Origin of the sequence: Streptomyces sp. NPDC044571, assembly GCF_040647115.1 — a bacterium.
Lineage (GTDB): Bacteria > Actinomycetota > Actinomycetes > Streptomycetales > Streptomycetaceae > Streptomyces.
Window position 1 is genome coordinate 1 of sequence record NZ_JBEZBN010000019.1, and the last position, 107752, is coordinate 107752.

Genomic DNA, 107752 nt, shown 5'->3' on the forward strand with positions numbered 1-107752 from the left:
GCTTCGCGATGGCCTTCGGCCACCCTTGACTGCCCGGCCCGCCCCGGAAAGACAACAGACTGCCGGGAAGCCCCCGGGGAATGGCCGGGGGGTGAGAGTCCAGGAACGGGCCCGTCAGCGATGCCCGGGCCGGCTTCCGTCGCCATGTCCTCATCCGGGGCCGACCGTTCCCCTTCCCGTGTCCCGGTTGGGGCAAGTCGCAGACGGCGACGACGAGATGGGCATCGGCGGCGGACCGGGCGTCGCGCAGCAGAGTCGGCCCCCGCCGGGCCCTTCGGGATCTGCCCTAGGAGGCCGGCCGCTCGCGGACCGGCGCCAGGTCCGTCGACGTCTTCGTCGCGATGAACTCCGTGATGCGGTAGGCGCAGACCCCGGCCACGGTGAAGGGGTCCTCCTCCGCGATGCGTTCGACCTCCGCGCGGGAGACCCCGTGGGCCAGGATGATGCCTCCGTCGCGCGGGACCTTGCGGCCCGAGGCGAGGAAGACGCCGGACGCGTAGTAGGAGTCCAGCCAGGCGATGTGGGCGTCCATCTCCTCTTCGACGGCTTCGACGGGCGCGGTGTAGGTGAGCTCCATGACGAACATGATCGCCAGGCTACCCTCGCTGCTCATGACGAGTGTGAAGACCCCCGCCGACGCGGCCGAGGCCCGGGCGATACAGGACGAACTGCGCCATCACGTCGTGCTCGACGAGCCGGGACCGCCGCCCGGGCGCGGTCTCGTCGCGGGTGTGGACGTCGCCTACGACGACGAGCGCGACCTGGTGGCCGCCGCGGCCGTCGTCCTCGACGCCGCCACCTTGGAGGTCGTCGAGGAGGTGACCGCCGTCGGGCACGTCAGCTTCCCGTACGTCCCGGGCCTGCTCGCCTTCCGTGAGCTGCCCACCGTCCTCGCCGCCCTCGACGCGCTGGCGGCCCCGCCCGATCTCGTCGTGTGCGACGGCTACGGGCTCGCGCACCCGCGCGGCTTCGGTCTCGCCTGCCACCTGGGCGTGGTCACCGGTCTTCCCAGCATGGGCGTCGCGAAGAACCCGTTCACCTTCACCTACGAGGAGCCGGGCGCCCGGCGGGGCGACGCCGCGCCGCTGCTCGCGGCCGACGGCGCCGTCGTCGGGCGGGCCCTGCGGACGCAGGACGGGATCAAGCCGGTGTACGTGTCGGTGGGCCACCGGGTCTCGCTGGACAGCGCCTGCGCCCACGCCCTTGCGCTGAGCCCGCGCTTCCGGATCCCCGAGACCACCCGGCACGCCGATTCGCTGTGCAGGCGGGCGCTGCGCGAGGCTTCCTGAGCGAGCTCACCGTACGTGGGCCACCCGGAAGCGGATCCCGGCCTTCTGGAGCCGGTCCAGCAGGGCGTCGCCCATCGCGACGGCGGTGGTGAGCTGGCCGGCCCGCTGCGGCAGGGCGTCGTAGGCCAGGCACAGGGCCGACTCGGCCAGCATCTTGGCGGTCTCCCCGTAGCCCGGGTCGCCGCCGGAGACCTCGGTGAACACCCGGCGGCCGCCGCCCTCGCCGACGAAGCGGACGGTGAACCAGCTGCGGGCGCGCCGCTCCGCGTCCGGGCCCTGGCCCGGCTCCCAGCGGTTCATCAGCCACCGCCGCGCCGCGGGGACCTGTGCCAGGGCCGCCGTCGCGCCCACCGCCGCCGTACCGCCCACGGCGACCGGGAGGTGCTTGACCGAGGCGTACTGCCGGTAGCGGAAGTCCGGGCCGTACCGCTCCAGCGCGGCTGCCGAGCGGGTGACGATCCGGGCGTCCAGCGTCGGCAGCGGCACGGCCCAGGTGCCGGTCTCCCGGCTGAACCGAGGCGCCCCCAGGGGGCCCCGTGCCCGCCGGCCGTGCAGCCGGGGCTCGTGCAGCCGCCGCTCGCGGGCCGCGGCCAGGGTCTGCGGCCCGCGGCCCATCGCGGTGAGGGCGGAGGCCAGGGTGCCGCCCGAGAAGAGGGCGTTGGACCGCATGAAGCCGTCCACCTGGAGGGGGACCCCCTGCGGCAGCTGCCCCACGGTGAAGTACGCCCCCAGGTCGGCCGGGATCGAGTCGAAGCCGCAGGCGTGCACCAGCCGGGCCCCGGTCTCGCGGGCGCGGGCGTCGTGCGCGACGTACGTCCGGTCCACGAACTCCGGCTCGCCGGTGAGGTCCACGTAGTCCGTGCCCGCCCGGGCACAGGCGGCGACGAGCTCCGCCCCGTAGAGGACGTACGGGCCGACGGTCGTGGCCAGGACGCGGGTGGAGGCGGCCAGCTCCCGCACGGCGCCCGGATCCGCCGCGTCCGCCCGGAGCAGCGGCAGGTTCGCGCAGGCCGGATCGAGCGCGGCGAGCTGTTCGCGCAGCCGCTCCAGCTTGCCGGGGTCGCGTCCGGCGAGGGCCCACCGGCAGTCGGCGGGTGCGTGTGCGGCGAGGTAGGCGGCGGTCAGCGCCCCGACGAAGCCGGTCGCGCCGAAGAGCACGATGTCGTATGTCCGCTCGCGTCCGCGCGCGCGGGCCCGATCGGTCTGTCGGACCTCTTCGTTCATCACGGCTCCTCCCAGCTCGCTGTTGGTGGCTGAGGCTAGCGTGGGGCGGCCGGTGTACGACCGGCGCCCCGGGACCGGCGTGGTGGCCGTTCCCGGGGCGCGGTTGATCAGGGCTTACCGGTGGTTCAGTTGTCCTGGTACATGCCGAAGACGTCGACGATGAGGTCGATGTCGCCGAAGCTCATGTTCCAGAAGTCGACGATGCCGTTGGCCCCGGTACCGGCCTGGACCAGGTTCGGGACGGTCTTGCCCACGGTCCAGTTCAGGGTGGAGGAGCTGGGCTCGGCCGGCCGGACGGCCGTGTCGCCCTCGTAGGCCTCCATCGAGTTCGGGTCGGGCGTGACGGCGAGGAAGCCGGTGTCCTTCGTGTTGGTCACGGTGGTGTTCAGCACGAAGCCCTTGATGTCGGGCTGCCCGACCGCGAGGTCCGCCCAGATGTAGTTGCGGCCGTCCAGCGGGCCCGCCTTGTCGTCCCGCGTGTCGATGGCACGGTCGGGCGCGAAGGGGATGTAGGCGCTGGTGCTCTTGGGGCTGTAGTAGCCGACGACGTCGACGATGACGTCGGCGGGGTTCCAGCCGCCGTTGCGGACGCTGATCTTGCCGTCCGGGCCGACGGGGACGATCACCGAGTTGGCGATGGTCTGGCCGGCCGTGAAGTTCACGTTGGAGGCGGTGGGCGCCGACTGTCCGCTCGGGTAGACGGTCAGGTGGCCGTCGCTCCGGGGGTTGGTGACCGTCACGTTCAGCGCCACGGCCGTGACGCCGGAAGCGGGCACCTGGCCCACTCCGCTGATCTGGGTGCTGAAGCTGCCGTAGCCGGCGAGTTGGCCCTTGGCGGTGCCGAGGCCCGAGCGGGTGTCGACGAAGCGGGCCGGCGTCAGCGGGGTGTAGCCGCTGGACGCGGTGTTCGTGAAGTAGCCGGTGACGTCGGCGATCAGGTCGACCGACTCCCAGCCGCCGTTGTAGAGGTCCACGTAGCCGTTCTCGCCGACCGGCACGATGACCAGGTTCGGGACGGTCTGTCCCGGGGCGAAGTTGACGTTCGAGGTGGTCGGACGCTCGTCGCCGTCGGCGAAGGCGGTGATGTGGCCGCCGCTGCTGGTGTTGGTGACGGTGACGTTGAGGACGACCGCCGTGACGCCGGCCGGAATGCCGCCGTTGCCGCCGACCTTCAGCCGCGAGGAGGTGTACGGGGCGACCTTGGCCTTCGGGGCGCCCGTACCGCTACGGGTGTCCAGGAGGCGGGTGGGGCCGTACGGGGTGTAGTCGGAGCCGGCCGTGCTGACCGCGACCTCGTTGGTGACGGAGGTGTTGTTGGCCTTGTCCGTCACGGTCACCTTGACCGTGTAGGTGCCGACCTCGGCGTAGGTGTGCTCGGACACCACGAGCTCGGTGCCGTTGGCCGTGGCCGGGCTCGTGGTGCCGTCGCCCCAGGCGACGGACACGTCGAGCGGGGTGTCCGCGCTGGTGATGGAGCTGTCCAGCTCGATGCCGTGCGCGCTGAAGCCGAAGGCTTCCAGGGCGACCGCGAGAGTCGGGTTGCCGGCGGTGGTGGCGGTGGCGCCGTCCGCGGCCAGGGTCTGCGGGGCGGCCGTCCTGCTCTTGGCGCCCGGCAGGGTCTGCCGGGTCGACTTCGAGGCGGGGCTGGTGAACTTGGCGCCCTTCGACAGGCCGGCCTCGGCCAGGTCGGGCGTGCTGACGCCGTGGGCCTTGCCGTCGGCCGGGGCACCGTCCGCGTGGGCCATGCCCGGTATGAGAGAAATGCCGGCCGCGAAGACGGCGGCCGATGCTGCGAGTCGGCGGTATGACACCGAGCCCCCTATGGTTCATGAGCCCGTTGAGCAGGGCTGAAAGCCCGCTCAGGGTACACAGCTCCTGAGCGGCCGCTCACGGGCCCCCGCCCTGTGGCCCGTGCCACAGCGGGCAGCGCCCCAGAAGCGGCGTGGAGGCCGTTTCCGGGGCGCTGTGAACAGGGCTTGCGGGAGGTTCAGTTGTCCTCGTAGAAGCCGAACATGTCCACGATGAGGTCGATGTCGCCGTCGCTCTGGTTCCAGAAGTCGATGACCCCGGTGGAGCCGGTGCTCGCCTGGACCAGGTTCGGGACGGTCTTGCCGACGGTCCAGTTCAGGTTGGACGACGTGGGCTCGGGCGGCCAGACGTCCCAGCCGTTGTCGTACGCCTCCTTGGTGTTCGGGTCCGGGGTGACGGCGAGGTAGCCGTTGTCCCGGGTGTTGGTCACCGTGGTGTTCAGCACGTACCCCCTGTCGTTGGGGTACTTCGCACCCAGGGGCATGTAGATGTAGCCGCGGCCGCCCAGCGGACCCCAGGCCCAGTCGTTCGAGTCGCGGGTGTCGAGCAGCCGGAACGGCTCCGTGGGCCGGTACGCGCTCGTACCGGTCGGGCTGTAGTAGCCGACGACGTCGACGATGACGTCGGCGGGGTTCCAGCCGCCGTTGCGGACGCTGATCCTGCCGTCCGGGCCGACGGGGACGATCACCGAGTTGGCGATGGTCTGGCCGGCCGTGAAGTTCACGTTGGAGGCGGTGGGCGCCGACTGTCCGCTCGGGTAGACGGTCAGGTGACCGGCGCTCCGGGGGTTGGTGACCGTCACGTTCAGAGCCACGGCCGTGGCGTTCGCGCCGACGCCGCGCAGACCGGTGATCTGGGTGCTGAAGGTGCCGTAGCCGGCGAGCTGGCCCTTGGCGGTGCCGAGACCCGAGCGCGTGTCGACGAAGCGGGCGGGCGCCATCGGGGTGTAGCCGCTGGACGCGCTGTGCGTGAAGTACCCCGCGACGTCGGCGATCAGGTCGACCGACTCCCAGCCGCCGTTGTAGAGGTTGACGTAGCCGTCGGCTCCGACCGGCACGATGACCAGGTTCGGGACGGTCTGTCCCGGGGCGAAGTTGACGTTCGACGTGGTGGGGAGCGAGCCGCCGCCGGCGTACGCCGTGACGTGGCCCCCGCTGGTGGTGCCGGTGACCGTGACGTTGAGGGCCACGGCGGTCACGCCGGCCGGGATGCCCCCGTTGCCGCCGATCTTCACGCGGACCGGGCTGTACGGGGCGACCTTGTGCTGCGGGGCGCCGGTCCCGTCGCGGGTGTCCAGCAGGCGGGTCGGGCCGTACGGGGTGTAGTCGGAACCGGCGGTGGTGACGGTGAGCGTGTTGGTGACCGAGGTCTGGGCGGAGGTGTCCTCGACCGTGACCGTGATCAGGTACGTGCCCACTTCAGCGTAGTTGTGGGGCATCGTCTCCACACGGGATCCGCTGACGCCGAAGCTCTGCTTCCACCCGTTGTCGCCCCAGTCGATGGTGACGGAGAGGCTCTGGCCGGGGTCGCCCGTGACGCTGGTCTCCAGCGAGATCCCGTGGGCGCTGGTGGCCTTGCCCTTCAGCGCGACCGTGTACGTCGGTTCGGTGGCGGCGGCTGCGCCCTGCGCCTGCGCGGTGGCCTTGGAACCGCCGGACGCCGGGGCGGCCGACTTCACGGCGCGGCCCGCCGGGCTGGTGAAGGTCGGAAGCTGCGACGCCTTGGCCTTGGCCGCGGCCAGGTCGGACGCGCTGACCCCGTGCGCCTTGCCGTCCGCCGGGCCGTCGGCCGCGTGGGCCGTGCCCGGTACGAGAGATATGCCGGCCGCGAGAACGGCGGCGGTTGCTGCGATTCGGCGATGAGACACCGAGTCCCCCCACGTGATGTCTGTGCGGCCCTTGATCAGGGCCGGAAGCCGCCCAGAGTACATAGGCCCCGGGCCCCCGTTCACAGGGGTTTCCGCGGCGGCGGGGCGCGCCCGCCGCAGGCCTTCGGTCCGGTTGCCCGACCGGTGTCCGGACCAGGCCCTAACGTGGGATCGACTGTCGGTGAGCGCAGGCCGCGACCTGCGGTGAGCGGAGGCGTCCATGAAGGCTTCGGTGCGCAAGTGGGAGGCGGTGCGGGCGTTCGCCCGGGGCCTGCCGGAGGCGGTCGAGGAGTACCCGTGGGGCCCGGAGGACTGCGTGGTGAAGGTCAACAAGAAGATCTTCGTCTTCCTGGGGACCGCCGACGGCCCCGGCGCACCCGGTCTCTCCGTGAAGCTCAAGGACGAGGCCCTGCACGGCCACGCGATGACCGCCCCGGGAGCGGAGCCGACCGGGTACGGGCTGGGCCGGGCCGGCTGGGTCTCCCTGCCGCTCGGGGAGAAGGGGGCACCGTCCGTGGAGGTGCTGTGCGAATGGGTGGAGGAGAGCTACCGGACGGTGGCCCTCAAGCGGCACCTGAAGGAGCTCGACGCCCGAAACACGTCAAACGGCTAAGCGCTTGCTCTTGTGCGAAGTGGAACACGTTCCTAGCATCACTGGTGTTACATCAGTTGTGTCACACAGCGCGGTCGGCTACGGGATGCTGGGGGTTCGATGGCAGTGACAGGCAAGGGCCCGCTCGCGGGCGTGCGCGTCGTCGAACTCGCGGGCATCGGGCCCGGCCCGTTCGCCGCCATGCTCCTCGCCGACCTGGGGGCGGACGTGGTCCGGGTGGACCGCCCGGGCGGAGGCGGCCTCGCGATCAACCCCGCCTACGACGTCACCAACCGCAACAAGCGCTCCGTGCTGGTCGACCTGAAGTCCCCCGAGGGCCGCGCCCGCGTACTGGACCTGGCGGCGCGGGCCGATGTCCTCATCGAGGGCTTCCGTCCCGGGGTGGCCGAGCGGCTCGGCGTCGGCCCGGTCGACTGCCACGCCCGGAACCCGAAGCTGGTCTACGGCCGGATGACCGGCTGGGGCCAGGACGGCCCGCTCGCCCACACGGCGGGACACGACATCGCCTACATCGCCGTCACCGGCGCCCTCGGCATGATCGGCGATCCGGACGGACCCCCGGCCGTCCCCGCCAACCTCGTCGGCGACTACGCGGGCGGCTCCCTCTACCTGGTCATCGGCGTCCTCGCCGCCCTCCAACACGCCCGCACCCCCGACGGGACCGGCCAGGTCGTCGACGCGGCCATCGTCGACGGCACCGCCCACCTCACCGCCATGATCCACGGCATGATGGCGGCCGGCGGCTGGCAGGACCGCCGCGGAGCCAACCTGCTCGACGGCGGTTGCCCCTTCTACGGCACCTACGAGACCTCGGACGGCCAGTACATGGCGGTCGGAGCGCTGGAGCAGCAGTTCTACGACACCTTCGTGGAGCTGCTCGGCATCAAGGACCAGGTCCCCGCCCGCAAGGACCTGGCCCGCTGGGGGGAGCTGCGCGAGGCCGTCGCCGCGCGTTTCAAGTCCCGTACGCGCGCGGAGTGGACGGCGGTCTTCGAGGGAACGGATGCCTGCGTGGCGCCGGTGCTGTCCCTGAGCGAGGCCCCGCACCACCCCCACCTGGCCGCCCGCGCCACCTTCACCGACTTCGGCGGGATCACCCAGCCGGCGCCGGCGCCCCGCTTCTCCGCGACCCCCGGCGCCGTCACCTCCGGCCCGGCCCGACCGGGAGCCGACACCACATCCGTGGCCCGCGACTGGGACGTGCCGGGCCTGCTCGGGAAGGGTGAGGACGCCTGATGGAACTGTCCATGATGCTCGACTACGCCACGGACCCGCGCCGGGCCGCCGACGAGGCGGCGGCGCTGGAGTCGGCCGGGCTCGACGCGGTGTGGGTCGCCGAGGCGTGGGGCTTCGACTCCCCGACGATCATGGGATACCTGGCGGCCCGCACCGAACGGATGAAGATCGGCTCCGCGATCCTCAACGTCTACTCCCGCACCCCCGCCCTCATCGCCCAGACGGCGGCCGCCCTGGACGCCATGTCCGGCGGCCGGGCGCTGCTGGGCCTGGGGGCCTCCGGCCCGCAGGTCGTCGAAGGCTGGCACGGCAAACCGTACGACCGGCCCCTCGGCCGGACCCGCGAGACGGTCGAGCTGTGCCGTCGCATCTGGCGGCGCGAGACCATCGACCACCACGGCATCACCGACATGCCGCTGCCGCCCGAGAAGGGCGGCCGGCACGGCAAGCCGCTGAAGCTCCTCACCCGACCGGTCCGCGACCGCGTTCCCGTCTACATCGCCTCGCTCGGCCCGGCGAACGTGCGGATGACCGCGGAGATCGCGGACGGCTGGCTGCCCACGCTCTACATCCCCGAGAAGGCCGACTCCGTGTGGGGGGCCTCCCTCGCCGAGGGCGCCGCCCGGCGCGCCCCGGAGCTCGCACCGCTCGAAACCGTCGCGGGCGGGCTGCTGGCGATCGGCGAGGACGCCGCCGCCGTACGGGACCGGGCCCGCCCCCAGATCGCCCTGTACGTCGGCGGGATGGGCGCGGTCGGCAAGAACTTCTACAACGACCTGGCCGTCGCCTACGGCTACGAGGAGGAGGCCCGGAAGATCCAGGAGCTCTACCTCTCCGGGCGCAAGCGCGACGCGGCCGCCGCCGTCCCCGACGAGTTCTGCGAGCTCATGACGCTGTGCGGGCCGGAGAGTTACGTACGCGAGCGGGTCGAGGCCTTCCGCGAGGCGGGGGTCACCATGCTCAACGTCACGCCCGTCGGCCCCGAGCCGGCCCGACTGATCGAAACCGTCAAGAGCTGGCTCTAGGGGGCCCCGATGCAACGCCGCATCTTCGACGCCGACCACGAGGCGTTCCGCGAGACCGTCCGCACCTTCCTCGCCAAGGAGGTGCTGCCGCACTACGAGCAGTGGGAGAAGGACGGCATCGTCAGCCGCGAGGCCTGGCGGGCCGCCGGCCGCCAGGGCCTGCTGGGGCTGGCCGTCCCCGAGGAGTACGGGGGCGGCGGGAACCCCGACTTCCGCTACGCCGCGGTGATCGCGGAGGAGTTCACCCGAGCGGGCGCGCCCGGACTCGCGATCGGCCTGCACAACGACATCATCGGGCCGTACCTGACCTCGCTGGCCACCGAGGAGCAGAAGCGGCGCTGGCTGCCCGGTTTCTGCTCGGGCGAGACCATCACCGCGATCGCGATGACCGAGCCGGGCGCGGGTTCGGACCTCCAGGGCATCCGGACGAGCGCCGAGGACCGCGGGGACCACTGGGTACTCAACGGGTCGAAGACCTTCATCTCCAACGGCATCCTGGCGGACCTGGTGATCGTGGTCGCCAAGACCACCCCCGAGGGCGGGGCGCACGGTCTGTCGCTGCTGGTCGTCGAGCGCGGCACGGAAGGCTTCGAGCGCGGCCGCAACCTCGCCAAGATCGGCCAGAAGGCACAGGACACCGCCGAGCTGTTCTTCCACGACGTACGCGTCCCCAAGGAGAACCTGCTCGGCGAGCTGAACGGAGCCTTCGTCCACCTGATGACCAACCTCGCGCAGGAGCGGATGGGCATCGCGATGGCCGGCATCGCCGCCGCCGAACACCTGCTGGAGATCACCACCCGGTACGTCAAGGAGCGCGAGGCCTTCGGCCGGCCCCTTTCCAAGCTCCAGCACGTCCGTTTCGAGATCGCGGAGATGGCCACCGAGTGCGCCGTCACCCGCACCTTCCTGGACCGCTGCATCGTCGACCACTCGAACGGCGAGCTGGACCACGTCCACGCCTCGATGGCCAAGTGGTGGGCGACCGAACTCCAGAAGCGGGTCGCCGACCGCTGCCTGCAACTGCACGGCGGATACGGCTACATGAGCGAATACCCGGTCGCACGGGCCTACACCGACGGCCGCATCCAGACCATTTACGGCGGTACGACCGAGATCATGAAGGAGATCATCGGTCGTTCCCTGCTCGGCTGAGACCGGCACCACCGGCCGGCCGGCACGACCGGCTGAACCTTCCCTCGAAAGGCTTGACCAGTGAGCACCGAAGCGTACGTGTACGACGCGATCCGCACGCCGCGCGGCCGCGGCAAGGCCAACGGATCCCTGCACGGCACCAAGCCGATCGACCTGGTGGTCGGCCTGATCCACGCCCTGCGCGAGCGCAACCCCGGACTCGACCCGGCCGCCATCGACGACATCGTCCTCGGTGTCGTCGGCCCGGTCGGCGACCAGGGCTCCGACATCGCCCGGATCGCGGCCATCGCCGCCGGCCTCCCGGACACGGTGGCCGGTGTGCAGGAGAACCGCTTCTGCGCCTCGGGCCTGGAGGCGGTCAACCTGGCCGCCGCGAAGGTCCGCTCCGGCTGGGAGGACCTGGTCCTCGCGGGCGGCGTGGAGTCCATGTCCCGGGTCCCGATGGCCTCCGACGGCGGGGCCTGGTTCAACGACCCGATGACGAACTGGGACGTCAACTTCGTCCCCCAGGGCATCGGCGCCGACCTGATCGCCACCATCGAGGGCTTCTCGCGGCGCGACGTGGACGAGTACGCCGCCCTGTCCCAGGAGCGCGCCGCCACGGCCGTCAAGGAGGGCCGCTTCGCGAAGTCCGTGGTCCCGGTCACCGACCGCAACGGCCTGGTCGTCCTGGACCACGACGAGTTCATGCGCCCGGGCACGACGGCCGACACCCTCGCCAAGCTGAAGCCCTCCTTCGCGGACATCGGCGAGCTCGGCGGCTTCGACGCCGTCGCCCTCCAGAAGTACCACTGGGTCGAGAAGATCGACCACGTCCACCACGCGGGCAACTCCTCGGGCATCGTCGACGGCGCTTCGCTCGTCGCCATCGGCTCCCGCGAGGCGGGGGAGCGGGCCGGCCTGACCCCGCGCGCCCGGATCGTCTCGGCCGCCGTGTCCGGCTCCGAGCCCACCATCATGCTCACCGGCCCCGCCCCGGCCACCCGCAAGGCCCTCGCCAAGGCCGGCCTGACCATCGACGACATCGACCTGATCGAGATCAACGAAGCCTTCGCCGGCGTCGTCCTGCGCTTCGTCAAGGACATGGGAGTCTCCCTCGACAAGGTCAACGTCAACGGCGGCGCCATCGCGCTGGGCCACCCGCTCGGCGCCACCGGCGCGATGATCCTCGGCACCCTCGTCGACGAACTGGAGCGCCAGGACAAGCGCTACGGCCTCGCCACCCTCTGCGTCGGCGGCGGCATGGGCGTGGCCACCGTCGTCGAACGCCTCTGAACCCGTCCTGCACCCGAGCCCACCCCCGACACGGAAGTAGCGAACATGAGCGAGTCCACCACGATCCGCTGGGAGCAGGACGAGACCGGCGTCGTCACCCTGGTCCTCGACGACCCCGACCAGTCCGCCAACACCATGAACCAGGCCTTCAAGGACTCCATCGCGGCCGTCGCCGACCGCGCCGAGGCCGAGAAGGACTCCATCCGGGGCATCATCTTCACCTCCGCCAAGAAGACCTTCTTCGCGGGCGGCGACCTCAAGGACATGATCCGGCTGCGCCCCGAGGACGCCCGGCTGGCCTTCGACACCGGCACCGAGATCAAGGCCTCGCTGCGCCGCATCGAGACCCTCGGCAAGCCGGTCGTCGCCGCCATCAACGGCGCCGCCCTCGGCGGCGGCTACGAGATCTGCCTGGCCTCCCACCACCGGATCGCCCTCGACGCGCCCGGCTCGAAGATCGGCCTGCCCGAGGTCACCCTCGGCCTGCTCCCGGCCGGCGGCGGCGTCACCCGTACCGTGCGCCTGATGGGCATCGCCGACGCGCTGCTCAAGGTGCTGCTCCAGGGCACCCAGTACGACCCCCGGCGCGCCCTGGAGAACGGCCTCGTCCACGAGCTGGCCGCCACGCCCGAGGAGATGCTGGCCAAGGCCCGTGCCTTCATCGACGCGAACCCCGAGTCGCAGCAGCCCTGGGACGTCCCCGGCTACAAGATCCCGGGGGGCACGCCCTCCAACCCGCGGTTCGCCGCCAACCTCCCGGCGTTCCCCGCCAACCTGAAGAAGCAGCTGAACGGGGCCCCGTACCCGGCGCCGCGCAACATCCTCGCCTGCGCCGTCGAGGGCGCCCAGGTGGACTTCGAGACGGCGCTGACCATCGAGGCCCGCTACTTCACCGAGCTGGTCACCGGGCAGACCGCCAAGAACATGATCCAGGCGTTCTTCTTCGACCTCCAGGCCGTCAACGCCGGCCGTAGCCGCCCCCAGGGCATCGAGCCGCGCAAGGTCACGAAGGTCGCCGTCCTCGGCGCCGGGATGATGGGCGCGGGCATCGCCTACTCCTGCGCCCGCGCGGGCATCGAGGTCGTGCTCAAGGACGTCACCCCCGAGGCCGCGGCCAAGGGCAAGGCGTACTCCGAGAAGCTGCTCGACAAGGCGCTCTCGCGCGGCCGTACGACCGAGGCCAAGCGCGCCGAGCTGCTGGCCCGGATCACCCCGACCGCCGACGCGGCCGACCTCGCGGGCTGCGACGCCGTGATCGAGGCGGTCTTCGAGGACACCGCGCTCAAGCACCGGGTGTTCCAGGAGATCCAGGACGTGATCGCCCCGGACGCGCTGCTCTGCTCCAACACCTCCACGCTGCCCATCACCGGGCTCGCGGAAGGGGTGAGGCGCCCCGCCGACTTCATCGGCCTGCACTTCTTCTCGCCCGTCGACAAGATGCCGCTCGTGGAGATCATCAAGGGAGAGCGCACCGGCGACGAAGCCATCGCCCGCGCCTTCGACCTCGTGCGGCAGATCAACAAGACGCCGATCGTGGTCAACGACTCGCGCGGCTTCTTCACCTCGCGCGTCATCGGTCAGTTCATCAACGAGGGCGTGGCCATGGTCGGCGAGGGCATCGAGCCCGCCTCGATCGAACAGGCCGCGGCGCAGGCCGGCTACCCCGCGAAGGTGCTGTCCCTCATGGACGAGCTCACGCTGACCCTCCCGCGGAAGATCCGCAACGAGACCCGCAAGGCCTTCGAGGCCGAGGGCCGGGAGTGGACCGCCCACCCCGCCGACACGGTCATCGACCGGATGGTCGACGAGTTCGACCGCCCGGGGCGCAGCGGCGGGGCCGGCTTCTACGAGTACGACGAGGCGGGCAAGCGCACGCGCATCTGGCCCGGGCTGCGCGAGCACTTCGCCAAGCCGGACGCCGACATCCCCTTCGAGGACATGAAGGAGCGGATGCTCTTCTCCGAGGCGCTGGACACCGTCCGCTGCCTCGACGAGGGCGTCCTGACCTCGATCGCCGACGCCAACATCGGCTCCATCATGGGGATCGGCTTCCCGGCCTGGACCGGCGGTGTGATCCAGTACATCAACGGCTACGAGGGCGGCCTGCCGGGATTCGTGGCCCGGGCGCGTGAGCTGGCAGCCCAGTACGGGGAGCGGTTCACCCCGCCGGCCTCGCTGATCGCGAAGGCCGAGCGCGGGGAGACGTACGCCGACTAGCACGGCGACCTCGGTGACCCGGTGACCGGGTTACCGGGAAGGCCGGCCGGATCGCCTCCGGCCGGCCTTGCCGCTGTGCGGCATCCCGTTCCGAGCCAGATCGGCCACTTCAGCGGCGACGGGGCGAGTGCCAGGAGCGCGACGGTCGGGTACGGGCGGCGCCGCCTCCGCGGCCTGCGCCACGTCGGCGGGCTTCTCGGGCGTCATCGTCCCGGGCCCGTCCGTGCCGCCCGGCTCTCACCCAGCAGGCTGTAGATCCGCTCCGGGGTGAGGGGCAGCTCGCGACAGCGGACGCCGGTGGCATCGCGGAGCGCGTTCGCCAGCGCAGGGGCCACCGGGTTGATGCAGCATTCCGCCATCCCCTTTGCCCCCATCGGCCCGACGGAGTCCGACGAGCCCACGAGCAGCACGTCGGTGCGGGGCACGTCGGCGTAGCTGGGGATCCGGTAGTTGCGGAGGTTCGGGTTGACCATGACGCCGTCCGCGTCGACCTGGAAGTTCTCGGTCAGCGCGAATCCGATGCCCTGGGCGACACCGCCGTCCACCTGTCCGCGCACCTGCTCGGGGTTGATGACCACACCGGCGTCGGCCGCCTGGACGCTGTACAGGATGCGGATCTCGCCCGTCATCCGGTGGACGGCGACCCGGAAGCCCTGGGTGTTGGAGGTGACGCTGCGGGGCGAGCCGTATGCCTTGCGCGCGGCGGTGAACCGGATGCCGCGCGCCCGGGCCAGGGCGACCAGCTCGGCGAGCGGGACGCGCTCGTCCCCGCACATGACGTGGTCGTCGTCCATCGAGCACATCACGACGTGGACGCCCGTGTGCGCGGCGGCGAACTCCAGGATGCGGTCGCGCACCGCGTTGGCCGCCCGGAGCACCGCGTTGCCCGCGACGAACAGCCCGGCACTCGCGAAGGCGCCGGTGTCGAACCCCGTGCGGTCGGTGTCGGACTGGACCAGGCGGATCCGCGAGGGTGTCGTACCCAGCTGGCCGGCCGCGATCTGCACGTGCGCGGTCGAGGTGCCCTCGCCGAATTCCACGGTTCCGACGGCCAGTTCGTACACGAGGTCGTCGCCGAGCGTGATCCAGGCCTCGGAGATGTGCTCCGTCGGGGGCGCGGTCTCGTGCAGCGAACTCGCCACGCCGACCCCCACCAGCCACCCGGGGCCGGGGGACGGCTGATCGGCCGTACGGGCCAGCTCGCCGGCCACGAGGTCGATGCACTTGCAGAGCCCGTCCTCGTTGAACATCACGTCGTCGGGACCCTCGTGCATCGCGACGAGCGGGTCGCCGGGACGCACGATGTTGCGGCGCCGCAGTGCGAGCGGGTCCATGTGCAGGGCGAGGGCCAGCTCGTCCATCGCCGATTCCACGGCGAAGGCCGGCTGGGTCATCCCGTACCCGCGAAGCGCCCCGCTCGGAACGGTGTTGGTGTAGACGGAGTACGCGTCGTACCTCTTGTTGGGGCACCGGTAGATCATGACGGCGGCGCCGCCCGCGTGGAGCGTCTCGCCGCCGTGGTTGCCGTAGGCGCCCGTGTTGGACACGTTGCGCACCTGGAACGCCGTGAGCGTGCCGTCCGCCTTGGCGCCGAGCTTGACGGTCAGCTTCATCGGGTGCCGCGGCGAAGCCGTGGTGAACTCCTCCTCACGCGTGTACTCCAGGCAGACGGGCCGCCCGGTGTCCAGGGCGGCGAGCGCGACGAGGTCCTCCGAGATGACCTCCTGCTTGCCGCCGAAGCCGCCGCCGACGCGCTTGCAGAACACGCGGAGCCGGTCCGGGCGCAGCGCGAACAGATAGGCCAGTTTGCCCTTCGCGATCGACGGCGACTGCGAACTGGTGCGGACGTTCAGCACGCCGTCCTCCATCCAGGCGATCGAGCCGTGGGTCTCCAGGTGCACGTGCTGTACGCGCGGTGAGGAGTACGTGCCCTCGTGGACCACGTCGGCCGCGGCGAAGCCGGCGTCGACGTCGCCGATGTGCGAATGGATCTCCAGCAGCAGGTTGTGGACGCAGTCGCGGACGAACGGGTCCTCCGGACCGTGCAGTTGCGGCGCCCCGTCGGCCATGGCCGCGTCGGGGTCGAAGACCGCGGGCAGCACCTCGTACTCCACGGCCAGCCTCCGGCAGCCCTCCTCCGCCGCCCCGACCGTTTCGGCGAGGACGACGGCGACGCGCTGGCCGACGAAGCGGACCCTGTCGTCGAGGATGTAGGTGTCGTCCGGGTCCACGAGGTGGTCCGTGTGGATCGCCGTGGTGAAGCGCCGGCGCGGCACGTCCTTCCAGGTGTAGACGCGGTGCACGCCGGGGACCGCCAGCGCGGCGCTCTTGTCGATCGAGACGATCCGGGCGTGCGCGTGGGGCGAGTGCAGCACTTTCAGGTGCAGCATGCCCTCCATGCGGGTGTCCATCGTGAACTCGGCCCGGCCGGTCACCACGTCCTCGGCCGCCGGTGCGCCGACGCTCGTGCCCACGGCCTTTCCGGGTGCGGCCGTCTGCACGCCGACGACACCGTTCACGGCGTCCTCGATCGCCCGGTAGCCGGTGCAGCGGCAGAGGTTGCCCTTCAACGCCCGTGGCAGGTCCCTCTTCTGGTCCTCGGTGAACGTCGCAGCGGTCATGATCATCCCGGCGGTGCAGAAGCCGCACTGGAACCCGGGGGCGTCCCGGAACCGGCGCTGTACCGGATGCAGGTCGCCGGGGGAGCCGAGCCCCTCGATCGTCGTCACCCCACGGCCTTCCGCGCGGAAGGCCGGGGTGATGCAGCTGTGCATCGGCGTGCCGTCCAGCCACACCGTGCAGGCACCGCAGTCGCCCGCGTCGCAGCCCTTCTTGACGCCGTAGTGGCCGAGCGCCCGCAGGAAGGTGCGCAGACACTGGCCAGGTTCCGGCTCTTCGTCGAACCTCCTGCCGTTCACGAAGTAGGTCATGCCCAGCTCCCGGCCATGAGTTCGCCGCGGATCTCCTCGGCGAAGTGCCGTGTCAGGTGGCGACGGTGGTCGGGCGTCCCGTTGGGGTCGGCGAACCAGACGTCGGCGGGGACGGCGTCGATGCTCTGCCTCAGGGTCCCGGCCTCGGGCATGGTGTCGAAGGCGAGGCGGACGGGCCGTGTGGTGCCTGCGGTGACGGTGAGCAGCAGATCGCTCGTCCCGGGTGTCTGCGTACCGATGAGGAACACGGTCGAACGGCCGAGGCGGGTCAGCGAGAACCGGCGGTGCACGGCGCGTTTGCGCAGGGCGTGCGCCGGGACCTCGATGCGGCGCAGCACTTCCCCGGGGGCGAGGACGTTGCGGTGGTCGCCGGTCACGAAGCGGAGGGCGTCGACGGTGCGCACGGACCCGTCGGCGGCCCACAGCTCGTACCGTGCCTCCAGCGCGACCGTCAGCGTGATCATCGGGCCCGCGGGCAGGGACATGCAGATGTTTCCGCCCACGGTGGCCGCGTTCCAGACCTTGAACGAGGACAGGAACGCCTCGCAGGCGCTCGCGAGCAGGCCGCCCGCGAGCCAGTCGCGCGGCGGTACGAAGGCGTGCAGGTCGCGGATGGTGCACGTCGCGCCGATCTCCAGGCCCGCGGCGCTCCGTACGAGGGGATCCCAGGGCAGTGCGGTCAGGTCCAACAGTCGGCGCAGGTCCGGCTGTTCGGTGGAGAACAGCCAGGTGCCGCCGGCGAGCCAGGCGTCTCCCGCCTGCCAGTCGGCGCCCGGCCGGTCGGAAGGCCGCCGCACGACTTCGGTGATGGTGTTGAGGTCCATGCAGATGTCACCCGCCCGGTGCGCGCAGGGAGCGGTGCCACGTCGAGCGGCGGAATCGTCGATGGACCGTCGCGGCCGGGAACCGCTCGATCGAGAAGGGATTGGCGGACGCGTGGATTCCTCTCCAGCGTACCGAGCACGGCCCGGGCCCGCGCGGACAGCGGGGACCGGGCCGTCATCAGTCCTCTGCGGGCTCCGAGACGAACGCCGCCCGCAGTTCCTCCTTCAACGACCGCTGGAAGGCGGTCACCAGCGCCTGCACCACCATCGGCTGCATGTGCGCGGACAGCGCCTTCATGGACTCCACCCGCTCCGGATCGCTCTCGCCCTGCGTGAACGGCCCCCACACCTCGTCCCGGAACAGCGCGGTCAGCTCGTGCGCCGCCGTCCGCGCGTGCTCCAGCAGCACCTTGCGCGCGACGAGGATCGTCTCGTGGGCGATCGGTACGTCGAGCAGCGCGACGCCCAGCCGCAGCAGCCCCACGTCCACCCGGAAGCCCTCCGCGGTCGGGGCCACCACGTTCATCGCCGTCAGGCGCCGCAGATCGCCCTCGGTCAGCGGCCGCCCCGCACGCTTCTCCAGCTCCTCCCGGGAGGACTCCAGCGCCGAGTCGGGGGCCCATGTGGCCACCAGCGCCCGGTGGATCGCCAGGTCGTGGGCGCTCAGGTCGTCCGGCAGGGCGTCCAGGTAGCGCTGGATGGCCGACAGCGTCATGCCCTGGTGCTGCAACTCCTCGATCAGCGCGAGCCGCGACACGTGCTCGGGGCCGTAGTGGCCCACCCGGCGGGGTCCGATCACGGGAGGGGGCAAAAGGCCGCGGGTGCTGTAGAACCGTACGGTGCGGACGGTCACACCCGCCCGGGCGGCGAGCTCGTCGACGGTGAGCGCGGGCCCGGGTGCCTCGGTGGTCATGGTCTCCGCCTCGCTCTCTGCTGCGCGCGCAGTGCAGCCGGTACAGCCTCGGTACAGCTTCAACAGTATTGCTGTCGCACCAACGATGTGAAACGGCCAGGAGCTGCCCATGACCACGAACCTGCGACTGCCCGGACCCGCCGAAGAGCTCACCCTCCCCGCCCTGCTCGCCCGCAACGCCGCCGAACACGCCGAGCTGCCCGCCCTCTCGTGGCGCACCGGCGAGGCCGACTGGACGACGCTCACCTGGTCGGAAGTCCGCCGCAAGGTGGCCGTCCTCGCCTCCGGGTACGCCGCGCTCGGCATCGAACGCGGCGAACACGTCCTGATCATGATGGGCAACCGCCCCGAGCACTGGCTCAGCGACCTCGCCCTCGTCCACCTCGGCGCCGTCCCCGTCACCGTGTACGGGACCTCCGCGCCCGAGCAGATCGCCCACATCGCCCGACACAGCCGGGCCCGGTTCGCCGTCATCGAAGGCGCCCGCGAACTCGCCCGGTGGGAACCCCTGCTCGCCGACGCCACCGTGCCGCTGGAGCGGCTGGTCGTGGCCGAGGCCGACAGCCTGGCCGCCGGGAGCCCGCACGGTACGTACGACTCCCTCTACGCGAGCGGCGCCCGGATGCACCGCGCCGACGCCTTCGAGAAGGCATGGCGGGAGGCCCGCCCCGAGGACCCGCTCACCGTCGTCTACACCTCGGGCACGACCGGCGACCCCAAGGGGGTCCGGCTCACCCACCGCAACATCCTGCTCCAGTCCGTCCGCCTCGACCGGCGCGTGGAACTGCCCGAGCACGCCGAGCACATCTGCTACCTGCCCTTCGCGCACATCGCCGAGCGGATCCTCGGCATCTACCTGCCGCTGCTGCGGGCCGCCCACGTACGCCTCGTCGCCGACCCGGCCGCCGTGGCGCTCGCCGTCCGCGAACTGCGTCCGGTGCAGTTCTTCGGCGTGCCCCGGGTGTGGGAGAAACTCGCCGCGTCAGTCCGCGCGGTGCTGTCCCGGCTTCCGGCCGGGCAGCGGGAGGCCATCGAGGCCGCGAACGTCGTCGCCCGCGCCCGGGCCGGCCACCGGGAGCGCGGAGAGGAGGTTCCGGCCGCGCTCGAAGCCTCGTACGCGGAGGTCAAGCAGCAGGTGCTGGACCCGCTGCTGGGCCGGGCGGGGCTGGACCGGCTGCTGTGGACCGCCAGCGCGACCGCCCCGATGCCGATCGACGTGGTCCGGTTCTGGGCGGGCTGGGGGATCACCATCATGGACGCCTGGGGGCTCACCGAGACTTCCGGCGTGTGCACCGTCAACAGCCCGGACGGCTTCCGGCTGGGCTCGGTCGGACGCCCGATCGAGGGGCTGGAACTGCGGCTCGCGGAAGACGGGGAGATCCTCGCGCGGGGCGAGACCGTCTTCGCGGGCTACCTGCGCCCGGACGGCTCGGTGGAGCGCGCGCACGACGGCGACGGCTGGTTCGCCACCGGGGACATCGGCCGGATCGACGAGGACGGCTTCCTCTGGCTCACCGACCGCAAGAAGGAGCTGATCATCACCTCGACCGGGAAGAACGTCTCGCCGGCCCTGGTGGAGAACACCGTCAAGGAGCACCCGCTGATCGGCCAAGCCCTGGTGCACGGCGACGGCCGCTCCTATCTGGTCGCCCTCCTGGTCCTGGACCCGGAGATGGCCCCCGCCTGGGCCGCGGCCCGGGGAATCGAGGCCGCTTCGCCCGACCTGCTCGTCCGCCACCCGGCCGTGCAGGAGGAGGTGGCCCGCGCCGTCGAGGCCGCGAACGCCCGCCTCAACCGGACCGAGCAGATCAAGCGGTACCGGCTGCTGGCCGAGGAATGGGGCCCTGAGTCGGGGGAGTTGACGCCCTCGCTCAAGCTGCGCCGCCGGGTGGTGCGGGAGAAGTACGGCGCGCTGATCGAGGCCCTGTACGCGGAGCCGTACGCGGCGGACTGACGCCGGCCGGGGCTGTGTGCAGGAGCCGCCGCACCCGGTGGACGGACCGGGTGCGGCGGGGGCCGGGTGCGGCGGGGGCCGGGGGCTACCTGCCGATCAGCGGGTAGTGGTCCGAGAGGTTGGCGTAGGTGTAGGAGGTGCCCCAGCTGGAGACCGTCCAGGGCGCCGACTCCTCCTTGACCACGTTGTTCTCCCAGCCCGCCGGGCGGGCGTTGCCCCTGCGGTAGAGGACGTAGTCCAGGTCCTCGCGCGGGTCGCTCGGGTAGCGGTAGTGGGCGATCGAGTTCAGCGCGGTGTCGAAGGAGTACGGGTGGCCGGTGCGCGCGTCCGAGTCGGCGAGGTCGGCGTTGGCGAGCATCGAGGCGAACTCGGGGCTGCGGGAGTCGACGTTCATGTCCCCCGCGACGATGACCTGTTCGCCGGCCGGGATGTTCTTGCCGTCCAGGAAGGCGTCGATCGCCCTGAACTGGCGGGCGCGCATCTCGGCCGCCTCGCCCGCGGCGCAGCCCGAGTCGGTGGACTGCGCGTGGGTGCCCACCACGTGGACCCTGGTGCCGTTCACGTTCAGCACCACGTAGGCGAAGCCCTTGTTGGACCACCAGTCGGCGCCGCAGGCGTCCTTGTAGACGACCTGCTCCTTGCGCAGGATCGGCCACTTGCTCAGCACGGTGACGCCGCCGTCCTCCGGGGTGGTGGAGGAGTAGGCGCCGCCCGTGGCGTCCCAGCCGCTCTTGCTGCGGCCGACGACCGGGGTCTGGTACGGGTACCGGGCCGAGGCGTTGGCCTTCAGGGCGTCCGAGGCCCCGTTGTCGAAGGCCTCCTGGAGCACGACCACGTCGTGCCCCTGGAAGAAGGAGGCCTTGGGGATCTCCGAAGCCCGGTGGTCCTGGCCCCAGTTGGGATAGAGGTTCTTGCTCATCAGGAACGTGTTGTACGTCAGGACGCTGAGCCGGGGGGCGGTGGCACTCTCCGACGCGGTGGCGGCGGGGGCGCCGACGACGGTCAGCGCTCCGGCGGCCATCGCCGCAACGGCCGCGACGGCGACACGGGAACGGCCGTGCGATGTGTGCAGCATGGGGTCTCCGTCATTCCTGCGGGGGGAGATCGACGCCGTCATACAAGCAGCCGCGGTTACTTCGGGGTAACACCCGTGACACCACTTTCTGTCCGGCGCGGAACATCGCGCGGAACCCCCACAAGCGGAGCCGGTCATACTGGACGTATGAGTACGACGGAGCAGCCCGCCGAGCGCGTTTCACGACCCGGGACCGCGCGGCGCGGCGAGCCCGAGCCGCCGCCGCCCGGCGGGGTGCTCTGGACCATCTCCGGTGACATCCGGGCGCTGCTGATGCTGCCCGCCGCCTTCACGATGCAGGTCGCGCATCCCGCCATCGCGGCCGGGGTCGACGCGTACTCGGTCTTCCGCACGGACCCCTGGGGGCGCGGTGAGCGCTCACTGCGCTCCGTACAGCTGTGGGTGTACGGCGGCCCCGAGGCCGCCGCCGAGGGGCGCAGGGTGCGCCGGCTGCACAAGGACATCCAGGGCATCGACACCCGGGGGCGGCGCTACCACTCCCTCGACCCCGCCTGCTACGCCTGGGTGCACGCCACCGGCTTCCCGGTCTACCTGCACGCCGGGCGCTACCTGCTGCGCCGCTTCACCCCTGCCCAGGAGCGGCAGCTGTACCGGGAGTGGCTCCAGGTGGGCCGGATCCTCGGCCTGCGCGACCGGGACATGCCGCAGAGCATCGAGGAGTACTGGCCGTACTACCGCCGGATGCTCGCCGAGGAGATCGAGCCCACCACGGTCGCCCGCGAGCTGGTCGCCACGGACGTGCCGCTGCCGCGGCCCGAGGGCGGCTCCCTGCCGGTGCGGCTGCTGCTGCGGCTGACCTGGCCGGTGCTGCGCAGGGCGTTCCTGCGGCTGCGGGCCTTCGTCACCGTCGGCTACATGCCGCCCGACGCCCGCGCCGCCATCGGGCTGGAGTGGACCCCGGCCCAGGAGCGCAGGCTCCGGCGGTTCAGCACGGGCGTACGGCTCCTCGTACCGCTGCTGCCGGAGCGGCTGCGGTACCTGCCGCTCGCGCGCGCGGCACGGGCGCGGTGGCGCGCCGGCGCCCGCTGAGGGGCGCCGGCGCGCATCCGGTCACGGTACGGATGACCGATGACCGATGACCGGCTGACCGCGACCGGTTGACCGCGATCGATTGACCGGTGACCGGTTGACCGCGACCGACTGGTCAGCGGCCGTGCCGGTGCCCGGTCTCGTGGACGGTGTTCGTCTCGGCGATCTTCTTCCAGGACTTGGGCTCCACGGGCTTGGCGGCGGGCGCCTTGGTGGAGCGTGCGGCCGGCGTGGCGGCGGCCGGCGGCGCGAACGCGGGCTTGCCCGGGGTGTAGAGCCATGTCTCGAAGAGCTGGGCCAGCGGCTTGTTCGACACCTTCTCCGCGTAGCGGACGAAGTCGCCGACCTTGGCGTTGCCGTAGGCCCGTTCGGTCGGCCAGCCCTTGAGGATCTGGAAGAACTTCTCGTCGCCGATCTCGTTGCGCAGCGCCTGGAGGGCGATCGCCCCGCGATCGTAGACCGCCCCGTGGAACTGGTTGTCCGGGCCCGGGTCCCCCGGCTTGACCTGCCAGAACGGGTCCTCGGCCGGGTGCTGCGCGTACGCCCAGTCGGCCAGCTCCTGCGCCGTGCCCTCGCCCTCCTTCTCCGACCAGAGCCACTGGCTGTAGCGGGCGAAGCCCTCGTTGACCCAGATGTCCTTCCAGCCCTCCACGGACACGCTGTCGCCGTACCACTGGTGGGCCAGCTCGTGGACGACGACCGAGACGTTCGCGCCGTTCGAGAACTGCCGCGGGCTGTAGAACGGCCGGGTCTGCGTCTCCAGCGCGAAGCCGGACGGCACGTTCGGCACGTAGCCGCCCAGCGCGTTGAACGGGTACGGGCCGAAGACGCCTTCCAGCCACTCGGCGACCTCGCCGGTCCGCTCGACGCTGGCGCGCGCCGCCCCCGCGTTGTCGCCGAGGTCCTTGCTGTACGCGTTGAGGATCGGCAGCCCGTTCGCCGTCTTGTCGGTGGTGACGTCGAACTTGCCGATGGCGAGGGTGGCGAGGTACGTGGCCTGCGGCTTGTTGGAGCGCCAGTTGTACCGGGTCCAGCCGAGCCGCGAAGTCTGCGACTGGAGCACGCCGTTGCTGATCGCCTGCGTGCCGTCCGGGACGTTGACCGAGATGTCGAAGGTGGCCTTGTCGAGCGGGTGGTCGTTGCTCGGGAACCACCAGACCGCCGAGTCGGGCTCCTGCGCCGCGATGCCGCCGTCCGGGGTGCGCTGCCAGGCCGACCAGCCGTCGATCTTGAACTCGGAGGGCTTGCCGGCGTACTTGACGACGACGGTCGCCTGCCGGTCCTTCTGCAGCGGCTGGGCGGGGGTCACCTCCAGCTCGTGGTCCCCGGCCGTGGCGAACTTGGCCTTGGCACCGTTGACCCGGATCTCGCTGACCTTGAGGCCGAAGTCCAGGTTGAAGCGGGAGAGGTCCTGCTTGGCGGTGGTCAGCAGGGTGGCCGTGCCCTCCAGCAGGTCCGTCTTCGGCTGGTACTGCAGGCGCAGGTCGTAATGGGACACGTCGTATCCCCCGTTGCCGCTGGCCGGGTAGTAGGGATCGCCGATACCCGGGGCGCCCGGTACGGAACTCGCCGCCGACGCCGGGATCACCAGCAGCAGGGAAGCGGCGAGCACGCTCGGGGCGATGACTTTGCGGTGCACGAAGGGCTCCAAGTGGTAGGGGAGACAGTCATGTTCTCGGTCTGGTGGCTCGACCGTATTCACACCCGGCCCCTCCCGTCATGTCCATGGCCCCTGCTGTCACACGATCGCCATTCGGCCGTCACAGGTACGCCCCCCGGCGCCGTGAGGGCCCGGATGACCGCGTGCGCGCGCCGCACCGCGCGGTACGGGCACCCTGCGAGAAAGGCCAGAAAACGGCACCTGCGCCGGGCGGGGACCGGTGTGGCGGAGCCTGGCCTGTCCGACATACTGAGCAGTCGGTAACCTGGCGGGCATGTCGATTCCCGAGTTCGCCGCCCGTCGCTGCTGGCACGCCGCGATCAACCCGCTGCACGCCACGATCTACTTCTCGCCGGATCTCGCCAAGGAGTACGCCGCCCTCGGCGTCACCGAGCGGCTCGCCGTCAACCTCGCCTCCCGCTCCGCCGCCATGGGCGCCGTCGGCGCCGGCGCCGTGACCGCGGCCTTCTACAACTACCGCCACGACTCCGTAGCCCGGCACCTGCCCGCAGTCTGGGACACGATCACCCCCGAGCAGGCCCTCGCCGCCCGCCTGCGCGCCGCCGACCGCACCCTGCGCCGGCTGCTCGGTGAGGAGACCGTCGCCTCCCCGGAGATCGCCGAGGCCGCCGACCTGGCCATGCGTGCCACCGAGGCCTGTACCCGGCACGCCCGCCCCCTCTACGCCGCCCACGCCGACCTCCCCGTACCCGAGGAGCCGCACCTGCGCCTGTGGCACGCCACCACCCTGCTGCGCGAGCACCGCGGCGACGGCCACCTCGCGGCCCTGCTCATCGCGGGGCTGGACCCGCTGGAGGCGCTGGTCAGCCACACCGCGACCGGCCGCGGCATGGCCCCGAAGTGGAACAGGGCCGTCCGCGGTTGGGAGCCGTCCGACCTGACCGCCGCCGCCGACCGCCTGCGCGAGCGCGGGATCCTCGACGCCGACGGCGAGCTCACCGATGAGGGCCGGGCCGTACGGGAACGCCTGGAAGCCGACACCGACCGCCTCGACGCGGCCCCGTACGAACACCTCGGCGCGGACGGCCTGGCCCGGCTCGCGGAGCTGGGCGGCGGTTTCGTCCAGCGGGCCATGGCCGCGGGCGCCTTCCCCGCCGACCTCTTCGGCAAGGCGTAGCCTCCCCGGCGCGCCGCCCCCGGGCCCGGCGGGGCGGCGGTCCGCGCCTGCGCCGGTGCCACCTGCCACAATTGGCAGCCGTCCAGTGCAAACGAAGGCAGGCGGGACCGATCGTGACGACGTCCATCGAAGGCAGGATCGCCGAGGAGCTCGGCGTACGGGAGCGGCAGGTCAAGGCCGCCGTCGAGCTGCTCGACGGCGGCTCCACCGTGCCGTTCATCGCGCGCTACCGCAAGGAAGCGACCGAGATGCTCGACGACGCCCAGCTGCGCACCCTGGAGGAGCGGCTGCGGTATCTGCGCGAGCTGGAGGACCGGCGCGCGGCCGTCCTCGACTCGGTCCGGGAGCAGGGCAAGCTCGACGCCGAGCTGGAGGCGCGGATCAACGCGGCCGACACCAAGGCCCGCCTGGAGGACATCTACCTCCCGTTCAAGCCCAAGCGGCGCACCAAGGCGCAGATCGCCCGCGAGGCGGGTCTGGAGCCGCTCGCCGAGGGCCTGCTGGCCGACCCGTCGGTGGAACCGGCCGCCGCCGCGGCAGCGTTCGTGGACGCCGACAAGGGCGTCGCCGATCCGGCAGCCGCCCTGGAGGGCGCCCGCGCCATCCTCACCGAGCGGTTCGCCGAGGACGCCGACCTGATCGGCGAACTGCGCGAGCGCATGTGGGGCCGCGGCCGGCTCGCCGCGAAGGTCCGCGAGGGCAAGGAGGAAGCGGGCGCCAAGTTCGCCGACTACTTCGACTTCGCCGAGCCGTTCACGGCGCTGCCCTCGCACCGGGTCCTGGCCATGCTGCGCGGTGAGAAGGAGGAGGTCCTCGACCTCACCCTGGAGCCAGAGCCGCCGAGCGAGACCCCCGGCCCCTCCACGTACGAGGGCATGATCGCCCGCCGCTTCGGCGTGGCCGATCGCGGCCGCCCCGGCGACAAGTGGCTCGCCGACACCGTCCGCTGGGCCTGGCGCACGAAGATCCAGGTGCACCTCGGCATCGACCTGCGCATGCGGCTGCGCGCCGCCGCCGAGGACGAGGCCGTCCGGGTCTTCGCCGCCAACCTGCGCGACCTGCTGCTCGCCGCCCCCGCGGGCACCCGGGCCACCCTCGGCCTCGACCCCGGCTTCCGTACCGGCGTCAAGGTCGCCGTCGTGGACGCCACCGGCAAGGTCGTGGCCACGGACGTGGTCTACCCGCACGTCCCGGCCAACAAGTGGGACGAATCGCTCGCCAAGCTGGCCCGCCTGGCCAAGGAGCACGCGGTCGAGCTGATCGCCATCGGCAACGGCACGGCCTCCCGCGAGACCGACAAGCTGGCCGGTGACCTGATCACCCGCCACCCCGAGCTGAAGCTCACCAAGGTGATGGTCTCCGAGGCCGGCGCCTCCGTGTACTCGGCCTCCGCCTTCGCCTCGCAGGAACTCCCGGACATGGACGTGTCCTTGCGCGGCGCGGTCTCCATCGCCCGCCGCCTGCAGGACCCGCTCGCCGAGCTCGTCAAGATCGACCCCAAGTCGATCGGCGTCGGCCAGTACCAGCACGACCTGTCCGAGGTGAAGCTCTCGCGCTCGCTCGACGCCGTCGTCGAGGACTGCGTGAACGGCGTGGGCGTGGACGTCAACACCGCCTCCGCCCCGCTGCTCTCCCGCGTCTCGGGCATCAGCAGCGGCCTCGCCGAGAACATCGTGGCCCACCGCGACGCCAACGGCCCCTTCCGCAGCCGCAAGGCCCTCAAGGACGTGGCCCGGCTCGGCCCGAAGGCGTACGAGCAGTGCGCGGGCTTCCTGCGGATCCGCGGCGGGGAGGACCCGCTGGACTTCTCCAGCGTGCACCCCGAGGCCTACCCGGTGGTGCGGGGCATGGCCAAGACCGCGGGCAGTGAGGTGGCCGCCCTGATCGGCAACACCGCGGTACTGCGCTCGCTGCGCCCGGAGCAGTTCGTCACCGAGGCCTTCGGCCTGCCGACGGTCACCGACATCCTGCGCGAGCTGGAGAAGCCGGGCCGGGACCCGCGCCCCGCCTTCAAGACGGCCACGTTCAAGGAGGGCGTCGAGAAGATCGGCGACCTCGCGCCCGGGATGATCCTGGAAGGGGTCGTCACCAACGTGGCGGCCTTCGGCGCCTTCATCGACATCGGCGTCCACCAGGACGGGCTGGCGCACGTCTCGGCCCTGTCGAAGAACTTCGTCAAGGACCCGCGCGACGTGGTCAAGCCGGGCGACATCGTCCGCGTCAAGGTCGTGGACGTCGACGTTCCGCGCAAGCGGATCTCGCTCACCCTGCGGCTGGAGGACGAGGCCGACCGCACGGCGGGCGCGCCCCGGCAGCGCGAGGACCGGCAGGAGCGGCGCGGCGGCGGCCGTCCCCCGCAGCAGCGCGGAGGCGGCCAGGGCCAGGGCGGTGCCCGCCGGCAGGCAGGCGGCGGCCAGGGCGGTCAGGGGCAGCGGGCCGGCGCCCCCGCCCCCGCCAACAGCGCGATGGCCGACGCCCTGCGCAGGGCCGGCCTCGCCGGTCCCGAGGAGCGCCGCAAGCGGTAGGGCGGCGGGCGGCGCTCGCGGTGCGCGCGGGCGCCGGCACACCGGCAGGGTTGGCTGAATAGTCACCTCGTGCGGGGGCATACCTTGCCAAGTCCCGTACAAGATCTGTAGGCATGGTGGAACGCCCGTTCGCCCTCCGGCGGACGGGCGTCCGTTCCCCCCTCAAAGCCCGCACTCCCAGAGGCCGCCTTGAAGGCACAGGACGTCATGCCCATGCCACAGCACGCCTATCGACGCTGCCCGCGAAAGGGTCCGAAGAGGGATCACATGCCCCACGCGCAACACGGCCTCCGCAAACGGTGCGAGAAGATCCTCGGCCGACTGGACATGCCCCACCCCTTCTCGCTCGACGCGCTGTGCGACCGGATAGCCCAGGGCCGCGGCCGCCCCATCCGGCTGCACCCGCTCCCCAAGGAGGCCGCGGAATCCGGCGTCTGCGGGCTGTGGGTGGGCACCGACCGGGTCGACTACGTCTTCTACGAGGCCCAGACCACCCCGCTGCACCGCGAGCACATCGTCCTCCACGAGCTCGGGCACATCCTGTTCGGGCACCACTCCCTGGACGGGGAGGAGCCCGCCGAGGGCGCCCCCGTCATCCTCGGGCGCACCAACTACACGACCCGCCAGGAACAGGAGGCGGAGATGCTCGCCAGCATGATCCGCATCCGTACGGCGGGCCCCTCCCCGGCCTCGCCCGCCGAGATCAGGGGCACCCTGGCCCGACTGGAATCGGCCATGGGCTACGAGCGCAGCCACACCCGCGCCCAGGAGCGGGGCCACCGTGGCCAGTGACCTCACCGCCATCGGCGACTGGCTCGCGGTACCCAGCGTGGTGTGCCTGTGGATCGCGGTCCTGCTGCGCGCCCCGGGCGCCCTGCGCCTGCCGCAGCAGCGCGGCCTGTGGCTGGCGGTGGCGACCGCCGCCGCCGCGATGACCCTGAACCTCCCCGACGTGATCGCCTACGCGACGCGCGACGCCGACTACGCGCACGCCGTCAGCCTCGTCCGCAACCTGATCGGCGTGCTCTCGGCGGGAGCCGTGCTCTACTTCGTGGCTGCCGCCACCCGGGGACGCACCCTCCAACTCGCCGCCTGGATGGGCACGGTCGCCTGGCTGACCACCCTCCTGATCCTGGACATGGCCGTGCCCGCGCACGGCCCCCACACCATCCCGCCGCACGGCGATCCGGTGCCCTCCCTCGCCTACTGGCTCTTCCTCATCGCCGCGCACCTCCTCGCCAACATCACCTGCGTCAGCCTCTGCGGCCGCTACAGCCGCCGCACCGGGAGCCGGGGCCTGGCGGCCGGCCTGCGGCTGTTCGGCCTCGGGACCGCCCTCGCCGGGGCGTTCTGGTTCGTGTACCTGCTCAAGGCCCTGTTCGGCAGCACCTGGGCCATGCCGGCGCTGCCGCTGCTGATGAACCTGCACGGGCTGCTGCGCGCCGCCGCGATCCTCGTCCCGACCCTGTTCACCCTGCGCCGTACGACCACGGACATCGCCACCGCCTGGCGGCTGTGGCCGCTGTGGCACGACCTCGTCCAGGCCGTCCCGCACGTCGCCCTCACCAAACCGCGGGCAGGCCGGGTCGTGGAGCTGCTGTGGCCGCCGGTCCCGCGCAACCTGCTCGTGTACCGCAAGGTCATCGAGACCCGCGACGCCATCCTGATCCTCGGCGAATACGTCGCCCCCGGCGTCCCGGAGCTCGCCCGCAGCCACGTCACGGTCAGCGGGATCCCCGAACAGCGGCGCACCGCGGCCGCGCTGGCCTGCGTACTGAAGGAGGCGCGGCAGGCGAAGCTCGCCGGGCTGCCGGGCCGGCCGGGAGGGGACGCCGAGTGGGAGCTGCCCGCCGCGATGCAGACCTCCGCCGAGGGCGGCGGCGTGGAGGACGAGGCCCGGTTCCTGGTGGACGTGGCCCAGGCCTACGGCTCCCCGGCCACCACCGGCTTCACCCCGGAGCCCGTGGACCCCCGAACCCGCAGGAAGTGAACGCTCCTTGACCACCGTTCTGATCACCGGGGCCAGCGCCGGACTCGGCGCGGCCTTCGCCCGCGGCTTCGCGGCCAAGGGCTGCGACCTCGTCCTCGTCGCCCGTGACAAGGACCGCCTCGAAGGCCTCGCCCGGGAACTGGGCCGAGCCCACGGCACGGTCTGCGAGGTGCTGCCCGCCGATCTGCTGGAGGCGGGGGAGTGCGCCGCGGTCGCCGAGCGGCTCGCCGACCGGGCCCGGCCCGTGGACATCCTGGTCAACAATGCGGGCTTCGGCCTGCCCGCGCCGTTCCCGTACAGCCCGGTCGAGGACGAGGAGCGGATGCTCGACCTGCTGGTCAAGGTCCCGCTCCGGCTCACCCACGCGATCCTGCCGGGGCTGCGCGAGCGCCGCCGGGGCGCCGTGCTCAACGTCTCCTCGGTCGCCGGACTCCTGCCCACCGGGACCTACGGGGCCGCCAAGGCCTGGATCACCGCGTTCAGCGAGTCGCTGCGGGTGGACATGGCGCCGTACGGGGTCCGGGTGCTGGCCGTGGTGCCCGGGTTCACCCGCACCGAGTTCCAGGCCCGTGCCGGAATGGACGTGAGCGACCTGCGCGACGCGGTGTGGCTGGAGCCGGAGGACGTCGTGGCCCGGGCCCTGCGCGACCTGGTCCTGCGCCGGCCGGTGAGCATCACCGGCCGCCGCTACCAGGCCTACGCGTTCGCCGCCCGGCACCTGCCCCGCGGCTTCGTGGCCCGCCGGATGGCCCGCACCCGCCGGGCCCCCGCGCAGTAGCCGCCGGAGATGCGGTGACGGTCGGCCCGGGCCAACCTGGGCGAGGGAGGAGGGGAGCTCGGCAGGGAGGGGACGTCCGGGTCCGCATCACAAGGAGTCCAAGGTGTCCTTCCTCGCGCCAGTTCTCGCCGCCGCCATGGCCGTGTCCTCGCCCCTCGTCGGGCGCGCGGACCAGGGCGTGACCATCGACGAGCCGTTCCGGGCCGCCGGCGGCCCGACGACCCACCGGGCAGTGACCTTCGATCCGCAGGCGATCCCCGTCGGCGGCACGGTCCGTGTCACCGAGCGCCTTGGCCAGGACGGCACCCACGTCGAGCTGTGGATCCGGGGTGCCGAGGCGAACCGCACGTTCGGTGCCCATGTGCACCAGAAGGCCTGCGGCAGCGCGCCCGGCGACTCCGGGCCGCACTACCAGGACGCCGAGGACCCGACCCAGCCCTCGAAGGACCCCGCGTACGCCAACCCCCGAAACGAGGTGTGGCTCGACGTCAGCACCGACGGGCGCGGCCACGGCGCCTCCGCCTCCACCGTGACCTGGCGTTTCCGTCCCGGCGAGGCCCGCTCCGTGGTGATCCACGAGCACCCCACCGGAACGGGACACGGCACGGCCGGCGTGGCCGGGAACCGGCTCGCCTGTGTCAACGTGCCCTTCGCATGACGCGCCCCGAGTCCTACAGCTCGACGACCTTGCCGTCCGCGACCTCCAGGCGGCGGGTCACGTGCACCGCCTCCAGCATCCGGCGGTCGTGCGTGACCAGCAGCAGCGTGCCCTCGTACGCCTCCAGGGCCGACTCCAGCTGCTCGATCGCCGGGAGGTCCAGGTGGTTCGTGGGCTCGTCGAGGACCAGCAGGTTCACCCCGCGGCCCTGGAGCAGCGCGAGGGCCGCACGGGTACGCTCGCCCGGCGAGAGCGTGGCCGCGGGGCGCAGTACGTGCGATGCCTTCAGGCCGAACTTGGCCAGCAGCGTGCGCACCTCGGCCGGCTCGGTGTCCGGAACGGCCGCGCAGAAGGCCTCCAGCAGCGGCTCGCCGCCGAGGAACAGCCCGCGCGCCTGGTCGACCTCGCCGATCAGCACGCCCGAACCGAGGGCGGCCGCGCCGGAGTCCGGGGCCAGCCTGCCGAGCAGCACCGCCAGCAGCGTGGACTTGCCCGCGCCGTTGGCGCCGGTGATCGCCACCCGGTCCGCCCAGTCGATCTGCAGGCTGACCGGGCCGAAGTCGAAGTCGCCGCGCCGGACGGCCGCCTCGCGCAGGGTGGCGACCACCGAGCCCGAGCGCGGGGCCGCGGCGATCTCCATCCGCAGCTCCCATTCCTTGCGGGGCTCGTCGACGACCTCCAGCCGCTCGATGGCGCGCTGCGTCTGGCGGGCCTTGGCGGCCTGCTTCTCGCTGGCCTCGCTGCGGAACTTCTTGCCGATCTTGTCGTTGTCGGTGGCCTTGCGGCGGGCGTTCTTGACGCCCTTGTCCATCCAGCCGCGCTGCATCTGCGCCCGGCCTTCGAGCGCCGCGCGCTTGTCCGCGTACTCGTCGTACTCCTCGCGCGCATGCGTGCGCGCGCGTTCGCGCTCCTCCAGATAGGCGTCGTAGCCGCCGCCGTAGAGGTTGATCTGCTGCTGCGCCAAGTCCAGTTCCAGGACCTTGGTGACGGTCCGGGAAAGGAACTCGCGGTCGTGGCTGATCACGACCGTGCCCGCACGCAGCCCCGTCACGAACCGCTCCAGCCGCTCCAGACCGTCCAGGTCCAGGTCATTGGTCGGCTCGTCGAGCAGGAAGACGTCGTAGCGGGAGAGCAGCAGCGAGGCGAGGCCGGCGCGGGCCGCCTGACCACCGGACAGGGCGGTCATGGGCAGGTCGAGCCCCACCGCCAGGCCGAGGTCGTCGGCGACCTCCTGGGCCCGCTCGTCGAGGTCGGCGCCGCCCAGGTTCAGCCACTGGTCCAGTGCCGTCGCGTACGCGTCGTCCGCGCCCGGCGTGCCGTCCACCAGGCCCTGGGTGGCCGCGTCCAGCTCCGCCTGGGCGGCGGCCACGCCCGTACGCCGGGCCAGGAACTCCCGTACGGACTCGCAGGCGCGCCGCTCCGGCTCCTGGGGAAGGTGTCCGACGGCCGCGGCGGGCGGCGAGAGCCGCAGTTCACCGGCCTCGGGCCGGTCCAGGCCGGCCAGCAGGCGGAGCAGGGTGGACTTCCCGGCGCCGTTGACGCCGACGAGACCGATGACGTCGCCGGGCGCGACGACGAGGTCGAGGCCGGCGAAGAGGGTGCGCTCACCGTGCGCGGCGGTGAGGTTCTTGGCGACGAGGGTTGCAGTCATGGTCCGCCGATCCTATCCGCGGCTGCGGGCATGGCCGTAAAGGTGGGAAGCCCGTCATTGCAGCCGCGGAGAAGACCTCACACCATGGGGTCATGTCGTTGCGAAACGTGCTCGTCCTCCTCTACGACGGGGTGCAGAGCCTGGATGTGACCGGGCCGGTGGAGGTCTTCGCCGGCGCCCGGCGCTACGCGATCCGCACGGTCTCCCCGGGCGGCGCGGCCGTCCGCACGAGCAGCGGGCTGACGCTGGTGCCGGACGGGGAGCTGGAGGCCGAGCGGCCGGGGCCGGGGACCACGGTGCTGGTGCCGGGGGGCCGGTACACCGGGGACTTCGAGCCGCGGCTCACCGACTGGCTGCGCGCCCACGGGGGTGGCGCGGAGCGGCTGGTGTCGGTGTGCACGGGCGGGCTGCTGCTCGCGGAGGCGGGGCTGCTCGACGGGCGGCGGGCCACCACGCACTGGAACGCCTGCGAGCAGATGGCGCGGGACTATCCGGCGGTGGAGGTGGAGCCGGACCCGATCTACGTCCGGGACGGCCCGGTCGCCACCTCCGCCGGGGTGACGGCGGGCATCGACCTGGCGCTGGCCCTGGTGGAGGAGGACCACGGCAGGGACCTTGCGCTGACGATCGCCCGCCATCTGGTGGTGTTCCTGCGGCGGCCGGGCAACCAGGCGCAGTTCAGCGCGCAGCTGGCGGCCCAGACGGCCCGCCGGGAGCCGCTGCGGGACGTGCAGCACTGGATCACGGAGCACCCGGGCGAGGACCTGAGCGTGGAGGCCCTGGCAGCCCGGGCCCGGCTCTCGCCCCGGCACTTCGCCCGGGCCTTCCAGGCGGAGACGGGCGTGACGCCGGGGCGGTACGTGGAGCGGGTCCGGGTGGAGCACGCGCGGCGGCTGCTGGAGGAGACGGAGGACGGCGTCGCCCGGATCGCCCGGTCCTGCGGCTACGGCACCCCGGAGGCCCTGCGCCGGGCCTTCCTCAAGACCCTGGGCCAGCCGCCGACGGAATACCGCCGCCGCTTCGGCCCCTGACCACCCGCGGCGCCCGGCCGGCCGGGCGCACACAGGCGTGCCGCTCTGTCGGAGCGGTGGACCACAGCACCACACCCACTCAGGAGAAGACATGCAGATCGCCTTCCTGCTCTACGACGGCTTCACCGCCCTCGACGCCATCGGCCCCTACGACACCCTCGGCCGCCTCCCCGGCGCCGAGACCGTCTTCGTGGCCGAGCGGCCCGGGCGCGTGCGCAACGATGCGGGGTCGCTCGCCCTCGTCGCCGACAAGGCGCTCGACGAGGTGCCCCGCCCCGACATCGTCCTCGTCCCCGGCGGCCCCCACCCCGAGGTGGAGATGGCGAACCCGGCCGTCCTCGACTGGCTGCGCGCCACCGACGCCACCAGCACCTGGACCACCTCCGTCTGCTCCGGCTCGCTCCTGCTGGCCGCCGCCGGGCTGCTGAAGGGCCGCCGGGCCGCCGGCCACTGGCTGTTCCTCGACCGGCTGCCCGCCTTCGGGGCCGAGCCCACCGGTGAGCGCGTCGTCTTCGACGGGAAGTACGTCACCGCGGCCGGGGTGTCCTCCGGCATCGACATGGGGCTCACCCTCCTCGGCCGGATCGCCGGGGACGAGTACGCCCAGACGGTGCAGCTGATGACCGAGTACGACCCCCAGCCGCCCTACGACGCCGGTTCGCCGGACAAGGCGCCGGCCGAGCTCGTCGCGCGCCTGCGCGCCGTCAATCCCCTGACGTCCCCGTCGGGTGCCAGGTGAACGACGGTGTGCGGCGTTCCAGGAAGGCGGCGACCCCCTCCGCGGTGTCGCCGCTTGCCGCCGCCTGACGCGCCCAGTAACCGTCGCGGTCCGTCCGGCCGTCCGCGAACTCCTTGGCCGCGGCCTGCGTCAGCCGCGAACGGCTCGCCAGAACACGGGTGAAGTCCGCGACGCGCTCGTCCAGTTGTCCGCCCGGCACCAGCTCGTTCAGGAAGCCGGCCCGCAGCGCGTGCTCCGCGTCGATCAACTCGGCGGAGAACAGCAGGTACTTGGCGGTGGCCGGGCCCACCAGCGCCGCCAGCCTCCGGGTGGACGAGGACGGGTAGACGATGCCGAGCTTCGCCGGGGTCACCCCGAAAGACGCCCCCTCCTCGGCGAAGCGCAGATCGCAGGCCGCGGCCAGCTGGCTGCCGCCGCCCACGCAGAATCCGCGGATCGCCGCGAGCGTGGGCTTCGGAAAGGCGGCGAGGGCCTCCTCCGCCGCCACCGACAGCGCCTGCGGATCCTCGTCGCCCCGCAGGGAGGAGATGTCGGCTCCCGCGCAGAAGGTCGGTCCCGCACCGGTGAGCACGAGCACCCGTACGGCCGGGTCGGCCGCCAGGCCCGCCAGCAGGGGCGGGAGCGCCCGCCACATCGCCGCCGTCATGGCGTTGCGCTTGGCGGGGTGGGCGATGACGACGGTGGCGACCCCGTCGGCAACGGTGTGCCGGAGGGCCGCGTCGGGGGCTGCTTCCGGGGCTGCGTCCATGCGCCGGATGCTATCCCGGGCCGCCGACCCTGTGATCAAGGGAATCCCGGCGGGGGTCGCGGGGCCCGCGATCAACATCGCCGCCGGTTTCGTGATCCTGCGCCGTCCCGAGGCGAGCGCCGAGGCGCTGACGATGTTCGCCGCGCTGCTCTTCCTCACCGGCGGGGTGTTCCGGCTGGTCGGCGGACTGGTGGTGCGCGGGGTGCATCTCGGGCTCAAGGCCCGCCGCGGCCGGGAAGCTTCCCGAAGAAGATCAGGAACAGTCGCACAACTGACGCTGTCATACGCCAGCGGTCAGAATGTGCCCGAATGACGCCGAGTTCTGGTCAGCGGCCCGGCCCGGAGCAGCCCGTTCCCCACTCTGGACGCGTGGAGACGATCGAGCGTGAAGACGGGGGCCGGAACATGGACGTCAGCGGGAGTGTCCCGCCAGCCGAGCTGGGCGAGCCGGAGCTCCCGGTCGGCCCTCTCGCGTACGAAGGCGTGTGGCGGTTCATCGTGCCCGCTGTAGAAGAATCCGTTCCGCAGGCCCGCCGCGCGGTCCGCGACCTGCTCGGCCGCCAGGGCGTCCCGGCCGACCGCGACCTCGTGTACGCGCTGCTGCTGATCGTCTCCGAACTGGTGACGAACTCGGTGCGGCACGCGGCGCTGCTCTCCCCGGAAGTCGCGGTCGAGGTCGCCGTCGGCCGGGAGTGGGTCCGGGTGGCCGTCGAGGACAACCACCCGTACCGGCCCAAGGCGCTGGAGGCGGATTTCGGCCAGACCGGCGGCCGGGGCCTGCTCCTGGTCCGGGAGACCACCCGGGAGTCCGGCGGGGTCTGCGACGTCGAACACACCTCGACGGGCGGCAAGGTCATCTGGGCGGCCCTGCCGCTCACCACATCCGGGCGGCCCTGAGCGCCGTCCCCGTATGGGCTACCAGCCCGCCGCAGCCCCGGTCAGCTCGCGGATCGCGGGTCGCGCCGCGTCCAGCACCGTCATGAACCAGGCCGAGAACGGCGCCTCTGCATGCCGCTTGGCGAGCTCCTCGGCGGTCACGAACGCCGTGTCGCCGATCTCCTGCGGATCCGGGCGCAGCTGTGCCTGCGCGAGTCCCACGAACAGGTGGTTGTACTCCTGCTCCACCAGGCCCGACGCGGGGTCGGGGTGGTTGTAGCGCACCGTCCCCGCCTCGGCGAGCAGCGAGGGCGACAGGCCCAGCTCCTCATGCGTGCGCCGGGCCGCCGCCGCGAAGGGCGATTCGCCGGGGTACGGGTGACCGCAGCACGTGTTCGACCAGACGCCCGGGGAGTGGTACTTCCCGAGGGCCCGCTGCTGGATCAGCAGGCGGCCCTGCTCGTCGAAGAGGAACACGGAGAAGGCCCGGTGCAGCTGCCCCGGAGCCTGATGGGCGGAGAGTTTCTCCGCCGTGCCGATGGTGTTGCCGGACTCGTCGACCAGTTCGAGCATGATCGGTTCTTGAGTGCCGGTGCCGGGGGACGCGGTGTTCGCGGCGGTGGCTGGTGTGGTCGGCATACCCATCCTTCGCTTCGGACTTCGGCCTTCAGTCTGCCGTACAAAAGAGGCTTGTCCCCACTTCGGCGATCCGCGCATGTCTGCCCCCGCCGCGTGCTAACGCGGCGGGGGACAGGATGTGCGAGGGGGTGCCGGGCACGGCCCGGCACCCCCTGCGGCACCGTCAGCGGCGGGTGCCGCCGGCCGTCTCGGGCCGCAGGACATAGCCGGTGTAGCCGTACTCGTGCCCGTGCCGCGCCCGGACGTCGAGCTCTTCGCGTACGGAGGCCAGCGCGGCCGCGGCCGCCGGAGCCGAGGCCCGGGCGGACCCGGCCACCCGCTCGCCCAGCGGGCCGTAGTACTCGGCCCAGTCGGAGTCCGGCTGGCGGTGGACGCCCAGCACCCGGTACCCGGCCGCCCGGGCGGCGGCGAGGTTGCGCGGGCCGGAGCGCAGGGCGTACTGGGGATCCCAGAAGGCGCGGGCACCGGCCGAGGGCTCCTCGACCGTCCACTCGCACTCGGTCACCACGAGCGTGCCGCCGGGGGCGAGCAGCCGCTTCCACCCGGCAAGCGCGGTGTCGAAGCCGATGCAGTAGGCGGAGCCCTCCGCCCATACGAGGTCGAAGGAACCGTCCGCAAAGGTGAGCTCGCCCATGTCCGCCTTGACGGGGTGGACGCGGTCGGCGACTCCGCGGGCCGCGCTGGCCGTGCGGAGTTCGTCGAGGAAGCCCTCGTACAGGTCGACGGCGGTCACCTCGGCGCCGCCGGCGCCCGCCTCCTCGGCGAGGAGCAGGGCGCTGCGGCCGGGACCGCAGCCCAGGTCGAGGACGCGCGGCCGCTCGGGCAGCGGTCCGCACAGGGACAGCAGGTGCCGGGTGGTCGCGTCGGAGCCGGGCGACTGCCGGGGCAGGCCGCGGTGGAGTGTGAGGAACGCGTCGAAGAATTCGGCGCGGGTGAAGCCGGAGTCGTGGTCGGTCAACGTGAACCCTTGGGAACGGGGGCTCCGGCCGACCAGAGGACACCCCAGCGGAGGCCGGGGGGATGGATCGGCGATGCGATCAGGCCTGGCCGGACGCCCGGAGGAAAGTGGGGAATACGGGGATGTACCGGAGTTCGCCGCGCTCGGCAGCGACCACTGCGACGGTCATCGACCCACCTCTTTCCCCGCGGGGTGCTTCCTGTGTTCCACAGTGCGTTCGACCTTAACATCCAGGCGGTTTGTCGTGCCCGGCGTGATCGTCAATGATGATCGCTCCGGCGGCGCCGAAGCCCCGGATTATTCGGCTTATCGGGGAGTAAACGGGTGATGAACCCCTGCTTCCATTCATCCGATAGCCTCTGCCGACGTGCCGCCGCCCCCGCGCGGCGTCGCCCGTCCCGTGTTCGCTGCAAGGAGTGAGTTCGTCTGTCGACCGTCATCCTCACCGGCCTGCCGGTCCCCGGATCACCGCTCACGGACGAGCTGCGCTCCCTCGGCTTCGACGTCCGCCCGGCCGCCGGCCCCGAAGAGACCGCCGCGGCACTGGCCGGCGTACCCGCCGACCAGCGGGTGGCCGTCGTGGACAGCGCCTTCGTCGGGCATCTGCACGCGCTGCGGCTCGCCCTGACCGACCCGCGCTTCGACGCCTGCGCCGTGACCGGCGCCCTCGCCGTCCAGCCGGGGGCCCGCGCGGCCCTCGACAAGGCCGCCGCGCTCCCGCCGACGGCCCTGGAGGGCTCCGGCCCGTACCCGGACCGGCTCGCCGACGCCGTCGAGGCGGCCGGGACCGCGGTCCAGCGCCCCGAGCTCGGCAGCCTGGTCGCGGCTGTCCCCGCCACCGCCCAGGAGCGTGAGGCGGCGGCCGCCGCCGTGGCCGCCGTGGACGAGGAGGCCGTGCGGCTGCGCAGCGCCGTGAAGTCCCGCGACGGCTTCTTCACCACGTTCTTCATCAGCCCGTACTCGCGCTACCTCGCCCGCTGGTGCGCCCGCCGCGGACTGACCCCGAACCAGGTCACCACCGCCTCGCTGGCCACGGCGCTGATCGCCGCCGGCTGCGCCGCCACCGGCGAGCGCTGGGGCTACATCACCGCCGGTGTGCTGCTGCTGGTCTCCTTCGTCCTGGACTGCACCGACGGCCAGCTCGCCCGCTACTCGCTCCAGTACTCGACGATGGGCGCCTGGCTCGACGCGACCTTCGACCGCGCGAAGGAGTACTCCTTCTACGCGGGCCTCGCGCTCGGCGCCGCCCGGCACGGGGACGACGTCTGGGCCCTGGCACTCGGCGCCATGATCCTCATGACCTGCCGGCACGTCGTGGACTTCGCCTTCAACGAGGCCAACCACGACGCCACCGCCAACACGAGCCCGACCGCCGCGCTCTCCGACCGGCTCGACAGCGTCGGCTGGACCGTCTGGGTCCGGCGGATGATCATCCTGCCGATCGGCGAGCGCTGGGCGATGATCGCGGTGCTGACGGCCACGACCACCCCGCGCATCGTCTTCTACGCCCTGCTGATCGGCTGCGCCTTCGGCGCGCTCTACACCACCGCCGGCCGGGTCCTGCGCTCCCTGACCCGCAAGGCGAAGCGCACCGACCGGGCCGCCCAGGCCCTGGCCGACCTCGCCGACTCGGGCCCGCCGGCCTCGGCCGCCGCCGCGCTCGCCAAGGGCCGGCCCGTCGCCCCGCTGGCGATGACCCTCGCCGGCTCCGTACTCCTCCTCGCGGGAGCGCTGCTGAACACGTTCGGCACGCCCTGGCTCGTCGGAACCGCCGTGTTCTATGTCATGGCCACCGGCGCGGCCGTCTCCCGCCCGCTCAAGGGGGCCCTGGACTGGCTCGTCCCTCCGGTGCTGCGGTGCGCCGAGTACGCGACCGTGCTGGTGCTTGCCGCGAAGGCCGATGTCCCCGGGGCCCTTCCGGCCGCATTCGGACTGGTCGCGGCGGTCGCCTACCATCACTACGACACGGTCTACCGCATCCGCGGCGGCTCCGGTGCACCGCCGAGGTGGCTGGTGTGGACGATCGGCGGGCACGATGGCCGGGTCCTGCTGGCCGTGGTCCTGGCCGCCGTCCTGCCCCGTGACGCGTTCCCCGTCGCGCTCACGGCCATGGCCGTGTCCGTGGCACTCGTGGTGCTCGCCGAGAGCATCCGCTTCTGGGTCTCCTCCGGGGCACCCGCCGTACATGACGAAGGAGAACCAGCATGATCGGCCTTGTACTCGCTGCCGGTGCCGGACGCCGCCTGCGTCCCTACACCGACACCCTGCCCAAGGCCCTCGTGCCCGTCGGCCCCGAAGGCGACGAGGAGAGCCTGACGGTCCTCGACCTGACCCTCGGCAACTTCGCCGCGGTCGGCCTCACCGAGGTCGCGATCGTCGTCGGCTACCGCAAGGAGGCCGTGTACGAGCGCCGGGAGGCCCTGGAGGCCAAGTACGGCGTCAAGATCACGCTGATCGACAACGACAAGGCCGAGGAGTGGAACAACGCCTACTCCCTGTGGTGCGCCCGTGACGTCCTGGGCCAGGGTGTGATCCTCGCCAACGGCGACACCGTCCACCCGGTCTCCGTCGAGCAGACCCTGCTCGCCGCCCGCGGCAACGGCCAGAAGATCATCCTCGCCCTCGACACGGTCAAGAACCTGGCCGACGAGGAGATGAAGGTGGTCGTCGACGGCGAGAAGGGCGTCCAGAAGATCACGAAGCTGATGGACCCGGCCGACGCCACCGGCGAGTACATCGGTGTCACCCTGATCGAGCCCGAGGCCGCCCAGGCGCTCGCCGAGGCCCTGAAGACCACCTTCGAGCGCGACCCCGACCTCTACTACGAGGACGGCTACCAGCAGCTCGTGAACGACGGCTTCGTGATCGACGTGGCTCCCATCGGCGACGTCAAGTGGGTCGAGATCGACAACCACGACGACCTCGCCAAGGGCCGGACGATCGCATGCCAGTACTGACGAGGCTCATCCCCTCCCCGGTCGTCGTCGACATCAGCCGGGGCGCGATGGACGACCTGGCCGGCCTCCTGGCCGACCAGCGGATCTCCGCCTCCGGCAAGCTGGCGATCGCGATCAGCGGCGGCTCCGGCGTGGCGCTGCGCACCAAGCTGGAGCCGGTCCTGCCGCACGCCGACTGGTACCCGGTGGTGGACGGCACCATCGACTCCGCCGTCAAGCTGGCCGACGACATAAAGGGCCGCCGCTACGACGCCGTGGTGGGCCTGGGCGGCGGCAAGATCATCGACGTGGCGAAGTACGCCGCGGCGCGGGTCGGGCTGCCCATGGTGGCCGTGGCCACGAACCTCTCCCACGACGGCATCTGCTCGCCGGTGTCCATCCTGGACAACGACAACGGTCGCGGGTCCTACGGTGTGCCGACCCCGATCGCGATGGTCATCGACCTCGACGTGATCAAGGAAGCGCCCGTACGGTTCATCCGCGCCGGCATCGGCGACGCGATCTCCAACATCTCGGCCATCGCCGACTGGGAGCTCTCGCACCGCCTGACCGACGAGCCGGTCGACGGCCTGGCCGCCGCCATGGCCCGCACCGCGGGCGAGTCGGTGCTGCGCCACCCCGGCGGCTGCACCGACGACGAGTTCCTCACCGTGCTCAGCGAGGCCCTCGTGCTCTCCGGCATCGCCATGTCGATCAGCGGGGACAGCCGCCCCTCGTCCGGCGCCTGCCACGAGATCAGCCACGCCTTCGACCTGCTCTACCCGGGGCGCTCCGCGCTCCACGGCGAGCAGGTGGGGCTCGGCGCCGCCTTCGCCATGCACCTGCGGGGAGCCGCGGACCAGTCCGGCCTCTTCGTGGAGGTGCTGCAGCGCCACGGACTTCCCGTACGGCCCGAGGAGATCGGGTTCAGCGTGGACGAGTTCGTCGCGGCCGTCGAGTATGCCCCCCAGACCCGCCCGGGACGTTTCACGATCCTGGAGCACCTCAACCTGTCCGCAGCCGAGATCAGGGACGCTTACGCCGACTATGCCAAGACCATCCGTAGCTGAACTCCGGCCCGTCGTCCACCCGGCGGGTGTGAAGGACCGGCGCAGCGGCGAGCACTGGGGCGGCCGCCTGTACATGCGCGAGATCTCCCTGCGCATCACCCGCTTCCTGGTCACCACGAAGGTCACGCCCAACCAGCTGACCTACGTGATGACCCTGGCCGGTGTCCTGGCCGCCCCGGCCCTGCTGGTGCCGGGCGTCTGGGGCGCCGTACTCGGCGTGGTGATGGTCCAGCTCTACCTGCTCCTCGACTGCGTGGACGGGGAGGTCGCCCGCTGGAAGCAGCAGTTCTCGCTCTCCGGGGTGTACCTGGACCGGGTCGGCGCCTACCTGTGCGACGCGGCGGTGCTGGTCGGCTTCGGCCTGCGCGCCGCCGACCTGTGGGGCAGCGGGCGGATCGACTGGCTGTGGGCCTTCCTGGGCACCCTCGCGGCGGTCGGCGCCATGCTGATCAAGGCCGAGACCGACCTGGTCGGCGTCGCCCGCCACCAGGGCGGGCTGCCGCCGGTGAAGGAGGCGGCCGCCGAGCCGCGCTCCTCCGGCATGGCCCTCGCCCGCCGGGCGGCGGCCGCGCTGAAGTTCCACCGGCTGGTCCTCGGCATCGAGGCGTCCCTGCTCATCCTGCTGCTGGCCGTCCTGGATCAGGTCCGCGGCGACCTGTTCTTCTCCCGGCTCGGCGTCGCCGTCCTCGCCGGCATCGCGATGCTCCAGACGCTGCTGCACCTGGTGTCCGTCCTCGCGTCGAGCAGGCTGCGGTGAGCGCCCCGCTGCGCATCGGCGCGGTGATCATCACCATGGGCACCCGCCCCGACGAGCTGAAGGCGCTGCTCGACTCGGTGGCCCGCCAGGAGGGCGAGCCCGTCGAGGTGGTCGTCGTCGGCCAGGGCGTGCCGCTGGACGGGCTGCCCGAAGGGGTCCGCACCGTGGAGCTGCCCGAGAACCTGGGCATCCCGGGCGGGCGCAACGCCGGCATCGAGGCCTTCGGCCCGGCCGGCCGCGACGTGGACGTCGTGCTCTTCCTCGACGACGACGGGCTGCTGGAGCGCACCGACACCGCCGAGCTGTGCCGGCAGGCGTTCGCCGAGGACCCGCAGCTCGGGATCGTCAGCTTCCGGATCGTGGACCCGGAGTCCGGTGAGACCCAGCGCCGTCACGTACCCCGGCTGCGTGCCTCGGACCCGCTGCGCTCCTCCCGCGTCACCACCTTCCTGGGCGGCGCCAGCGCCGTCCGCACGGCGGTGTTCTCACAGGTCGGGCTGCTGCCGGGGGAGTTCTTCTACGCACACGAGGAGACCGATCTGGCCTGGCGGGCGCTTGACGCCGGGTGGCTGATCGACTACCGAGCGGACATGGTGCTGCTGCACCCGAAGACCGCCCCCTCCCGGCACGCGGTCTACCACCGTATGGTGGCCCGTAACCGGGTGTGGCTCGCCCGCCGTAACCTGCCGGCCCTGCTGGTCCCGGTCTACGTGGGCGTCTGGCTGCTGCTGACGCTGCTGCGCAGACCGTCCGCTCCGGCCCTCAAGGCCTGGTTCGGCGGGTTCAAGGAGGGATGGACCACCCCCTGCGGACCCCGGCGCCCCATGCGGTGGCGTACGGTCTGGCGGCTGACCCGGCTGGGCCGACCGCCTGTCATCTGACCGCTCGCGTCTGAGACCATGGCGCGATCACGCGATCACGGGCCGACCGCCCAGGCCCGATGCCACCTTCTGCCGCATCTTGAAGACGGAAAGTTTCAACTTGTGAGTGACACAACTCAGGATGGCGCCCTCGCCACGAGCAAGCCGCCGTCCGAAGACGCACGGCTGACCCCCGCGGAGCTCGCCGCCAAGTACGGCCTGACCGTCAGCGGTGCCCGGCCCACCCTGGCCGGATACGTGCGGCAGCTGTGGGACCGGCGCCACTTCATCATGGCGTTCTCCCGGGCCAAGCTCGTGGCCCAGTACAGCGAGGCGAAGCTCGGGCAGGTCTGGCAGGTGGCGACCCCCCTGCTCAACGCCCTGGTGTACTACCTGATCTTCGGCCTGATCCTGAAGGCCGGCCGTGGCATGCCGCCGGGGGTCTACATCCCCTTCCTGGTGACGGGCATCTTCGTCTTCACCTTCACCCAGAGCTCGCTGATGGCGGGCGTCCGGGCGATCCCCGGCAACCTGGGCCTGGTCCGCGCGCTGCACTTCCCGAGGGCCTCCCTGCCGATCTCCTTCTCGATGCAGCAGCTCGGGCAGCTGCTGTACTCGATGATCGTGGTGGTCATCGTCGCGGTCTCCTTCGGCAACTACCCGCGGCTGTCCTGGCTGCTGGTCGTCCCGACGCTGGCGCTGCAGTTCCTCTTCAACACCGGCCTGGCGCTGATCTTCGCGCGGATGGGGGCCAAGACCCCCGACCTGGCGCAGCTGATGCCGTTCCTGACGCGCACGTGGATGTACGCCTCCGGCGTCATGTTCTCCATCAGCGAGATGCTCAAGGACAGGCCCGCGTGGATCGCCGACGTCCTGCAGTGGAACCCGGCGGCGATCTACATGGACCTGGTCCGCTTCGCGATGATCGACGACTACGGCCGCGAGAACCTGCCGCCGCACGTCTGGGCCTTCGCCGTGGGCTGGGCCCTCGTGATCGGCCTCGGCGGCTTCGTGTACTTCTGGAAGGCTGAGGAGCGTTACGGCCGTGGCTGACAACACCCTGGGGAAGGTTCCCACCGTCATCGCGGACGAGGTGCACATCGTCTACCGCGTGAACACCGGCCGCTCCGGCAAGGGCAGCGCCACGGCGGCGCTGAACAAGATAGTCCGCCGGGGCAAGGGCGACGCTCCGGGCGTGCGTCGCGTCCACGCCGTGCGCGGCGTCTCCTTCACCGCGTACCGCGGCGAGGCCATCGGGCTGATCGGCTCGAACGGCTCCGGCAAGTCGACCCTGCTGCGCGCCATCGCGGGCCTGCTGCCCTGCGAGTCCGGCAGGGTCTACACCGACGGCCAGCCCTCGCTGCTGGGCGTCAACGCGGCGCTGATGAACGATCTGACCGGCGAGCGCAACGTCGTGCTCGGCGGACTCGCGATGGGCATGAGCCGCGAGCAGATCAGGGAGCGCTACCAGGACATCGTCGACTTCTCCGGTATCAACGAGAAGGGCGATTTCATCTCGCTGCCGATGCGCACGTACTCCTCCGGTATGGCGGCGCGTCTGCGCTTTTCCATCGCGGCGGCCAAGGACCACGACGTCCTGATGATCGACGAGGCGCTGGCCACCGGTGACCGCAGCTTCCAGGTGCGTTCCGAGGACCGGATCCGCGAACTGCGGCAGAAGGCCGGCACCGTCTTCCTGGTGAGCCACAACAACAAGTCCATCCGCGACACCTGCGACCGGGTGCTGTGGCTGGAGAAGGGCGAGCTCCTGATGGACGGGCCCACCGAGGAAGTCGTCTCCGCCTACGAGAAGGCGACCAACCACTGACGTGGCGTCACCGCCGGCCCCCGTCGCCTCGCGCGGCGGGGGCCGCGCCATGCTCCGGGCGGCCCGCCCGGACGCAGGGAACGACATTCGGGGGCGCAGGAATACCCCAGAGGCTCCTGCGGCGTTGTACAGCGTAAGCTGGAGCGGTCCTGAATCGCGGCAAGAGGGGACGATTCCCCACAGGTGAAACGGCCTGGGATACCCGGGGGAAAACCCGGCGGCGTGTCCGAAATAGGATGTATTGGGTTCGCAGTGTAGAACGGGAGACGTGACGGCAATGGCGACGGGAATTCTCCGGCCCCCAGGTATTGGGCGGTGTCTTGCCGGACAGGCCGGAACGGCAACCGGGATCCCTCAGGCCGTCCCCGCCGCGGGCGGCGGGCGGTGAGCCCGGGGCACGGCATCCGTCCCCGGTCCGCACCGGCCTCCGACGCCCTCGTCCGGGCCACCCTCTCCAAGGCCCGGACGGAGAACTTCCCCGTCGCCCCGTCCTTCCTTCCCCGCGCCTGGCGCGAGGGTCTGATGGCGGTGTACGGGTACGCCCGCCTCGTCGACGACATCGGCGACGGCGACCTCGCCCCCGGCGGACACGACGCAGTCCTCCTCGGACTCGAACCGGCCGCCGCGGACCACCCGCTTACCATGCTCGACGCCTTCGAGGCCGACCTGATGCGCGTCTTCGGCGCCGCCGACGGCCCGCCCCGGCACCCGCTGCTCCAGGCGCTGCGGCCCGTGGTCCGCGACCACGGCCTCACCCCGGAGCCGTTCCTCGGGCTGATCGAGGCCAACCGCCAGGACCAGCGGGTCGCGCGCTACGAGACGTACGGCGAGCTCCTCGGCTACTGCGAGCTCTCCGCGAACCCGGTGGGCCGCCTCGTGCTGTCCCTCACCGGGACCAGCACCCCCGAACGGATCCGCCGCTCCGACGCCGTCTGCACCGCCCTGCAGATCGTGGAGCACGTCCAGGACGTCGCCGAGGACCTCGGCCGGGACCGGATCTACCTGCCCGCCGAGGACATGCGCCGCTACCGGGTGACCGGGACCGACCTGAAGGCGCCCACCGCGAACGCGTCCGTGCGTTCCCTGATCGCCTTCGAGGCCGAACGCGCCCGGGACCTGCTGGATGAAGGCACCCCGCTCGTGGGCAGCGTGCACGGCAGGCTCCGGCTGCTGCTCGCGGGTTTCGTGGGAGGAGGGCGCGCCGCCCTGCGAGCCGTCTCCGATGCCGGATTCGACGTACTCCCCGGCCCACCCAAGCCCACCAAGCACTGCCTGCTCCGCGAGGTGGCCGCCGTCCTGCGCACAGCGCCGAGAAAGGGGTGAGCCCGACCGTGGAGGGTTTCGCACACACGTCCGTACCGTCGGCACCGGTCCTCGCGGCCTACAGCTACTGCGAGGCCGTCACCGGGTCGCAGGCCCGCAACTTCGCGTACGGCATCCGCCTGCTGCCCACCGACAAGCGGCAGGCGATGTCCGCGCTCTACGCCTTCTCCCGGCGCGTCGACGACATCGGCGACGGCACGCTCGCCCCCGGGGCCAAGCTCGCCCGGCTGGAGGAGACCCGCGCCCAGCTCGGCCGGATCAGGGCCGGGGAGGTCGCCGAGGACGACACCGACCCGGTCGCCGTCGCCCTCGCCCACGCCGCGCGCCGCTTCCCGATCCCGCTCGGCGGCCTCGACGAACTCATCGACGGCGTCCTCATGGACGTCCGCGGCGAGAGCTACGAGACCTGGGAGGACCTCAAGGCCTACTGCCGCTGCGTGGCCGGTGCGATCGGGCGGCTCTCGCTCGGCGTGTTCGGCACCACACCGGGCGCGGCGGACGCCGACCGGGCCGCAGAGTACGCCGACACCCTCGGCCTCGCCCTCCAGCTCACCAACATCCTGCGTGACGTCCGTGAGGACGCCGCCAACGGCCGCACCTACCTCCCCGCCGAGGACCTCGCCAAGTTCGGCTGCACCGAAGGCTTCCACAGCGACCGGGTCGCCGCGGACGCCGACTTCGCCGGCCTCGTCCACCACGAAGTGCGGCGCGCCCGCGCCCTGTTCGTCGAGGGCTACCGGCTGCTGCCCATGCTCGACCGGCGCAGCGGCGCCTGCGTCGCCGCCATGGCCGGCATCTACCGCCGCCTCCTCGACCGCATCGAGCGTGAGCCCTACGCCGTGCTCCGCGGCCGGGTCTCGCTGCCTACCCACGAGAAGGCGTACGTCGCCGTGCGCGGCCTGTCCGGCCTCGACGCCCGCACCATCTCGCGCCAGAGCACGCGGAGGCGGATCTGATGAGCCCGACCACCACCCCCCGCGGGCCGGGCCGCCGCGCACAGGCAACCCCGGCGGCGGCCCCTGCGTCCGTCACCTCGGGACCCGCCCGTACGGCCGTCCCGGCAGGCAGCCGGACGACAGGGGAGGACGCATGAGCGGCAGCGACCGGCACGCCGTGGTCGTCGGTGGCGGCCTCGCGGGCGTCACCACCGCCCTCGAACTCGCCGACGCGGGCCTGCAGGTGACCCTGCTGGAGGGCCGGCCCCGGCTCGGCGGCCTCGCCTTCTCCTTCAAGCGCGGCGAACTCACCGTCGACAACGGCCAACACGTCTACCTGCGCTGCTGCACCGCCTACCGCTGGTTCCTCGACCGGATCGAGGGAGCCGCGCTCGCCCCGCTCCAGGACCGGCTCGACGTACCGGTCCTCGACGTCGCCCACCCCCGCGGCCCGCGCCTGGGCCGGCTGCGGCGCAGCGCCCTGCCCGTGCCCCTGCACCTGGCCGGCTCGCTCGCCCGCTACCCCCACCTCTCCCTCGCCGAACGCCTGAGCGTCGGGCGCGCCGCGCTCGCGCTGCGCCGCCTCGACCCCGCCGACCCGGCGCTCGACGGCCTGGACTTCGCGACCTGGCTCGGCCGCTACGGCCAGAGCCCGCGTACCGTCGAGGCCCTGTGGGACCTCGTCGGCATCGCGACGCTCAACGCCACCGCCGCCCACTCCTCGCTGGGCCTGGCCGCCATGGTCTTCAAGACCGGCCTGCTCTCCGAGAACAGCGCCGCGGACATCGGCTGGGCCGCGGTCCCCCTCGGTGACCTGCACGACACCCTGGCCCGCAAGGCGCTCGACGCAGCCGGCGTACGCACCGAACTGCGCACCCGCGTCACCGCCGTCTCCCGTACGCAGGAAGGGAACTGGCGGGTCGACACCGATACGGAGTCGCTCGACGCCGCCGCCGTCGTCCTCGCCGTCCCGCAGCGCGAGGCGCACGCACTGCTCCCGCCCGGCGCCCTGGCCGACCCGGACAAGCTCCTCGACATCGGCACCGCACCCATCCTCAACGTCCACGTCGTCTACGACCGCAAGGTGCTCAAGCAGCCCTTCTTCGCCGCGCTCGGCTCCCCGGTCCAGTGGGTCTTCGACCGGACCGACGCCTCCGGACTGCCCGACGGCGGCCAGTACCTCGCCCTGTCCCAGTCGGCCGCCCAGGACGACATCGACGAGCCGGTCTCCGTGCTGCGCGCGAAGTACCTGCCCGAGCTGGAACGGCTGCTGCCGGCCGCGCGCGGCGCCAAAGTACGGGACTTCTTCGTGACCCGGGAGCGGACCGCCACGTTCGCCCCCACCCCCGGCGTCGGCCGGCTGCGCCCCGGTGCGCGGACCGACACGCCGGGCCTTTACCTCGCCGGTGCGTGGACCGCCACCGGTTGGCCCGCGACGATGGAGGGCGCCGTACGCAGCGGACTGAGTGCGGCACACGCCGCCCTCGGCATGCTCGGCCGCCACCGCGAGCACCCCCTGCAGGAGGCGGTATGACGACCACCGGCACGACCCGCACAGCAGCACGTACAGGAAACAGAGGAGAGCCAGTGAACCCGGGGAACCCGGCAGTCGAGAACACGGATGCCGGTATGGGCGCGGCCGGTGCGGAGAAGGCGGACACCCTCGCCCTCCTGGAGCGCGGCCGCGCACTGTCGACTCCCGCGCTCCGCGCCGCGGTCGACCGGCTCGCGGCTCCCATGGACACCGTCGCCGCCTACCACTTCGGCTGGATCGACGCCCAGGGCAACCCGGCGGACGGCGACGGCGGCAAGGCCGTGCGCCCCGCGCTCGCCCTCCTGTCGGCCGAGGCCGCCGGCGCGGTGCCCGAGGTCGGCATCCCGGGCGCCGTCGCCGTCGAGCTGGTCCACAACTTCTCGCTGCTGCACGACGACCTGATGGACGGCGACGAGCAGCGCCGCCACCGCGACACGGTGTGGAAGGTGCACGGACCGGCGCAGGCCATCCTCGTCGGCGACGCGCTCTTCGCCCTCGCCAACGAGGTGCTGCTGGAACTCGGCACCGTCGAGGCGGGCCGGGCCACGCGCCGCCTGACCACCGCCAGCCGCAAGCTCATCGACGGCCAGGCGCAGGACATCTCCTACGAGCACCGCGAGCGCGTCAGCGTCGAGGAGTGCCTGGAGATGGAGGGCAACAAGACGGGCGCCCTGCTCGCCTGCGCGGTCTCCATCGGCGCCGTCCTCGGCGGGGCGGACGACCGTACGGCCGACAAGCTGGAGGAGTACGGCTACCACCTGGGCCTCGCCTTCCAGGCCGTCGACGACCTCCTCGGCATCTGGGGGGACCCGGAGTCCACCGGCAAGCAGACCTGGAGCGACCTGCGCCAGCGCAAGAAGTCCCTGCCGGTCGTCGCCGCGCTCGCCGCGGGCGGACCCGCCTGCGAGGAGCTGGCGCAGCTGCTCGCCGCGGACGCCAAGAGCAACGACTTCGAGAACTTCTCGGAGGAGGAGTTCGCCGCCCGTGCGGCGCTCATCGAGGCGGCGGGCGGCCGCGCGTGGACCGCGGAGGAGGCCCGCCGCCAGCACGCCGTGGCGATCCGGGCCCTGGACGAGGTGGACATGCCCCAGCGGGTGCGGGAACAGCTCGTCGCCCTCGCCGATTTCGTCGTCGTGCGCAAGAGGTGACCGCCATCCGGGCCGTCCACCCACGCATATGACTCGCCAGTCGCCGGCCGGCGCCTCCTGACAGGAGCGCCGGCCGACGGCAGACCCCAGCACAGCAGAGGACAGGACACTGCACGTAAGGGGAAGCCATGACAGCGACGACCGACAGTGCCGGTGCCTGCGGCGCTGATCCGGAGGACGGCGGGGCCGTGGCCGGCGCCGTGCCCGTGCGGACCGCCCGGCAGGCGGGGAGCCTCCCGGGACCGCTCCCGGGCACGGGGCTCGCGGACCCGGCCGGGGCCCCGGGGGACCCGCCCGCAGCGCCCTCCTGGTCCGGCCGGGCCGGGAGCGGGACGCAGGCCGTGCAGGCCGCCACCGCGCGGGCGGTCCGGCACCTGCTCGACCGCCAGGACCCCGAGGGCTGGTGGAAGGGCGACCTGGAGACCAACGTCACCATGGACGCCGAGGACCTCCTGCTGCGGCAGTTCCTCGGCATCCGGGACGAGGCCACCACCCGGGCCGCCGCCCTGTTCATCCGCGGTGAGCAGCGCGAGGACGGCACCTGGGCCACCTTCCACGGCGGACCGCCCGAACTCTCCGCCACCATCGAGGCGTACGTCGCCCTGCGCCTGGCCGGAGACGCCCCGGACGCCCCGCACATGGCGCGCGCCTCCGCCTGGATCCGGGCCCACGGCGGGATCGCCGCCGCCCGCGTCTTCACCCGCGTCTGGCTGGCCCTGTTCGGCTGGTGGAGCTGGGACCACCTGCCCGAACTCCCGCCCGAGCTGGTCTTCCTGCCGCCCTGGGTGCCGTTGAACATCTACGACTTCGGCTGCTGGGCCCGCCAGACCATCGTCCCGCTGACCGTGGTCTCCGCCAAGCGGCCGGTCCGCCCGGCCCCCTTCGCCCTCGACGAGCTGCACACCGACGCCCGGCGACCCTTCCCGGCCACCCGCCCGGCCCCGCTGGCCAGTTGGGAGGGCGCCTTCCAGCGGATGGACCGGGCCCTGCACGTCTACCGGCGGTTCGCCCCCCGCCGGCTGCGCAAGGCGGCCATGGACACCGCTGCCCGCTGGATCATCGAGCGCCAGGAGAACGACGGCTGCTGGGGCGGCATCCAGCCGCCCGCCGTGTATTCGATCATCGCCCTGCACCTGCTCGGATACGACCTCGGGCACCCCGTCATGCGGGCCGGCCTGGAATCCCTGGACCGGTTCGCCGTGTGGCGCGAGGACGGCGCCCGGATGATCGAGGCCTGCCAGTCCCCGGTCTGGGACACCTGCCTCGCCGCCATCGCCCTCGCCGACGCGGGCCTGCCCCCCGACCACCCGGCCCTGGTCAGGGCCGCCGACTGGATGCTCGGCGAGGAGATCGTCCGCACCGGCGACTGGGCCGTACGGCGGCCCGGACTGGCCCCCGGCGGCTGGGCGTTCGAGTTCCACAACGACAACTATCCCGACATCGACGACACCGCCGAAGTCGTCCTCGCCCTGCGCCGGATCAAGCACCCGCGGCCGGCCCGCGTCGAGGCGGCCATCGCCCGCGGGGTCTCCTGGAACCTCGGCATGCAGTCGCGCAACGGCGCTTGGGGTGCCTTCGACGCCGACAACACCAGCCCCTTCCCCAACCGCCTGCCCTTCTGCGACTTCGGCGAGGTCATCGACCCGCCGTCGGCCGACGTCACCGCCCACGTGGTGGAGATGCTCGCCGTCGAAGGCAGGGCCGCCGACCCCCGGACCCGGCGGGGCATCGCCTGGCTGCTCGCCGAACAGGAGCCGAACGGCAGCTGGTTCGGCCGCTGGGGCACCAACTACGTGTACGGGACGGGCTCGGTGGTCCCGGCGCTGACCACCGCCGGGATCGCCCCGGCCCATCCCGCGATCCGGCGGGCCGTGCGCTGGCTGGAGACCGTACAGAACGAGGACGGCGGGTGGGGCGAGGACCAGCGCTCCTACCGGGACCCCGGGTGGGCGGGCAGGGGCGCCTCGACCCCCTCGCAGACCGCGTGGGCCCTGATGGCGCTGCTCTCCGCGGGGGAGCGGGAGTCGAAGGCGGTGGAGCGCGGCATCGCGTACCTGGTGGACAGCCAGCGCGAGGACGGCTCCTGGGACGAGCCGTACTTCACCGGCACCGGATTCCCCTGGGACTTCTCCATCAACTACCACCTGTACCGGCAGGTGTTCCCGCTCACCGCACTCGGCCGCTACCTGTACGGGGAACCGTTCGCGCCGGGGGAGCGCTGATGAGCCCCGCCCGGCCCGGCGCCCCCGGAGCCGGGCTGCCGCTGCTGGTGGCCTGCGCCCTGCGCATCGAGCAGGCGGCCCTGCGCGGCGGCGGTGACCGCGGGTCCCGCCGCGCCCCCGAGGGCTACGCCCTGCTGCGTACGGGCATGGGCCCGCGCGCCGCCGAACGGGCCGTCGGCCGGGCGCTCGCCGAGCCGGGTCTGAGCGGGGCCGCGGTCCTCGCCACCGGGTTCTGCGCCGGACTGGTCCCGGGGATGCACCCCGGCGACCTGGTCGTCGCCGAGGAGACCCGGGACCCGCGGGGCACCGTCCCCTGCGCCGGGACCGCCCTGCTCGCCGAGGCACTGGCCCGGGCCGCCCCCGGCCGGACCGTGCACAGCGGCGCCCTGACCGGATCCGACCACGTCGTCCGCGGCCAGGAGCGCGCACACCTGCGGGCCACCGGCGCCATCGCGGTCGACATGGAGTCGGCGGCCACCCTCTGGGCCGCGAGCGGCGGCGCCGCACGCGGCCCCGGCCGTCCGGTTGCGGCCGTCCGGGTGATCGTGGACGCTCCGGAGCACGAGCTCGTCCGCATCGGCACCGTCCGCGGTGGAATATCGGCCTTCCGTGTACTGCGTGCCGTACTGCCCGCGTTTTATGACTGGCACCGTTCTTTGCTGCTCCCCAGGAGGTGAGCCAGATGGCCATGCCGCTGCGACAGTCCATCAGGGTCGGGACCTATCTTCTCGAACAGAAGCTCCGCAAGCGTGAGAAGTTCCCGCTGATCGTCGAGCTGGAACCGCTCTACGCCTGCAACCTGGCCTGCGAGGGGTGCGGGAAGATCCAGCACCCGGCCGGCGTGCTCAAGCAGCGCATGCCGGTGGCCCAGGCGGTCGGTGCCGTCCTTGAATCCGGCGCGCCCATGGTGTCCATCGCGGGCGGCGAGCCCCTGATGCATCCGCAGATCGACGAGATCGTGCGGCAGTTGGTGGCGAGGCGCAAGTACGTCTTCCTCTGCACCAACGCGATGCTGCTCCGCAAGAAGATCGAGAAGTTCACCCCCTCCCCGTACTTCGCCTTCGCCGTCCACATCGACGGGCTGCGCGATCGGCACGACGAGTCGGTGGCCAAGGAAGGCGTCTTCGACGAGGCGGTCGCCGCCATCAAGGAGGCGAAGAGGCGTGGTTTCCGCGTGACCACCAACTCCACCTTCTTCAACACGGACACCCCGCAGACCATCATCGAGGTGCTCAACTACCTCAACGACGACCTGAAGGTCGACGAAATGATGATCTCGCCCGCCTATGCCTACGAGAAGGCCCCCGACCAGGAGCACTTCCTGGGCGTCGAACAGACCCGCGAACTCTTCAGGAAGGCCTTCGCGGGCGGAAACCGGCGGCGCTGGCGGCTCAACCACTCCCCGCTCTTCCTGGACTTCCTGGAAGGCAAGGTCGATTTCCCCTGCACCGCCTGGGCCATTCCGAATTACTCCCTCTTCGGCTGGCAGCGCCCCTGCTATCTGATGAGCGACGGCTACGTGCCGACGTACCGGGAACTGATCGAGGAAACCGACTGGAGCAAGTACGGCCGCGGAAAGGACCCGCGGTGCGCGAATTGCATGGCGCACTGCGGCTACGAGCCGACCGCCGTCCTCGCCACCATGGGCTCGCTCAAGGAGTCCCTGCGCGCGGCCCGGGAGACGATCGCCGCCAACCGGGACGCGTCGGCATGAGCACCGGCCACGCGGGGGCGGGCGGCCGGTGCACGGGCTTCGACCTCGGCGCCCTGCTGGCCGAGCGCGGCGCCGAACGCTACGAGCTGCACACGCGCCACCTCAACCACCAGCTGCCCCGGATGCTGCACACCATCGGCTTCGACAAGGTCTACGAGCGGGCCGAGGGCGCCCACTTCTGGGACGCCGAGGGCAACGACTACCTCGACATGCTCGCGGGATTCGGGGTGATGGGCCTGGGCCGCCACCACCCGGTCGTCCGCCAGGCCCTGCACGACGTCCTCGACGCCCAGCTCGCCGACCTCACCCGCTTCGACTGCCAGCCGCTGCCCGGACTGCTGGCCGAGAAGCTGCTCTCGTACAGCCCCCACCTGGACCGGGTCTTCTTCGGCAACAGCGGCACCGAGGCGGTGGAGACGGCCCTGAAGTTCGCCCGGTACGCCACCGGGCGGCCCAGGATCCTCTACTGCGACCACGCCTTCCACGGGCTCACCACCGGCTCGCTCTCCGTCAACGGCGAGGCCGGCTTCCGGGACGGCTTCGCACCGCTGCTGCCCGACACCGGGATCCCCCTCGGCGATCTGGCCGCCCTGGAGCGGGAGCTGGGGCGCGGTGACGTCGCCGCCCTCGTGGTCGAGCCGATCCAGGGCAAGGGCGTCCTCGCCGCCCCGCCCGGTTTCCTGTCCGGCGCCCAGGAACTGCTGCACCGGCACAAGGCGCTGCTGATCGCGGACGAGGTACAGACCGGCCTCGGGCGGACCGGTGACTTCTACGCCTACCAGCACGAGCCGGGCGTGGAACCGGACCTGGTCTGCGTGGCGAAGGCGCTGTCGGGCGGCTACGTGCCGGTCGGTGCGACCCTCGGCAAGGACTGGATCTTCAAGAAGGTCTACTCGTCCATGGACCGGGTCCTGGTGCACTCCGCCAGCTTCGGTTCCAACGCCCAGGCGATGGCGGCCGGACTGGCGGTGCTCTGCGTCATGGAGGACGAGGCGGTGGTCGCCCGGGCCCGCGCGACGGGAGACCTGCTGCGCGGCCGCCTCGCGGCGCTGGTGGGCGAGTACGAGCTGCTGCACGAGGTGCGGGGGCGCGGCCTGATGATCGGCATCGAGTTCGGCCGCCCGCACTCGCTGGGCCTGCGCAGCCGGTGGACCATGCTCCAGGGGGCCCGCAAGGGGCTCTTCGCGCAGATGGTGGTGGTGCCGCTGCTCCAGAAGCACCGGATCCTCACCCAGGTCTCGGGCGACCACCTGGAGGTCATCAAGCTGATCCCGCCGCTGATCATCGACGAGGCGGACGTCGACCGCTTCGTCACCGCCTTCCGCGCGGTGATGGACGAGGCGCACGAGGGCGGCGGACTGATGTGGGACTTCGGCAGGACGCTGGTGAAGCAGGCCGTCGGCAACCGCTGACGGCCGGCCCGTGTGCCGGTCGCCGCGGCAGCCGGCACACGGGCCGGGGGCCCGGCCGGGCCGTGGGGGAGGGTAGGGCGGTCAGACGCCTTGGCGCGGCGGATCACGGCCACCGTGTGGGCGACGGCCTCGGCCATGGCCGTGCGCCGGCGCTCGGCCTCCTCCGGCGGGAGCTCGTCGGCGTACTAGCCGCTGAAGGTGAGCGCGAGCCTGCCGCGGTCGTCCTCGCCGATGTCGTTGTTGACGGTCCACACGGCCCTGTCGTCGGCGCGGTGGAAGGCCACCCGCCGACCGCTGTCGAAGACCACGTCCTCGCGGAAGCGGTCGCCGCCCAGCACGACCTCACGGACCAGGCCCTGCGGGCCGCGGGACAGCACGGTGCACTCGGTGATGGCGCAGACGTACGGCAGCGGATCGGCGGCCTTGGCCACCAGCCCGGCCCAGACGTCCTCCCGGGTCAGGCGGGGCTCGGCCGTGTCGTCGTCTCCGTTGACGGGCAGGGTGAAGGCGATGCGGGTCACTTCGGCTCCCTCGTCGGATGATCTTGCCGAAGACGCCAACCGGGCAACTGCCCTGTTCATTCCGCCGGTTCGCCGCCGCCCGTCGGGGCCGCCCGTCGGCCCTGCGCGTCGGCCCTGCCCCGCGATGCGCGGGTCAGGGCCGACGGGTGCCGGACGACGCGACCTAGTCGAGCAGGTGCTCGCGCAGGCGGGTGAGGGTCGCGGGCGTGAGCCGGAGGCCCTCGGCCAGATAGCGGTCGAGGCCGCCCCAGTGATCGTCGATGGTGTCGAAGGCGGCGGTGAGGTACTCCGCACGGGCCTCGAAGAGCGGGGTGATCAGTTCCACCACCTCGGGGGAGTGGGCCTCGGACGGCTCGCCCGCGCGGCGCATCCGGTAGCGGCGGTGCGGGGCGTTCGACTCCATGTAGTCCGCGGTGATGGCCTCCCGGTCCACGCCCAGCGCGAGCAGGGTGACGGCGATCGACAGCCCCGCCCGGTCCTTCCCGGCCGCGCAGTGCATGAGGGCCGGGACGCTCGCGTCGGCGAGGGCGTGCACGACCCGGCTGTGCTCGCCGGTGCGGTTCCTGACCATCGAGCGGTACGAGGCGGTCATCCGGGCGGCGCCCTTCCCGTCACCGAGGAGGGCGCGGAGCTGGTCGAGACCGCCTTCGCGGACCATCGTCCAGAACTCCCGCCCGTCGGCTGGATCGGACAGGGGGATGTTGACGTTGCGGACGCCCGGCAGCTCGACGTCGAGGCCCTCCAGGGCGTGGTCCGCGTCGTTGCGGAAGTCGAAGATGGTGTGCAGGCCCAGCGAGGCGAGGAATTCCGTGTCCTTTTCGGTGGCATGTGCCAAATGTCCGCTTCGGAACAGTCGTCCCGGCTTGATCCTGCGCCCGTCGGTGGTCGGCAGGCCACCCACGTCGCGGAAGTTGCGCACTCCGACCAGCTCAGGTTCCACCGGTGGGGTGTGGGGTATCTGCTGGGTCACGGAATTCTCCTCCGTATCGTCGCGGATGTCCGAATTTGGACCACTTGGACGCAACCTGCCTGTACAGAAGGGTAGATCGCGTCCCCGCCCGTGAGCCAGATCATACGGTGACCGTGCGTGCCTGATCGCGGTTCTCGAATTGCCCTGTGGGGAGGGTTGTTGCCGCCGTGGAATGGACGCAGGGTGACCGGAATTCCGCCGATCCCCCACTGCCGGGAAACTGATGGGTAATTCATGGCTTGTTCCGTACGGTCCGGCTGGATTAGGTTCGCCCCGATCCGGATGGACCGCCGAATCCTGCCGCCATCCGGGAACCGCACCCGACTATTCACGCGCGCGGCAGGAGCGGGGGAACCAGGTAAGCCGCTGCTCCGGATCTTTCTTCCGGACAGCTCGGGGTGAAGCCGTACAGGTGCTGTTCCTGTCCGGCCGGACATCTCCAGTCCGAACCCGACAGCTCACCTCGCAGGCGACGGAGAGGAATTCGCCATGCCTGCAAAGGGTAAGCACCGCCGTCCCAAGTCCCGCTCCCTCGCGCGTGGTTTCGCCGTTGCCGGCACCGGCGGCGCGGCCCTCGCCCTGCCGCTGATGGGTGCCTCCGGCGCCCAGGCGGCCGGCGCCCCGGCCGCGGCTCCCCTCGCCGCTCCCGTGCAGGCCCCCCAGGCTCCGGCCGCGCTCCAGGCCGCTCCCGCCGCCGCTCCGACCGTCTACACCGTGGTGCCCGGCGACCATCTCTCCAAGATCGCCGCGGAGCGCCACCTCGCGGGCGGCTGGCAGCAGCTGTACGCCGACAACCGCGAGGCCGTCGGCGCCGACCCGTCCCTGATCCACCCCGGCCTCAAGCTGACCCTCGGCGCCGAGGCCGCGGCTGCCCCGCACGGCCCCGCCCGCAAGCAGGCCCCGGTCCAGAGTCAGGCCCCGGCCGAGAAGCAGGCCCCCGCCGAGAAGCAGGCCCCGGCGCCCAAGGCGAAGGCCCAGGCTCCGCAGGCCGCGGCCGAGGCCGCGCCGGCACCTGCCGCGAAGAGCCGGACGGCCACCGCCGCCGGCTTCGTCGCCCCGGTCGGCGGCGGGATCTCCACCCAGTACAAGACGCCCGGCGCCATGTGGTCCAGCGGCTACCACACCGGTGTCGACTTCGTCGCGAGCTCCGGCACCTCCGTCAAGGCGGTCGGCGCCGGCACCGTGGTCTCCGCCGGATGGGGCGGCGCGTACGGCAACGAGGTCGTCATCCGGCACGAGGACGGCAAGTACTCCCAGTACGGCCACCTGTCGCAGCTGTCCGTCTCGGTCGGCCAGAGCGTGGCCGCCGGGCAGCAGATCGGCCTCTCCGGCTCCACCGGCAACTCGACGGGCCCGCACCTGCACTTCGAGATCCGCACCGGCCCGTCCTACGGCTCGGACGTCGACCCGCTGGCCTACCTCCGCTCCAAGGGCGTCAGCATCTGACACCTCCCGAGGCCGGGGGGCGTCCAGATCCGCGTGAGGCCGGGGCCCGAGGGGGGTCCCGGCCTCACGCGCTGTTATTCCGCACCCGCCTCGTGGTATAGATCACGGTCCGTCAACCCCTGCCTACGGTGGCGTAAGTCACGCGCCGAGGTGGAGGATAAGGCCTCGTGGCAGCGACGACGACGACACTCAAGACCATCGGCTCGTACGCGGCGATCGGGGACAGCTTCACCGAGGGCGTGGGGGATCCGGGACCCGGGGGGAGCTTCGTCGGCTGGGCGGACCGGCTGGCCGTCCTCCTGGCCGATCAGCGCGAAGAGCACGACTTCCGGTACGCGAACCTGGCCGTACGAGGGCGCCTCCTCGACCAGATCGTGGCCGAACAGGTGCCCAGGGCCAAGGAACTCGCCCCGGACCTGGTGAGTTTCTGCGCGGGGGGCAACGACATCATCCGACCCGGCAGCGACCCGGACGCCGTGGCGGAGCGCTTCGAGGCGGCCGTCGCCGACCTGACCGGAGCCGTCGGACTGGTCATGATCACCACGGGCTTCGACACCCGGGGCGTGCCGGTCCTCAAGCACCTGCGGGGCAAGGTGGCGACGTACAGCGCACACGTGCGCGCCATCGCCGACCGGTACGGGTGCCCGGTGCTCGACCTCTGGTCGCTGAAGTCCGTCCAGGATCGGCGGGCCTGGGACGACGACCGGCTGCACCTCTCGCCCGAGGGGCACACCCGGGTCGCGCTGCGTGCCGCCCAGGTGCTGGGGCTGGAGGTGCCGGCGGACCCCGACCAGCCGTGGCCGCCGCAACAGCCGCGCGGCTCGGTGGACGTGACCCGGGACAACGTCCTCTGGGCGCGCGAGCACCTGGTCCCGTGGATCGGCCGGCGGCTGCGCGGGGAGTCCTCCGGGGACCACGTGGAGGCGAAGCGCCCGGATCTGCTGCCGCTGTAGGCGCAGCCGCAGGTGCCGGTGGTCGCGGTTGCGGCGGGGGAGCCGGAGGGAAGGGAGCGGGGAGCGGAATCCTTCGGGGCCGGTGTGCGTTGGGAGTGGCGTGGACCGGCGCACGGTCCGCGACCGCCCCTTCCGCCCCATCCTCCCAGGAGGCGCTTTGACCGGCTCCCGTCCCCTGCGTCCACGGTTGCGCGCCCTGCGGCCCGAATCCTTCGGCGCGGATCCGTCCGGTGCACGGCTGGAGCGGATCCAGCGTTCGCCGAACTTCGCCGACGGCGTCTTCCAGAACCCGCTCGGGGCCCGGACCAGGCCCTCCGGCTCGATGCGCGAGTTCGCGAAGATCTACTTCGACAAGGAGCACCGGATCCGGCGCAACCCCGGCGCCCCCGTTCCGGTCTACCCGACCACGCTCGCCGAGCTGGCGAAGCCGCCGGTCAGCGGACTGCGCCTGACCTGGATGGGGCATTCCAGCGTGCTCGCGGAGATCGACGGGCGGCGCGTGCTGTTCGACCCGGTCTGGGGCGAGCGGTGCTCCCCCTTCCCTTTCGCCGGGCCCAAGCGGCTGCACCCCGTGCCGGTGCCGCTGGCCTCGCTGGGGCCGGTCGACGCCGTGGTGATCTCCCACGACCACTACGACCACCTCGACCTGCCGACGATCAAGGAGCTGGTCGGGACGGACACGGTCTTCGTGGTCCCGCTGGGCGTCGGGGCCCACCTGGAGCGCTGGGGCGTCTCCGAGGACCGGATGCGCGAGCTCGACTGGAACGAGAGCACCGACGTCGCCGGCCTGTCCCTGACGGCCACTCCCGCGCGCCACTTCTGCGGGCGCGGACTGCGAAACCAGCAGCACACCCTCTGGGCCTCCTGGGTGGTCGCGGGCGACGAGCACCGCATCTACCACAGCGGTGACACCGGCTACTTCCCCGGGTTCGCCGAGATCGGCGCCGCGCACGGCCCCTTCGACGCCACGATGATCCAGATCGGGGCGTACTCGGAGTACTGGCCGGACATCCACATGACGCCCGAGGAGGGCATGCGCGCCCACCTCGACCTCCAAGGCGGCATCCCGCACGGCACGATGCTGCCGATCCACTGGGGCACCTTCAACCTGGCCCCCCACCCGTGGGAGGAGCCCGGCGAAGGCACCCTGGCGGCGGCGGAGGCAGCCGGGGCGGCGGTCGCGCTGCCGATCCCGGGCCGGCCCTTCGAGCCGGGGGACACGGCCGCGCTGCCGACCGACCCGTGGTGGCGTCCCTTCGCCACCCCGGCGCCGCCCGCCCCCGTCGCGGCGTCCCGGCCGGCCACGACCGGCCGCCCGCCGGTGACGGCCCACGGGGAACCGGAGACCGTCAGGTCCTGACGGGGCATGGTCGGCGGGCTCGCCGGCCGGGGCGCCTCGTGACTGCCCGCCCGAGGGCCCCGGCGGCGTGCTGGTGAGCCCGGACGGTCGCGGAGTCGCGACCGTTACGGCCCGGTGCGGGTCGCGTTCGAGGTGGCGATGCCGGCTGGTGGCCTGCTCCAAGCGGCCCACCGGTGGCCTGGGACAATGGGACGGAAGCCGTCGGCGGTGCAGGAGCCGGCCGTGAGCCGCCACCGCCAAGGCTTCACCGACCTGACCATCGCTTCGCTCTTCGGCCGCCTGGCCCGGCACTCGTGAGTGCCGGGCCAGGCGGCTGCCACAAGGAGACCCTTGAACCGCCTCGGAGTTCTGGCCCGCGCTGCTGCCGTCCTGGCGGCGGGGGCCGCCCCGTTCCTCGGATGGACACCGGTTTCGGCCGCACCGGCGACGCCTGTGGTCCGCGTGATGCCTCTCGGTGACTCGATCACCTACGGCCAGGGCAGTTCGAAGGAAGGCGGCTACCGGCTGCCGCTCCAGGCGATCGCCGCCCAGCAGTCCCGCTACTCCCTCGACTTCGTCGGCTCCCTCTCCCACGGACCGATGCCGGATGCCGAGCACGAGGGGCACGCGGGCTACACCATCGAGCGCATCCGCCTCGGCGTGAACCGCTGGCTTGAGGGCGCCGACCCCGACGTCGTACTCCTGCACATCGGGATCAACGACCTCAACCAGGGCGCGGACCCCGGCCAGGCCGCAAACCGGGCCACTGCCCTCGTGAACCAGATCTTCGCCGCCCGGCCCGGGGTCACCGTCATCATGCAGGGGCTGATCCCGTCGACCCCGGGATGGAACTATCAGGACCTCTCCCGGCCGGTCGCCCAGTACAACCAGCGGATGAAGCAGCTGGAGGCTGCTGAACAGGGTGCGGGCAAGCACTTCACATTCGTCGACGCACCCGCGCTGACGGCGCCGAACCGCACGGACAGTACGCACCCCGCGCAGATGGCCGACGGCCTGCACCCGAACGACGCCGGATACGCCAGGCTGGCGCAGCCCTTCGCCGCTTCCCTGGACCAGGCCTACTCCTTGCACTGGTTCACCGGCGGTCCGGCCCGGCCGGACGCACCGCGGCTCAAGGAGACGGTGCACCTGCAGCGGATCGCTGCGAACGGGGACCTGTTCAGTGCCGAGGGCGACTTCACCGCCGGCCAGTGGAGCGGCTGGAGCAGCCGGGGCGCCTTCACACCCAAGGAGTTGGCCGGCGCGGGCACCGGTCCGGTCAACCGGGTCTTCGCACTCGGCAGCGACGACAAGGTCTACGAGAACGACAGTGACCGCACGACGGGCACCTGGTCCGGCTGGTTCACCCCCGCCATCGACGGCACGAACTCCCGTACGTTCACCGCCCTGTCGGCCTCCTCTTACGGCGACACCGTCCACCTCGTGGCGATCGGTACCGACGGACGCCTCTACAACACCGACGGGGACTTCACCGCCGGCAGGTGGAACGGCTGGACCGACCACGGCGGCACCGGCCTCAAGCGCGTCACCAGCGCCACCACCACCGACCGGGTCAACCACATCTTCGCCACCGACGCCGGCAACCAGATCATCGAGCTGACCGCCGACTACGCCGCGGGCGCCTGGGGAGCCTGGACCGTCGCCGGCCCCGTCGGCGGCTTCAAGGCCCTCGACATCACCGCCTCGGCCAGTGACACCACCGTCCACCTCGGCGCCATCAGCCTCGGCGGCCGGTATCACAACAGCGACGGCGACTACGCCGCCGGCAGCTGGAACGGCTGGAGCGACATGGGCGGCGACGGCCTGAAGCGGCTCACCAGCGCCGCCGCGAACGGCGTCAACCACGTCTTCGCCGTCACCGGCGACAACCGGATCATCGAGCGCGACGGCGACTACAACAGCGGCACGTGGAACGGCTGGGCCGAACCCGCGGGTGGCGGCGAGGCCATCGCCGCCACCGCAAGCTTCACCAGCTGACGAAACACCCGCTGCGGGGCGGCCGTCGGTGGGGCGGCGCATCGGGCGGAGCCGGGCCGGTGCGCGCTCCCCGGCGGATTCGGGCTTCCGTACGAGCGCTCCACCGGGAGCGGGAAGCCGCCCGGTGAAGTTCCCCAACTCGCCGCCGGGGGCGGGAGCGTGCGGTCTAGCGTGGGTATCCGGTGATCAACACCGTGATCCACACCGGGCCCCGGAACCGCTGGGGGCCCGGGCCCCACCCAGAGGACGCCGATGTCCGGACTCCGCGCCGCCCGCCACGCCCCGTCGAGACACGCCGTCACCGGTCCCGGCCGGCAGATACGGCCCCAGCTGGTCCGTGCCGCCGTACTGCCCACCCTCGCAGCGGGCCTCAGCGGCGCGGCCGCGGTCATCTTCACCCTGCAGCTCGGTGGCGGCGCGGGCGAGCGCGACGCCCGTCTGTGGCCCGTGCTCACCGGGTGCGGGCTGCTCGTCCTCGGCGCCCTGGCCGCAGCCCTGCTCGGCGCCCAGCGCTCCGCCAAGGCCGTCCGCGACCGCTGCGAGGCCCTGCGCCGCTCCAGCGTGCGCGGGCGCCAGGAACTGCGCGCCGTCGCCGAGCGGTTGGAGCGGGGGGAGCCCCCGGCGCGCCCGGTCCGCGGCGGTCCGACCGGAACGCCGCCGGGCACCGACCCGAAACGGGTGGACGAGTTCTGGCTGCTCTCCCAGGAGCTGCGCGGCGCCCGGGAACAGGCGCACGCGACGCTCGTACGGCTGGCCGGCCCGATCACCCCGACCGACAACGACCGCAAGGTCGAGGTCTTCGTCAACCTCGCGCGCCGCCTGCAGTCCCTCGTGCACCGGGAGATCTCGCTGCTCGACGAGCTGGAGGACACCGTCGAGGACCCGGACCTGCTCAAGGAGCTCTTCCACGTCGACCACCTCGCCACCCGGATCCGCCGTCACGCCGAGAACCTGGCCGTGCTCGGCGGCGCGGCCTCCCGGCGTCAGTGGACCCGGCCCATCGACCTGAGCGAGGTGCTGCGCTCCTCGGTCGCGGAGGTCGAGCAGTACACCCGGGTCAAGGTCGTGCCCCCGTCCGGCGGAACCGTGCGCGGACACGCCGTCGCCGACGTGGTGCACCTGCTGGCCGAACTGATCGAGAACGCAACCGTGTTCTCCGCCCCCGACACCGATGTGGTGGTGCGCGCCGAGCGGGTCACCGCCGGGATCGCCGTGGAGGTGGAGGACCGCGGACTGGGCCTGCCGGCCGCGGAGCAGCACCGGATGAACGCGCTGCTGGTCGACCCCGACCAGATCAGCGTGCGCCATCTGCTGGCGGACGGCCGGATCGGCCTGTACGTGGTCTCGGCGCTGGCGCGCCGGCACGGAATCGCCGTCGAGCTCAAGTCGAACATCTACGGCGGTGTGCTGGCCGTGCTCGTGCTCCCGCAGGAGCTGCTCGGCGCGGAGGCGCCCGGCGCCGCCGATGCGCAGGGGGGCTCCCGGGCCACCTCGTGGGGGACCGGGCAGAGCCAGGCGGTGCTCCCGCCGCTGGAGCCGGTGCGGGTGGGCATGCCGCTTCGGGAACGCCCGGAGCCGGCGGCCCCGCGCGGGCGGCCGGATCCGCCGGTGGCGCGGTCGGGCGCCGAGACGGTCCGGGTGCCTGCTCAGGCGCCCGCCCCGGATCAGGCAGCCACGGCCGCGACCCACCCGGTCCACCCGGCCCCCCCGACGCCGACCTGGGCGGCGAACGCACCGCGCCCGGCCGCCCGGCCGGACGTACGCCCCGATCCGCGACCGGAGCCGGTGGGGCCGCCGGGGCCGGTGCAGCCGATGGGGCCGGTGGGCGCCGAGCCGGGGCTGGCCCTGGGACTGGACCTCGGCCTGGGGGACGGCCTGCCGGAGCCGACGGGCCCGACGCCCGTACCCGTTCCGGTACCCGTACCCGGGTCGGCAGCCGCGTCCGTGCCGGCCGCCCGTACGGACCCGGACCGGCCGCCCCTGCCCCGGCGCCGGGCCCAGGAGCACCTCGCCCCGCAGCTGCGGGACGCCCCCGCCCCGCGCAGGGCGGATGCCCCGGAGCAACCCGTGCACGATCCGGGCCTGATGGCCGCCTTCCAACGGGGCTACGGCCTCGCCCAGTCGGAGAACCAGACATGACCCCGTCCACCCCCACCCCGACCCCGACCCCCCACCCCGGCAAGGAGCGCACCCCCATGGGCGGCGAAGCGGCGACGAAGACCAGCCGGCTCTCGGACCTCGACTGGCTGCTCGGCGGCCTTGTCCAGCGGGTCCCCTACACCCGGAGCGCGGTCCTCCTCACCGCCGACGGCCTCGTCACCTGCCTGCACGGCCTCGACGACGACAGCGCCGACCACCTGGCGGCCCTGGCGTCCGGGCTGTACTCCCTCGGGCGCAGTGCCGGATCCCGGTTCGGGGACGGCGCGGAGGTCCGGCAGGTGGTGGTCGAGCTCGACACCGCCCTCGTCTTCGTGTCCGCCGCCGGATCGGGCACCTGCCTGGCGGTCCTCGCCGACCGGGAGGCCGACGCGGGCGTCCTCGGCTACGAGATGGCGATGCTGGTCAAAAGCGTCCGCCCGTACCTGGCGGCTCCGCCGCGCCGACCCGCCGGCGCCGCGGAGTGATGCGGGCCCGCGCCCCGCACGGCGGAGCCCCGCGGGACACGCCGTGGCTCGACGACTCGGCGGGCCGGGTGATGCGCCCGTACACCGCCAGCGGCGGGCGGACCCGGCCGGCCGTCGCGCTCGACCTGCTGTCGCTGGTGACGGCGACCGGCGTACGCCCGCGCGGGCCGCTGGGCGCCGAACACGCCCTCGCGCTCCGCCTGTGCGCGGGCGCGGCGGCCGTCACCGTGGCCGAGCTGTCCGGACAGCTGCGGCTGCCCGCGGTGGTGGTCAAGGTACTGCTGTCCGACCTGGTGGAACACGGGGCGGTCACGGCGCAGGCGCCGCGTTTCCCGGGTGGCGGGCCCCTCGGCGCCGCCGACCACAACCTGCTGCGGGCGGTGCTCGATGGCCTACGTCGACGACTGTGACGCGCCCGGCGCGGCTGAAGCGCGTGATGCGGCCGACGCGCCCGGCGTGCGTGGCGTGCGCGGCGCACGCGATGCGCGTGGTGTGCGTGGGGCCGTACTGCCCACGACGCTGAAGATCCTGGTCGCGGGCGGGTTCGGGGCGGGCAAGACCACCTTCGTGGGCGCCGTGAGCGAGATCGAACCGCTGCGCACCGAGGAGCTGCTCAGCGGGCTGAGCGAGACGGCCGACGCCCTGGAGGGGGTGGAGACCAAGGCGACCACGACCGTTGCACTGGACTTCGGCCGGATCACCCTGGACGAGCGGCACGTCCTCTACCTCTTCGGCACGCCCGGGCAGGAGCGCTTCTGGTTCCTGTGGGAGGAGTTGTGCGTGGGCGCGCTCGGCGCGGTGGTGCTCGCCGACACCCGCCGGCTCGCCGACTGCTTCCCCGCCGTGGACTTCTTCGAGCGCCGCGGCATCGGATTCATCGTCGCGGTCAACGAGTTCGACGACGGCCACCGCTACGGCGCCGACGAGGTCCGCGAGGCGGTGGGGCTGAGCCCCGAGGTGCCCGTCGTACGGTGCGACGCGCGCCTGCCGAGCTCCGGGACGGGGACACTGGCCGCCCTCGTCCACCATCTGCTGTTCACGGCGGCATCGGCCAAGCCGGCTGAATCGGCCAAGTCGGCTGCTTCTTCGGATGATTGAGGGGGAACACCATGGCGTACTACGAGTCGACGGGGCACCTGCTGCTCACGCCGGTGGACCGGGAGGCGCCCGCGCGCGCCGTCCGGCTGCGGGAACTGGCCCTGGGGGAGCGGGTGGACGCCGAGTTGGACGCCTTCGCCCGGCAGATCGCCGACGTGCTGGCCGCCCCGTACGCGGGCGTCAACTTCGTCGGCGAGGAACGCCAGTTCTTCGCCGGGCTGCACCACGCCCCGGACGCCCCCGCGAGCGGATATCCCGCACGCGTACTGCCCCGGGACCACGGCTACTGCCCGCACGTGGTGGTGCGGCGCCGCGCGCTGGTGCTGGAGGACGTACGCGACTTCGCGCGCTTCGCGGGCAACGCCGTGGTCGACGAGAGCGGGATCCGCTCGTACGTGGGCGCACCGCTCACCGACCGGCAGGGGATCGTGCTGGGCACCGTGTGCGCGGCCGACGGGGAACCGCGCCGCTGGGGAAACCAAGGGCTGGCCACCGCCAAGTCGCTCGCGGCGGAGCTGATGGAGATCATCCACGCCCGCGAGGAGACCCTACGGGCGGACTGAACCCGGCCGGTGCAGGAAGGCGCCGATCCGCTCGCGCAGGGAGCGCGGGTCCAGGCCGTGGGCGGCGGTGTGCTCGTCGATGGTGCCGTAGCGGCGCAGTTCCGCGCGCCCCACGCCGAGGCCGAGGACACGGTGCGGGACCTCGGTCAGGGCCCGGGCGGCGGCGGTGGTGGAGGTGCCCGCGAGGTACGGCTCGACCAGCACCACGTCGCTCGTCGCCCGGCCGACGGCCGCGCGCAGGGCCGCGTCGTCGAAGGGCCGTACCGTCGTCGCGTACAGGACGGTCACGTCCAGCCCCTCCGTGGCGGCGAGCACGTGGTCGAGCAGCGGGCCGACGGCGACGACCACGCCCCCACCCCCCTCCCGTACGGTCCGCCAGCCGAGCCCCGCCACCGGGCGGGCAGCGGCGTTCGACTGCTGGGAGAGGCGGACGTAGACCCGGTCGTCACCGGCGGCGTACGCGTGCCGCAGCAGCGCCTCCGCCTCGTCGGGGTGCCCCGGGACATGGACCGTCCAGCCGTCCAGGGTGTCCAGCAGGGCCACGTCGCCCGGCGCCATGTGGGTGAAACCGCCCGCCGGCCAGTCGTAGCCGGCGCTCGCGCTGACCAGGACCCCGCCCGTGCCCTGGTGTCCGAAGTCCAGCTTGACCTGCTCGAACGGCCGCTCCACCAGGAAGCTGGCGAAGGTGTGCACGATCGGACGCAGGCCGGTCAGGGCCAGCCCGCCGCCCACGCCGACCAGCAGCTGTTCGCGGATGCCGACATTGATCACCCGCTCGGGGTGGCGCTGCTGGGCGGGCCGGAAGCCGTCCATGGTGATCTCGGCGAGCACGAGCGCCAGCCGCGGGTCCTCGTCGAGCTCCTCCGACGTGACCGAAATGAATCGTTCGCGCATGGTGTCCATGGGTGTTCCCCCCTCAAACCTTCTTCTCGACGCGGGCGACGACGGCGTGCGGCCGGCCCGGATGTGGTGCGGTGAAGGCGGCGTGCAGGGCCGCGTGGTCCCGCCCGTCCACGGTCACCGCCGACCAGCCGGCGGCCTCGAAGCGGGAGGCGATCCCGCCGCGCCAGCCGTGGGTCGCGGAGTCGTTGTCGATCACCACGGTGTGCAGCCTCTCCAGCCCGGCGGAGCCGGCGTACGCGAGCGCCTCGTGGTTGCTGCCCTCGTCGAGCTCGGCGTCCCCGATGAGCACCCACACCGCGGGCCCGTCCAGCCCCTGGGCCCGCAGCCCGAGCGCGGAGCCCACGGCGAGCGGCAGCCCGTGCCCGAGCGAGCCGCTGCCGATCTCCACCCCGGGGATCAGGGTCCGGTCGGGGTGGTGCCCGAGGGGCGAGGCGTAGGAGCCGAAGCCGCTGAGCCAGTCGACGGGGAAGAACCCCTTGGCGGCCAGTACGGCGTAGTACGCCATCGGCCCGTGCCCCTTGGACAGCAGGAAGCGGTCCCGCTCGGCGTCCTCGGCGCTCCGGGGCCCGACGCGCAGCACCTGGTCGTAGAGCACCCACAGCACGTCGAGCGTGGAGGTGGCGGCGGGCCCGTGCTTCTCGGCCCCGGTCATGAGCGCCATGAGGCGGCCCAGATCCTCGTAGCGGAACCCTGTGTCCGCGGTTGCGTGTGACATGAGTGGATCATGCAACCTCAAGTCCACTTGAGGTCAAGAGCCGGCCGACGCCACCGCCCCTCAAAAGGTGCGCGCGACCACCCTGCGAAGTGCGGTATTGTTCTCGTGCGCGTTCGGCCACGGGGAAACCCCAGGTCAGCGGGCATCGGGACGTGGCGCAGCTTGGTAGCGCACTTGACTGGGGGTCAAGGGGTCGCAGGTTCAAATCCTGTCGTCCCGACCATGCGGAAACGCAGGTCGGAGGCCGTTCTCTCATCCGTGAGAGGGCGGCCTTTCGTGTGTCCCGGGCCGTGGTGGTCGCAGGACCGATCCCTCCCGGCAGCGGAGGCGTCCTGCGTCCCCTGCCGTCCGCGGGCTGAGGGCCGTCCTCACCCCGGGCCGACGGCGCGGGCCGCTGCCGCCAGCGCCGCCTCCGCTTCCCGTACGGTCCGGCGGACGATCTCGCCTGCGGGCAGGATCTCGTGCACGAGGGCGGTCGACTGGCCGGTGAAGGGGAGGTACTCCTCACCGCCGCCGGCAAGGATCGCAGCCATCACGCGAGGCACGGTCTCCGCGGGGTCCACCTGTTCGGGATGCTCGCGCAGGGCGTCCACCAGGGGGGTGCGCAGGCAGCGCGGCACCCCGGCACTGCCGGGGAGGTTGAACGGCGGCAGGATCCGCTCACTGCCCACGGCCTTCACCGCGTCCGCGGCGGCGGACTCGACGAGCCGGCTCTTCCACGCCTGCGACACGCTCATCTCCTCCGACGCGAGGAAGCGCGTCCCCATCAGCACACCCTGCGCGCCCAGTGTCAGCGCCGCTGCCAGGCCGCGGCCGTCGGCGATCCCGCCGGCCGCGAGCACGGGTACCTCGCCCGCCATGTCGACGACATCGGGGACCATCACCATCGTGGCGACATCCCCGCCCTGCCCGCCGGCCTCGCCGCCCTGCGCGACGATCACATCCGCTCCGGCCCGGAGAGCCTCGTCGCCCTGACGGCGACCGGAGACCTGCTGGATCCAGAGGATGCCGGCATCGTGCGCCCGGGCGATCAGGTCGGGCGGCACCGCCAAGTGAAAGGAGATCGCTGCCGGCCGCTCCTCGATCGTGGCCTGGAACGCCTCCTCGTCGAGGGGGCGGCTCGTGTGATTGATCGCGAACGGCCGGTCCGTCAGCCGCCGCAGCCGAGCCCACTGTTCCTTCAGTTCCGGAAGGGCCCGCACCGCCGTGCCGAGGCTGCCGAGCCCACCGGCCCGGCACACGGCGGCCGCGAGATCGACCTCGTCCCAGGGGCCGAAGGCCGCGCAGATGATCGGGGCATCGATACCGAGAAGGCGGCATACAGGGGTGGTCAGCATCAGGACCTCCAGCGGGCTCGCGACAGCCCTGCGGCGAGCGGCCATGGCGCATGCTCCTCAGCTCCATCATCGCGTGCGCCGCCGTCCCGGGCCTCGTGAACGTGATCGAGTCGGCGCCGCGACGTGGGGAGGGTTTCCTTCCTGGCCCGGGCAGGCGTTTGCTCACCGCCGCGGCGCCGTCCCGGTCGGCGTCGGGGCGGGCTTCGGGGGGTGTGCGGAGCCGGCGACCGGGGCCGCGGCCGGGAAGCGGGGCGGATCGGGGAGGGCGAAGACGCGGAGGAACAGTTGCGAGAGGGGGCCGATCGCCAGGGCGTACGCGAGCGTGCCGATACCGGCGGTGCCGCCGAGCAGGAAGCCGGCCGCGAGCACCGTGAGCTCGATCCCGGTGCGCACCAGTCGCACGGACCGGCCGGTGCGCCGGTGCAGGCCGGTCATGAGGCCGTCGCGCGGTCCCGGCCCGAAGCGGGCGCTGATGTAGAGGCCGGTGGCGACTCCGTTGAGGACGATGCCCGTGGTCAGCAGCGCCCCCTGCGCCAGGGCGCCGTGCACGTCCGGCAGCACGGCCACCGTGGCGTCCATCGAGAGGCCGACGGCGAACACGTTGGAGAGGGTGCCGAGCCCGGGTCGCTGCCGCAGCGGCACCCACAGCAGCAGGACCAGGGCGCCGACGGCCACCGAGACGGTGCCGATGCTCCAGCCGGTCCGCTCGGCGAGGCCCTGGTGGAAGACGTCCCACGGGTCGAGTCCGAGTCCGGCGCGGACCAGGAACGCCGAGCTCGCCCCGTACAGGGCGAGTCCGACGTAGAGCTGGAGCAGCCGACGGGTGAGGTGCCGCGCGGGGCGGCGAGGGGCCGAGGACACCGGGTGGAGCCTTTCGTGGGGGCCAAAGACCGACGGGGCTCACGGTGTGGCATGGCCTGGCGCGGCGGATAGGGCCAATTCCAAGTGAGTGGCCCTACTTTTGCTCGCCAGGCCGCCCAGGTGGCGGGCGAACGGCCTGCCGTCGTGAGAACGGGCACATTTTTGGCCCATTTCATCCGAATTGATGAATGCTTGTGTCCGGTCTGGCGTATTTCGTGTCCTCGGGTGGGCTCGCCAGGCGACGCCATACGGACGTACCAGCGCCACCGGGAGAGACATGCGACGCCCCTACCGTCTGATCCGCAGCCGGCGGACCGCCCTGCCCCTCGTGGGCGGGGCCGCCGTACTCGGCTTCGGCGGCCTCTACGTCACCGGCCTCGTGGTCACCGACGACGTCATCGCCGACGGCACCCGCGTGCACGGCGTCGACCTCGGCGGCATGAGCCGTACGCAGGCCGAGGCGGCCCTGGAGCGCGAGCTCGGCCCCGCTGCGGCCGCGCCGATCGCCCTGCGGATCGGCGACCGGACCGAGCAGGCCTCGCCCGCCGCCTTCGGCCTGTCCCTCGACGCCGTGGCCACCGCCGACCGGGCCGCGCAGGCCGGATCCGATCCCTTCACGGTGCTCGCGCGCCTCCTCGGCCCGACCGAGGAGCGGGAGATCGAGCCGGTCATCCGGACGGACGGCCCCACGAGCGCCGCCGCGGCGGACCGGCTCGCCGCCGGACGCCCGGCCCGCGACGGCTCCCTCACCTTCGAGGCCGGCGCCGCCAAGGCGACCGCGCCGGTCACCGGTGTCTCCGTACGCGCCGACCGGGTGGCGGACACCGTCCGCGCCGCCTACCTGCGCCCGCAGAGCGGCCCGGTCACCGTGCCGGTGGAGCAGGAGGCCCCGGCCGTGGGCCCGCAGGAGACCGACCGGGCCCTCAAGGAGTTCGGCGAGCCGGCCATGTCCGGCCCGGTCGGCCTGACCCTGGGCGGCCGGCGGATCACCCTGTCCCCGGCGGTACTGGGCCGGCACCTGGAGGTCGAGCCCGACGACCACGGCCGCCTCGTGCCGCGGCTCGACTCCAAGGGGCTGCTGGCCGACCCCGCGGTCGCCCGGCAGGTCGACGAGGTCACCCGGCCCTCGCGCGGCGCCACCTTCCGCATCGACTCCGCCAACCAGGCGGTGGTCGCCGAGGACGGGCGCACCGGAGTGCAGGTCAGCGACAAGGCCCTCGGCAAGGCCGTCCTGCCGCTGCTGACGCGGTCGGGCGCCGCCCGTACCGCCCAGCTCCCCGTGACGACGGTCCAGCCGAAGCTGACGGCGGAGAACGCGCGCCGCCTCGGCATCAAGGAGAAGGTGTCCTCCTTCACCGTCAACTTCCCGGCCGCGCCGTACCGCACCACCAACATCGCGCGCGCCGTACAGCTGATCAACGGCTCCGTCGTCCTCCCGGGCGAGACCTGGAGCTTCAACAAGACGGTCGGCGAGCGGACCAAGGAGAACGGCTTCGTCGACGGGATCATGATCAACGACGGCCAGTACGTGAAGTCGCCCGGCGGCGGTGTCTCGGCAGTCGCCACGACCATGTACAACGCCGCGTTCTTCGCAGGCGTCAAGCCGCTGGAGCACGGAGCCCACTCGTTCTACATCGAGCGCTACCCCGAGGGCCGCGAGGCCACCGTCGCCTGGGGCACGCTCGACCTGCGCTGGCAGAACGACTCCGGCCACGCGATCTACGTCCAGGCCCGGTCCACCGACACCTCGGTGACCATCACCCTGCTCGGCACGAAGAAGTACGAAGAGATACGGGCCACCAAGGGGCCGCGCACCAAGGTCACCCCGCCGGGGAAGCGCGCGGGCTCCGGCCCCACCTGCGAGGTGCAGACCCCCCTCGAAGGGTTCGACGTCACCGTCGACCGGATCTTCGTCCAGGGAGGCCGGGAGGTGAAGCGGGAGACCTACCCCACGCACTACACCCCGCGCGACGAGGTCACCTGCGACGCGCAGACGCCGCAGGCCTCTTCCGCTCCCACGCCCCCGGCAGCCCCGACCCAGGCGCCGGCCGGAGCCTGACCCGGGGGCCCGGCCCGTCCGGCCGGCGGCCTGCGCACCACGCGGCGCCCTGCACTCGCGCAGTTGATGCGCGAGCGCAGGGCGCCGCTGTGACCGTCGGCGGTGCTCCCGCTAGTGCCTGTGAGATCCCGGCCGGGCACGCCAGGAGTGGGCGGGAAAGCGGATCAAGGCGGGTAGGTTCCGGTCCCAGTGGGCGCGGTGGTGCCGGGAGGAGCGCTCGCCGGAGCCGTGGGTGGTGCGCGCCATCACGAACAGGGCGGCCGTGAGGGCCGCCAGTTCCATGTGGTCCGGGCTGCCCTTCACGACCTTGATCCGGTGCCGACCTATCACCAGGTCACCGGCAGGGACTTGGGCCCGCGGATCAGGGCGCCGGGCTGCCACTCGATCCGCTCCGGCGGCACGGCCAGCGCCAGCCTGGGGTAGCGGTCGATCAGCGTGCTGACCATGAGCTCGGACTCCATCCGGGCCAGCATCGAGCCGACGCAGTGGTGGGGGCCGTTCCCGAAGGCCATGTGGGCGATGGGGCCGCGGTCGAAGTCCAGCTGGTCCGGGTTCGGGAACACCTCGGGGTCGCGGTTGGCCGCGAGGTACGAGGAGTAGACGGTCTCCCCGGCGCGCACGGTCACGCCGCCGATCTCGACGTCCCGGGTGGCGACCCTCGGCAGACCCACTCCGCTGCGGTGCGGGATGTAGCGCAGCAGCTCGTCGACGGCCTGCGGGATCATGTCGGGCTCGGCGCGCAGCCGTGCGAGGTGCTGCGGATGGGTCAGCAGCAGGAACACCATGTTGGCGCTGTTGTTGCGGACCGCGTGCGCGCCGCTCACCAGGATGGCGGTGGCCAGCGAGACGGCTTCCGCCTCGGTGATCTCGCCGGCGTCGGCGGCGTCGACGAGCACCCCGGCGAGGTCGTCGCTCCGGTGCTCGCGGCGGTGGGCGAGCAGCTCGACCACGCACTCGCGGACGGTCTTGAGGGCGTCGGTGCTCTTCGCGGGGGCCGGACCCGGGGTCATGATCACGTTCGCCCAGGAGGTCATGTCCCTGCGCATGTCCTGCGGCATCCCCAGCAGGTCCGCGACGGCCGCCAGCGGCAGGGGGCCGTGCAGGTGCTCGACCAGGTCCGCCGGGGCCCCCTGCTGCTCCATCCCGTCCAGCAGGCTGTCGACGGTCCGCTGCACCGACGGCCGCAGCTTCTGCATGCTCTTGCCCGTGAACGCCCGCGCCACCACCCGGCGCATGTCGTTCAGGCGCGGCGGGTCGGCGTAGTTCAAGGAGGCCTGCTGCGAGGCGATCGCGTGCGGGGAGGAGGCGGTGATCGTTTTGCCGACCAGCTCCTGCCTGCTGAACCGGGGGTCGGTGGTGGCCGCCTTGACATCGGCATAGCGCGCCATCAGCCAGGCGCTGCCCTCGCCGTAGGGCAGCCGGATCCGGGCGGCCCGTTTCTCGCGCAGCCGGTCCTGGAGGAAGGGGTCGAACTCCAGGGCCTCAAGGTCCTCCAGGCTCCAGAAGTGCACCGTTTCGTCCGAGGCCGGATCCATCTCCGGCTTGAGGGCCGTATGCGGGTCTGACGTCATGGTTCATCTCCCTGCGTGGATGTCACCCCCCGGAGCGCGATTTCGCGGGGAAATCGGCTGATTCATCCCTTCCCTCCCGCCGCTCGCTCCGCAGCCTCCGCCGGGCAGCGTCACCGGATTGGCGCATGTCCCCCAACGCCGTAGTCCCGCGCGCGCATCGGCCGCAGGTCGATGAGGCTGTGTCAGACACGAAAGGAGAGCCACCCATGGCGACTCTGTGCAGGCCAACGGTGTGCGTGCCCGAGCACGTGATCACGATGGAGCAGACCCTCGATCTGGCGCGGTCCGTGCACGCGGATCATCCACAGCTCGACCTGGCGCTGCGGCTGATCCGGAACACCGGCGTCGCGAAGCGGCACATCGTGCGCCCCATCGAGGAAACCCTCAAGCACCCCGGTTTCGAATCGCGCAACGCCGTCTACGAGACCGAGGCCAAGGCGCGGGTCCCGGCGGTGGTGCGACAGGCGCTGGAGGACGCGCAGCTGAGGGCGCAGGACATCGACATGATCATCTACGTGTCGTGCACCGGCTTCATGATGCCGTCGCTGACCGCGTGGATGATCAACACGCTGGGCTTCCGCACGGACACCAAGCAGCTGCCCATCGCCCAGCTGGGCTGCGCTGCGGGCGGAGCGGCGGTCAACCGGGCCCACGACTTCTGCACCGCCTACCCGGAGGCGAACGCGCTGATCGTCTCCTGCGAGTTCTGCTCCCTGTGCTACCAGCCGAGCGACCTGGAGGTCGGCAACCTGCTGTCCAACGGCCTGTTCGGCGACGGCGTGGGTGCGGCGGTCGTGCGCGGCAAGGGCGGCACCGGGATGGAACTGCACCGCAACAGCTCGTACATCATCCCCCAGACGGAGGACTGGATCATGTACGACGTCAAGTCCACCGGATTCCACTTCAAGCTCGACCGGCGGGTCCCCGGCACCATGGAGCCCCTCGCCCCGTCCCTCAAGGACCTGGCCAAGGCCCACGGGTGGGACGCGGCAGCCCTGGATTTCTACATCATCCACGCGGGTGGACCACGCATCCTGGACGACCTGAGCAAGTACCTCGGTGTGGCACCCGAGGCATTCCGCTTCAGTCGGGCCACACTGACCGAGTACGGCAACATCGCCAGCGCCGTGGTCCTGGACGCACTGCGCCGACTCTTCGACGAGAACGGCACCGCCGATGCCGCGCGGGGCCTGCTGGCCGGCTTCGGCCCGGGAATCACCGCAGAGATCTCACTGGGCAGCTGGACCTCGGAACGAGGGACCGGGTGAGGGAGGAATCCGAAGAATGCTGAAGGACGGCCCCGCAACTGCAAGGCCACCCGTCACGCACTGGCCCACCCCGGCCCTGGACGGGGTCGACTTCGACCCCGTCCTGGCCGAGCTGATGCGGGCGGGGCCGGTCACGCGCATCAAACTTCCGAACGGAAGCGGCTGGGCGTGGCTCATCTGCCGCTTCGAAGACGTACGGATGGTGGCCAACGATCCCCGGTTCAGCCGAAAGCTGGTCGTCGAGCACGACGTCACCCGGCTGGCCCCCCACTTCATTCCGGCGCCGGGTGCGGTGGGCTTCGAGGACCCGCCCGACCACACCCGGCTGCGCCGCACCGTCGCCGCCGCCTTCACCACCAGCGGCGTCGAGCGTCTGCGCACCCGGGCGCAGGAGATGCTCGACGGTCTCGTCGACGGGATCCTGCGCGACGGACCCCCGGTCGACCTGACCGAGCGTCTGCTCGCCCCCTTCCCGCTCGCCGTGGTCTGCGAGCTGATGGGCGTACCCGAGGACGACCGGCCCATGGTCCACGAATGGACCACGCTGATCCTCTCCTCGGCCCAGGGAGCACAGCGCAGCGAACAGGCGAAGAACGACATGTGCGCCTACCTCGGCGGACGGCTGCGCGCCGGGGACACCGCCGGCGGCGAGAGCGTCATCGGCCTCCTGGTCAAGGCCGTCGAGGCCGGTGAGGTCACCGAGGAGGAGGCCACCGGGCTGGCGCTGCTCATCCAGATCGGCGGAGAGGCCGTCACCAACAACGTGGGCAACATGGTCTACATCCTGCTCACCCGGCCGGACCTGCTGGAACACATGCGGAGCAACCCCGGCGTGCGCCCGTCGGCGCTCAACGAACTGCTCCGCTACATCCCCCACCGCAACGCGGTCGGGCTCTCCCGGATCGCCCTTGAGGACGTCACGGTCGCCGGACACCTCATCCGGGCGGGCGAAGCGGTGTACGTCTCCTACCTCGCCGCCAACCGCGACCCGGACGTCTTCCCCGACCCCGACGAGCTGCACCTCGACCGAAGCCCCAACCCGCACGTCTCCTTCGGATACGGGCCCCACTTCTGCCCCGGCAACATGCTGGCCCGCCTCGAATCCGAACTCATGGTGGACGCGCTGCTCGACCGCTTCACGGACCTGCGGTTCGCCGTCCCGGCGAGCGAACTGCGCTGGCGGCCGGGAGCACTCATCCGCGGGCCAGAAGGTCTGCCCGTGACCTGGTCATGACCGCGCACATCGCCCGCGACGGGCTGCTCGTCCCACCGGGTCACGGCCGCACCCTGCACACCGAAGCCCAGCAGGTCACCTTCAAGGTCACCGGGGAGCACTCCACGGTGGCCTCCAGCTTCGAGGTCGTCGTACCGCCCGGGTTCGACGTCGGAGCACACCTGCACACACGCAGTGAGGAGCTGTTCTACGTCCTGGAAGGCGAACTCGACGTCATGGCCTTCGAACCGCGCGTCCGCAGCGGGGACGACTGGCGGCACTGGGAGGCACTCGACGGGCGCCGGGTCGTCCGCGCCACTCCCGGCACCGTCATCGTGGTCCCGCCGGGCTGCCCGCACGCGTTCGCCAACCGCACCGGCGAACCCGCGCGGATGTTCTTCCAGGCCTCCCCGCCCCCCGACCACGAGCGGTACTTCGAAGAGCTGCTGGAGCTGCTCGACGCGGGGACCACCCCCGACCCCCTGGCGATCTCGCAACTGCGGGCCCGCTACGACATCGAACAGCTCACGCCGCTGCGCCACGGGCTGTCCTGACCACCACCCACGCACCACGCACGAAGCACCACATCCACACCCCCCACACCATTGCTCGGGAGACAATCGATGCTGCGCACTCGCCGCACACTCCGCACCGCCACCTACACCCTGGCCGGCACCCTCGCTGCCGCCTCGCTCGCGGCGGGCCCGGCCCAGGCCGCCGAACCCCTGCCGTCCCACTGGTGCTACGTCAACGGCGTCGAGGCCCGGCCCGGCCAGGAGGTGAGGGGCACCGACGGCGACGACACGATCCTGTGCGAGAACGACGTCGAGAACGCGATCATCTACGGCGGGGCCGGCAACGACAACATCCGCGTCAAGGGCATGCTCATCGACTCCCAGGTACTCGGCGGCGAGGGCGACGACACCCTCCAGGTCAACAACCTCTACCCGCGCAACGGCAACTCGTCGGTGCGCGGCGGTGCGGGCGACGACACCATCATCACCGCCCTCGTCATGGGCACGGCGGCGCACGGGGCCACCGTCTACGGCGACCACGGCGACGACTCGATCACCACCGGCAGTGTGCTCGGCGAGCCCGGCGAGTACCAGCGAGGCGGCGGCCAGGTCTTCGGCAACGACGGCAGCGACCTGATCCGCACGGGCAACGTCGACCTCGGCGGCCGGGTGCTCGGCGGCAGCGAGAACGACGTCATCGAGCCCAAGTCGGTGGGCGCGGAGTCCGCGGGCATCGTCCAGGGCGGTCCCGGCAACGACACGGTCCGCGGCCAGAACGACAGCGTCCTGACGATCGGACCCGGCTACGGCCAGGTCGACGGCGGACTCGGGACCAACTCCTGCAAGCTGAAGCACTTCTCCACCGGCGACCGGGTCCGCAGCTCGGTCGCGAACTGCCCGCTGGCAGCCCCGGCGACCGACGCCGCCGCCCCCGCGGCGCCGTCCGGTGCCAAGCCCGCGAAGCCGGCTGCGCCGTCGAAGCCCGCGAAGCCGGCTGCACCCTCGAAGCCGGCCGCGCACTCGCGCCCGGCGCAGCCCTCCCACTCGTAGCCCGTCAGGCTCCTGACGGCCGGCCGCCCCGGCCCCCCGCTGCACCGCGGGTGCGCTCCATCGACAGGCCGGCGGGAAGCAGGAGCCAGGTCAGCACGGCCCCGGCGGTGAAGATGGCCGCCGAGGCCGTGAAGACCGTGTGGTAGCTCTCCAGGACGGCCCGCGCCACGAGTTCCGGCGCGGGCCGTCTGCCTGCCAGGGCGCGGCCGACGGTGCCGGCGGCCAGCGTGCTCATGAGCGCGGTGCCGACCGAGCCGCCGATCTGCCGCATGGCGTTGACCGTCGCGGAACCGACGCCCGCGTCGCGCGGGTCGATGCCCGCCGTGCCCAGGTTCATGGCGGCTGCCGTGATCAGGCCCATGCCCAGGCCCGTCGCGACCTGTCCGGGCAGGACGTCGACCACGTACGGCCCGGTGGCGGACAGCCGGCTCATCCACGCCATCCCGCAGGCCGCGAGCAGCATGCCGACGACGATGCGCGGCCGCCCGCCCACCTTGCCCAGCAGCCCCAGGTTGCTGCCGATCGCGCTGAGCATCGTGCAGCCGGACATCGGCATGAAGGCCAGGCCGGTCCTGGCGGGGCTGTAGCCGCGGGTGTGCTGCAGGTAGTACGTCAGGAAGAGGAACACCCCGAACATGCCGACGCCGGTGACGAACACGGACGCCAGCGCCGTCGCCCGGACCCGGTCGAGCACGATCCGCAGTGGCAGCAGCGGGTGCGGGCTCTGGCGCTGCCACCAGGTGAACGCCACGAGCAGGCCGGCCCCGGTGCTCAACAGGCCCAGCGTGTGCACCGACTGCCAGCCGCGGGGGCCGGCCGTGGCCAGACCGTAGACCAGGCAGAACAGCCCCGACGAGGCGAGCACCGTGCCGGGCAGGTCCAGCCGCGGCGGGGCGGCGCCAGCCTGCCGGCGCAGGAGCAGCAGCCCGCCGGCGACGGCTACGGCGGCGAAGAGCACGTTGACGTACAACGTCGAGCGCCAGCCCAGATGCTCGGTCAGCACGCCGCCCAGCAACAACCCCACGGCCCCCCCGGAGGCCGCCAGCGACCCGAACACCCCGAAGGCCTTGCCGCGTTCGGCGGGTGCGGAGAACGTGGTGGTGAGCAGCGAGAGCGCGGCCGGGGCCAGCAGGGCCGCGAACACGCCCTGCATCGCCCGGGCCGTGACGAGGATCCCGAAGGTGGCCGCGGCGCCGCCGACGGCGGAGGACACGGCGAATCCGAGCTGGCCCACGAGGAAGGCCCGGCGGCGTCCGATCAGGTCGGCGAGCCGCCCGCCGAGCAGCAGGAGGCTGCCGAAGGCGATGGCGTACGAGGTCACCACCCACTGGCGCTGCTGGTCGGAGAAGCCGAGACCGGCCTGGATGGAGGGCAGCGCGATGTTCACGATGGTGGCGTCGAGGACGACCATGAGCTGGGCGAGGCCGATGACGGCGAGGATCCACCAGCGGCGCGGATCAGGCGGCGCCGCGGCGGGCGCGGGGGCTGCGGACGTGGTGCCGGCGCCAGGGGCCGGTCCGGTCGGTTCTGCGGACACGGTGGGACTCCATGGGTTCCGCTCGATGGGGCAGGGGACGTCTGACTCGACGATGCGTGAGACGGGCCCCGCGCCTGCGCACCACGCCACGAGGGCGTCCGGATGGACCAGTGCAGTGACCTTCCTTCCCCGGCCCCGCAGGGATCAGGGCGCCACGGTTCCACGGCTATAGGGCTCCGGGGCTCCACAGCTCCACGGCTAGAGGGCTCCACGGCTCCCGGGCCCCACCGCGCGGCCGGCGTGGAGTTCCAGCGGACCCGTGCCCCGGGCGCGGGCGCGCAGGCAGGCCGTGATCTGCCGGCGCAGCGAGGGTTTGACCGCGCCCCGCAGGTGCCCGGGGTCCACCGCCCGCCAGCGGAGCAGCTCGGTGGGGTTCAGGCGGATCCGGGCCAGGGTCGGCGCGTCCAGGACCCCGCCGTCGTACAGGAAGCGGATCCGCGCCGGGTAGCCGGGCTTGTGGGCCCAGTTGACGCCGAGCAGCCGGCCCGGTTCGAGGTCCAGGCCGAGTTCCTCGCGCACCTCGCGGCGGGCCGCGGCGCGCGGGGTCTCGCCGAGGTCGCTGTCGATGCCCCCGCCCGGCAGGTTCCAGCGGCCCGGCTTGCCGTACGCGGGCTCCACGAGCACGACCGCGCCCGTCGCGTCGGTGCACAGCACGCTCGCGGCGGTGACGGCCTTGGGGCGGGCGGCCCGGTGGCTCGCGGAGTCGAAGGCACCGGCGTGTTCGAGGGCTGCCCGGCGCGCGGGGTCCAGGCCGGCCGGGGAGCCGGGCTGGGGGACGCCCTCCACGAGGTGCGCGACCGAGCCGGCGTACAGGGCGCTCAGGGCGGCGCGCAACCGCGGCGCGAGCTGGGCGGGCAGGACCGCGTACGCCTCGTCCGGCGCGAGCCAGTCGGCGGATGCGACCTTGCCCTGCGTGCAGGAGAGCGCGGCGATCTGCGCGGGTGGGAGCGGCCCCACCAGGTGGACGTGCTCGATCCGGGCCCGCCCGAGCGGCCCCGGCCCGCGCGAGTCCACCGCGAGTAGCCGGCCGACCGGGACGCTGAGGTGCAGCTCCTCCCCCAGCACGCGGGCCAGCCCCGTCTCCGGGGTCTCGGTCTCGTCGACCGGGCCGCCGGGAAGCCGGCGGTCCGCCCGGCCCGAGGGCGTCAGGACGAGCACCCGCCCGCGGAGGTCGAGAACGACCGCGGTGGCCGCGACGAGCGGGCCGGGCCGGGCGGAGCGGTACGCGTGTACGGCGTCGGCGTCGGCGTCGGCGAAGGGGCGGTCGGACACGGCGGCTCCCGGGGGTCGTGCGGGGGACGGCTTGCGCGGGCGCGGTGTGCCGTACTCCCCGGACCCGCCGCGCCGGCCCCGCTCAGGGGCAGCGCGGTGTCATGCCCGGGCCAGGAGCATCCCGCCCATGGTGACCATGGTCGCCGCGACGAGCCCGTCCAGCACGCGCCAGGCCGAAGGACGCGCCAGCAGGCCGCTGAGGAGCCGGGCCCCGTAGCCGAGGGAGCCGAACCAGGTCAGGCTGGCCAACCCGGCGCCGATCCCGAAGGCCCAGCGCAGGTCGCCGCGGTCGGCGGCGAGGGAGCCGAGCAGCAGGACGGTGTCCAGGTAGACGTGCGGGTTGAGCCAGGTCATGGCCAGGCAGGTCAGAACGGCGCGGCGGCGGGAGGCGGCCCCGCTTCCCGCCCCGCTTCCGGCCCCGTTTCCCCCGGTGTCGAGGGCTGCGCCGGGCACGGGCCGCAGCACGCGCCGGGCGGCGAGCACTCCGTAGCAGACCAGGAACCCGCCGCCGGCGATGCCGACCACGGTCAGGGCCGCGGGCCAGGCGGTCACGAAGGCGCCGACGCCGGCGACGCCGAGGGCGATGAGGACCGCGTCGGAGAGGGCGCAGATGGCGACCACGGCGAGGACGGCGTGACGGCGTGCGCCCTGGCGGAGGACGAAGGCGTTCTGCGCGCCGATGGCGACGATGAGGGAAAGGCCGGTGCCGAAGCCGGCGAGGGCCGCCGTGAAGATGCCGTGTGTCATGGCTCCGACCGTAGGCAGGCAGGTCGGTTCAGTACAGCTAAAGATTTTTACGTACCATTAGCTCTCGTGATGGAGACGTGATGGACGAGCTTCCCCTGGACCAGGTGCGGACCCTGCTGGCCGTGGTGGACGAGGGCACCTTCGATGCCGCTGCCGCGGCCCTGCACGTGACGCCGTCGGCGGTCAGCCAGCGCGTGAAGGCACTGGAGCAGCGGACTGGACGGGTCCTGCTGATGCGGACGAAGCCGGTCCGCGCGACGGAGTCCGGGCAGGTGGTGGTGCGGTTCGCCCGGCAACTGGCCCGGCTGGAGCGGGACGCCCGGGCCGAGCTGGGCATGGCGCAGGACGGGGGCGGCCCGGTACGGCTGCCGATCGCCGTCAACGCGGACTCCCTGGCGACGTGGTTCCTGCCGGCGCTGACCCGGGTGCCGCAGGATCCGCCGGTCGCCTTCGAGCTGCGCCGGGAGGACGAGTCGCATACGACGGCGCTGCTGCGGGAGGGCCGGGTGATGGCGGCCGTCACCTCCTCGCCGGACCCGGTGGCGGGCTGCAGCGTACGGCGGCTGGGGCTGGCGCGGTACCTGCCCGTGGCGAGCCCCGGTTTCGCGGCCCGCCACCTGGGGGAGGGGGCGGAGCTGGAGCGAGGGCTGCGGAAGGCGCCGGTCATCGTCTTCGACCGGCGGGACGTGCTGCAGGACTCCTTCGTCCGGTCGCTGACGGGGGACCCGGAGGCGGCGGCCTCGCCCCTGCGCCACCACGTGCCGACGTCGGAGGGCTTCCGCGATGCCGTGGCGGCGGGTCTCGGCTGGGGTCTCGTACCGCAGCCGCAGGCGGAACCGCTGCTGCGGGCGGGCGCCCTGGTGCTGCTGGTGCCGGGCCGACCGCTGGACGTACCGCTGTACTGGCAGCAGTGGAAGCTGGACTCGCCCGCACTGTCGAGGGCGGCGCAGGTGATCGCGCAGGCCGCGGCCGAGGCGCTCCTCCAGGACGGCTCCGGCTGACAGGGCACCACTAGGCTTCCCCCATGGAGTCCTACACGATCGGTCAGGCGGCGCGGCTGCTCGGGGTGAGCGTCGACACGGCTCGGCGCTGGGCCGATGCCGAAAGGTTCCCCACCCGCCGCGAGGGTACGCGGCGCATGGTGGACGGGCCCGACCTGGCCGCGTTCTGCGTGGAAGCCGCGCAGGAAGGCGCAGCCGAGACCGAGGAGCCCCCGTACACCTCGGCGCGCAACGCCTTCCCGGGGATCGTCACCGCCGTGAAGCTCGGCACCGTCGACGCCCAGGTCGAGATCCAGGCCGGACCGCACCGCATCGTGTCGCTGCTCACGCGGGAGGCGGTGGAGGAGCTCGGCCTGGAGGTGGGGGCGCGGGCCGTCGCCCGGGTGAAGTCGACCAGCGTGTTCATCGACCGCGTCTGACCCGGTCTCGGCGCCGAAGCGCTGGTCCGGGGCGCGGGGCCCGTCCCGGAGCCGCGGGGCGGCGGTGGCAGACTGGCCACTGATCCGCCGAAGGGGAGTACGCCGTTGTCCATGTTCAGCACCTTGCGCCGGGCCGTGCGCCGCGGTTACCGGCGGGCCGTCGACCTCAGCCACCCGGCCCGCTCCCCGCTCGGAAGTGCCGTCGTCAACTGCGTCGTGTACCAGGACGGAGTACGCCAGGACGGCTGTGCCGAGGCGGAGGAGGCACTGCGGCGGGTCCGCAAGACGGGCTGCGGCTTCGTCTGGATCGGCCTGCACGAACCCTCGCAGGAGGAACTCGCCGGTCTCGCCGAGCTGTTCGGTCTGCACCCGCTCGCCGTCGAGGACGCCGTGAACGCGCACCAGCGTCCCAAGGTGGAGCGGTACGACGACATACTCTTCTCCGTCTTCAAGACCGTCCGCTACGTCGAGCACGAGGAGCTGACCGCCACCAGCGAGGTGGTGGAGACCGGCGAGCTGATGGCCTTCACCGGTGACGACTTCGTCATCACCATCCGGCACGGCGGACGCGGCACCCTGGGCCCGGTCCGCGAGAGCCTGGAGGCCGCCCCGGAGCAACTGGCCAAGGGGCCGGCGTCGGTGCTGCACGCCATAGCCGACCACGTCGTCGACGACTACATGGCCGTGACGGACGCCGTGCAGAACGACATCGACGCCGTCGAGACGGCCGTGTTCAGCGAGCACGGGGGCCGGGGCGACGCGGGCCGGATCTACCAGCTCAAGCGGGAACTCCTGGAGCTGCGCCGGGCGGTGGCACCACTCGGCCGACCGCTCCAGCAGCTGGCCACGACGCCGATAGCGGTCATCCCGCAGGAGATCCGCGCCTACTTCCGCGACGTGGCCGACCATCTGAACCGGGCCACCGACCAGATCAACGCCTACGACGCGCTCCTCGACTCCATCCTGCAGGCCCATCTCGCGCAGGTGACCGTCGCGCAGAACGAGGACATGCGCAAGATCACGGCCTGGGCGGCCATCGTCGCCGTCCCCACCATGGTCTGCGGGATCTACGGCATGAACTTCGACCACATGCCCGAGCTGCACTGGACCTACGGCTACCCCCTGGTCGTCGGCGTGATGGCCCTCGCCTGCTTCGTCATCCACCGGGGCTTCAGGAGAAACGGCTGGCTCTGATCCGTGCGGCTGCCCTAAGGTCCGCCCTTTGGCGATCACCACGCAGAACGGGCAGGTCACGATATGGAGCAGGCAGCAGCGCAGCACGCGGCGGGGCAGTTGGCGGGCGAGCGCGTACGGCTGGAGCCGCTGGAGCAGCGGCACCACGACGGGCTGTGCGAGGCGATACGCGACGGCAGCCTCTGGGAGCTGGCGGTGACCATGGTCCCGCACCCGGACGAGGTGCGCGGCTTCATCGACGACGCGGTCGCGGCGCGCGCCGCGGGCACCCAACTCGCGTACGCCACCGTGGACTCGGCCACCGGCCGGATCGCCGGCTCGACCCGGCTCATGGCGATCGACCGGGTGAACCGCCGTCTGGAGATCGGCTGGACCTTCCTCGGCCGCACCTGGCAGCGGACGGGTGTGAACGCGGAGGCCAAACTGCTGATGCTTGCGCATGCGTTCGAGGTGCTGGGGATGAACCGGGTCGAACTGCTGACGGACGTGCGCAACAGCGCCTCGCGGGCGGCGATCGCCCGGCTCGGCGCGACCCAGGAGGGGGTGCTGCGCCACCACATGGTCATGCGGGACGGCTGGATCCGCGACACGGTGGTGTTCAGCCTGACCCGTCCCGAATGGCCTGAGGCGAAGGCCGCGCTGACGGCCCGTCTGGCCGCCCACCGGTAGCAAGGGGCGGGGTGCCCGCGGGTCTTGAGCCGTCCGGAGTTCTGGTAGTAAAGTTTCCTAACGAAGTCGGGTACACCTCAACTCGGCGCCTCAACTCCCCCATGGAGGCTCTGTGTTCACCCCGTTCATCCCCCACCGCAAGAAGAAGGCGATCGGTGCCGCGCTGCTCGGCACGGCCCTCCTCGCCGTGCCGGTCGCGGCTCATGCCACCGCGGCGCCCGCCCCCTCTCGCGCCGCCTCGGCCCCTGCCCCTGCCGCCGCTTCCGCGGCCGAAGCGGCGGTGGCGGCCGTCGGGCTCGACGATCCGGCGAAGAAGGACATCGCCATGCAGATCGTCTCCAGCGCCGAGAACTCCTCGCTGGACTGGAAGGCCCAGTACAAGTACATCGAGGACATAGACGACGGCCGCGGCTACACCGCCGGGATCATCGGCTTCTGCTCGGGCACCGGCGACATGCTCGACCTCGTCGAGTACTACACCCAGGTCAAGCCGGGGAACGTCCTGGCCAAGTACCTGCCGGCCCTGCGCGAGGTCGACGGCACCGACTCGCACGCCGGCCTGGACCCGAACTTCACCAAGGACTGGGCCAAGGCCGCCCAGGACGCGGAGTTCAGGAAGGCCCAGGACCACGAGCGGGACCGGGTCTACTTCAACCCCGCCGTGAAGCAGGGCAAGTCGGACGGGGTCGGCGTGCTGGGCCAGTTCATCTACTACGACGCCATCGTCATGCACGGCGACGGCGGCGACTCCACCAGCTTCCGCAACATCCGCAAGCGCGCGCTGTCCAAGGCCAAGCCGCCGTCCCAGGGCGGCAACGAGACCACCTGGCTGAACGCCTTCCTGGACGCCCGCGTCTGGGCGATGAAGCAGGAGGAGGCGCACAGCGACACCAGCCGGGTCGACACCGCCCAGCGGGTCTTCCTGAAGAAGGGCAACCTGGCCCTCAACACCCCGCTCGACTGGAAGGTCTACGGCGACTCCTTCCACATCGGCTGACCGCTCGCCGGGACGGCCCGGGCGGCTTCCCCTCCCCGCCCGGGCCGCTGCGAGATCGCGGTGCCGTAACGATGTGCAGGCCAACTCGCCCCGGATCGTCACCCGGTGTGACCCCGCAGGCTCCATGGGTGCCAACGAGCGCCCGTTCCCGGTGTTTTTGCCCGCAGAGTCCGAGCAAAGCGGTGCTTTTGGTGCCTTGAGAAGTGGCTTGACCGCGACGTAAGCGGGGCATAAGTTCTGCCCCGGCTTGCTCCAGCAGGACGGGCCGACGAACCGTCCTCAGGGGGGACACATGCACCACTACACCGACGTCCTGAAGAAGTACACCGTGTTTTCCGGCCGCGCCCGCCGGCAGGAGTACTGGATGTTCACCCTCTTCAACGTGATCGCGCTGATCATCGTCGCCGTCATCGACAACGCGATCGGCACCTACCCGCTGCTGTACCTGATCTACGCGCTCGCCGTCCTGCTCCCGGGCCTGGGTGTCGCCATCCGCCGCCTCCACGACACCGGCAAGTCCGGCTGGTGGCTGCTCATCAGCCTCGTGCCGCTGATCGGTGGCATCTGGCTGCTCGTCCTGATGGCCTCCGAGGGTCAGCCGCAGCCGAACCAGTACGGCCCGAACCCGAAGGCCGTCCAGGCCTGAACCGGCCCGTACGCCTGAGCGCCAGAGCGCCGTCCCCGGCGGGAAACCGCCCGGGGCGGCGCTCTCGCCGTTCCGGGGCGCGCACGGAGTCCCGCGGGCCGGGTGACATGCGTCTCGTCCGGCTTGCGGCAGGGGCTGTCCGGACCGGCCCGATCACGAGATATCTTGATGTCGAGCAATGTTGCAGACGAGAGACGCAGACTGTGGAGCGGAGCAACCGGTGACTGACTCGACCATCATCTACACGCACACTGACGAGGCCCCCGCCCTCGCGACGTATTCCTTCCTGCCTGTGGTCCAGGCGTACGCGTCGACGGCCGGTGTGAATGTCGAGACCCGTGACATCTCCCTGGCCGGTCGGATCATCGCGAGCTTCCCCGAGCACCTCCAGGAGGGCCAGCGGATCGCCGATGCCCTGGCCGAGCTCGGCGAACTGGCGAAGACGCCGGAAGCCAACATCATCAAGCTGCCCAACATCTCGGCCTCGATCCCGCAGCTGAAGGCCGCGGTCGCCGAGCTCCAGGGCCAGGGCTACGCCCTCCCGGACTACCCGGACGACCCGAAGACCGACGAGGAGCGCGAGATCCGCGCGCGCTACGACAAGGTCAAGGGCAGCGCCGTCAACCCGGTCCTGCGCGAGGGCAACTCCGACCGCCGCGCCCCCGCCTCGGTCAAGAACTACGCCAAGGCCCACCCGCACCGCATGGGCGCCTGGACCCCCGAGTCGAAGACGAACGTCGCCACCATGGGCGCCGACGACTTCCGCTCCACCGAGAAGTCCACCGTGATCGCCGAGGCCGGCACGCTGCGCATCGAGCACGTCGCCGCCGACGGCGCCACCACGGTCCTGCGCGAGTCCGTACCGGTCCTCGCCGGCGAGGTCGTGGACGCGTCCGTCATGCACGTCGACGCGCTGCGCACCTTCCTGAACGACCAGATCGAGCGCGCCAAGGCCGAGGGCGTCCTGTTCTCCGTGCACCTCAAGGCCACGATGATGAAGGTCTCCGACCCGATCGTCTTCGGCCACGTGGTCCGGGCCTTCCTCCCGAAGACCTTCGCCCGCTACGGCGAGACCCTGGCCGCCGCCGGCCTGTCCCCGAACGACGGCCTCGGCACCATCCTGAACGGCCTGGGCGCCCTCGCCGACGGTGACGCGATCAAGGCCTCCATCGACGCCGAGATCGCCGAGGGCCCGGCCCTCGCCATGGTCGACTCGGACAAGGGCATCACCAACCTGCACGTCCCGAGCGACGTCATCGTCGACGCCTCCATGCCGGCGATGATCCGCACCTCCGGCCACATGTGGGGCCCGGACGGCCAGGAGGCCGACACCCTCGCCGTCCTGCCCGACAGCAGCTACGCGGGCGTCTACCAGGCCGTCATCGAGGACTGCCGCGCCCACGGCGCCTTCGACCCGTCCACGATGGGCTCCGTGCCGAACGTCGGCCTCATGGCGCAGAAGGCCGAGGAGTACGGCAGCCACGACAAGACCTTCGAGATCGCCGCCGCGGGCACCGTCCGCCTCGTCGACGCCGCGGGCAACGTGGTCCTGGAGCAGGAGGTCGCCGCCGGCGACATCTTCCGCGCCTGCCAGACCAAGGACCTGCCGATCCAGGACTGGGTCAAGCTCGCCGTCACCCGCGCCCGCGTGACCGGCAGCCCGGCCGTCTTCTGGCTCGACGAGGACCGCGCGCACGACGCGCAGCTGATCGCCAAGGTGAAGACGTACCTCGCCCAGCACGACACCGAGGGCCTCACCATCAAGATCCTCTCCCCGGTCGAGGCCACGGCCTACTCCCTGGAGCGGATCCGCCGCGGCGAGGACACCATCTCGGTGACCGGCAACGTGCTCCGCGACTACCTGACCGACCTCTTCCCCATCCTGGAGCTGGGCACCAGCGCCAAGATGCTGTCGGTCGTCCCGCTGATGGCGGGCGGCGGCCTCTTCGAGACCGGCGCCGGCGGCTCCGCCCCGAAGCACGTCCAGCAGCTCGTCAAGGAGAACTACCTGCGCTGGGACAGCCTGGGCGAGTTCTTCGCACTGGCCGCCAGCTTCGAGCACCTGGCGACCACCACGGGCAACGCCCGCGCCCAGGTCCTGGCCGACACCCTCGACCGCGCGACCGGCACCTTCCTCAACGAGGACAAGTCGCCGACCCGTCGCCTCGGCGGTATCGACAACCGCGGCAGCCACTTCTACCTCGCCCTGTACTGGGCGCAGGAGCTGGCTCAGCAGAACGACGACGCCGCGCTGGCGTCGGCCTTCGAGCCGCTGGCCAAGACGCTGAGCGAGCAGGAGGAGACCATCGTCGGCGAGCTGAACGCGGTACAGGGCTCCCCGGCCGACATCGGCGGCTACTACCAGCCCGACCCGGCCAAGGCCGCGGCGGTCATGCGCCCGTCCGCGACGCTCAACCAGGCGATCGCGTCCCTCGCCTGAGGTCGCTGCGTTGCGAGGTTCCGCCCCGGTCGGCCCTGCCGACCGGGGCGGAACCGTATGCCGCCGGGGCGGTCGGCGGCGGTCGGTCAGAGCCGGTGGACGTGCTCACCGTCGACCGATAGCGGGCACCGGCCGGCGGCAAGGATGCGCAGTCCCGGGGCCACGGCGAGCAGGCCGCGGACCCAGGACAGCGTGTCGGCGCTGAGGTGGTCGCTGCCGTCCAGGACCAGCAGCATGTCCCGCTCGGCGAGCCAGGACACCGGGTTGGGCCTGCGGCACGGCTGCACCGGCATCCCGGCCGCCGTGCCCAGTTCGGCCGTCAGCTCGTAGACGCCGAACGGGCGGTCCAGCGTGACCACCGCCGCGCCGTCACAGAAGTTGGACGACAGGCGCCGGGCGATGTCCCGTACCAGCAGGCTCCGCGGCTCCCGGAACCGGCCGGTGATCGTCAGCACCCGTCCGCGCCGGACGGCCGTGAGCAGCCTGGACAGCTCGGCGGACGTCGTCGGCAGCGTGCCGGTCCGGCCCGGATCCCTCATCGGCACGATGCCCCCCATTGCATCCGTGTCCCATGCGCGGCCAAGGGTTCGTTCGCGCCGCGTGGCGACGATTATGCGCCAGTTACGGCGTACGGCCAGGGGATTGGCGGATTCCGGAACGAGCGGCCTGCGTAGTTCTCCTGGGCCGCCCGCGGTACGCGCCACGGCCCTTCCGGGGAAGAACGGTTGTCCGCCGGCCGGTCATCGGCTCTACTGCTGTGCAGCCCCGCACTCGGGGCATATTCCGGGGAGGGACAGGATGACAGGGGATCGGCGAGCGGACCGACGGGCCGCACTGCGGGCCGGGGGCCCGCGGCGGCCCTCCTCGCACCGGCGGCGCCGCGGGTTCCGGGGCCGGCCGCTGCTGACCCTGCTGGTCTCCGCGTTCCTGCTCGTCGGTGTCTGCGCCGCCACCGGCGTCGCCTGGGACCCCTTCGCACCGGGCTCCCGGCAGGACGCTTCGGCGCCCGGCACCGGCGAACCGTGGCCCGCCACGACCGCCGACGGCTCCACCGCGCCCACTCCGCTTCCCGGCAACAGCCCCGACGGCACCGGGCAGGACAAGGGCGAAGCCCCCGGGCCGGCGGACGCCGCCGGCCGACGGCCCCCCGGCGCGCTGCCCTTCGACATGCCCCCGCCGGCCGCCCTGCACACCGGGGCCGCGGGCAGGAAGCTGGTGTTCGCCCACTACTTCACCCCGTACCCGCTCTCGCTGGACAACGCGAGCGCCGACAGCGACTACTACACGCGCAACTACCTGAACCCGGCCGGCGAGAACGGGAAGCACGAACGCTACGGCGGCCTGCTGCGCGACCGGCCGCTGCCCGTCCCTCCCCGAGAAGGCAACTGGGAACTGGCCAACCTCCGGCAGGAAGTGCGCACGGCCCGCGCCGCCGGGCTCGACGGGTTCACCCTCGACCTGCTCTCCTTTTCCGGTCAGAACTGGCAGCGGGCCACACTCCTGATGGAGGCCGCCCACACGGTCGACCCGGGGTTCAAGATCATGCTGATGCCGGACATGACCTCCCTGAAGGCCGACGACCCGGGCGTCCTCGCCGACGCCCTCGCGGCCCTCGGGAAGTCCCCCGCCGCGCACCGGCTCGCCGACGGCCGGCTCGTCGTGTCCCCCTTCAAGGCGGAGGCCGAGAGCGCTGCGTGGTGGTCGCAGGTCCTCGACCTCCTGAGGTCCCGGCACGGCATCCGCACCGCCTTCGTCCCGCTGTTCCTCGACTTCGCCGCCCACCACGCGGCGTTCGCCCCGATCAGCCACGGATTCTCCGAATGGGGCTCCCGCAGCTACGCCGGCCAGGAGGGTGCCACCGCGGACGTGCGGCGCGCCCACGGCATGGGCAAGATCTGGATGCAGCCGGTCTCCGTCCAGGACGCCCGCCCCAACCAGGGCATCTACGACGAGGCCGGCAACACCGCCACCCTGCGCTCGACATGGACGCACGCCATCGAGGACGGCGCCGACTGGGTCCAGCTCACCACCTGGAACGACTACTCCGAGGGCAGCCAGTTCGCCCCCTCCCTGCACAACGGCTCCACCTACCTGGACCTGTCCTCCTACTACCTGACCCGGTTCAAGACGGGCAGCTGGCCCGAGATCGTCCGCGACACGCTGTACCTCACCGCCCGCACCCAGTTCGTCGCCGCCGACCCCACCGGAACCCAGTCGCTGGTGATGTCCCTGCGCAAGGGCAGCGCCGCGCCCCGCGACACGGTGGAGGTCCTCAGTTTCCTGACGGCGCCGGCGAGCATCCGGACGAAGGCGGGCCCGGCCGAGGACACCCACGAGGCACCGGCCGGGCTGCACTCCGAACTCCTGCCGCTGCGGCCGGGCACGAGTTCGGCGGCGGTGGTCCGCGACGGCAGGGCGGGCGCGGAGGCGGAACTGCCGTACCCCGCGGACCGGACGGTGGAGGTCCAGGACCTCCAGTACTACGCCGTGACCAGCGGCCGGGACGCACCCTAGGAGCCGGGGCCGCGGTACCGGCCACCTCGGCGGGATTGGCCCTTCCCGGCCGTCCGGGCCGGCCCGCACCATCCGGGTAACCGCACACCACCCCTCGGAGGACCCGTGACCGACCCGAACGCCGCCCCCGCCGCACCGCTGCACCCGGCCGCCCCCGCCGTGTTCCCGGGGGGACCGGGGCTGTTCCGGCTGGATCCGGAGATCGCCCACCTCAACCACGGGTCCTTCGGCGCCGTACCGCTGCCCGTGCAGGAGGCGCAGGCCGTGCTCCAGGCGGAACTGCACGCCGACCCGGACGCCTTCTTCACCGGCGCCGCCGACCGGATCGCCGCCGCGCGCGGCCGGGTCGCCGCCCACCTGGGCGCCGAGCCCGACGGGATCGCCTTCATCGCCAACGCCACCGAGGGCGCGAACCTCGCCCTGGACGCCGTCGGGCTCGCCGCGGGCGACGAGATCCTGGTCACCGACCACGGCTACGGCACCGTCGTCGCCGCGGCCGCCCGCCGCGCGCCGGTCACCACCGTGGCCCTGGACCCCCTGCTGCCCGATGAGGACGCCGTACGGGAGAAGGTGCTGGCCGCCCTGACACCCCGTACGAAGGTGGCGCTGCTCGACCACGTCAGCTCGCCCACCGCCCGGATCATCGCCTCCCCGCGGCTGCTCGCCGAGCTCGCCGCCCGCGGGGTCACCACCGTCGTCGACGGCGCGCACGCCCCCGGCATGCTGCCCGACCCGCTTGCCGTCGGCGCCGACTTCTGGTTCGGGAACCTGCACAAGTGGGGCTACGCGCCCGCGGGCAGCGCCGTCCTCGCCGTCGCCCCCGCCCACCGCGCCCGGGTCCGGGCCCTCGTCCCCTCTTGGGAGGACGAGCACGGCTTCCCCCGGTCCGTCGAGAACCGGGCCACCGCCGACTACACCGGCTGGCTCGCCGCCCCCGAGGGCCTGGACCTCCTCCACCGGCTCGGCGCCGCCGCGGTACGGGCCCACAACAGCGCCCTCGCCGCCCACGGCGCGGCCCTGCTCGCCGAGATCCCGGGGCTCACCCCGCTCCCGTACACCGGGGGCCTCGCCATGCGCGCCCTGCGGCTGCCGCCGGGGACCGCCGAGACCCAGCAGGACGCGCGGGCGCTGCGCGAGCGGATCGCGGCGGAGCAGGGCATCCGGGTGCTGGTCTGGCCGTGGCCGGGCGGCGGCGGCATCCGCGTCTGCGGGCAGATCTACAACCGCCCCGAGGAGTACGAACGCCTCGCCGCCGCCCTGCCGACCCATCTCAAGCGGTGACCGCTCAGCCGCGCCGCAGCAGGTAGGTGTCCATGATCCAGCCCTTGCGGGCGCGTGCCTCGGTCCGGAGCTCCTCGATGCGTCCCGCGACCTCCGCCAGCTTGCCCTGGACCAGGATCTCGTCCGGCGTGCCGACGTAGGCACCCCAGTAGACGTAGAGGTCCTGGTCGAGGTGGGCGGTGAAGGCGTGCCGCGCGTCCAGCATCACCACCACGTCGTCCACGTCCTGCGGCCAGCCCTCGGCCAGCCGGCGCCCGGTGGTGATCTGGACCGGCCGACCGACCCGGTTCAGGTTGGTCCGGTGCCGGGCCAGCAGTGAGGAGATGCTGCTGATGCCCGGCACCACCTCGTGCTCGAACGCCACCCGGCCGCGCTCCAGCACCTCGTCGAGGATGGCGAGGGTGGAGTCGTACAGCGAGGGGTCGCCCCACACCAGGAACGCGCCGGTCTCGCCGTCGGCCAGATCGTCGGCGATGAACCGCTCGAAGATCTCGGCCCGCGCGCTGCGCCAGCCGTCCACCGTCGGGGCGTACTGCGCCGGGGTGCGGTCCCGGTCCGGGTCGCGGCCCTCCACGAGCCGGTGGCCAGGGCGGGCGTGCGCGTCGAGCATCGCGCGCCGCAGCCCGGTCAGATCCGCTTTCTCCTCGCCCTTCTCCAGGATGAGGAATGCGTCCGCCGCGCCGATCGCCTTGACCGCCTGGAGGGTCAGGTGGTCCGGGTCGCCCGCGCCTATGCCGATCACTGAGAACTTCTTCACCCGGCTATTCTGCCCGTCATGCGTGCCGCCCTGTTCGTCACCTGCGTCAACGACGCGCTGTACCCGCGGACCGGCATCGCCGTCGTCCGGCTGCTGGAGCGGCTCGGCGTCCAGGTGGACTTCCCCGCGGCCCAGAGCTGCTGCGGCCAGCCCCAGTACAACACCGGCTACCGGCGTGAGAGCGAACCGCTGCTGCGGCGCACGGCGGAAGCCTTCGTGGGCTACCCGTACGTGGTCACCCCGTCCGGTTCCTGCGCCGCGATGATCCGGGCCCACTACCCGCGGATCGGCCGGGAGGCGGAGCGGGAGGGGCGCGGAGGGGAGCTGGCGGCGCTGGCCGAGGACCTCGTACCGCGGGTGTACGAGCTGACCGAGTTCCTGGTGGACGTGCTCGGGGTGACCGACGTCGGCGCGTACTTCCCGCACACGGTCACCTACCACCCCTCGTGCCACGGCCTGCGGACGCTCGGTCTCGGCGACCGGCCCCGGCGGTTGCTCGCCGCCGTCAAGGGGCTCGAACTGCTGGAACTGCCCGGCGCGGAGGAGTGCTGCGGCTTCGGCGGCACCTTCGCCGTGAAGAACCCCGACGTCTCGGCGGCCATGGGCACCGACAAGACCGGCCATGCGGCGTCGACGGGGGCGCAGGTGCTGTGCGGGGCCGACAACTCCTGCCTCGCCCACCTCGACGGCGTCCTGCGCCGCCAGGGCATCCCGCTTCGGGTCCTCCACCTCGCCGAGATCCTGGCCTCGACGCAGGAGGAACCGCTGACATGACGGGCACCTTCCTCGGCATGCCGGCTTTTCCGGCCGACCCCGCCGCGTCCGCCGACCCGGCCGACCCCGCCGTCCCCGCCTTTCCGGCCTTTCCGGCGGCCGCGCGGGAGGCCGTACAGGACCGGGTGCTCCGCGCCAACCTGCGGCACGCCACCCACACCATCCGCGACAAACGCGCCCGTGCCGTAGCCGAGCTGGCGGACTGGGACCGACTGCGGACGGCCGGCAAGGCCGTCAAGGACCACACGCTGCGCCATCTCGACCGCCACCTCACCCAGTTGGAGGAGGCGGTCACCGCCGCCGGCGGCACCGTCCACTGGGCGGCCGACGCGGCCGAGGCCAACCGGATCGTCACGGACCTGGTCCTGGCCACGGGCGAGCGGGAGGTCGTCAAGGTCAAGTCCATGGCCACCCAGGAGATCGGCCTCAACGAGGCGCTGGAGGCCGCCGGGATCGCCGCGTACGAGACGGACCTCGCCGAACTCATCGTCCAGCTCGGCCACGACCGGCCCTCGCACATCCTGGTCCCGGCCATCCACCGCAACCGCGGCGAGATCCGGGACATCTTCGCCGAGGAGATGGCCGGCTGGGGCCGGCCCGCACCGGAGGGACTGGGGGAGGAGCCGCACGAACTCGCCGAAGCGGCCCGCCTGCACCTGCGCGAGAAGTTCCTGCGCGCCAAAGTCGCCGTCTCCGGAGCCAACTTCATGGTCGCGGAGACCGGCACGATGGTCGTCTTCGAGTCGGAGGGCAACGGAAGGATGTGCCTGACGCTGCCCGAGACCCTGATCTCCGTGGTGGGCATCGAGAAGGTGGTGCCGACCTTCCGCGACCTGGAGATCTTCCTGCAGACACTGCCGCGCTCCTCCACCGCCGAGCGGATGAACCCGTACACCACGATGTGGACCGGCACGACGCACGGCGACGGCCCCTCCGCCTTCCACCTCGTCCTCCTCGACAACGGGCGCACCGACACCCTCGCCGACGAGGTCGGCCGGCAGGCACTGCGCTGCATCCGCTGCTCCGCCTGCCTCAACGTGTGCCCGGTCTACGAACGCGCCGGCGGCCACGCCTACGGCTCCGTCTACCCCGGCCCCATCGGCGCGATCCTGAGCCCCCAACTGCGGGGCACCGGCAGCGCGATCGGCGCCTCGCTGCCCTACGCGTCCACCCTGTGCGGAGCCTGCTACGAGGTCTGCCCGGTCGCCATCGACATCCCCGAGGTGCTCCTGCACCTGCGCGAGCGGGTGGCGCAGGGCGGCCGGGTCACCCGCGAGGGCGTCCGCGTACGGATCCGCCCGGCGCGGGGGCACACCGCGGAGCGGGCGGCCATGCGCGCGGCCCGACTGCTGCTGGACCGGCCCGGCGCGCTGCGCGCGGGGGAGCGGCTGCTGGCCCGCGCCCGGCGGCTGCGCCCCGGACGGCTGCCGGGGCCGGGGCAGGCCTGGACGGACAGCCGCGAGCTGCCGGAGCTCCCGCAGGAGCCCTTCCGGGACTGGTGGGCACGGGAGCGGGGAGGACGGGCATGAGCAGCAGGGACCGCATCCTCGGCCGGATCCGGCGGGCCACGGCGGGCGACCGGGACCCCGGGGCCGCCGTCCCCCGTGACTACCTCCGGGTCCACGCCGAGCGCACTCCTGCCGAGCGGGTGGACCTGCTCGCCGTGAACCTGGCGGAGTACCGGGCGAAGGTCCACCGGACGGACGAGGACGGCCTCGCGGCGCTCCTGGCGCGGCTGCTGGCCGAGCGGGGCGCGCAGAGCGTCCTGGTACCGGCCGGGCTGCCCCCGTCCTGGCTCGCGGCGGCGGACCAGACCCGGGTCGCGGACCGGGCCGCCTCGACCCCGTACGAACTGGACGCCGTGGACAGCGTGGTGACCGGCTGCGCCCTGGCCGTCGCGGAGACCGGCACCCTCGTCCTCGACGGCGGACCGGGGCAGGGAAGGCGCCGCATCAGCCTGATCCCGGACCACCACATCTGCGTGGTCCGCGTCCCCGGCCAGGTGGTCGACGCGATCCCGCAGGCGCTGCCCCTGCTGGACCCGCGCCGTCCGCTGACCTGGATCTCCGGCCCTTCGGCGACCAGCGACATCGAACTCGACCGGGTGGAGGGCGTGCACGGCCCGCGCACCCTGGAGGTCGTGCTGCTGGCCGGGTCCGCACAATAGGGGCCATGTCCGCACACATCGCTCTGACCACCCTCGTCGTCCACGACTACGACGAGGCCATCGACTTCTACACCCGCGCCCTCGGCTTCGACCTCGTCGAGGACACCCCCCGCCCGGACGGCTCGCGCTGGGTGGTGGTCCGGCCGCGCGGGGCCCGCGAGGCGGCCCTCCTGCTCGCCCGCGCCAAGGACGAGGCCCAACGGGCCAGGGTCGGCGACCAGACGGGCGGCCGCGTCGGCTTCTTCCTCCACACCGGCGACTTCGCCGGGGACCACGCCCGCATGACCGCCGAGGGCGTCCGCTTCCTGGAGGAGCCGCGCCACGAGCCGTACGGTTCGGTGGCGGTCTTCGAGGACCTCTACGGCAACCGCTGGGACCTCCTGCAGCCGGCCTGACCCGGCGCCTCAGGCAGGGCCGCCGCCGTCCCGGGCGGCCCGGAGCCGGGGTGCCTCGGCCGCGGCGTCGACGCCCTGGCCGCGCTCCACCCGCCCGGCCAGCTCCCGGGCCCACCGCACCAGACCGGGCACGTCGATCCCGTACGGGACCTGCGCGGGCGCGCCGGCCCCGGTGGGCTCCTCGCCCCCGCGGGCTCCGGTGGGCCCGCCGGCCTCCACCACGGCCCGCCCGGCCAGGGCTTCGGCGCCGCGGCGCAGCAGCCGCGCCCCGCCCACCGCGTTGCCGCGGGCGGCGTGCGTCAGCCCGACGGCCAGCTGCGCGAGCCCGCGCCACAGCGGGGCCGCGGCCTGCGGCCCGGACTTCCAGGCGTCCTCGAACACCTCGTGCGCATGGAACGGCATCCCCGCGTCCAGCAGCCGCTGCGCCTCCGCCACCGTCTCCGCGGGCGTCCGCACCACCCCTTCGGGCTGCCGCTCCACGCCGGGCTCCCCGTAAGGCAGCGGCCGCCCCAGCCCGTCCCGCGGCCGCGCGCTCCGCGCCCGCCCCTCACTGTCCCTATCCCGTGCGTTCACCCGGCCATCCTCCCCCGGGCGGCCGGTGGTGCATGCACACCCTCCGGTGTGGGGTAATGTTCTGCATGTGCCGCCGGGCAGGAAGATCCTCAGGGAAAAGCCGGCCGGAAGCACAACGGGACGTGGCGCAGCTTGGTAGCGCACTTGACTGGGGGTCAAGGGGTCGCAGGTTCAAATCCTGTCGTCCCGACCATGCTTCATGCAGGTCGGAGGCCGTTCTCTCACATGAGAGGGCGGCCTTTCGTGCGTCCGGAGCTGTGGTGGGCGCGCGGTGCGCCCGTGGTCACGTCGGGAGGGTCCTGGCCTGGTCCACGTCCGTGCGGGTGGTCAGCCGTCGGCGTGTGGCGAGGCGGGCGAGGCGGCGTTCCTCCCGGTCGGCCCAGCGGCGTACCCGGTCCGGGTCGAGTGGGATTCCGTGGCCGACGTGCAGGCGGGTGGGGTTGAGCGCGAGCATCTCGCGGAGGCTGGCGAGGTTGCCGAGTGCGTCGTCGTGGAAGGGCGGGTTGGCCGGCCTTCCGGGGATGAGTCCCATGAACGAGTTGGCGACGAGGTCGCCGGCGACCAGGTCTCCTGTGTCCGTGATGACGGATATCGAGCCGGCGGTGTGTCCGGGGGTGGGCATGACGCGGGCGGTGATCCCGAAGTCGCCGAGGTCGGTTTCCCCGCGGAGCAGGATGCCGGGTTCGATCGGCTCGGCTCGGACGTGCAGGCTCTTGTTGCGGTTCATGAGGCGGCCCATGGGGCCGGTGGGCAGGTACGGCAGACGGACGCGGCCGGTTCGGTAGGGTTCGAGGTCGGCGACGTGCCCGGCGACGGGTGCTCCGGTCAGCCGGTGCAGCTCGGCCGCGGAGCCGAAGTGGTCGATGTGGCCGTGTGTGAGGACGATCAGCGCGATGTCCGCCGGGTCGACTCCGTGGGCGGCCACTTGGTCGTGGATCCTGCGGGCGCTGCCGGGTGTTCCGGCGTCGACGATGACGGGGCGTCGGCCCAGCAGCAGGTACGCGTTGACCGCATGCCTGCCCAGGACGGGGATCGGGACGATTTTCGTGTCGGGCACGGGTGCTCCTGGGGTGGTTGGTTGTCGCTGCCGGGGCATGCGACTGCCAGGCCGGGCGCCCGGGGTGGGCGTGGCCTCCTGGTCGGGTTGAGGGGCCGGTGCGGCCGGGGGCTAGCGGAAGCGTCGGCGGTACTCGGCGGGCGTGGTCCCCAGCCGGCGTTGGAAGGACCGGTGCAGCGTTTTCACCGAGCCCAGTCCACTGTCAGCGGCGATTTCCGGAAGACTCAGGTCGGTTTCCTCCAGCAGCCGGCGGGCCGCTTCCAGCCGAGCGGTCTCGGCGTAGGAGGCGGGAGTGTGGCCCGTACGCCTGACGAACAGTCGTGAGAAGTGGCGGGGGCTCAGATTCAGGCGGGCGGCGAGCGCTTCGGTCGACAGCTCTTCGCGCGGGTGCTCGGTCATCCACCGGCACAGCGCTTCCATAGGATCGTCGGGGGGAGCCTGGACCGAGAGGGGCACACTGAACTGGCTCTGGCCGCCCGAGCGCTTGACGTACATGACCATCATGCGGGCGGTCGCGAGCGCGACGGCCTGGCCGTGGTCCTCCGCGACCATCGCGAGAGCCATGTCCATCCCCGAGGTGACCCCCGCGCAGGTCCACACCCGCCCTGACCGGATGAAGATGGGGTCCGGATCGACGTCGACATCCGGGTGGTCGGCGGCCAGCTGCGCGGCGGTGAGCCAGTGGGTCGTGGCCCGCCGCCCCTTCAGCAGTCCGGCGTCGGCCAGCAGGTGTGCGCCGGCGCAGATCGAGCCGACCCTTCGGGCGAGGGATTCGCCGTGTCGCAGCCAGGCGGTGACCGTTTGGTCGATGACCACCTCGACCTCGTTTCCGGTGTGGGTGATTGCTCCGGACACCAACAGGGTGTCCACCCGTCCGTCCACGTCCCGCAGGGTCAGGTCGGAAGCCAGCCGCACACCACTGGAGGTCGGCACTTCCCCTCCGGCCGCCGTCGCGATCTGGATCCGGTAACCGGGCTTCCCCGACCCCGCGAGCACCCGTGACGCCACGGAGAACACTTCGCTGGGCCCGGTGACGTCGAGCAGCTCGACGCCGGGGAACGCAACGATCACGACTCTTCGTGGTGTGGCCATGCACTGATCATTGGCCTCAATGGCCTGTGTCCGCAATGACGAGGTTGTCTCACATCCGGCCATCATGCAGGCGCGGCGGGCGACGTGGACCGGCGGCGGGAGCGGGTGGTCTCGCGGCGGCGAGTCAAGCGGGCGGCGCGCGTACGGAGTGGCCCGACGAGGCTGCCGCCGGTGCGGATCCTGCGACTGCCTCCGCCGTGCTGAGGAGCGTGCATGGAGCCCTCGTGCATGCGCTCGCCGAAGACGGAGTCGGCCTGGCGAGCCCGCCCGCGGATGACGCCATCGGCCGCTGCGCGTGTGCCCGGCCCTGGCACGTGGGGGCGGGATCCGGCCGATTCAATGACCGGGTAGGGCGGATCCGTTCCGAGGGTGGCTCCGGGGGTCTGCGGCCTGCCGTCTGCGTATGCGGAGGAACGTGCGGAGGCGGGCGGCAGCGTGAGGAGCAAACGAGTTTCAGCCACGTCGCCGCGCAGCAACAGGCGTATGTCGTCCAGTTCATGACCTGCTGTCAAGAGTCGTGCACGGAGACGCTAAGATTCCGGGCCGTTGTCATATGATCATTCGCTTTCGATCGTTTGAGGGTTCTGATGGTTCGCGTGGGATCGTCGCCCGGAAGTCCAGGGCCCACCTCACCCGTCGTTTGGGCGCTTCCCGCCCTCTTGACCGCCGTAGCCGCGGCCGTTGCCGTGGTGATGGTGTCCGCGCCGGCGCGCACGCCCGTGGCGTGGGTCGGTGCCGTGGCCTTTGTCGCGGTTGCCCTTTCCTGCGGCGAGGCCGCCCGGCGCGGCAAGGCGGTGGCCGCGCTGCGGGCCACCGTCGCCGCGCACGAGGCGGCGCTGGCCCGGCAGCAGGCCGAGACCGTACGCCTGGCCCAGGAGCTGCTGCCCGACGTCGTGGAGCGGCTGCGCAAGGGCGAGTTCCCCGAGGAGGTGCTCGCCTCCCTGGAGGAGCCCGGCACCCACGGGGCGGGCCTGACCGCCGAGTTCAGGGGCGCCCACCAGGCGGTGCTGCGCTCGGTGCTCGACGCCGTCGTCGCCGAGGAGGACCTGCGCGACTCGGCGCAGCGCGCCTTCGTGAACATCGCCCGCCGCGTCCAGGCCATCGTGCACCAACAGGCCCAGGAACTGCGGGACATGGAGGACCGGCACGGCCATGCCCCCGAGGTCTTCGGCGATCTGCTGCGGCTCGACCACGGCACGGCCCTGATCGGCCGCCTCGCGGACTCCATCGCCGTACTCGGCGGCGCCCGCCCCGGCCGCCAGTGGAGCAAGGCCGTACCGCTCTACAGCGTGCTACGCGGCGCCATGTCGCGGATCATCGACTACCAGCGCGTCGAGCTGCACTCCGTCTCCCAGGTCGCCGTCGTCGGTCCGGCCGTCGAGCCGCTGATCCACGCGCTGGCCGAGCTGCTCGACAACGCCACCCGCTACTCCCCGCCGCAGACCAAGGTCCACCTGACCGCCGTCGACGTGAACTCGGGCATCGCCGTCGAGATCGAGGACGGCGGCGTCAGCATGAGCGAGGAGGCCCGCAAGCGGGCCGAGCGCATGCTCCGGCAGGCCCAGCAGGGCATCGACCTCGCCGACCTCGGCGAGACGCCGCGCCTCGGCCTCGCCGTGGTCGGCCGGCTCTCCCAGGCGTACGACTTCCAGGTCTCGCTGCGCTCCTCGGCGTACGGCGGCGTCCGCGCGGTCCTGGTCATCCCGCAGGGGCTGATCACCACCGCCTCCTCCGCCACCGGCGTCGCCCACGGCATCGGCACCTCCTCGGGCCCCCGGGCCGCCCTGCCGCCGGCCGCCGCCCCAACCCGCAGAGAACCGGCCGCCCGGCCGCAGCAGCCGCGCCCCGTCACCGGCCCCTCGTACACCCCGGCAGCATCCGACGCAGCATCCGACGCAGCACCCGACGAGGTACCCGCCGTGACCGAGCGGACCCCCAACGGGCTGCCCCAGCGACGCCGCAAGACCCGCGCCGTCGCCCCACAGGTGCCCGGGAACCTCGGCGCACCCGACCGGATCACGGCCGCCGCCGCGGCGACCGCCGCGGCCGCGGACCGGGCCGCCGCATCCGAACCCCGGCCGGAGGTACAGCCCGGGATGTGGCTGGCCGCCTTCCAGGACGGCCTGTCCTCGGACAGCAGCAAGACCGTCGCGAGCAGAAGCGGCGCAGCAAGCCAGAACACAGACGCCTCGCCGGCCTCGGCGAGCAAGGGGGAACAGCCATGAGCCAGCAGCAGACCAACATGGACTGGATGCTCAAGGACCTGGCCGAGAGCGTCCCGCAGACCCGCCACGTCATCGTCCTGTCCGCCGACGGCCTGCGCATGGCGCAGTACGGGGCGGAGACCGACACCGCCGACCGGCTCGCCGCGGCCTGCGCCGGACTGCAGAGCCTCGCGGGCGCCGTCGCCTCCGAACTTCCCGGCAGCAGCGGCCGGATGCGGCTCGTCGTGATCGAGATGGACGGCGGCTTCTTCTACCTGATGGCGGCCGGTGCCGGTGCCTACCTCGCCGTCCTGGCCGACGAAGGCGTCGATGCCGGCCTGATGGGCCAGCGCATGCGCGACCTCGTCGCCCGGATCGGAGAGCACCTCAGCAGTCCGCCTCGGCGCGAGGGGCAGACCGCGTGAGCGACCCGGGCCGGGACTGGGAAGACGGCACTCCCGAGCGGCTCTACGTGATCACCGGCGGGCGCAGCGGACCGTTACTGCCCGCCACCCTCGACCTGGTCACGCTGATCATCGCCAAGTCGGGGCCCAGGCCCGGGATGCAGCCGGAGCACGCGGCGATCATGAGGCTGTGCCGGTCACCGCTCTCGGTGGCCGAGATCTCCGCGTACCTCGGCCTGCCGGTCAGCGTGGTCACCGTACTCCTCGGCGACCTCCTCACCGCGGGCCACGTGCTCTCCCGCCCACCCGTCGCCCCCGCACAACTCCCGGACCTGGCACTGATTGAGGCAGTCATCGATGGACTTCGAAAGCTCTGAACTGCGCGCGGGGCCTCGGCGCGAGGACGCCCTGCCGGCCACGGCCGCCGCCGCGGTCAAGGTGGTGATCGTGGGCGGCTTCGGCGTCGGCAAGACGACCCTGGTCGGCTCGGTCAGCGAGATCCGCCCCCTGACCACCGAGGAGACGATGACCCAGGCCGGGGTCGGCGTCGACGACACGGCGGGCGTGGAACGCAAGACCTCCACCACCGTGGCCATGGACTTCGGCCGCATCAGCATCAACGACGAGCTGGTGCTGTACCTCTTCGGCACCCCCGGCCAGGAGCGCTTCTGGTTCCTGTGGCGCGGCCTGTTCGAAGGCGCGCTCGGCGCGGTGGTCCTGGTGGACACCCGTCGGCTGGAGGTCAGCTTCGACGTGATCGGCCGGCTGGAGGAGCGCGGCGTGCCGTTCGTCGTCGCCGTCAACTCCTTCCCCGACGCCCCCCAGTACCCCCTGGAGGAGCTGCGGGCCGCCCTCGACCTGCCGCCCTCCGTACCGCTCGTCCTGTGCGACGCCCGGCGCCGCGACTCCAGCCGTGACGTCCTGATGACGCTGATGCGCTACCTGCACTCCCTCGCCGCGACTCCGGAGGCCTTGTGAGCACCCCGTCCCCGTCCGCCCCGCCGCCGGGGTGCCCCGCGCACCGGCTCTACGGCCCCGAGGCCGAGGCCGACCCGATGGGCCTGTACGAGAAGCTGCGCGCAGAACACGGCGCGGTGGCCCCCGTCCTGGTCCAGGGCGACCTCCCGGCCTGGCTGGTGCTCGGTCACCGCGAGAACCTGGACGTGGCGCGCACGCCTTCCCGGTTCGCCCGCGACCCGCGCCACTGGCGGGACATGCAGGAAGGGAAGGTTCCCGCGGACCACCCCCTGACCCCGATGACCGCATGGCAGCCGGTGTGCCACCTGGTCGACGGGGTCGAGCACGAGCGGCTGCGCGGGGCGATCACCGAGTCGCTGGAGCGCTTCGACCGGCGCGGTGTACGGCGCTACGTCAGGCGCTTCGCCGACCAGCTGATCGATGCCTTCGCCCAGACCGGGAAGGCCGACCTGGTCACCGACTTCGCCGAGCCGCTGCCGATGCTGGTGATGACCCAGCTCGTCGGGGCGCCGGAGTCCTACGGACCGCGTCTCGTCGAGGCGGCCCGCGACATGCTCCGCGGCACCGAGACGGCCCTCGTCAGCTTCGAGTACGTCTCGGACAGCCTCCGCGAGCTCGTGGCGCGCAAGCGGGAGACGCCCGGCCGGGACTTCACCACGTGGCTGCTGGAGCACCCCACCGGACTCGACGACGACGAGATCCTGGAGCACCTGCGACTGGTGCTGATCGCGGCCTTCGAGACGACCGCCAACCTGATCGCGAACACCCTGCGCGTGGTGCTCACCGACCGCCGCTTCCGCGCGAACCTCTCCGGCGGCCACATGACGCTGCCGGACGCGCTGGAGCAGGTCCTGTGGGACGAACCGCCGTTCATGACGGTGCTCGGGCGCTGGGCCACCGGCGACACGGAGCTGGGCGGTACGCCGATCAAGGCCGGCGACATGCTGCTGCTGGGTCTCGGGGCCGGCAACCTCGACCCCGAGATCCGGCCCGACCCCTCTCTGCCCGTCCACGGCAACCGTTCCCACCTGGCCTTCAGCAGCGGCCCCCACGAATGCCCCGGCCAGGACATCGGCAGGGCCATCGCGGACACCGGCATCGACACCCTGCTGGCCCGGCTGCCCGATCTGGAGCTGGCGGTCCCCGAGGACGAGCTGCAGTGGACGTCCTCCCTGATGTCGCGCCACCTGGTGGCGCTCCCGGTCGCGTTCACCCCGGGGGGCAGCACGGTCACCGGGGCCACCCGGGTACCCCGTGCTCGCCCGGCGGCCGCCCTGCCGCCCGAGCCGGCTGCGGCCGCGACGCCGGCCGCCCCGGTCCGGGCGGAGCGGCCGGCGGGCCGGGCCTCCTGGTGGTCGCGCCTGCGCGGCCGCTGACTCAGCGGGCCGAGTCGTCGAGCTGCTGCCACCACCAGGCGAGAGCCGGGACGGGCAGTGGTTCGACGCTCGGGTCGCTGGGCGTGTCGCTCCAGGTGATGTCGTACGAAGCCCCTTCGACGGGCAGGGCGTTGCGGTTGCGCGGGCTGGCGTAGCGCGGCGCGAGGTTGTGGTACTCGGTGTCGCCCCCGATCCAGTGTCCCAGGGAGACGAGGTAGCGCCCCAGCTGCTCGCCGGCGTCGCGCGCCAGCTGCTCGCGCAGCCGGACGAACAGTGTCACCGTCCGGTCCCGCAGTGCGTACGCGGCCGGCAGTGCCTCGGCGGGCGTAATGCCGTGGTGCTGCGCCAGCACGTTGAGCAGGTTCTGCTCCCGCGGCTCGTGGTGGTCGTCCTTGTTGTACGAGAACAGGTCGTTGTCACAGGCGACGATGAACCCGGCGGCGTCGGTCAGGGCCTGGACGGGCGCGGAGTACAGCACCTCGCCAGGTACCTCGATCCCGTTCGCCGCATCGCACCAGGTCAGCAGGAACCGGGTCCCGCCGACCGAGATCCGCATCGCCGCGAAGTCGTTGAGGCCCGGCATGACGCCCTGGTCGGCGTGGGCGGCCTGCGCGGCGGCGCCGTACACCCAGTCCCGGACGCCCTCGGTGAAGCGGCGCAGCTGTACCGGGGTGAGCATGGCCCGGGTGCGGGTCACCAGGTCCTCCAGCGCGGCCGTGTGCGGCCCCGGCGGCAGCAGGCCTGATCCGGGAGCCTCCAGGGTGCGGAAGAGCCGGGTGCCCTGGTCGATGACGGAGGCCGTCCGCGTGGCGCTGGATTCGGAGTCCTGCCAGTCGTCGGTGGCGAAGGCCCAGTAGTTCCACTCGGCGAAGAGCAGCATCGGCTCCACGTCGCCGTAGGGGATGATCCGGCTGGTGAAGTCGGCGCTGCGGGTGGCCAGTCCCCAGGCACGTTCGGTGGCGTCCGGGTAGAGGCCGAAGGAGTCGATCCAGGCGATCGACCGCTCCTCCAGCTCCGCCGCCTTCGGGTGGATGAGGCCCCTCTCGAAGGGCCAGTAGAACGGCGGCAGTTCCCAGCCGATGCGGGAGGGGGGCGTGTTCTTCTCGTACGCGGGCGGCATCGGTCAGTTGCCCCCGTCGAGGCGGAAGAGCAGCAGCCGGGTCTCCAGGGCGTGGTCGCGCCAGATGCGGAACAGCTTGCCGTGGGTGATGGTCGACTCCCGGAGCCGTTCGAGCGACCAGGCGGACGGGGCGCCCGTGTTCTCGACGCGGTCCAGCTCCGCCGTGTTCCACGCCATGGACTGCACCCAGAACTCGGCGACCCGGTCGGTGACGTCCTCGTCCTGCTCCAGGTGGAAGCCCGCGGCGTTGGCAGCGGAGATGTACTCGGTGAGGGTGCCCAGGCGCGTCTTGTAGTAGCCGTCGATGAACCCGGTCCACTCGGGACGGCAGATGAAGTGCTCCTGTATGCCGAACCAGCCGCCGGGCTTCAGAACCCTGGCGGCCATCCGGAAGAGCCGCTCGCGGTCCATGTAGCCGGAGCTCTCGTTGGCGTACGCGGCGTCGAACCGGTGGTTGGTCGTGAAGGTGTGCGCGTCGGCGAGCAGCGGGGTCACCCGGTCGGCCACCCCTGCCTGGCGGGCGAAGTCCTGGATCACGGGTATGTGGTCAGCCGCTATCGTGATCCCGGTGACCTGCGCGCCGTGCTCCTGCGCCCAATAGAGGGAACCCCCGCCGACTCCGCAGCCGATGTCGAGGAGCCGGCCCGGCGGGTTGGCGTACGCGCCCCAGGTACGCGCGGCGTGTTCGACGATCGCTTCCTGGGATTCGACGATGCGGCGCTTGAGCACCCGCTGGGAGACAGTGGTGTTCGGAGCGGACCCCGGGGCGAAGAGCCCCATATGGAAGTGGACTCTGGGTCCGGGGCCGTACTTGTGGAGGATGTCCGCCGTCTTCCGACTGTAGTAGAGCGGCACTTGGCTCGCGTCGAAGGCCTGGCCACCCGTGGGGGGCTGGATGACGAGGTTGCTGTCCATCGGGTTCTCCGGTCCTGCGGTCGTGTGGGGGTGTTTATCGGCCGCCCCACTCTGCCCATAAGTGATCGATAAAAGTCCTCGTTCACTTGGGTCTTGAGCATAACCACACACGAAATAGCGACAATTCAGCCCGATTGACGTCACGTCAGACGCCGTTGATTGCCCTGGGCGGCGCCGGTCCCGCCTTTCTTCCGGGAACTCTTCTAGAATGGGAACGTGAGTACGAATAACGAGGAATCGCGGCCTCCCCTGACTCCCGCCCTGACGGGAGCGGAGCTGCTCCGCTGGTACTGGACCCTGGCCGAACTGACCCGACTCGCCCGCGACATGGCGCTGCCCGCCGCAGGGGGCAAGGCCGCGCTGACGGCGAGGCTGGCCGCCGCGCTCGACGGTCTCCCTGCGCCGGAGCCGGTACGTCCCGCCCGGCGCGGCGGCCGCCGGCTCACGGCCCCCGTCGACGGCGACACCGTGATCCCGGAGGGCCAGCCGTGCAGTCAGGTGCTGCGGGAGTTCTTCGTACGGGAGATCGGCCCCGGCTTCCACTTACTGATCATTTCAGAATGAGGTTCGGAGTCGGCGCAAGCAGATGATGCTGCAGGCGAGTTGGAGCAGTCCGAGGTGGAGGTCGGCGCGTAT

At 72.4% G+C, this 107752-nt stretch carries 97 protein-coding genes, 2 tRNA genes, 2 pseudogenes and 1 riboswitch; of the genes and pseudogenes, 69 read left to right on the plus strand and 32 right to left on the minus strand.

The features are described from left to right. Positions 1-286: 286 nt before the first annotated feature. A complete protein-coding gene (locus AB0B01_RS12630; RefSeq protein ID WP_361716818.1) occupies positions 287-586 on the minus strand; it encodes a YciI family protein in 300 nt (99 codons plus the stop codon). A gap of 25 nt (positions 587-611) precedes the next feature. Here AB0B01_RS12630 and AB0B01_RS12635 point away from each other — a divergent pair, with 25 nt between their 5' ends. Beyond that, positions 612-1289: an endonuclease V gene (locus AB0B01_RS12635; protein ID WP_361716560.1), complete on the plus strand. Its 678-nt coding sequence runs from the start codon at positions 612-614 to the stop codon at positions 1287-1289. A 6-nt stretch (positions 1290-1295) separates the two neighbouring features. Here AB0B01_RS12635 and AB0B01_RS12640 read toward each other — a convergent pair whose 3' ends face one another. The 3 genes from AB0B01_RS12640 to AB0B01_RS12650 all read right to left on the minus strand — a co-directional run bounded on the left by AB0B01_RS12640 (position 1296) and on the right by AB0B01_RS12650 (position 6189). Beyond that, positions 1296-2513: a saccharopine dehydrogenase NADP-binding domain-containing protein gene (locus AB0B01_RS12640; RefSeq protein WP_361716563.1), complete on the minus strand. Its 1218-nt coding sequence runs from the start codon at positions 2511-2513 to the stop codon at positions 1296-1298. A 125-nt stretch (positions 2514-2638) separates the two neighbouring features. Continuing rightward, a complete protein-coding gene (locus tag AB0B01_RS12645) occupies positions 2639-4258 on the minus strand; it encodes a PKD domain-containing protein (protein WP_361716566.1) in 1620 nt (539 codons plus the stop codon). A gap of 242 nt (positions 4259-4500) precedes the next feature. Then, a complete protein-coding gene (locus AB0B01_RS12650; protein WP_361716569.1) occupies positions 4501-6189 on the minus strand; it encodes a hypothetical protein in 1689 nt (562 codons plus the stop codon). 220 nt (positions 6190-6409) lie between these two features. Between AB0B01_RS12650 and AB0B01_RS12655 the strand changes: the two genes are divergently transcribed. From AB0B01_RS12655 to AB0B01_RS12680, 6 genes are all read left to right on the plus strand, one after another. After that, complete coding sequence (locus AB0B01_RS12655) at positions 6410-6802, plus strand: MmcQ/YjbR family DNA-binding protein (RefSeq protein ID WP_361716572.1); 393 nt, start codon at positions 6410-6412, stop codon at positions 6800-6802. Positions 6803-6901: 99 nt separating this feature from the next. Beyond that, positions 6902-8038: a CaiB/BaiF CoA-transferase family protein gene (locus tag AB0B01_RS12660; RefSeq protein ID WP_361716574.1), complete on the plus strand. Its 1137-nt coding sequence runs from the start codon at positions 6902-6904 to the stop codon at positions 8036-8038. After that, complete coding sequence (locus AB0B01_RS12665; RefSeq protein ID WP_361716577.1) at positions 8038-9063, plus strand: LLM class F420-dependent oxidoreductase; 1026 nt, start codon at positions 8038-8040, stop codon at positions 9061-9063. Before AB0B01_RS12660 ends, AB0B01_RS12665 begins: the two co-directional genes overlap by 1 nt. Positions 9064-9072: 9 nt before the next feature. Further along, positions 9073-10215: an acyl-CoA dehydrogenase family protein gene (locus AB0B01_RS12670; protein ID WP_361716580.1), complete on the plus strand. Its 1143-nt coding sequence runs from the start codon at positions 9073-9075 to the stop codon at positions 10213-10215. Between the two features lie 60 nt (positions 10216-10275). Continuing rightward, positions 10276-11490 (plus strand): acetyl-CoA C-acetyltransferase, encoded by a 1215-nt coding sequence (locus AB0B01_RS12675; protein ID WP_361716583.1) that lies wholly within the window; start codon positions 10276-10278, stop codon positions 11488-11490. A gap of 45 nt (positions 11491-11535) precedes the next feature. After that, complete coding sequence (locus AB0B01_RS12680) at positions 11536-13707, plus strand: 3-hydroxyacyl-CoA dehydrogenase NAD-binding domain-containing protein (protein WP_361716586.1); 2172 nt, start codon at positions 11536-11538, stop codon at positions 13705-13707. Positions 13708-13910: 203 nt separating this feature from the next. Here the strand turns inward: AB0B01_RS12680 and AB0B01_RS12685 are convergent, their stop codons facing one another. From AB0B01_RS12685 to AB0B01_RS12695, 3 genes are all read right to left on the minus strand, one after another. Next, on the minus strand, positions 13911-16637 hold the full coding sequence (locus AB0B01_RS12685; RefSeq protein ID WP_361716589.1) for a molybdopterin cofactor-binding domain-containing protein: 2727 nt from the start codon (positions 16635-16637) through the stop codon (positions 13911-13913). Then, the gene (locus tag AB0B01_RS12690; RefSeq protein WP_361716592.1) at positions 16634-17461 is read right to left on the minus strand and encodes an FAD binding domain-containing protein; all 828 of its coding nucleotides are present in this window, start codon (positions 17459-17461) and stop codon (positions 16634-16636) included. Before AB0B01_RS12690 ends, AB0B01_RS12685 begins: the two co-directional genes overlap by 4 nt. 178 nt (positions 17462-17639) lie before the next feature. After that, entirely contained in the window at positions 17640-18374 is a 735-nt protein-coding gene (locus AB0B01_RS12695) for a MerR family transcriptional regulator (protein ID WP_361716595.1), read from the minus strand. Between the two features lie 109 nt (positions 18375-18483). Between AB0B01_RS12695 and AB0B01_RS12700 the strand changes: the two genes are divergently transcribed. Beyond that, on the plus strand, positions 18484-20328 hold the full coding sequence (locus AB0B01_RS12700) for an AMP-dependent synthetase/ligase (protein WP_361716598.1): 1845 nt from the start codon (positions 18484-18486) through the stop codon (positions 20326-20328). 85 nt (positions 20329-20413) lie between these two features. Here AB0B01_RS12700 and sph read toward each other — a convergent pair whose 3' ends face one another. After that, entirely contained in the window at positions 20414-21403 is a 990-nt protein-coding gene (sph, locus tag AB0B01_RS12705) for a sphingomyelin phosphodiesterase (RefSeq protein WP_361716601.1), read from the minus strand. Between the two features lie 147 nt (positions 21404-21550). Here sph and AB0B01_RS12710 point away from each other — a divergent pair, with 147 nt between their 5' ends. Further along, a complete protein-coding gene (locus tag AB0B01_RS12710) occupies positions 21551-22453 on the plus strand; it encodes an oxygenase MpaB family protein (protein WP_361716604.1) in 903 nt (300 codons plus the stop codon). Between the two features lie 115 nt (positions 22454-22568). On the opposite strand, the gene AB0B01_RS12715 is transcribed toward AB0B01_RS12710, so the two are convergent. Next, positions 22569-24092, minus strand: coding sequence for a M1 family metallopeptidase (locus tag AB0B01_RS12715; protein ID WP_361716607.1), 1524 nt, complete (start codon positions 24090-24092; stop codon positions 22569-22571). Between the two features lie 295 nt (positions 24093-24387). Between AB0B01_RS12715 and AB0B01_RS12720 the strand changes: the two genes are divergently transcribed. The 6 genes from AB0B01_RS12720 to AB0B01_RS12745 all read left to right on the plus strand — a co-directional run bounded on the left by AB0B01_RS12720 (position 24388) and on the right by AB0B01_RS12745 (position 31202). Then, a complete protein-coding gene (locus tag AB0B01_RS12720; RefSeq protein ID WP_361716610.1) occupies positions 24388-25251 on the plus strand; it encodes a hypothetical protein in 864 nt (287 codons plus the stop codon). A 113-nt stretch (positions 25252-25364) separates the two neighbouring features. Beyond that, positions 25365-27776 (plus strand): Tex family protein, encoded by a 2412-nt coding sequence (locus AB0B01_RS12725; protein ID WP_361716613.1) that lies wholly within the window; start codon positions 25365-25367, stop codon positions 27774-27776. A 267-nt stretch (positions 27777-28043) separates the two neighbouring features. Beyond that, positions 28044-28568: a hypothetical protein gene (locus AB0B01_RS12730; RefSeq protein ID WP_361716616.1), complete on the plus strand. Its 525-nt coding sequence runs from the start codon at positions 28044-28046 to the stop codon at positions 28566-28568. Continuing rightward, positions 28558-29766, plus strand: a complete 1209-nt coding sequence (locus tag AB0B01_RS12735) for an MAB_1171c family putative transporter (RefSeq protein WP_361716619.1) — start codon at positions 28558-28560, stop codon at positions 29764-29766. The genes AB0B01_RS12730 and AB0B01_RS12735 overlap by 11 nt, the downstream gene beginning before the upstream one ends. Positions 29767-29773: 7 nt before the next feature. Continuing rightward, positions 29774-30544, plus strand: coding sequence for an SDR family oxidoreductase (locus AB0B01_RS12740; RefSeq protein WP_361716622.1), 771 nt, complete (start codon positions 29774-29776; stop codon positions 30542-30544). A 103-nt stretch (positions 30545-30647) separates the two neighbouring features. After that, positions 30648-31202 (plus strand): superoxide dismutase family protein, encoded by a 555-nt coding sequence (locus AB0B01_RS12745; RefSeq protein WP_361716625.1) that lies wholly within the window; start codon positions 30648-30650, stop codon positions 31200-31202. 13 nt (positions 31203-31215) lie between these two features. Here the strand turns inward: AB0B01_RS12745 and AB0B01_RS12750 are convergent, their stop codons facing one another. Then, positions 31216-32853 carry an ABC-F family ATP-binding cassette domain-containing protein gene (locus AB0B01_RS12750; protein WP_361716628.1) on the minus strand — a complete coding sequence of 546 codons (1638 nt, stop codon included), beginning with the start codon at positions 32851-32853 and terminating at the stop codon, positions 31216-31218. A 92-nt stretch (positions 32854-32945) separates the two neighbouring features. On the opposite strand from AB0B01_RS12750, the gene AB0B01_RS12755 reads away from it, so the two are divergent. After that, positions 32946-33884: a GlxA family transcriptional regulator gene (locus AB0B01_RS12755; protein WP_361716631.1), complete on the plus strand. Its 939-nt coding sequence runs from the start codon at positions 32946-32948 to the stop codon at positions 33882-33884. Between the two features lie 91 nt (positions 33885-33975). Continuing rightward, positions 33976-34623 carry a DJ-1/PfpI family protein gene (locus tag AB0B01_RS12760; protein ID WP_361716634.1) on the plus strand — a complete coding sequence of 216 codons (648 nt, stop codon included), beginning with the start codon at positions 33976-33978 and terminating at the stop codon, positions 34621-34623. Here the strand turns inward: AB0B01_RS12760 and AB0B01_RS12765 are convergent. Further along, positions 34589-35371, minus strand: coding sequence for an enoyl-CoA hydratase-related protein (locus AB0B01_RS12765; RefSeq protein WP_361716637.1), 783 nt, complete (start codon positions 35369-35371; stop codon positions 34589-34591). The genes AB0B01_RS12760 and AB0B01_RS12765 overlap by 35 nt on opposite strands. Positions 35372-35438: 67 nt before the next feature. On the opposite strand from AB0B01_RS12765, the pseudogene AB0B01_RS12770 reads away from it, so the two are divergent. Together AB0B01_RS12770 and AB0B01_RS12775 are read left to right on the plus strand one after the other, a co-directional pair. Then, a pseudogene (locus AB0B01_RS12770) lies at positions 35439-35573 on the plus strand (DUF308 domain-containing protein); the annotation flags it as partial. A gap of 167 nt (positions 35574-35740) precedes the next feature. Then, on the plus strand, positions 35741-36268 hold the full coding sequence (locus AB0B01_RS12775; RefSeq protein WP_361716640.1) for an ATP-binding protein: 528 nt from the start codon (positions 35741-35743) through the stop codon (positions 36266-36268). Between the two features lie 18 nt (positions 36269-36286). On the opposite strand, the gene idi is transcribed toward AB0B01_RS12775, so the two are convergent. The 3 genes and pseudogenes from idi to AB0B01_RS12790 all read right to left on the minus strand — a co-directional run bounded on the left by idi (position 36287) and on the right by AB0B01_RS12790 (position 38447). Then, positions 36287-36886: an isopentenyl-diphosphate Delta-isomerase gene (gene idi / locus AB0B01_RS12780; RefSeq protein ID WP_361716642.1), complete on the minus strand. Its 600-nt coding sequence runs from the start codon at positions 36884-36886 to the stop codon at positions 36287-36289. Between the two features lie 190 nt (positions 36887-37076). Beyond that, positions 37077-37844 (minus strand): annotated as a pseudogene (locus tag AB0B01_RS12785) (class I SAM-dependent methyltransferase); the annotation flags it as partial. Positions 37845-38309: 465 nt separating this feature from the next. Then, on the minus strand, positions 38310-38447 hold the full coding sequence (locus tag AB0B01_RS12790; RefSeq protein ID WP_361716839.1) for a hypothetical protein: 138 nt from the start codon (positions 38445-38447) through the stop codon (positions 38310-38312). Here AB0B01_RS12790 and AB0B01_RS12795 point away from each other — a divergent pair. The 15 genes from AB0B01_RS12795 to AB0B01_RS12865 all read left to right on the plus strand — a co-directional run bounded on the left by AB0B01_RS12795 (position 38415) and on the right by AB0B01_RS12865 (position 55583). Beyond that, complete coding sequence (locus tag AB0B01_RS12795) at positions 38415-40052, plus strand: DUF5941 domain-containing protein (RefSeq protein ID WP_361716645.1); 1638 nt, start codon at positions 38415-38417, stop codon at positions 40050-40052. The genes AB0B01_RS12790 and AB0B01_RS12795 overlap by 33 nt on opposite strands. Further along, complete coding sequence (locus AB0B01_RS12800) at positions 40049-40801, plus strand: phosphocholine cytidylyltransferase family protein (RefSeq protein WP_361716648.1); 753 nt, start codon at positions 40049-40051, stop codon at positions 40799-40801. Before AB0B01_RS12795 ends, AB0B01_RS12800 begins: the two co-directional genes overlap by 4 nt. Beyond that, complete coding sequence (locus tag AB0B01_RS12805) at positions 40789-41850, plus strand: iron-containing alcohol dehydrogenase family protein (protein WP_361716651.1); 1062 nt, start codon at positions 40789-40791, stop codon at positions 41848-41850. The genes AB0B01_RS12800 and AB0B01_RS12805 overlap by 13 nt, the downstream gene beginning before the upstream one ends. After that, on the plus strand, positions 41828-42607 hold the full coding sequence (locus tag AB0B01_RS12810) for a CDP-alcohol phosphatidyltransferase family protein (protein WP_361716654.1): 780 nt from the start codon (positions 41828-41830) through the stop codon (positions 42605-42607). Before AB0B01_RS12805 ends, AB0B01_RS12810 begins: the two co-directional genes overlap by 23 nt. Before the next feature lie 8 nt (positions 42608-42615). Further along, entirely contained in the window at positions 42616-43488 is an 873-nt protein-coding gene (locus AB0B01_RS12815; protein WP_361716821.1) for a glycosyltransferase, read from the plus strand. Between the two features lie 102 nt (positions 43489-43590). Further along, the gene (locus AB0B01_RS12820; RefSeq protein WP_361716656.1) at positions 43591-44520 is read left to right on the plus strand and encodes an ABC transporter permease; all 930 of its coding nucleotides are present in this window, start codon (positions 43591-43593) and stop codon (positions 44518-44520) included. Next, positions 44513-45295 (plus strand): ABC transporter ATP-binding protein, encoded by a 783-nt coding sequence (locus AB0B01_RS12825; RefSeq protein WP_361716659.1) that lies wholly within the window; start codon positions 44513-44515, stop codon positions 45293-45295. The genes AB0B01_RS12820 and AB0B01_RS12825 overlap by 8 nt, the downstream gene beginning before the upstream one ends. Positions 45296-45697: 402 nt before the next feature. Next, positions 45698-46618: a squalene synthase HpnC gene (gene hpnC / locus AB0B01_RS12830; protein WP_361716824.1), complete on the plus strand. Its 921-nt coding sequence runs from the start codon at positions 45698-45700 to the stop codon at positions 46616-46618. Next, positions 46615-47574 (plus strand): presqualene diphosphate synthase HpnD, encoded by a 960-nt coding sequence (hpnD, locus tag AB0B01_RS12835; RefSeq protein WP_361716662.1) that lies wholly within the window; start codon positions 46615-46617, stop codon positions 47572-47574. Before hpnC ends, hpnD begins: the two co-directional genes overlap by 4 nt. A 133-nt stretch (positions 47575-47707) precedes the next feature. Continuing rightward, positions 47708-49087: a hydroxysqualene dehydroxylase HpnE gene (gene hpnE, locus AB0B01_RS12840; protein ID WP_361716665.1), complete on the plus strand. Its 1380-nt coding sequence runs from the start codon at positions 47708-47710 to the stop codon at positions 49085-49087. Between the two features lie 95 nt (positions 49088-49182). Then, positions 49183-50235 (plus strand): polyprenyl synthetase family protein, encoded by a 1053-nt coding sequence (locus AB0B01_RS12845; RefSeq protein ID WP_361716827.1) that lies wholly within the window; start codon positions 49183-49185, stop codon positions 50233-50235. A 128-nt stretch (positions 50236-50363) separates the two neighbouring features. Next, a complete protein-coding gene (gene shc / locus AB0B01_RS12850) occupies positions 50364-52457 on the plus strand; it encodes a squalene--hopene cyclase (RefSeq protein ID WP_361716667.1) in 2094 nt (697 codons plus the stop codon). After that, positions 52457-53134, plus strand: a complete 678-nt coding sequence (locus AB0B01_RS12855; RefSeq protein ID WP_361716670.1) for a 1-hydroxy-2-methyl-2-butenyl 4-diphosphate reductase — start codon at positions 52457-52459, stop codon at positions 53132-53134. The genes shc and AB0B01_RS12855 overlap by 1 nt, the downstream gene beginning before the upstream one ends. A gap of 5 nt (positions 53135-53139) precedes the next feature. Continuing rightward, positions 53140-54171 (plus strand): adenosyl-hopene transferase HpnH, encoded by a 1032-nt coding sequence (hpnH, locus tag AB0B01_RS12860; RefSeq protein WP_361716673.1) that lies wholly within the window; start codon positions 53140-53142, stop codon positions 54169-54171. Further along, positions 54168-55583 carry an aspartate aminotransferase family protein gene (locus AB0B01_RS12865; protein ID WP_361716675.1) on the plus strand — a complete coding sequence of 472 codons (1416 nt, stop codon included), beginning with the start codon at positions 54168-54170 and terminating at the stop codon, positions 55581-55583. The genes hpnH and AB0B01_RS12865 overlap by 4 nt, the downstream gene beginning before the upstream one ends. A 185-nt stretch (positions 55584-55768) precedes the next feature. Here AB0B01_RS12865 and AB0B01_RS12870 read toward each other — a convergent pair whose 3' ends face one another. Together AB0B01_RS12870 and AB0B01_RS12875 are read right to left on the minus strand one after the other, a co-directional pair. Further along, positions 55769-56104, minus strand: coding sequence for an SRPBCC family protein (locus AB0B01_RS12870; RefSeq protein WP_361716678.1), 336 nt, complete (start codon positions 56102-56104; stop codon positions 55769-55771). A 163-nt stretch (positions 56105-56267) separates the two neighbouring features. Beyond that, positions 56268-57074, minus strand: coding sequence for a tyrosine-protein phosphatase (locus tag AB0B01_RS12875; protein WP_361716681.1), 807 nt, complete (start codon positions 57072-57074; stop codon positions 56268-56270). 278 nt (positions 57075-57352) lie between these two features. Continuing rightward, a riboswitch (cyclic di-AMP (ydaO/yuaA leader) is annotated at positions 57353-57559 on the plus strand. Positions 57560-57563: 4 nt separating this feature from the next. Here AB0B01_RS12875 and AB0B01_RS12880 point away from each other — a divergent pair. The 9 genes from AB0B01_RS12880 (at position 57564) to AB0B01_RS12920 (ending at position 67095) form a co-directional block, all read left to right on the plus strand. Further along, complete coding sequence (locus AB0B01_RS12880) at positions 57564-58520, plus strand: LysM peptidoglycan-binding domain-containing M23 family metallopeptidase (protein ID WP_361716683.1); 957 nt, start codon at positions 57564-57566, stop codon at positions 58518-58520. 167 nt (positions 58521-58687) lie between these two features. Then, positions 58688-59473, plus strand: a complete 786-nt coding sequence (locus AB0B01_RS12885) for an SGNH/GDSL hydrolase family protein (RefSeq protein WP_361716686.1) — start codon at positions 58688-58690, stop codon at positions 59471-59473. A gap of 157 nt (positions 59474-59630) precedes the next feature. Continuing rightward, on the plus strand, positions 59631-60833 hold the full coding sequence (locus AB0B01_RS12890) for an MBL fold metallo-hydrolase (RefSeq protein ID WP_361716689.1): 1203 nt from the start codon (positions 59631-59633) through the stop codon (positions 60831-60833). Positions 60834-61277: 444 nt separating this feature from the next. Beyond that, a complete protein-coding gene (locus AB0B01_RS12895; protein WP_361716692.1) occupies positions 61278-62810 on the plus strand; it encodes a GDSL-type esterase/lipase family protein in 1533 nt (510 codons plus the stop codon). Positions 62811-63062: 252 nt separating this feature from the next. Then, a complete protein-coding gene (locus AB0B01_RS12900; protein WP_361716695.1) occupies positions 63063-64949 on the plus strand; it encodes an ATP-binding protein in 1887 nt (628 codons plus the stop codon). Positions 64950-65005: 56 nt separating this feature from the next. Beyond that, a complete protein-coding gene (locus AB0B01_RS12905) occupies positions 65006-65434 on the plus strand; it encodes a roadblock/LC7 domain-containing protein (protein ID WP_361716830.1) in 429 nt (142 codons plus the stop codon). Next, complete coding sequence (locus tag AB0B01_RS12910) at positions 65434-65844, plus strand: DUF742 domain-containing protein (protein ID WP_361716698.1); 411 nt, start codon at positions 65434-65436, stop codon at positions 65842-65844. Before AB0B01_RS12905 ends, AB0B01_RS12910 begins: the two co-directional genes overlap by 1 nt. An 82-nt stretch (positions 65845-65926) precedes the next feature. Continuing rightward, on the plus strand, positions 65927-66532 hold the full coding sequence (locus AB0B01_RS12915; protein ID WP_361716701.1) for an ATP/GTP-binding protein: 606 nt from the start codon (positions 65927-65929) through the stop codon (positions 66530-66532). An 11-nt stretch (positions 66533-66543) separates the two neighbouring features. Next, positions 66544-67095 (plus strand): GAF domain-containing protein, encoded by a 552-nt coding sequence (locus AB0B01_RS12920; RefSeq protein ID WP_361716704.1) that lies wholly within the window; start codon positions 66544-66546, stop codon positions 67093-67095. Here AB0B01_RS12920 and AB0B01_RS12925 read toward each other — a convergent pair. Together AB0B01_RS12925 and AB0B01_RS12930 are read right to left on the minus strand one after the other, a co-directional pair. Next, positions 67081-67998, minus strand: a complete 918-nt coding sequence (locus AB0B01_RS12925; protein ID WP_361716707.1) for a transketolase — start codon at positions 67996-67998, stop codon at positions 67081-67083. The two genes, AB0B01_RS12920 and AB0B01_RS12925, sit on opposite strands and share 15 nt — an antisense overlap. A gap of 13 nt (positions 67999-68011) precedes the next feature. Beyond that, entirely contained in the window at positions 68012-68713 is a 702-nt protein-coding gene (locus tag AB0B01_RS12930) for a transketolase (RefSeq protein WP_361716710.1), read from the minus strand. A gap of 146 nt (positions 68714-68859) precedes the next feature. On the opposite strand from AB0B01_RS12930, the gene AB0B01_RS12935 reads away from it, so the two are divergent. Further along, positions 68860-68936: transfer RNA gene (locus AB0B01_RS12935), tRNA-Pro, on the plus strand. A 145-nt stretch (positions 68937-69081) separates the two neighbouring features. On the opposite strand, the gene AB0B01_RS12940 is transcribed toward AB0B01_RS12935, so the two are convergent. Then, positions 69082-70095: a nitronate monooxygenase gene (locus AB0B01_RS12940; protein WP_361716713.1), complete on the minus strand. Its 1014-nt coding sequence runs from the start codon at positions 70093-70095 to the stop codon at positions 69082-69084. Positions 70096-70212: 117 nt separating this feature from the next. Beyond that, the gene (locus tag AB0B01_RS12945; protein ID WP_361716716.1) at positions 70213-70911 is read right to left on the minus strand and encodes a hypothetical protein; all 699 of its coding nucleotides are present in this window, start codon (positions 70909-70911) and stop codon (positions 70213-70215) included. 277 nt (positions 70912-71188) lie between these two features. On the opposite strand from AB0B01_RS12945, the gene AB0B01_RS12950 reads away from it, so the two are divergent. After that, positions 71189-72970, plus strand: a complete 1782-nt coding sequence (locus AB0B01_RS12950) for a VanW family protein (RefSeq protein WP_361716719.1) — start codon at positions 71189-71191, stop codon at positions 72968-72970. A 111-nt stretch (positions 72971-73081) separates the two neighbouring features. On the opposite strand, the gene AB0B01_RS12955 is transcribed toward AB0B01_RS12950, so the two are convergent. Together AB0B01_RS12955 and AB0B01_RS12960 are read right to left on the minus strand one after the other, a co-directional pair. Then, positions 73082-73300, minus strand: coding sequence for an acyl-CoA carboxylase subunit epsilon (locus AB0B01_RS12955; RefSeq protein ID WP_361716722.1), 219 nt, complete (start codon positions 73298-73300; stop codon positions 73082-73084). Beyond that, a complete protein-coding gene (locus tag AB0B01_RS12960) occupies positions 73297-74541 on the minus strand; it encodes a cytochrome P450 (RefSeq protein WP_361716725.1) in 1245 nt (414 codons plus the stop codon). Before AB0B01_RS12960 ends, AB0B01_RS12955 begins: the two co-directional genes overlap by 4 nt. A gap of 206 nt (positions 74542-74747) precedes the next feature. Between AB0B01_RS12960 and AB0B01_RS12965 the strand changes: the two genes are divergently transcribed. The 4 genes from AB0B01_RS12965 (at position 74748) to AB0B01_RS12980 (ending at position 78587) form a co-directional block, all read left to right on the plus strand. After that, positions 74748-75809 carry a type III polyketide synthase gene (locus tag AB0B01_RS12965; RefSeq protein ID WP_361716728.1) on the plus strand — a complete coding sequence of 354 codons (1062 nt, stop codon included), beginning with the start codon at positions 74748-74750 and terminating at the stop codon, positions 75807-75809. A 16-nt stretch (positions 75810-75825) separates the two neighbouring features. Beyond that, complete coding sequence (locus AB0B01_RS12970; RefSeq protein WP_361716731.1) at positions 75826-77043, plus strand: cytochrome P450; 1218 nt, start codon at positions 75826-75828, stop codon at positions 77041-77043. Continuing rightward, positions 77040-77576, plus strand: coding sequence for a cupin domain-containing protein (locus AB0B01_RS12975; protein ID WP_361716734.1), 537 nt, complete (start codon positions 77040-77042; stop codon positions 77574-77576). Before AB0B01_RS12970 ends, AB0B01_RS12975 begins: the two co-directional genes overlap by 4 nt. A gap of 69 nt (positions 77577-77645) precedes the next feature. Then, positions 77646-78587 (plus strand): hypothetical protein, encoded by a 942-nt coding sequence (locus AB0B01_RS12980; RefSeq protein ID WP_361716737.1) that lies wholly within the window; start codon positions 77646-77648, stop codon positions 78585-78587. A 4-nt stretch (positions 78588-78591) separates the two neighbouring features. On the opposite strand, the gene AB0B01_RS12985 is transcribed toward AB0B01_RS12980, so the two are convergent. The 3 genes from AB0B01_RS12985 to AB0B01_RS12995 all read right to left on the minus strand — a co-directional run bounded on the left by AB0B01_RS12985 (position 78592) and on the right by AB0B01_RS12995 (position 82143). Continuing rightward, positions 78592-80124 (minus strand): DHA2 family efflux MFS transporter permease subunit, encoded by a 1533-nt coding sequence (locus AB0B01_RS12985; protein ID WP_361716740.1) that lies wholly within the window; start codon positions 80122-80124, stop codon positions 78592-78594. A 198-nt stretch (positions 80125-80322) separates the two neighbouring features. Then, positions 80323-81396, minus strand: coding sequence for an NUDIX hydrolase (locus AB0B01_RS12990; protein ID WP_361716743.1), 1074 nt, complete (start codon positions 81394-81396; stop codon positions 80323-80325). Positions 81397-81495: 99 nt separating this feature from the next. After that, the gene (locus tag AB0B01_RS12995; protein ID WP_361716746.1) at positions 81496-82143 is read right to left on the minus strand and encodes a LysE/ArgO family amino acid transporter; all 648 of its coding nucleotides are present in this window, start codon (positions 82141-82143) and stop codon (positions 81496-81498) included. 80 nt (positions 82144-82223) lie between these two features. Here AB0B01_RS12995 and AB0B01_RS13000 point away from each other — a divergent pair, with 80 nt between their 5' ends. The 7 genes from AB0B01_RS13000 (at position 82224) to AB0B01_RS13030 (ending at position 89509) form a co-directional block, all read left to right on the plus strand. Then, the gene (locus AB0B01_RS13000; protein ID WP_361716749.1) at positions 82224-83144 is read left to right on the plus strand and encodes a LysR family transcriptional regulator ArgP; all 921 of its coding nucleotides are present in this window, start codon (positions 82224-82226) and stop codon (positions 83142-83144) included. A gap of 23 nt (positions 83145-83167) precedes the next feature. Then, a complete protein-coding gene (locus AB0B01_RS13005) occupies positions 83168-83563 on the plus strand; it encodes a TOBE domain-containing protein (protein WP_361716752.1) in 396 nt (131 codons plus the stop codon). Positions 83564-83674: 111 nt separating this feature from the next. Continuing rightward, entirely contained in the window at positions 83675-84757 is a 1083-nt protein-coding gene (gene corA / locus AB0B01_RS13010) for a magnesium/cobalt transporter CorA (protein ID WP_361716755.1), read from the plus strand. Between the two features lie 63 nt (positions 84758-84820). Next, entirely contained in the window at positions 84821-85426 is a 606-nt protein-coding gene (locus AB0B01_RS13015; protein ID WP_361716758.1) for a GNAT family protein, read from the plus strand. Positions 85427-85589: 163 nt separating this feature from the next. Next, positions 85590-86423 (plus strand): chitosanase, encoded by an 834-nt coding sequence (locus AB0B01_RS13020; RefSeq protein WP_361716833.1) that lies wholly within the window; start codon positions 85590-85592, stop codon positions 86421-86423. A 292-nt stretch (positions 86424-86715) separates the two neighbouring features. Continuing rightward, positions 86716-87069: a DUF805 domain-containing protein gene (locus AB0B01_RS13025; protein ID WP_361716761.1), complete on the plus strand. Its 354-nt coding sequence runs from the start codon at positions 86716-86718 to the stop codon at positions 87067-87069. Between the two features lie 220 nt (positions 87070-87289). Beyond that, entirely contained in the window at positions 87290-89509 is a 2220-nt protein-coding gene (locus tag AB0B01_RS13030; RefSeq protein ID WP_361716764.1) for an NADP-dependent isocitrate dehydrogenase, read from the plus strand. A gap of 86 nt (positions 89510-89595) precedes the next feature. Here the strand turns inward: AB0B01_RS13030 and AB0B01_RS13035 are convergent, their stop codons facing one another. Next, entirely contained in the window at positions 89596-90066 is a 471-nt protein-coding gene (locus AB0B01_RS13035; RefSeq protein ID WP_361716767.1) for a hypothetical protein, read from the minus strand. 241 nt (positions 90067-90307) lie between these two features. Here AB0B01_RS13035 and AB0B01_RS13040 point away from each other — a divergent pair, with 241 nt between their 5' ends. Further along, the gene (locus tag AB0B01_RS13040) at positions 90308-92023 is read left to right on the plus strand and encodes a glycoside hydrolase family 71 protein (protein ID WP_361716770.1); all 1716 of its coding nucleotides are present in this window, start codon (positions 90308-90310) and stop codon (positions 92021-92023) included. A gap of 105 nt (positions 92024-92128) precedes the next feature. Further along, positions 92129-93304, plus strand: a complete 1176-nt coding sequence (locus tag AB0B01_RS13045) for an aminotransferase class V-fold PLP-dependent enzyme (protein ID WP_361716773.1) — start codon at positions 92129-92131, stop codon at positions 93302-93304. A 4-nt stretch (positions 93305-93308) separates the two neighbouring features. Here AB0B01_RS13045 and cobF read toward each other — a convergent pair whose 3' ends face one another. Further along, entirely contained in the window at positions 93309-94061 is a 753-nt protein-coding gene (cobF, locus tag AB0B01_RS13050; RefSeq protein ID WP_361716776.1) for a precorrin-6A synthase (deacetylating), read from the minus strand. Between the two features lie 18 nt (positions 94062-94079). Here cobF and AB0B01_RS13055 point away from each other — a divergent pair, with 18 nt between their 5' ends. Genes AB0B01_RS13055 through AB0B01_RS13070 form a run of 4 tightly spaced genes read left to right on the plus strand, consistent with a single transcriptional unit; the run spans position 94080 to position 97397 of the window. Then, positions 94080-94835 carry a (Fe-S)-binding protein gene (locus AB0B01_RS13055; RefSeq protein ID WP_361716779.1) on the plus strand — a complete coding sequence of 252 codons (756 nt, stop codon included), beginning with the start codon at positions 94080-94082 and terminating at the stop codon, positions 94833-94835. A gap of 17 nt (positions 94836-94852) precedes the next feature. Next, positions 94853-96364 carry a lactate utilization protein B gene (locus AB0B01_RS13060; RefSeq protein WP_361716836.1) on the plus strand — a complete coding sequence of 504 codons (1512 nt, stop codon included), beginning with the start codon at positions 94853-94855 and terminating at the stop codon, positions 96362-96364. After that, entirely contained in the window at positions 96361-97002 is a 642-nt protein-coding gene (locus AB0B01_RS13065; protein ID WP_361716781.1) for an LUD domain-containing protein, read from the plus strand. The genes AB0B01_RS13060 and AB0B01_RS13065 overlap by 4 nt, the downstream gene beginning before the upstream one ends. A gap of 5 nt (positions 97003-97007) precedes the next feature. Then, positions 97008-97397, plus strand: a complete 390-nt coding sequence (locus tag AB0B01_RS13070) for a VOC family protein (protein WP_361716784.1) — start codon at positions 97008-97010, stop codon at positions 97395-97397. A 9-nt stretch (positions 97398-97406) separates the two neighbouring features. Here AB0B01_RS13070 and AB0B01_RS13075 read toward each other — a convergent pair whose 3' ends face one another. Continuing rightward, positions 97407-97970, minus strand: a complete 564-nt coding sequence (locus tag AB0B01_RS13075; RefSeq protein WP_361716787.1) for a DUF309 domain-containing protein — start codon at positions 97968-97970, stop codon at positions 97407-97409. A 116-nt stretch (positions 97971-98086) separates the two neighbouring features. Here AB0B01_RS13075 and AB0B01_RS13080 point away from each other — a divergent pair. Then, positions 98087-98163, plus strand: a tRNA-Pro gene (locus tag AB0B01_RS13080). 90 nt (positions 98164-98253) lie between these two features. Here the strand turns inward: AB0B01_RS13080 and AB0B01_RS13085 are convergent. Continuing rightward, positions 98254-99027 (minus strand): MBL fold metallo-hydrolase, encoded by a 774-nt coding sequence (locus AB0B01_RS13085; RefSeq protein WP_361716790.1) that lies wholly within the window; start codon positions 99025-99027, stop codon positions 98254-98256. A 111-nt stretch (positions 99028-99138) separates the two neighbouring features. Then, entirely contained in the window at positions 99139-100119 is a 981-nt protein-coding gene (locus tag AB0B01_RS13090) for a helix-turn-helix domain-containing protein (RefSeq protein ID WP_361716793.1), read from the minus strand. 587 nt (positions 100120-100706) lie between these two features. Here AB0B01_RS13090 and AB0B01_RS13095 point away from each other — a divergent pair. The 5 genes from AB0B01_RS13095 to AB0B01_RS13115 are packed head-to-tail and all read left to right on the plus strand — an operon-like array spanning position 100707 to position 105081. Next, a complete protein-coding gene (locus tag AB0B01_RS13095; protein ID WP_361716796.1) occupies positions 100707-102344 on the plus strand; it encodes an ATP-binding protein in 1638 nt (545 codons plus the stop codon). Then, the gene (locus AB0B01_RS13100; protein ID WP_356848723.1) at positions 102341-102748 is read left to right on the plus strand and encodes a roadblock/LC7 domain-containing protein; all 408 of its coding nucleotides are present in this window, start codon (positions 102341-102343) and stop codon (positions 102746-102748) included. The genes AB0B01_RS13095 and AB0B01_RS13100 overlap by 4 nt, the downstream gene beginning before the upstream one ends. Next, positions 102745-103104, plus strand: a complete 360-nt coding sequence (locus AB0B01_RS13105; protein WP_361716800.1) for a DUF742 domain-containing protein — start codon at positions 102745-102747, stop codon at positions 103102-103104. The genes AB0B01_RS13100 and AB0B01_RS13105 overlap by 4 nt, the downstream gene beginning before the upstream one ends. Beyond that, positions 103085-103705, plus strand: a complete 621-nt coding sequence (locus AB0B01_RS13110) for an ATP/GTP-binding protein (protein ID WP_361716803.1) — start codon at positions 103085-103087, stop codon at positions 103703-103705. Before AB0B01_RS13105 ends, AB0B01_RS13110 begins: the two co-directional genes overlap by 20 nt. Continuing rightward, positions 103702-105081: a cytochrome P450 gene (locus AB0B01_RS13115; protein WP_361716806.1), complete on the plus strand. Its 1380-nt coding sequence runs from the start codon at positions 103702-103704 to the stop codon at positions 105079-105081. The genes AB0B01_RS13110 and AB0B01_RS13115 overlap by 4 nt, the downstream gene beginning before the upstream one ends. A 1-nt stretch (position 105082) precedes the next feature. Here AB0B01_RS13115 and AB0B01_RS13120 read toward each other — a convergent pair whose 3' ends face one another. Both AB0B01_RS13120 and AB0B01_RS13125 read right to left on the minus strand, forming a co-directional pair. After that, entirely contained in the window at positions 105083-106201 is a 1119-nt protein-coding gene (locus tag AB0B01_RS13120; protein WP_361716809.1) for a hypothetical protein, read from the minus strand. 3 nt (positions 106202-106204) lie between these two features. After that, positions 106205-107116: a methyltransferase domain-containing protein gene (locus tag AB0B01_RS13125; RefSeq protein WP_361716812.1), complete on the minus strand. Its 912-nt coding sequence runs from the start codon at positions 107114-107116 to the stop codon at positions 106205-106207. 216 nt (positions 107117-107332) lie between these two features. Here AB0B01_RS13125 and AB0B01_RS13130 point away from each other — a divergent pair, with 216 nt between their 5' ends. Beyond that, a complete protein-coding gene (locus AB0B01_RS13130) occupies positions 107333-107680 on the plus strand; it encodes a hypothetical protein (RefSeq protein WP_361716815.1) in 348 nt (115 codons plus the stop codon). Positions 107681-107752 lie beyond the last annotated feature (72 nt).

Bases quoted from the DNA above. Each gene is read 5' to 3' on its own strand.
- AB0B01_RS13120 (WP_361716809.1), bottom strand. From the start codon at position 106,201: ATGCCGCCCGCGTACGAGAAGAACACGCCCCCCTCCCGCATCGGCTGG.
- AB0B01_RS13000 (WP_361716749.1), top strand. From the start codon at position 82,224: ATGGACGAGCTTCCCCTGGACCAGGTGCGGACCCTGCTGGCCGTGGTG.
- AB0B01_RS12880 (WP_361716683.1), top strand. From the start codon at position 57,564: ATGCCTGCAAAGGGTAAGCACCGCCGTCCCAAGTCCCGCTCCCTCGCG.
- AB0B01_RS12810 (WP_361716654.1), top strand. From the start codon at position 41,828: ATGCCAAGACCATCCGTAGCTGAACTCCGGCCCGTCGTCCACCCGGCG.
- AB0B01_RS13040 (WP_361716770.1), top strand. From the start codon at position 90,308: ATGACAGGGGATCGGCGAGCGGACCGACGGGCCGCACTGCGGGCCGGG.
- AB0B01_RS12750 (WP_361716628.1), bottom strand. From the start codon at position 32,853: ATGACTGCAACCCTCGTCGCCAAGAACCTCACCGCCGCGCACGGTGAG.
- AB0B01_RS12900 (WP_361716695.1), top strand. From the start codon at position 63,063: ATGTCCGGACTCCGCGCCGCCCGCCACGCCCCGTCGAGACACGCCGTC.
- AB0B01_RS13065 (WP_361716781.1), top strand. From the start codon at position 96,361: ATGAGCAGCAGGGACCGCATCCTCGGCCGGATCCGGCGGGCCACGGCG.
- AB0B01_RS12975 (WP_361716734.1), top strand. From the start codon at position 77,040: ATGACCGCGCACATCGCCCGCGACGGGCTGCTCGTCCCACCGGGTCAC.
- AB0B01_RS12965 (WP_361716728.1), top strand. From the start codon at position 74,748: ATGGCGACTCTGTGCAGGCCAACGGTGTGCGTGCCCGAGCACGTGATC.
- AB0B01_RS12640 (WP_361716563.1), bottom strand. From the start codon at position 2,513: ATGAACGAAGAGGTCCGACAGACCGATCGGGCCCGCGCGCGCGGACGC.
- sph (WP_361716601.1), bottom strand. From the start codon at position 21,403: ATGCTGCACACATCGCACGGCCGTTCCCGTGTCGCCGTCGCGGCCGTT.
- AB0B01_RS12765 (WP_361716637.1), bottom strand. From the start codon at position 35,371: ATGGACGCAGCCCCGGAAGCAGCCCCCGACGCGGCCCTCCGGCACACC.
- idi (WP_361716642.1), bottom strand. From the start codon at position 36,886: ATGCCGACCACACCAGCCACCGCCGCGAACACCGCGTCCCCCGGCACC.
- AB0B01_RS12920 (WP_361716704.1), top strand. From the start codon at position 66,544: ATGGCGTACTACGAGTCGACGGGGCACCTGCTGCTCACGCCGGTGGAC.
- AB0B01_RS12940 (WP_361716713.1), bottom strand. From the start codon at position 70,095: ATGGCCGCTCGCCGCAGGGCTGTCGCGAGCCCGCTGGAGGTCCTGATG.
- AB0B01_RS12690 (WP_361716592.1), bottom strand. From the start codon at position 17,461: ATGGACCTCAACACCATCACCGAAGTCGTGCGGCGGCCTTCCGACCGG.
- AB0B01_RS12995 (WP_361716746.1), bottom strand. From the start codon at position 82,143: ATGACACACGGCATCTTCACGGCGGCCCTCGCCGGCTTCGGCACCGGC.
- AB0B01_RS12760 (WP_361716634.1), top strand. From the start codon at position 33,976: ATGCAGATCGCCTTCCTGCTCTACGACGGCTTCACCGCCCTCGACGCC.
- AB0B01_RS12730 (WP_361716616.1), top strand. From the start codon at position 28,044: ATGCCCCACGCGCAACACGGCCTCCGCAAACGGTGCGAGAAGATCCTC.
- AB0B01_RS12685 (WP_361716589.1), bottom strand. From the start codon at position 16,637: ATGACCTACTTCGTGAACGGCAGGAGGTTCGACGAAGAGCCGGAACCT.
- AB0B01_RS12755 (WP_361716631.1), top strand. From the start codon at position 32,946: ATGTCGTTGCGAAACGTGCTCGTCCTCCTCTACGACGGGGTGCAGAGC.
- AB0B01_RS12930 (WP_361716710.1), bottom strand. From the start codon at position 68,713: ATGTCACACGCAACCGCGGACACAGGGTTCCGCTACGAGGATCTGGGC.
- AB0B01_RS13125 (WP_361716812.1), bottom strand. From the start codon at position 107,116: ATGGACAGCAACCTCGTCATCCAGCCCCCCACGGGTGGCCAGGCCTTC.
- shc (WP_361716667.1), top strand. From the start codon at position 50,364: ATGACAGCGACGACCGACAGTGCCGGTGCCTGCGGCGCTGATCCGGAG.
- hpnE (WP_361716665.1), top strand. From the start codon at position 47,708: ATGAGCGGCAGCGACCGGCACGCCGTGGTCGTCGGTGGCGGCCTCGCG.
- hpnH (WP_361716673.1), top strand. From the start codon at position 53,140: ATGGCCATGCCGCTGCGACAGTCCATCAGGGTCGGGACCTATCTTCTC.
- AB0B01_RS13015 (WP_361716758.1), top strand. From the start codon at position 84,821: ATGGAGCAGGCAGCAGCGCAGCACGCGGCGGGGCAGTTGGCGGGCGAG.
- AB0B01_RS12790 (WP_361716839.1), bottom strand. From the start codon at position 38,447: ATGCCCGACGAAGGCGCTGTCCACGACGGCCACCCGCTGGTCGGCGGG.
- AB0B01_RS13090 (WP_361716793.1), bottom strand. From the start codon at position 100,119: ATGGCCACACCACGAAGAGTCGTGATCGTTGCGTTCCCCGGCGTCGAG.
- AB0B01_RS13005 (WP_361716752.1), top strand. From the start codon at position 83,168: ATGGAGTCCTACACGATCGGTCAGGCGGCGCGGCTGCTCGGGGTGAGC.
- AB0B01_RS12925 (WP_361716707.1), bottom strand. From the start codon at position 67,998: ATGGACACCATGCGCGAACGATTCATTTCGGTCACGTCGGAGGAGCTC.
- AB0B01_RS13110 (WP_361716803.1), top strand. From the start codon at position 103,085: ATGGACTTCGAAAGCTCTGAACTGCGCGCGGGGCCTCGGCGCGAGGAC.
- AB0B01_RS13035 (WP_361716767.1), bottom strand. From the start codon at position 90,066: ATGGGGGGCATCGTGCCGATGAGGGATCCGGGCCGGACCGGCACGCTG.
- AB0B01_RS12680 (WP_361716586.1), top strand. From the start codon at position 11,536: ATGAGCGAGTCCACCACGATCCGCTGGGAGCAGGACGAGACCGGCGTC.
- AB0B01_RS13070 (WP_361716784.1), top strand. From the start codon at position 97,008: ATGTCCGCACACATCGCTCTGACCACCCTCGTCGTCCACGACTACGAC.
- AB0B01_RS12960 (WP_361716725.1), bottom strand. From the start codon at position 74,541: ATGACGTCAGACCCGCATACGGCCCTCAAGCCGGAGATGGATCCGGCC.
- AB0B01_RS12910 (WP_361716698.1), top strand. From the start codon at position 65,434: ATGCGGGCCCGCGCCCCGCACGGCGGAGCCCCGCGGGACACGCCGTGG.
- AB0B01_RS12670 (WP_361716580.1), top strand. From the start codon at position 9,073: ATGCAACGCCGCATCTTCGACGCCGACCACGAGGCGTTCCGCGAGACC.
- AB0B01_RS13060 (WP_361716836.1), top strand. From the start codon at position 94,853: ATGCCGGCTTTTCCGGCCGACCCCGCCGCGTCCGCCGACCCGGCCGAC.
- AB0B01_RS12855 (WP_361716670.1), top strand. From the start codon at position 52,457: ATGAGCCCCGCCCGGCCCGGCGCCCCCGGAGCCGGGCTGCCGCTGCTG.
- AB0B01_RS12635 (WP_361716560.1), top strand. From the start codon at position 612: ATGACGAGTGTGAAGACCCCCGCCGACGCGGCCGAGGCCCGGGCGATA.
- AB0B01_RS12630 (WP_361716818.1), bottom strand. From the start codon at position 586: ATGTTCGTCATGGAGCTCACCTACACCGCGCCCGTCGAAGCCGTCGAA.
- corA (WP_361716755.1), top strand. From the start codon at position 83,675: ATGTTCAGCACCTTGCGCCGGGCCGTGCGCCGCGGTTACCGGCGGGCC.
- AB0B01_RS12800 (WP_361716648.1), top strand. From the start codon at position 40,049: ATGATCGGCCTTGTACTCGCTGCCGGTGCCGGACGCCGCCTGCGTCCC.
- AB0B01_RS12665 (WP_361716577.1), top strand. From the start codon at position 8,038: ATGGAACTGTCCATGATGCTCGACTACGCCACGGACCCGCGCCGGGCC.
- AB0B01_RS12720 (WP_361716610.1), top strand. From the start codon at position 24,388: ATGTCGATTCCCGAGTTCGCCGCCCGTCGCTGCTGGCACGCCGCGATC.
- AB0B01_RS13025 (WP_361716761.1), top strand. From the start codon at position 86,716: ATGCACCACTACACCGACGTCCTGAAGAAGTACACCGTGTTTTCCGGC.
- AB0B01_RS12645 (WP_361716566.1), bottom strand. From the start codon at position 4,258: ATGGCCCACGCGGACGGTGCCCCGGCCGACGGCAAGGCCCACGGCGTC.
- AB0B01_RS12710 (WP_361716604.1), top strand. From the start codon at position 21,551: ATGAGTACGACGGAGCAGCCCGCCGAGCGCGTTTCACGACCCGGGACC.
- AB0B01_RS12980 (WP_361716737.1), top strand. From the start codon at position 77,646: ATGCTGCGCACTCGCCGCACACTCCGCACCGCCACCTACACCCTGGCC.
- AB0B01_RS12655 (WP_361716572.1), top strand. From the start codon at position 6,410: ATGAAGGCTTCGGTGCGCAAGTGGGAGGCGGTGCGGGCGTTCGCCCGG.
- AB0B01_RS12895 (WP_361716692.1), top strand. From the start codon at position 61,278: ATGCCTCTCGGTGACTCGATCACCTACGGCCAGGGCAGTTCGAAGGAA.
- AB0B01_RS12700 (WP_361716598.1), top strand. From the start codon at position 18,484: ATGACCACGAACCTGCGACTGCCCGGACCCGCCGAAGAGCTCACCCTC.
- AB0B01_RS12970 (WP_361716731.1), top strand. From the start codon at position 75,826: ATGCTGAAGGACGGCCCCGCAACTGCAAGGCCACCCGTCACGCACTGG.
- AB0B01_RS13055 (WP_361716779.1), top strand. From the start codon at position 94,080: ATGCGTGCCGCCCTGTTCGTCACCTGCGTCAACGACGCGCTGTACCCG.
- AB0B01_RS13095 (WP_361716796.1), top strand. From the start codon at position 100,707: ATGGTTCGCGTGGGATCGTCGCCCGGAAGTCCAGGGCCCACCTCACCC.
- AB0B01_RS12905 (WP_361716830.1), top strand. From the start codon at position 65,006: ATGGGCGGCGAAGCGGCGACGAAGACCAGCCGGCTCTCGGACCTCGAC.
- AB0B01_RS12950 (WP_361716719.1), top strand. From the start codon at position 71,189: ATGCGACGCCCCTACCGTCTGATCCGCAGCCGGCGGACCGCCCTGCCC.
- AB0B01_RS13100 (WP_356848723.1), top strand. From the start codon at position 102,341: ATGAGCCAGCAGCAGACCAACATGGACTGGATGCTCAAGGACCTGGCC.
- AB0B01_RS12695 (WP_361716595.1), bottom strand. From the start codon at position 18,374: ATGACCACCGAGGCACCCGGGCCCGCGCTCACCGTCGACGAGCTCGCC.
- AB0B01_RS12805 (WP_361716651.1), top strand. From the start codon at position 40,789: ATGCCAGTACTGACGAGGCTCATCCCCTCCCCGGTCGTCGTCGACATC.
- AB0B01_RS12865 (WP_361716675.1), top strand. From the start codon at position 54,168: ATGAGCACCGGCCACGCGGGGGCGGGCGGCCGGTGCACGGGCTTCGAC.
- AB0B01_RS12660 (WP_361716574.1), top strand. From the start codon at position 6,902: ATGGCAGTGACAGGCAAGGGCCCGCTCGCGGGCGTGCGCGTCGTCGAA.
- AB0B01_RS12845 (WP_361716827.1), top strand. From the start codon at position 49,183: ATGGGCGCGGCCGGTGCGGAGAAGGCGGACACCCTCGCCCTCCTGGAG.